This is a genomic window from Kitasatospora sp. NPDC085464, assembly GCF_044541955.1.
Taxonomy (GTDB): domain Bacteria; phylum Actinomycetota; class Actinomycetes; order Streptomycetales; family Streptomycetaceae; genus Kitasatospora.
This window is the reverse complement of the sequence record NZ_JBITTM010000003.1, coordinates 165,542-278,285: the sequence shown is the minus strand read 5'-3', so window position 1 is coordinate 278,285 and position 112,744 is coordinate 165,542. Positions and strand designations below refer to the sequence as shown.

The following is a 112,744-nucleotide window of genomic DNA, read 5'->3' as shown; positions in this document are numbered from 1 at the left end:
GGGCGGGGGACAGGGACGTCGTGCCGAACACCCTGTGCAGTGCGGGCAGGTAGACGACCGCAGCGGCGAACGCGAGCGAGAAGCCGATGCCTCCGAGCAGCTGCGGATTGCTGAACACACCGATGGCGCGCAGCGGCGCCCGGTCGGTCCGGGCGGCGAAGGCGGTGCCGATCTGGCAGGCGACGATGCCGAGCCAGGCGACGGTCGTGGCCTGTTGGTACGGCAGGTGGAGGGCGGTGCCCGGACCGGTCGGATCTCCGGGGTGCCAGCCCTCGACGCCGAGGGTGAGGAAGAAGCCGCCCATGACCAGCGCGGCGGAGATCAGGCCGAGGAAGCCCCAGGCCCGGGCGAGCATGGCCGGCCGGATCACCTTCTCGGAGCGGGGCCGGGGCGGCCGGTCCATGAGGCCCGGTTCGCCGCGCTCGCGGCCCTCGACGGCCGCGATGATCGTGGCGAAGTTGTCGTCGGTGAGCACCATCGTGGCGGCTTCCCGGGCGTCCGCCGGGACCCGGTCGCCCTCCTCCACCAGCAGGACGTCGCCGGGCACGAGCTCGGTCGCCTCCACCGTCCGGCGGCGGCCGCCCCGGACCACCGCCGCCTCCTCGGGCAGGAAGCCCGCCAGCGCCTCCACCGCGCGTTCGGCCTGCCGCTCCTGCCCGAAGGCGAGCAGGGCGTTCAGCACGATCACCGCCACGATCGCGCCCGCCAGGTTGAGAGCCCCGCTGACGGCCGCCAGTACCGCTGCGAACGCCAGCAGCAGCGCCAGGGGGTGGGTGAACTGGCGGGCCAGCTCGCGCGGCCAGCGGCGGCCCTCCCGGCGTTCGAGCGTGTTGGGCCCGTAGACGGTCTGCCGCCGGGCCGCCTCGCGTTCGGTGATCCCGTTCGTGGACGTCCTCAGGTCCCGGAAGAGCAGGCCGAGGGGCTCGCGCGGGTCGGGGACCTCACCGTCGGCAACCGGTGGCGCCGACTGCAGGGCCGCCCGGGCGTCGGCGGTCACGGTCGGCTCCGGTCGTCCGTCGGGCCGGGCCCGGAGGCGTCGGTTCCGAGGACCGGTGCCAGGTGTTCACCGGCGGTCGTCATCACATCCTCCACCGGGGTCGTGCGGACTGCCCCGGACACCACCGTAGGGACGGGACCCGGGCCGGAAGCAGGGCCGATCGGCCCCCTCGGCCGGGGCCGGTCCGCACGCCGCGAGCCCCCGGCCGGACCGCCGGACGGTGTCCCACGGCCCCTGCCCGACCGATGCCGTCGCGACGAGAGTGGGCAGCGAGCCCGTTCTCCGAGGAGGTGGCCGAGATGATCCGCGTCAAGGTCCTCACCCGGCCCGCCCGCCCGCAGCAGCCCCCGCCGCCGGACCTGCGCACCCCGTCCGGCCGCCCGTTGCCGTATTGACACCTGGAAACGCCGTGAACGCCCACCGGCCGCTGCTGACCGCGACCGACGTCCGCAAGGTCTACCGGACCGGAACCGTCGAGGTGACGGCCCTGCGCGATCTCGACCTCACCGTCGAGCACGGGGAGTTGGTCGGCGTGATGGGTCCGTCCGGCTCCGGGAAGACGACCCTGCTCAACTGCCTCTCCGGCCTGGACGACATCGACGCCGGCCGGGTCGAGGTGGACGGCCGGGACCTGTTCGCGATGTCCGACGCCGAACGCACCGAACACCGGGCCCGCGCCATGGGCTTCGTCTTCCAGGCCTTCAACCTCATTCCCGTCTTCACCGCCGCCGAGAACGTCGAACTCCCCCTGCTGCTCACCGGAACCCCGCCGCACGAGGCACGCGCCCGTGCGATCGGCATGCTGGAACGGGTCGGCCTCACGGACCGCGTGACGCACCGCCCGAGCGAGCTGTCCGGCGGGGAGCAGCAGCGGGTGACCATCGCCCGGGCGCTGGTCGCCCGCCCGGCCGTGGTCTGGGCCGACGAACCCACCGGGAACCTGGACAGCACGATGGCCGCCCAGGTGATGGACCTGCTGACGGCGCTGAACCGCGACGAGGGGCAGACCATCGTGCTGGTCACCCACGACGAGGCGATCGGCCGCCGGCTCCCGCGGCTGGTCCGGATGCGCGACGGCCGGCTGGTCTCCGACCACCGGCAGTCCGCCCTGCAGAACGCGGGCTGAGCGATGTACCCGAACCTCCTGGTCCCGGTGGTCGGGTCGGTGCTCGCAGCCCTGCTCGTCCTGCTCGTGGTCGCCGTACGGCAGCCGGTGGCCCGGCGGCTCGCGCTGCGCCAGGTCGCCCGCCGTCGCACCGAGGCGGCCCTGGTCGTCACCGGTTCCGTGCTGGGCACGGCCATCATCGTGGCGTCCCTCGTCGTCGGCGACACGCTGAACTTCTCGGTCCGGCAGCAGGCCTACCAGACGCTCGGCCCGGTCGACGAACGGGTCGTCACCACCGACGCCGCCACCGGACGGGCCGTGGCGGACCGGCTGCGGCCGCTCGCGGGCGACCCGGCGGTCGACGGAGTCCTCACCGCCCAGGTCGCCCAGGCGTCCGCCGTGAACCGCAGCGTCCCCCGGCCCGTGGCCGAACCCCGGGTGCTCGCGTGGCAGACGGACCTCGACGCGGCCGGCCGCTTCGGCGCGGCAGGAGGGGACCCCGGGCTGCACGGCCCGGCACCGAACCCCGGCCAGGTGGTGCTCAACGAACCGCTCGCCCGGTCGCTCCGGACGGGCAGCGGGCAGATGATCACCCTCTACCTCTACGGACAGCCGGTCGACTACCGGGTGGAACGGGTGGTACCGCAGCAGGGCCTGGCCGGAGCCGGCCTGGGCGGCCGCGTGAACCGCGACGTCTTCCTGCCGCCGGGTGCCCTGGACGCCGCGAGCGCCGCCGCGGGCACGCAGCCCCTGTCGGTGACGATGGTCTCCAACCGGGGCGGTGTGGAGGGCGGGGAGAAACTCACCGACCCCGTCACCGCGAAGATCCGCACCGCCCTCGGCCCCGACGCGAGCCGGGCCCTGGTCGACGCCCCCAAGCACACCGTGCTCCAGGAGGCGAAGCGGACCGGCGACGTCCTCGGGGCACTGTTCCTCATGATCGGCAGCTTCAGCATCATCGCGGGCGCGCTGCTCCTGGTGAACATCTTCGTGATGCTCGCCGAGGAACGGAAGCCGCAGCTGGGCATGTTGCGGGCGGTCGGCCTCAAACGCTCCCGCCTGGTCGGCTCCTTCACCCTGGAGGGCGCGGTGTACGCCCTCGCCGCCACGGTGCCCGGGGTGGCGATCGGCGTCGGCGTGGGCTGGGGAGTCGCCCTGGTCGCCGCCCGGATCTTCCGCGGCTGGTCGGCGGACGGCGGCGGGCTCTCCATCGTCTTCGCCGTCACGCCCACGAGCCTGCTGAACGGGGCCGCGATAGGACTGGTGATCGCTCTCACCGCGATAGCCGCCACCAGCACCCGGATCAGCCGCTTCAACGTCATCGCGGCCATCCGTGAACAGCCCGCCGAGACCGGGCGCGGGCCCCGCCGCCGACTCCTGGTGGTCTCCACCGCGCTGGCCGCGCTGTGCGCCGTGGCCGCCGTTCCGGCGATCGCCCGCAGCCAGGCGGAGCAGACCTACCTGCTGCCGGCCCTGGCCGTCGCCCTCGCCGTCCCCGCCGCCCGGCGAGCATGGCCGCGCCGCGCCGTCGTCAGCGCCGCCGCAGGCCTCGTCCTGGTCTGGTCCCTGACGGCCAGCGTGGTGCGTCCGCGCGTGTTCGACACCCCGTCGATGGCCGTGTACGTGATCCTCGGCAGCCTCGCCGCCTTCTCCGCGGTGATCCTCGTCAGTGAGAACCAGCAGGTCCTGTTCCGGCCGCTGCGCCGGATCATGGCACGCCCCACCCAGCAGGGCCTCGCCCTGCGGCTGGCCGCCGCCTATCCGCTCTCCAAGCGCTTCCGCACCGGCTCCACCCTGGTGATGTACACCCTCATCGCACTGGTCCTGGTGCTGCTCACCGAGATCTCCGGCCTGGTCAACGCCAGCGTCGGCCAGGCGACCCGGGACGCGACCGCCGGCTACACCCTGCGGCTCGACTACAACCCGCAGGCGGTCGGCGGCGACCCGCTCACCGCGCTGCGGCCCGGGCAGCCGGCCTCCCGGGTGACTGCCGTGACCCCGCTCCTCACCGCACGCGGGCAGGCGACCGACCCCGGTCACCGCACGACACGCCCGTTGGACACGGCGGTCGTCGGCGTCCCGGACGGTGCGATCAGGAACATCGCCTTCCGGGACCGCCTGCCCGGCCTCGCCGACGATCCGGCCGTCTGGCAGGCGCTCGCCACCGACCCCCAGTACGTCGTCGTGGACGGCTTCTTCGGCTCCACCGGAGGCCCTCAGGGCAAGTTCTTCGCTCCCGGCGACACCCTCACCCTCACCGATCCGGGAAGCGGGCGTTCCGAACAGAAGGTGATAGCCGGCGTGCTGAAGAGCGGTCTCGCGTTCTACCCGGCCGACGGGAACAGCGCCACCAGCTACCCGCTGATCTCCGGTGATCAGGGCGTGGCCCGGCAGTTCGGCGCCGATGCGAGGACGGCCGCCGCCCTGGTCCGCACGGCCCCCGGGGTCTCCCCGGACGACCTGGCCGGGCAACTCCAGGGCGAGCACCTCTCGGCCGGCCTGGTGGCCAGCCCGATCGCCTCCGACGTGCACCGCCTGTTCGCCGCCGACACCGCCTTCTTCCAGCTGATGCAGGGCTTCCTCGCCCTCGGCCTGCTGATCGGGATCACCGGTCTCGGCGTCGTCATGGTCCGGGCGGTCCGCGAACGCCGCCGTACCATCGGCGTGCTGCGCGCGCTGGGTTGTCAGGCCCGGACAGTCGAGCACTCCTTCCTCTGGGAGGGCGGCTTCGTGGCACTGGAGGGAGTCCTGCTCGGCAGTGTCCTGGGCGTGCTCACCACCTGGCTGATGTACCAGAAGAGCTCCGCCTTCACCGGGCTCGAAGGCGGCTTCCCGATCGAGTGGGGCCCCGTCCTCGGCCTGGCCGGTGCCACCCTGCTGGCGTCCCTGCTGGCCGCACTCGGCCCGGCCCGGCACGCTGCCCGGATCCGGCCGGCCCTGGCGGTCCGCCTGTCGGACTGAACGGGCACGCTGCGGGTCCCCCCTCCCGCACCGCCGGGTGCCGGGTGCCGGGTGCACGGCGAACTCCTCGCCAGGACGGGCCGGCGCCACGCCAGGACCTCGGCCCGGTGAGGTGGGATCGACACGCGGTAGGTCCATCACCGAAGTTGGACCTCCGTCCGCTCCGTTCTGCCCCGCTGTGGGGGCCGGCCGGCCCCCACAGGCCGAGACGGACCGGCACCGAATCGGCGGGGCGTGCCGCGTCGTGTGCGGAGCCGAGCACATCGGTCGGACGGCTGCCACACGGCCGGTGCGCCGGGGTCGGACGGCCCTATGGGGCGCCGCGAGGCGGGCGGACCCTGATTGTGGGGGGCGGCTCGCGAGGTGCAGTGGCCTCGGCAGGCCCGGCCGAGTCCGACCGTGAGCCGGAAGGAAGCCGAAACAGCCGGACTTGGAGGCCCAGTCATGACCGAACCAGTCATCGTCGGAGTGGACGGCTCCGGGCGGAGCCTACGCGCCCTGGCGTGGGCCACCCACGAGGCGGCCCTGCGCGGGGCCGCCCTGCGCGTCGTCCACGTGCTGCCGACGTGGGAGCACGACATCCCGTTCCATCCGCCCGGCACGTGGCTCAACGTCCGGGACCGCGCCGCCGACATCGTCGCCGAGGCCGCGACTATCGCGAAGGAGAGCCAGCCCGGTGTCGACGTGTCGCCCGAGCTCATCGTCGGACACCCGGCGGCCGTCTTCGTCGAACAGTCGGAGCGGACAAGTGCAGTCGTGCTCGGCGCCCGCGGCGAGGGCGGGGTGAGCAACACCCTGATGGGCTCGGTGAGCCTGCAGGTCGCCGGGCACGCTGCGGCACCGGTCGTCGTGGTCGGCTACGTCAGCGGTGGGAACGACCGCGTCCTCGTCGGCACCGACGGCTCCCCGGTCTCCGCGGCGGCGCTCGCCTATGCCTTCGAGGAGGCCTCCCTGCGCCGTGCGCAGCTGCACGTCCTGCGGGCGTGGGGTCTGCCGACGCCGGCCGACGACCGCACGGTGCCGGATCCCGAGCAGATCGCGGAGGAGTACCGACACGAGGTGGAGCGGGACTTGGGCGAACTGCAGGCCCGTTACCCGGATGTCGACGTCCAGGTGGAACTCGTGCGGTCGAGGCCGAGCGTCGCGCTGATCCGTGCCTCGGGACGCGCAGACCTCGCTGTGGTGGGCTCGCGGGGCAAGGGCGGCTTCCACGGACTCGCCATCGGGTCCGTCAGCCACGCCCTCCTGCAGGACGCGGCGTGCCCGGTCGCCGTGGTCCGGCCCACCCGCTCAGCGGGCGCGGTCTGAATGGCACCACCGTTCGGAGCCGGGCCGGATCCGCGGGGAGTCGGCCCGGCCCGGTGGCGGCCGGCAGCAGTTCGGTACGGGTGCCGTACCCGGTCCGCCACCCGTGCCACGGCCGCGTCGGAGCCCGGCCGGGCGGAGGCGCTCGCACCGAACGGGCAGGTGCTCGCGGCCTCGACGCCAACCCCGGCGGCGGTCTGGCGGTGCCACGGCGCGTCGGCGACCGCGCCGGCCGGAAGCGGGTGCGGCGTCAGCGGATCAGTACCCGCTCGCCCGATCGGGGCACCACGGCCGTCCAGCCGAGTTCGCGGTCGATCCGGTCGCGCAGCGCCTGCGAGCCTTCGGGTTCGCCGTGGACGAGGTAGACGGCGCTGGGCGGCGGGGCGTTGCGGAGCCAGTCGATGATCTCCGTGGCGTCGGCGTGTGCGGAGAAGGCGGGAACGTTGACGACCTCGGCACGCACCGGGACGTAGGTGCCGTACATCTTCAGCGTGCGGGCGCCGTCGATCAGGTCGCGGGCGCGGGTGCCCTCGGCGGCGTAGCCGACCAGGATCACGGTGTTGCGGGCGTCGGGCAGCAGGCGGGCGAGGTGGTGGACGACGCGGCCGCCGGTGGCCATGCCGGAGGCGGAGACGATGACGGCGGGGCCGTGGGCGTGGTCCAGGGCGAGCGACTCCTGGAGCGAGTGGATCAGGGTGAACGGTTCCGGGTCCAGCGCGGTGGGGCCTTCGGCGAGGACGTCGGGGCGCAGCTGGTCGGAGCCCGCTGCGAAGGCCTCCCGGTAGATCTGCAGGGTCGCCAGCGCCATGGGACTGTCCACGTACACGGGCACGTCGGCGGGCAGTCGGCCGGCCCGCCGCAGTTCGCCGAGCCGGTGCAGCACGACCTCGGTGCGGTCGACGGCGAAGGACGGGATGACGACGGTGCCGCCGCGGGCGAGAGTCCGTTCCAGTGCGCGGGCGAACCACTCGCGGGCGGCCGTCTCCTCGTGGTGCCGGTGACCGTAGGTGGACTCCATCAGGAGCACGTCGGCGCCGGTGAAGGGTTCGGGCGGGCGCAGCAGGGGGTGGACGGGACGGCCGAGGTCGCCGCTGGCGGCGATGGTGTGGCCGTCTTCGAGTACCAGGTGGGCCCAGGCGGAGCCGAGGATGTGTCCGGCGCGGTGCAACCGCAGGACGATGCCGGCGGTGATCTCGACGTCGGTGTCCAGCGGGACGGGGTCGAACATCCGCAGCGCGTTCTCGACGTCCTCGTCGTCGTAGAGCGGTTGTGCCGGGCGGTGCTTGGACCAGCCGTGTTCGTTCGCGTGATCCGCCTCCTCGCGCAGCAGGTGGGCACTGTCACGAAGGATGAGTTCGGCGATCCGGGCGGTGTCCGGTGTGGTGAGCACCGGGCCGCGGAAGCCGTCGCGGACGAGCCGGGGCAGGTAGCCGCAGTGGTCCAGGTGGGCGTGGGTGAGGACGACTGCCCGCACGTCCGCGGGGTCGAGCGGAAGCGGGCGGCGGTTGCGGCGGCGCAGCTCGGCCAGGCCCTGGAAGAGGCCGCAGTCGATCATCAACCGGGCGTGGTCGGTCTCGATCAAGAACTTGCTGCCGGTGACGGTGCTCACGCCGCCGAGGAAGGTCAGTAGTCCGGGCCTCGGAGGCGGACGGGATTCGCCGGTGTCGGTCGTCGTGGTGTCCGTCGTCATGGCCGCCTCCCATGGAGTGTGAGGTCATTCCCATCGTCCCGCCGCCCGGCTGCGCCGTCCTGGGCCGGAACGGCCCGTCGGCAGGGACCGTCCGGCCCTGTCCGCCGGCCTCAGGGGGGCGGACAGTGAAGGCGGGGCCACCCGAGGAGGAGTGAGGACGATGCAGCACCGCAGCGTCAATGACGTGATGACCCACGAGGTCGTCACCGCCCGGCCCGACACACCGGTCAAGGAGGTCGCGGCGCTGTTCCACCGCAACGACATCACCGCGATCCCCGTCGTCGACGACCAGGGACGACCGCTGGGCATGGTCTCCGAAGCCGACCTGGTCCGCAAGGAGGCCGTCCTGCCGGACCCGGAGGGACGCTACCCCGGCCGCTGGCTGGACGCGAAGGACCGTGCCCGCGCCGAGGCCGAGACGGCCGGCGGGCTGATGACCAGCCCCGCCGTCACCGCCCGCCCCGGCTGGTCCGTGCCCGAAGCCGCGCGGGCCATGGACAAGCACCGGGTCAAGCGGCTGCCCGTGGTCGACGAGGTCGGCCGACTGGTCGGCATCGTCAGCCGCCGGGACCTGCTGCAGGTCTTCCTGCGGCACGACGCGGCCATTCGTGACGAGATCAACCACGACGTGCTCGGCCAGACCCTCTGGGTGGCGCCCGGCGACATCCGGGTCGCGGTGCAGGACGGCGTGGTCACCCTGGAGGGGCGGCTGCCGCGCCGCAGCCTGATCGCCGTCGCCGAACGGCTCTGCCGCGCCGTGGATGGCGTGGTGGCCGTCCACGCCACCCTGGACTGGACGGAGGACGACACCGAGCAGCCCCTGGAACACCCCCGCGCCTACCGCGCGGCGTCGTAGGAGGCCACGATGACCCTCACACCGAGCACCGTCGCCGACGTCATGACCCACGCTGTGGTCGCGGTAGGCCGTGACGCCGACTTCCGCGAGATCGCCGACACCCTGCAGCGCTGGCGGGTCAGCGCAGTCCCCGTGCTGACCGGGGACGGCCGGGTCATCGGAGTGGTCTCCGAGGCCGACCTGCTCACCGCCCGGGACCGTGACGGCGAGCGCGCCGAGGCTCTGACGGCCGGGCGGATGATGTCCGTCCCGGCGGTCACCGTGCACCCCGGCAGCCCGCTGAACGAGGCCGCCCGCGCGATGGCCCGCGGCCACCTGAAACGGCTCCCGGTCGTGGACGAGGAGGACTACCTGGTCGGCATCGTCAGCCGCGGCGATCTGCTGAAGGTGTACCTCGGTGACGACCGCGAACTCGCCGACCGGGTCCGCTTCGAACTCGTAGCCACTCTCGGCCCCGGCGCGGCAGTGGACACCGACGTCCGCTCCGAGAGAGGCCGGATCACGCTGACCGGAGGCCTTCCCGACACCGTCTCCGCCGGAATCCTGGAACGCCTGGTGAGTTCCGTGCCCGGCGTCGTCGGCGTCGAACTGCGACTCGCCACACCGGCCTGATCGTGGCCGTGCTCGCCGCGGTCGACGGTTCACCGGAGAGCCTCGCCGCCGCCCGCTGGGCCGCCGACGAGGCTCTCCGGCGTGGCACGCGGCTGCGGTTGGCGTACGCCTGGCCCCGGCCGCAGCACACGGCGCCGGGGCTTCCCGGTGTGAGCGAGGTGCGTGGCCGGGCACTCGGCATGCTCGCCGAGGCCGCCGAGTGGGTGCGGGCGAACCACCCCCAGCTGGGGGTCGACACCGAGTTGCTGCACGATCACGCGCCCGCCGGGCTCACGGCCGCCGCGGAATCGGCCGACCTGGTGGCACTCGGTTCGGCCGCGTGCCACGGCCCGCTCGGTTCGGTGGGGCTCACTGTCGCTGCCCACGCGCCCTGCCCCGTCGTCCTGGTCCGGGCGACCCCGGGTACGACCGGGTCTCGGGAGGTGGTCGTGGGGGTCGACGCCCACGACCCGGCCGGGGCTGTCCTCGCCTTCGCCCGAAAGGCTGCCATGATGGCGGGCGCCCCGCTCCGGGTCGTCCACGCGTGGACTCCGCCCGCGACTTGGAAGGCCCGCTCGGCCACCGACCGGGCTCTGCTCGCGGAGGCGGAGGAGGGCGCCCTGGTCGAGCTGCTGGTGCGCGACCCGGAGCCGATCGCCGTTCCGGACGTCAGGCGCGCCCGGCCCGCTGACGCACTGACGGACGCCGCCCGATCCGCCGGCCTGCTCGTTCTCGGCCGCACCGGGAACCACTTGGGACCGGTCACCCGGGCGGTGGTCCACCGCGCCGGGTGCCCGGTCGCCGTCGTACCGCGCTGACGACCCGGGCGGCAGGAAGCTGCGCCGGGCGGTCCGAACGCGGAGAATCGACTGTGCCGATGTCCGCGCACTTCAGGGAGCAGGCCATGGACACGCCCCGGCCCGTACGGGTGTTCCTGCTGGACGACCACGAGGTGGTCCGGCGTGGGGTGCGTGACCTCCTGGAGGCCGAGCCGGACCTGGAGGTCGTCGGGGAGGCCGGCAACTGTGCGCAGGCCCTCGCCCGGGTGCCGGCACTGCGCCCGGACGTCGCCGTGCTGGACGTACGGCTCCCGGACGGTGACGGCGTGAGCGTCTGCCGGGAGCTCCGGGACGGGCTGCCCGGCCTCGCCTGCCTGATGCTGACCTCCTTCGACGACGACGACGCCCTGCTGGACGCGATCATGGCGGGAGCGGCCGGCTACGTGCTCAAGGAGATCAAGGGCGCGGACCTGGTCGGCGCGGTGCGTACGGTGGCTTCCGGCCAGTCGATGCTCGACCCGGCCACCACCCGCAAGCTGATGGAGAGCCTGCGCCACCACGAGGAGAGCGCGACGGATGCTGCGCTCGCCGGTCTGACGCCCCGCGAGCGGGAGATCCTCGCCCTGGTGGGGGAGGGCAGGACGAACCGGCAGATCGGCCAGGAGCTCTACCTCGCCGAGAAGACGGTGAAGAACCACGTCTCGCGCCTGCTCACCAAACTGGGCGTCGAGCGCCGCCTCCAGGCCGCCGTCCTCGCCGCCCACGCCCAGCCGCCCGAGCAGCACCATCCACGCCCGCACTGACCGGGTGGGCCCGGAGGTAGAGCCGAACGGCCCAAGCGGCTTGCCCCTGCCCGGCCGCACGGTGGAGGTGACGAACCTCCCGCCACGGCCGAGGAGACGGCGATGATGTACTGGAACGACGGTGGTATGAACGGTTGGGGAATCGGCCTGACGACCGTGACCATGCTGCTCTTCTGGGCGCTCGTGATCCTCGGTGTGATGGCCCTGGTCCGACACCTGGGGCGGACGACCCCGGGCAACCCGGTGGCACCGGTTCCGCAGACCGCGCCGTCACAGCAGCGGCAGACCCCGGAGCAACTGCTTGCCGAACGCCTCGCCCGCGGCGAGATCGACCCCGACGAGTACCGTACCCGTTTGGACGTCCTGCGCGGTGGCGATCCGTCCGCCCGCGGCTGACCCGGGCCGACGACCCACCCTGGACGACGCACCCTGGAGGCGGTCATGCCCACCCTCGCCCTCGACGCCCGCGCGCTGGAGAAGCTGGTCTCCGCCGCGGTGGCGGCACCCTCGATCCACAACAGCCAGCCCTGGCGCTTCCGGCTCCAGCCGGACACCTCGACGCTGGAGGTCCGGGCCGACCGCAGCCGGGCCGTCCCGGCCGTCGACCCGCAGGGCCGGGCGCTGCACATCTCCGTCGGCGCGGCCGTCCTCAACCTGAGGGTCGCCGCCCGCCACCTCGGCTGGGCGCCCGAGGTGAGGCTGCTCCCCGACCCCGCCGAACCGGACCTCCTGGCGGCCGTCGAACTCGATGCTTCGGCCCCCGTGCCCGCCCCGGGTACGGAGAAGCTGTACGAGGCGATCTGGCACCGGCACTCGATCCGCACCCCGTTCACCGGCGAGCCGGTTCCCCCGGCCGTCCTGGACGAACTGGCCACCGCCGCCCGGTGCGAGGACGCCCTGCTCCACCTGCCCGACCACGCGGAGACCGAACGGCTGCTGCACCTCACGGCCGAGGCCGAGCGCCGCAACACCGCCGACGAAGCCCAGCGCACCGAGAGCCGCAGCTGGATCCGCACCGGCGAGGTACCGCCGTACGGCATCCCGGCCACCGCGCTCGGCCCCCAGGACGCGGCCGGCCACCTGCCGATGCGCGACTTCTCCGCCATCCACGCCGCCGAACACCACTCTCCGTCACTGTTCGAACGCGAGCCGCGCATCGCCGTCCTCGCCACCGAGCACGACGCCCCGCGGGACTGGCTGCGGGCCGGCCTCGCCCTGGAACACGTCCTGCTCGCCGCCACCGTCCACGGCGTCCGCGCCTCCCTGCTGGACCAGGCCATGGAGTGGCCCTACCTGCGCCGGGAGGCCCGCGACCCGCACCGCGGCCCCGGCCACGTCCAGATCCTGATCCGCCTCGGCTACGGCCCCGAGGGCACGCCCACGCCTCGTCTGACGGCCGGTGACATATGGGACTCGACCTGACAGGTCAGGGACGGGGAGACAGGAATTCGCCCCGGCAGAACCAGCTGTCCCCGGCGACGGCGTCGAAGGACGCCTAATCGTCGGGCAGTGGTACCTGCCAGACCAGCTCGGTGCCGCCCTCGGGGCGGGCCCGGGCGGTGAAGGTACCGCCCAGGGCGGTGGCGCGGTCGGCGAGGTTGGCCAGGCCGCTGCGGCGGCCGCCCTCGGGCAGGCCCACGCCGTCGTCGGTCACGGTGAGGGTCAGGTCCGTCCCGGCGGTGACCGAGGCCTCGACGGCGCCGGCGTTCGCGTGACGCGCCACGTTGGACAGCGCCTCCTCCAGGACAGCCACCGCAGCGTCCGCGATCTCGGCGGGGACGGCGACGTCGAGCAGGCCGGTCATCCGCAGGGCCGGGGTGAATCCCAGGGAGCGGGCCGCATGGTCGATCACGTCGACGAGCCGACTGCGCAGGCTCGCTGCCGCCGGGCCCCTCTCGCGGACCCGTAGGCCGAAGATGGTGGTGCGGATGGTCTTCGCGGTCTCGTCCAGGTCGTCGATCGCCCGCAGCACCCGGTCGGCCGCCTCGGGGTGGTCGATGAAGCGGGTCGCGCCCTGCAGGGTCATCCCGGTGGCGAAGAGCCGCTGGATGGCCAGGTCGTGCAGGTCGCGCGCGATCCGGTCGCGCTCCTGCAGCAGCGCGACCTGCTCGGAGTCCCGGCGGCGCTCGGCGAGCTCCATCGCCACCGCCGCCTGGCCGGCGAAGCCCAGCAGGGGCCCGGACTCTCCCTCGTCGAACAGTGGTGCGCCGGCCGCCCGGGCGAGCAGCAGCACGCCCCGGATGCCGCGTTCGGCGGTCCCGACGGGGACGGCGACGGCGGGGCCCAGGCCCTGCCATCGCGGGGGACCGGCGGTGATCCTCGGGTCGTGCCGGACGTCGGGGCTCACCACGAGCCCGCCGATGCGGAAGGCCGCGCCGACGAAGGATCCCTCGACCGGCAGCACCAGGTCGCGGTGCTCCTGCGCGCCGAGCCCGACGGCGATCCGCACCTCCAGCTCGCCGGTGTCCGGCAGTGGTACGGCGACGACGGCGAGGTCCGCGCCGGCGATCTCGGCCGCCCGGGCGAGCAGCAGGTGCAGTACCTCCTGCTCCGCGCTGCCCGAGAGCAGGCTGCTGGTGATCTCGGCACTGGCCTCCAGCCAGTGCTGCCGCTGCCGGGCCCGGGCGTACAGCCGGGCGTTGTCGATGGCCACGCCGGCGGCGACGGCGAGGGTGGCGAGCACCGACTCGTCCTCGGCGTCGAAGTCGCCGCCGCCGCGCTTCTCGGTGAGGTAGAGGTTGCCGAACACCGTGTCGCGGATGCGGATCGGCACGCCCAGGAAGGTCCGCATGGGTGGGTGGTCGGCCGGGAAGCCGTAGGAGGCGGGGTGGTCGGAGAGCCGGGAGAGCCGCAGCGGTTCGGGGTGGCGGATCAGCTCGCCGAGGATGCCGTGCCCGGACGGCAGGGCACCGATGATCTTGACCTGTTCGTCGGTGACCCCGACCGGGATGAACTGCGAGAGGTGCTGGTCCTCGCCGATCACCCCGAGGGCGCCGTACTCGGCGTCCACCAGGGTGACGGCCGCCTCCACGATGTGCTGCAGCACCTGGGTCAGCTCCAGGTCGCGCCCGACCGCCAGCACGGCCTCCAGCAGGCTGTGGACGCGGTCGCGGGTGCCGCGGGCGGCGTCCAGGCGGGCCTGGAGTTCGTCCAGAAGCTCGTCCAGCCGCAACTTGGGCACGGGGGCGCCCGGCTCCGTTGCGCTGGTCTGCGAAGCGCTGTCCAAGGGAACCTCCACGGCTCGCCCCTCCATGCCCACGGACCAGCGTAGGCGCGCCCGCCGCAGATCGTCGGGCGCGGGGGTCTCGTGGCAGCCGTCGCGAATCGCCGAGAAGGTGCCGGCGCCGCTTTCGGCCCGGTCGGCTTCCGTCTCCTCGGCTGCGCCACCTGCAGCACCCCGTGGACCGAGGCGTTCACCTCCTCGGACCGACGGCGGCGGTGGCGGCACGTCACCGCGGGCCCCGGTTGAGTCGTACGGCCCATTGCCGCGGTCTGTCCGGCCCATGACCCGCCGGGGGGCCGGGCCTACGGTGAATACGGGGGCTTCCGGTCCGGTTCCCCCCTTCGAACGACATCTCGGGTGGTCGTCATGCAAGCCGACCTACTCCACACCAGGACCGGGCTGTGCGACGGCACCGCCGTGGTGTCGCTGGAAGGCGAACTCGACGTCACCACCGCGCAGCCGGTCATCCACGCCGTGGCCTGGGCCCTGCGGGAGCGCCCGGAGCAGTTGGACCTGGACGTCACGAAGCTCGACTTCTGCGATGCCGCCGGACTCCGAGCCCTTCTCTGGGCCCGCAGGATGGCGAACGTCCAGCATGTCGAGTTCCGCCTCGCGGGGGCCGGGCCGCAGCTTCGGCATCTTCTCGTTCTTCTCCGGGCCACCAGCCTCCTCATGCCCTCGCCGCCGCTCACGGCGCCTCACGCGTCGGCCGGGGGCGCAGTGCGGGAGCCACCGCGCCGGTAGGCCGGTCCCGTCCGGGCAGGGCGTTCGCGCCCACCGGTGCTCGTCGGTGTCCTGCCTGACGCACTTCCACCACCTGTCCCTTCCCGCAGGAAAGCACCGACGGAACGATCCGTGGAGATGATCGGACATGACAATCGCATCCGAGACGGATGTGACGCAGCGACGGCGAGGTGGTCCCCGCCACCTCGCCGACCGGCACCGTCGGTCCGAGACGGACACCGACCTCAGCGGTGGCCGTCGCGACCGCTCGCCTGCCGACGCTCCTGCCACCACGCCGCGACTCCGGTCTTCGCGTTGAAGGCGGTGGTCACGGCGCGCTCGGCCATCGAGCCCCGGTGCGGCAGCAGCCCGAGCTGGCGGGCCCACTGGGCGCCGTCGAAGGCTATCCGGTCGTGTCGGATCCGACCGTCTTCGATCTCCATGAAGTCGATGCCCTGGATGTCGAACTCGCGTCCGTTCGGCCTGAACCCCTGGAACGGCGCGCCGTCGAACGTGCCGCGGATCCGCCACTCCACGGCCGCGTGCCGTCCGTCCCCCATGACCGCCTCCGCGGAGAACGACAGGTCCGGCAATGCCCCTCGGAGTTCCTCGAAGAACCCGCGGACCGCGCCACGCCCGCGTTGCTCCCCGAAGGGAAGGACCTCGAAGACGGCGTCGTCGTGGACCAGCTCGCTGTACCGGTCCAGATCGCCTGCTCCGAGGGCGTCCGCTGCGCTGCGGGCGACATCCACGGGTGCGAGCGGTGACGTGGGCGCGCTCATGGGGCCCTCCTGGCAAAGATCGAGGGTGGTCCGCCGACGGACCGCGGGCATCTCTCCCCAGCCTCGCGCGGCACCCACGGCCGTGCCATTCAGGCGAGCGGGTCCGCTGACGTCCCACCCCCGCGGCCCGGCCTGACCCCCGGTCCGTCTGACAGGAGCGTCGTGCTGCCCGTCCTCGTCGCGGTCGGACGCCCGGCGTGCTCGCCGACCCCGCCGGGCGGGCGCACGATCCGCCGACGTGCGGTGAAGGTCGCCATCGGGGCGGTACCGGCCCGGTGACGGCCTCCCGAGGGTTCGAGGGGGTGAGGTCGGTCAGGTCTCCCGCAGCGCGCTGCGGGAGACCGGGATCAGCACGTCGAGGAGCCGCTGGGCGACGTCGCGGAGCAGGTCGTCGACGGTGAGCATGCCGACCGGGCGGCCGCCGTCGATCACGGGCAGGCGGCGGACGCCGGTGCTGCGGAAGGTGCGGTAGGCCGTGTCGAGGTCGTCGTCGACGTCCAGGGTGACGACGCGGACGGTCATGAGGTCGGTGACGGGCCGCTCCGGGCTTCCGCCGTGGGCCAAGCCACGGACGGTCAGGTCGCGGTCGGTGAGGATGCCGAGCAGCCGGTCGCCCTCCGTGACCAGGACGCAGCCGACCGCCCCCTCTTCCATCCGTCGGGCCGCTCCCACGGCCGTCGCGGTGGGGCCGACCGTCACCGGAGGTGACGTCATCAGGTCCGAGGCCTTCATGGCGCCGTGGCCTTCCGGGTGCTGCTCAGCGAGACCGTGACGTCCGGCGGCCGGTCGAGCGTGTTCTTCACCGTGCAGTGGCGGACGACCGCCAGCAGGCCGGGCGCTCGTCCGGGTGGCAAACCCGGCGCGGTGACCTCGATGGACACGGAGGCGATCCGGGCCGGGCGGTCCTGGGACATGGTGTGGTCCCCGGTGACGTGCAGGCCGTCGCGGCTCAGCCCGTGCCGGTCGAGGTAGCCGCCGGCGTAGTGGGCGGCGCAGGAGGCCAGGGCGGCGGCACACAGCTCGACCGGGGTCGGTGCGGAGTCGGTGCCGCCCGCGTCGAGCGGCTGGTCGACGGCCAGCACGTGGGACCGGATGCCGATGGCATAGAGGTCCCCGGCGACCGGGTCCACGTCGATCCGTCCGGGCCGGAGCGCCGGGGGCCGTTCGACGGCGGCGGCGTGGCGGAGCAGTGTTCCGGCCAGGTGCCTGGCCTCGGCCGGGGTGAGCGAGATCCGCAGCCGGTCGGCGTCGTGCGGCTCGCGGGCCGTGTCGAGGACGACGTGACCGGTGTCCGGCGGGGCCGCCGGGGTGTGGCGGGACACGGAGACGGTCCGTCCGGTGGCGGTGTGCAGCAACTGCTGGGTGGCGGTGCGGGATTCGTGGGTCAGCACGGTCGGTGCCTCCGCTCGTCAGGGCCCGGAACGGGGAGCGGGCCTCCATGTCCAGCAGACCGCCGCCGGGAACGGGTCGGCAGGGTCGTTCGGCCCGCCACCCGGCCCCAGCCGCCGGGCTCCGGTCCTGAGGGCTCCGGCCGCGGCGTCGTCCGTCCGGTGCAGTGCCTCGACCGCCCGTCGTCGGCCGTGGCCGAGCAGGCGGAGCAGGGCCGATCGGGCCCGCTCACAGGCCGGAGGGCCTTTGATCCGCGGGACGGGACCGACCGGCCCATGCGGAAAACCGGCGGGCGGCCGACAGTGGAATGACGGGGACCGCCACCCGGGCGGTGTCGGGAAGCAGGCCGAGGAGGGCGCAATGGGGACGACGGCACCGCTCGTGGAACTGGACGAAGCAGGCCTCGCCGCACTGGTCGCGGCCCTGCGGCAGCGGGGACACACCGTGATCGGGCCCACGGTCCGGGACGGCGCGATCGTGCTCGCCGAACTGGCCTCGGCACAGGAGCTGCCGTACGGCTGGGGGATCGAGGCCGAGGCCGGCACCTACCGGCTGCACCGGCGCGAGGACCGGGCGGCGTTCGCCCACTCCGCCGGGCCGCAGTCCTGGAAGACCTTCCTGCACCCGCCGCGGGCCAGGCTCTGGCAGGCCGACCGGGCCGAGGACGGCACCGTCACCGTCCGGGAGGGGGAGGACGACCCGTCGCCGCGCTACGCCTTCCTCGGCGTGCGCCCGTGCGACCTGCGCGCGATCGCGGTGCAGGACCGGGTGCTGACGGGCGGCGCGTACGCGGATCCGGTCTACGGTCGGCGGCGGACCGGCGTGTTCGTCGTGGTGGCCGAGTGCACCGAGCCCAGCGGGGTCTGCTTCTGCGCCTCGATGGGCACCGGCCCGGGCGTGCCCGGGGGCGCGTCCTACGACCTGGCGCTGACCGAGACCGTCGAACCGGACGGGCCGCACTACCTGGTCCGCGTCGGCAGCCCCGACGGCGAGGAGGTCCTCGCCGCGATCCCCAGCCGTCCCACCGACGGCGAGCACGCCCGCACGGCCGTCGCCGAGGCCGCCGGGCGGATGGGCCGGAGCATGGACCCCACCGACCTGCGCGCACTGATGGCCGGCACGATGACCGCCGAGCGCTGGAACCAGGTCGCAGACCGTTGCCTGACCTGCGGCAACTGCACCATGGTCTGCCCCACCTGCTTCTGCACCACCACCGAGGAGGTCACCGACCTCACCGGTGACCACGCCGAGCGGTGGCGACGCTGGGACTCCTGCTTCGACCTCGACTTCTCCTACCTGCACGGCACCGGTCCGGTCCGCACCTCCGCCCGCAGCCGGTACCGTCAGTGGCTCACCCACAAACTCGGCACCTGGCACGACCAGTTCGGCTCCTCGGGCTGTGTCGGCTGCGGGCGCTGCATCGCCTGGTGCCCGGTCGGCATCGACATCACCGAGGAGGTCACCGCCCTGCGGGCCGAGGCGACGACCACCGGGGGTGCGTCATGAGGCACCCGACCACCCCCGTGCCGTACCGGGTGCTGGCCCGCCGCCGTGAGACCGCCGACACCGTCACCCTCGACCTGGCACCGACCACCGCACCGCTGCGGCCGTTCCGCCCCGGGCAGTACGCGATGCTGTACGCCTTCGGGACGGGCGAGATCCCGCTCTCCACCAGTCGGATCGACGGCGCCGTGCTGAGCCACACCGTCCGTGCGGTCGGCAAGGTCAGCGAGGCACTGTGCCGGGCCGAGCGCGGGGACTGGATCGGCTCCCGCGGACCGTACGGCACGGCGTGGCAGACCCCGCCCGGCGGCAGCGACGTGCTGATCGTCTCCGGCGGCGTAGGACTCGCCCCGCTGCGCCCGCTGATCGAGGAGGTCCTCGCGAGGGCCGAGGCGTACGGGACGGTCTCGGTGCTCGCCGGGTACCGCGATCCCGGTGAGCAGCTGTTCCTCGACGACCTGCCACGCTGGCGCTCCCGTGCGCACGTGGAGGTCACCGTGGATCGCCCCGAGCCCGGCTGGTGCGGGGCGACCGGCCTGGTCACCGCCCTGCTGGCCGACGCCGTCTTCCGGCCCGACCGCTGCGCGGCGTACCTCTGCGGCCCCGAGGTGATGATGCGTGCCACCGCCCGGGAGCTGTCGCGCCGAGGCGTCCCCGCGGACCGGATCCGGGTTTCGCTGGAACGCAACATGCGCTGCGCCACCGGCTGGTGCGGGCACTGCCAGCTCGGCCCCGTACTCGTCTGCCGGGACGGTCCGGTCCTCGGCTGGGACCTGGTCGACGGCCTGCTGGACACGCCGGAGAGGTGAGCGCCATGGGCACCCCGCGCCTGGCGGTGTGGAAGTTCTCCTCCTGCGACGGCTGCCAGCTGACCCTGCTCGACTGCGAGGACGAACTCCTGGAGCTCGCCGGGAAGATCGAGATCGGTTACTTCCTGGAGGCCTCCAGCCGTGAACTTCCACCGCCGTACGACCTCTCCCTGGTAGAGGGCTCCATCGCGACGGCCGCCGACCTGGACCGCATCCGCCGGGTCCGCGAGCAGTCCCGCCACCTGGTGACCATCGGTGCCTGCGCCACCGCCGGCGGAGTCCAGGCGCTGCGGAACCTGGCGGGCCTGCCCGAGTACCAGGCCGTCGTCTACGCCCGGCCCGAGTACATCGACAGTCTCGACGACTCCACCCCGGTCTCCGCCCACGTGCCGGTCGACCTCGAACTGCGCGGCTGCCCGATCGACAGGCGGCAACTGTTGGAGGTGATCACCGCGTACCTGGCCGACCGCAAGCCCGACATCCCCACCCACAGTGTCTGCTTCGAGTGCAAGCTGCGCGGCACCACCTGCGTCACCGTCGCCCACGGCACCCCGTGCCTCGGCCCGGTCACCCAGGCCGGCTGCGGTGCGATCTGCCCGGCGTACGGGCGCGGCTGCTACGGCTGCTTCGGGCCCATGGAGACGCCCAACACCCGCGCGCTGCTGCCGCTGCTGCGCCGCGACGGCGTGGCGGAGACGGACGCCGCCCGGCTCTACCGTACCTTCAACGCCGAGGCGCCCGGCTTCGCGGAGGCGGCCCGACAGGCGACGGAGGACACCGGATGACCCATCGCACCCGACGACTGCTGACCGTCGGTGCGTTGGCCCGCGTCGAGGGGGAGGGCGCGCTGCACGTCTCCGCCCGAGGGAACGAGGTGGAGAGCGTCCGGCTGGCGATCTACGAGCCCCCGCGCTACTTCGAGGCGTTGCTGCGCGGTCGCCGGTACACCGAGCCGCCCGACCTCACCTCCCGGATCTGCGGCATCTGCCCGGTGGCGTACCAGATGAGTGCGTGTCGGGCGGTGGAGAACGCCTGCGGGGTCGAGGTCGGTGGTCAGCTCGCGCAGCTGAGAAGGCTGTTGTACTGCGGGGAGTGGATCGAGAGCCACACCCTGCACGTCTACCTGCTGCACGCCCCCGACTTCCTCGGCCTGCCGGACGCCCTGGCGCTCGCCCGCACCGACGCGGCCCTGCTCCAGCGCGGGCTGAGGCTGAAGAAGGCGGGCAACGAGGTCGTGGAGGTCCTCGGTGGACGGGCGATCCACCCGGTCAACGTCCGGGTCGGCGGCTTCCACCGGCTGCCGAGCAGGAATGAACTCGACCATCTGGCAGCGGTGTTGAGGCAAGCCAGGATCGACGCCGAGGAGACCGTCGGCTGGGTGGCCGGTTTCGAGTTCCCGTCGCTGACCGTCCGGCACGAGTTCCTCGCGCTCACCGAGCCCGACCGCTACGCGATCGATTCCGGTACGCCCACCGGCGCCCGCGTCGGCCCGTTCGGCGTGGGGGAGTTCGAACAGCACGTCCGCGAGCACCAGGTGCCGCACTCCACCGCCCTGCACGCCACCCTCGACGGCCGTCCCCACCTCACCGGGCCGCTCGCCCGCTGGAACCTCTCCGCTGACCGGCTGCCCGCAGGCGTCCGCGACCTCGCGGCCGCAGCCGGGCTCGGCCCGTCCTGCGACAACCCCTTCCGTAGCATCCTGATCCGCGCCGTCGAAGTCCTGTGGGCCGTCACCGAGGCACAACGGATCATCGAGCAGTACGAGCCGCCGCCCGGCCCGGCCGTACCCGTCCCGCCGAAGACCGGCACCGGGTACGGCGCCACCGAAGCGCCGCGCGGGCTGCTCTACCACCGGTACGACATCGACGCGGACGGACTCGTCCGGCGGGCCGTCATCGTCCCGCCCACCGCACAGAACCAGACCGCGATCGAAGCCGACCTGCGAGCCTTCATCGGGCCCCGGTTGCACCTGGACGACGCCGAGTTGACCCGGCAGTGCGAGCGGGTGATCCGCAGCTACGACCCGTGCATCTCCTGCGCGGCGCACTTCCTCGCGCTCACCGTGGAGCGGAGTTGACGGACTCGGGCACGGGACGGGTCGTCGTCATCGGCGTCGGCAACGAGTACCGCCGTGACGACGGTGTCGCCGTGGCCGTCGTCGCGGAACTCGCGACCGCAGGCCCGGCCGTCGACCGGCTGGCCCTGTGCGACGGCGAGCCCACCAGGCTGATGGAGCTGTGGGACGGTGCCGACCTCGCCGTCGTCGTCGACGCGGTGCGCCTGGACCCCGGTGAGCCGGGCCTGATCCACCTCATCGCCGTCGACGCCGGTCACCTGCCCGCCGATTCCCCGGCGGACGAGGCGGCGGCCGGTACGCACGGCCTGGGTTTGGGCCACGGTGTCGCGCTGGCGGCCGCCGTGGGGAAGCTGCCGCGCGAGCTGCTGATCGTCGCGGTCGAGGGCCGGGACTTCTCGATCGGCGAGGGCCTGAGCCGGGCCGTCGCCGATGCGGTGCCGCGCCTCGTCGCAGAGGTCCAGAGGGCTGTGGAGGCGTACCGGGGGCATCGGGCCCGGCCGTGAGGGCCACACCGACACCAGCGGGCCCGGACCGGTGACGCCGACCGGCCCGGGGCGGTCCACCACCCAGCCCTTGGTCTACGTCGGAAGCGGTTCCGTCGTGGTCATCGCCCTCTCCTGCCGTTCGACCCACGGCGTGCTCGTCCGGGTCAAGCCTGCTGCTCCGCAGCCGCCACCGCGTGCTTCACCGCGGCGAAGCTGTCCGGGGTGACGGAGATCGAGTCGATCCCGGCCTGCACCAGGAAGCGGGTGAAGCCGGGGTCGTTGCTGGGGCGTTGGCCGCAGAGGCCGACGTGTCGACCGGCCGCGTGGGCGGTGGCGATCAGGGACTCGATGCTGCGGGTGACGGCCGGGTCGCGCTCGTCGAAGAGGTGGGCGAGCAGGCCGGAGTCGCGGTCGACGCCGAGGGTGAGCTGGGTGAGGTCGTTGCTGCCGATCGAGAAGCCGTCGAAGCGCTCCGCGAACTGCTCGGCGAGCAGGATGTTGGCCGGGATCTCCGCCATGACGTACACCCGCAGGCCGTTCGCGCCCCGGGCGAGGCCGTTGTCGGCCATCACCGAGAGGACCTGGTCGGCCTCCCGCGGGGTGCGGCAGAACGGGATCATCACCACGATGTTGGTCAGCCCGAGTTCGTCCCGGGCCCGGCGCAGCGCCTGGCATTCCAGGGCGAAACCCTCGCGGTAGCCGGGGTCGTAGTAGCGGCTCGCGCCGCGCCAGCCGATCATCGGGTTGGCCTCGACCGGCTCGAAGGGCGCGCCGCCGACGAGCCGGGCGTACTCGTTGGTCTTGAAGTCGCTGGTGCGCACCACCACCGGGTCCGGCCAGCGGGAGGCGGCGATCCGGGCGACGCCATGGGCGAGACGGTCCACGAAGTAGTCGGTCCGGTCGGGGTAGCCGTACGTCAGTTCGTCGACCAGGCGGCGGTCCTCGGGCGAGAGCCGTTCGGGGTGGACCAGCGCCATGGGGTGGACACGGACCTGGTGGGCGACCACGAACTCGGTACGGGCCAGACCCACACCGTCCGCCGGCAGCCGCCACCAGCGGAACGCGGCCCCGGGGTCGGCCAGGTTGAGCATCACCTTCGTCCGAGTGGCCGGGAGCGAGCCGAGGTCGGTCTCGGTCGCCTCGTACGCGACGCGGCCCGCGTAGACGTGGCCCTCCGCGCCCTCGGCACAGGAGACGGTGACCTCCTGCCTCTCGGCGAGCACCGTCGTCGCCGAGCCGGTGCCGACGAGTGCGGGCACGCCAAGCTCGCGGCTGACTATCGCCGCGTGCGAGGTCCGGCCGCCGTGGTCGGTGACGATCGCGGCGGCCCGCTTCATGAGCGGCTCCCAGTCGGGGTCGGTGATCTCCGTGACCAGGACGGCGCCCTGCGGGAAGCGCTCCAGCCCGACCGGTTCGGCCAGCGCGCACACCGGCCCGGCGCCGATCGCCTCGCCGACGGCGATGCCGTCCACCAGCCGCTCGCCCGTGCCGGTCAGCCGGAAGCGGCGCAGCACCTCGCCGTGGCGGCGGGACTGCACGGTCTCCGGACGGGCCTGGACGAGGAACAGCCGGCCGGTGATGCCGTCCTTCGCCCACTCCAGGTCCATCGGGCAGCCGTAGTGCTCCTCGACGGCCACCGCCCACTCGGCCAGCGTGCGGATGTCGCCCTCGCCGAGCACGGGCCGGGAGCGCTCCTGGGCGTCGGTGTCGACGGTCGTGGTCGAGCCGTCCTCGGCGTACACGGCCTTGCGGCGCTTGGCGCCGAGCTGTACCTGGACGACGGGGTCGAGGTGGTGGTCCTTGAGCACGGGCTTGAACACCGTGTACTCGTCCGGGTCCACCTGGCCGCTGACCACCGTCTCGCCCAGTCCCCAGGCCGCACTGATCACCACCACACCGGGGAAGCCGGTCTCTGTGTCCAGGGTGAACACCACGCCCGCGCCCGCCAGGTCGGAGCGCACCATCAGCTGCACCCCGACCGACAGCGCGAGGGAGAGGTGGTCGAAGCCCATCCGCTCCCGGTAGTCGATCGCCCGGTCGGTGAACAGCGAGGCGTAGCAGCGCCGGCAGGAGTCCGACAGAGCGGCAGGCCCCCGGACGTTGAGGAAGGTCTCCTGCTGACCGGCGAAGCTCGCCTCCGGCAGGTCCTCGGCGGTGGCGCTGCTGCGCACCGCGACGTCCGGGTCCGCCCGGCCGGCCTCGCGGGCGAGTTGCCCGTAGGCCTCCACGACCTCGCGTTCGAGGGCCGGCGGAAGCGGGGTGGCGAGGACGGCGGACCGGATGGCGGCGCCGACCTCGGGCAGCGGGGCGCCCCCGTGCAGCCGGTCGACCTGACCGGCGATCCGCTCGCGCAAACCTCCCGCGTCGAGCAGCTCCCGGTAGGCGTCCGCCGTGGTGGCGAAGCCGTCGGGCACCCGGACGCCGGCCGGGCCCAGGCCGTTGATCAGCTCGCCGAGCGAGGCGTTCTTGCCACCGACCAGGCCGACGTCTTCCCGGCCGAGGTCGCGGAAGCGGATGACACGGCGCATGGCTGCCTCCAGGCGCGCTGGCTGGGCGTCCCGACGGCGCTGCGGCCGCGGGCTCCGTACGTCCCCACACTGCTCCTGCGGCAACGGGCGGGGAAGGCGCGGTGGGTCCCGGGTGACGGGACCGGTCGGCGGCGACGGCAGGGCCGGTCGGCCCTGGGCGCATGCGGGGCAGTGGTGGAAGGCCGGCCCGATGACGCGAGCGGGCGTGCGGGGTCAGGTGCCGTAGCCGCCGCCACCCGGGGTGCGGATCTCCAGGGTGTCCCCGGTCGCGACCTCGGCGCTGCCGCAGCCGGGCAGGTCCTCGACGGTGCCGTCGGCGCGCACGACGCGGTTGGCGCCGAGGGCGCCGGGCGAGCCGCCGGCGAGGCCGTACGGGGGGACGCGGCGGTGGCCGGTGAGCAGGCTGACGGTCATCGGCTCGCGGAAGCGCAGACGCCGAAGGGCGCCGTCGCCACCGTGGTGACGCCCGGAGCCGCCGCTGCCGGGGCGGACGGCGAACTCCTCGACGAGGACCGGGAGGCGCCACTCCAGGACCTCGGGGTCGGTGAGGCGGGAGTTGGTCATGTGGGTCTGGACGGCGGCCGCCCCGTCGAATCCCGGGCCGGCGCCGGAACCGGACGCGATGGTCTCGTAGTACTGGTGCTCCGCGTTGCCGAAGCTGAGGTTGTTCATCGTGCCGGAACCCTCCGCCTGCACCCCGAGTGCGGCGTAGAGGGCGCCGACGATGGCCTGGGAGGTCTCGACGTTCCCCGCGGCGACGGCGGCGGGGTACTCGGGGGCGAGCATGGAGCCGGACGGCACGACGATCCGCAGCGGGCGCAGGCAGCCGTCGTTGAGCGGGATGTCGTCGGCGACGAGCGTGCGGAAGACGTACAGGACGGCGGCGGTGACCACGGCGGAGGGCGCGTTGAGGTTGGTGTCGAGCTGGGGGGACGTGCCGGTGAAGTCGATGACGGCGCTGCGGTCCCGGCGGTCGACCCGCACCGAGACGGCGATCACCGCACCGGAGTCGGTCTCATAGCGGTACGTGCCGTCGGCCAGGCCGTCGACGGCGCGGCGCACCGCCTGTTCGGCATTGTCCTGGACGTGCCGCATGTAGGCCTGGACGACGTCGAGTCCGAAGTGGTCGACCATCGCGTTGACCTCGTCGACGCCCTTGCGGTTGGCGGCGATCTGGGCGCGCAGGTCGGCGAGGTTGGTGTCCGGGTCGCGGGACGGGTACGGCGCCTCGGTGAGCAGCCGGACGGTCTCCTCCTCGCGCAACCGCCCGTCCACCACCAGCGGCCAGTTGTCGAAGAGCACGCCCTCCTGGTGGATCTCTCGGCTGTCGGCGGGCATCGAGCCGGGGGCGGTGCCGCCGATCTCGGCGTGGTGGCCGCGGGAGGCGACGAAGAACAGCACGTCCTGCCCGTCCTGGTCGAACACCGGGGTCACCACGGTGATGTCGGGCAGGTGGGTGCCGCCGTGGTACGGGTCGTTGACGGCGTAGGTGTCGCCGGGGCGCAGCCCCGGGCCGCGGCGGCGGATCACCTCCTTGACCGTGGTGCCCATCGAGCCGAGGTGGACGGGGATGTGCGGGGCGTTGGCGACGAGGTTGCCGTCCGGGTCGAAGAGCGCGCAGGAGAAGTCGAGCCGCTCCTTGATGTTGACCGACTGTGCGGTGGACTCCAGCCGGGCGCCCATCTGCTGGGCGATCGCCATGAAGAGGTTGTTGAAGACCTCCAGCAGGACCGGGTCGGCGGTGGTCGGGACGGCTTCCTCGGCGGTGGCTCCGAGCTGCTCGACCAACAGGTGCCCGGCCGGTGTGAGGACGGCCCTCCAGCCGGCGTCCACCACCGTGGTGGCGTTGGCCTCGGCGATCACGGCCGGGCCGGTGACGGTTTCGTCGGGGTGCATCGATCGCCGCTCCAGCAGCGGGACCTGCCGCCACCCGCCACCGGTGTACAGGCGGACGGCGACGGGATCGGTGCGAGCGCCGGTGGGGGAGAGGGCGTCGAGCCGGGGCTGCTCGGTCAGGCCGGTGCCCTCCACGGCGAGGGCCTCGATCACGAGCGGGCGGTCCATCAGGAACGAGTAGGTGGCCCGGTGCCGTTCCTCGAACTCGGCCCGCATACGGGCCGGTTCGCCCAGGGGGACACCGATGGTGGTGTCGGTGCCCTGGTAGCGCAGCCGGGCCCGGCGGGTCTGCCGGATCCGTTCGGGCGGGACGCCCTGGTCGAGCAGATCGCGGGTGGCCGCCTCGGCGAGATCGTCGGCGAGAGCCCGTACCGCATCCATCTCCTCCTCGGCCAGCGGCCGTTCGACGGCCTGCTCGCGCAGGACGACAGTGTCGGCCAGGCCGATGCCGAGGGCCGACAGCACCCCGGCCATGGGCGGCACCAGCACGGTGCGGATGCCCAGCGCCTCGGCCACCGGGCAGGCGACCTGGCCGCCCGCGCCACCGAAGGTGGTCAGGGCGTAGCGGGTGACGTCGTGGCCCTGCTGGACGGAGATCCGCTTGATCGCGTTGGCGATGTTGCCCACCGCGATCCGCAGGAAGCCCTCGGCCGCCTCCTCGGCCGAAAGACCGCCGATCTCGTCGGACAGTTCGGCGAACCGGCGCCGGGTCAGAGCGGAGTCGAGCGGCTGGTCGCCGTCCGGCCCGAAGACGTGCGGGAAGTGCTCGGCCTGGATGCGGCCGAGCAGCAGGTTGGCATCGGTGACGGTCAGCGGTCCGCCGTTGCGGTAGCAGGCCGGGCCCGGGTCGGCACCGGCCGAGTCCGGTCCGACCCGAAGGCGTTCGCCGTCGAAGCGCAGGACCGAGCCGCCGCCCGCCGCGACGGTGTGGATGGCCAGCATCGGCGCTCGCAGCCGCACCCCGGCGACCTGGGTGGTCACCACCCGTTCGTACTCGCCCGCGTAGTGCGACACGTCGGTGGAGGTACCGCCCATGTCGAAGCCGATCACCCGGTCGTGGCCCGCGAGTTCCGACATCCGCACCATGCCGACGATGCCGCCGGCCGGGCCGGAGAGGATCGCGTCCTTGCCCCGGAAGTGGCCGGCCTCCGCGAGGCCGCCGTTGGACTGCATGAACATCAGCCGGACACCGGCCAGTTCCTCCGCGACCTGCCGGACGTAGCGGCGCAGGCCCGGGTCGAGATAGGCGTCGACCACGGCGGTGTCCCCGCGCGGAACGACCTTCATCAGCGGGCTCGCCTCGCTGGACAGCGACACCTGGTCGAAGCCGAGCCGCTCGGCGAGCCGGCCGATCTCCCGTTCGTGGGCGGGGTGCAGGTAGCTGTGCAGGCAGACCACCGCGACCGAGCGCAGGCCCTCGTCCAGGCACCCGCGCAGGTCCTCGGCGAGGCGGTCGAGGTCGGGCGGGCGCAGGACCTCGCCGTCGGCGGTGACCCGTTCGTCCACCTCGACCACCCGGGCGTAGAGCGGATCGGGCAGGACGATCTCGCGGGCGAAGATCTGCGGACGGTTCTGGTAGCCGATCCGCAACGCGTCCGCGAAGCCGCGGGTGATGCACAGGACGGTCGGCTCCCCGGTGCGCTCCAGCAGGGCGTTGGTGGCCACCGTGGTGCCCATCCGGACGGAGCCGACGTGCACGTCGAGATCGGCGTCGGGCGGCAGCAGGGCCCGGATCCCGGCGACGGCCGGGTCTCGGTGGCGGACCGGGTCGTGCGAGAGCAGCTTGTGGGTCAGCAGTCGGCCGTCCGGCGTCAGTGCGACCACGTCGGTGAAGGTCCCGCCCCGGTCCACCCAGAACTGCCAGCCCCTGGCTGCCATGACCGGCTCCCTCCGCCGTGCCGTGTGGCGTTCCACGCGCGAGTGGCCCCGCGCACGAGTATCCGACCGGGCGAACTACCCGGGCAAACGGAACATACTGGGCGCAAAGGCCGACCCTGGAGGCAGCGATGACGGCCACGACGGTGGGGGTGCTGCGCGAGACCGTACCCGGGGAGCGCCGGGTGGCACTGGTGCCCGACCTGGTGACGGCCGTCGGTCGGCTCGGCGTGGCCGTCCTGGTCGAGTCCGGCGCCGGACTCGACCAGGACGGCCACCACGACGCCGACTACCGGGCCGCGGGCGCCGCGGTGACCGAGCGCGCCGAACTGCTGCGCCGCTCGGACGTCCTGCTCGGGATCCACCCGCCGAACGTCGACCCGGTGCACGAGCTGCGCCCCGGCCAGGTGCTGGTGGCGCTGCTGCGGCCGCAGCGGATCCCGTACCTGGTCCGGCAGTGGGCGGACCGCGGCGTGACGGCGATCGGCCTCGACCTGGCGCCCGATCTGCCCGCCGCCCGCCCGTTGGACGCCGGGGCCTCCCAGGCCAGGGTGGCCGGGTACCGGGCGGTGCTGCTCGCCGCCGAGCGCCTGGACCGCTGCCTGCCGCCCTGGGGCACGGCGGACGGCCTGTTCGACCCGGTCCGGGTGCTCGTGGTCGGCGCCGGAGCCGCAGGTCTCCAGGCGATCGACACCGCCTGCCGGCTCGGCGCCACGGTCCACGCGGTCGAACCGCGCCACCGCGAGCGCGCGGCGGTCGCCGCCCTGGGCGCGGACCTGCTGGACCTGCCCGCGTTGCGCCCGATGGCGGACGGCCGGGAGCTGGAGGACTCACTCGACCGGGAGCGTCCGGTCTGGGTGGTGGGGCTGGCCGAGGCCGTCGTTCGGTACGACGTCATCGTGACGGCCCTGGCCGTGCCGGGCCGGCTGCCGCCCGTCCTGCTGCCCGGGGCGACGCTGGCCGGGCTCCGGCGCGGCTCGGTGCTGGTGGACCTGACGGCCGGCCCGGCGGGCGGCATCGTCGAGGGTGTCCTGCCCGACACGACGACGGTGACCGGGGGCGGGGGCACGGTGATCGGTGCGGGCGAGCTCGCGGCACAGGTGCCCGGGACGGCCTCGCGGGCGTACGCCCACAGCGTGTCGGCGCTGCTCGAACGCCTGATGCGCACCGGTTCGCCGGGGGCGGATCCCGTCCTCGGCCCGATGCTGGTGACCGATCGGGGCGCCGTGCGGCACGAACCCACCGCGCTGCTGCTGATGGAGGCGACCGCCGTTGCCGGCCTTCCGTAGGGCCTTCTTCCGTAGGGCCTCACCCGGCCGTGTGCGCGAGCAGCCCGGCGTGCCGGGCGATCGCCGCGGCCCGGTCGGCGCACTGCTGGTAGCAGCAGGACAGCAGTACGAGGTCGGTGACATCGACCGGATCGGTCCCCTGCCCGCGGATCAGCAGCTCGTACAGCAGACGTTGCCGCTGTCCGACCTCGTGGAGCCGGGTCGACACGTCCGTGACGTCCTCGGGCGCCCCGGACTCCAGGGCGTCGGCAGAGCGGGCGACGAGGTCCAACGCGGTGTCGGCCATCCCGCTCAGGGGTGCCCGCAGCCGTTCGCCGAACGGCGCCCGCTCCTGGCGTGCCCAGGCCGCCTCCAGAAGCCGCCGAGCCAGCCACGCGAGGGCCTCGACCTCGCATCCCACGTGGACGCTCACCACGATTCCGGGCCGCCCACCGGGCGTTGTGGCAGCGTCCTCCTCGATCCGGGTCAGCAGCTCCGCCAGGGCCTTCTCCGCGGCGGGAACCGCGGTGCCGCCGTCGGCCGGGTGCGTGATCAGGGTCGTCGCACCGCCCAGGGCGGTGTTCGCCAGTCGCACCAAGCCGGCCAGCTCGCCGACCAGGCCTCGGTGTCCGGTGCCCACGCCGTCCGACATCCCGTTCCCTCCTGTCCGGCCCCTCGATTCAGTCTCGCTCCGATGCGGCGAGGACGCCTCGGCCACGACGGGTCACGGCGGCGGGAAGCGAGCGGGCCTTGTGGCCTCCGGGTTCAGACCAGGCTCGCGCCCCAGGAGCGGGCACGGTCGAGTTCTCCGGTGCGCAGGGGACCGTCGCTGCCCTCCACGATGAAGCCCTCGGGCTCGACGATCACGTCGTAGCGGTGGTGGGAGAGCCGATGGGCGATGCCCTTGGCGGCGCCTCCGGAGCCGGGTGTGTCGCCCCGGGTGTCGAACGCGGCGGCGTGGGTACCGGACTCGGTTTCCGGAAGATCATGGAACCAGGCTCGCAGACCTTGCCCCTCGACGGCCTCCCGGGCTTCGGCCGCCTTCTCCTCCTGGCCGTTTTTGTGCTCCTCGGCCGTTGCGGCCATCCGGCGGCTGAGCCCGGAGGACATGCCGTGCATGTGGGTCGGGCCGCCGACCACCAGCAGGTCCGCGGTCCGGGTGATGTCGGCGTCGGCCTCGGCCACCGGGAGGCAGTCGACGGCCGCCCCGGGGTCGGCCTGGTGCACACCTTCGGCGATCGCCTCGGCGATCTCCCGGGTGTTGCCGTACATGCTCTCGTACACGATCACGGTGTGCATGGTCTCCACCTTTCGTCATCTCCAGCCTTGCTCCGCAGCTGAACTGCCGAGATGGGCCGTTCGGTCCCGATCGTCCCGCCGGGCGGGCACCTCCGCTACGGACGGCCGGGCACCGTGACGACCGGGCAGTGGGCGTGGTGCAGCAGGCCGTGAGGTACGGAGCCCAGCCGCATGCCGGTGAAGCCGCCGTTGCCGCGGCGCCCGACGACCACGGCGAGGGCGTGCTCGGAGGCCAGCGCGAGCTCCTCCACGGGGTGACCGCGGACCAGTTCGTGGGTCACGGTGACGTCGGGGTGACGGTCGTGGCGGCCGGCGGTGGACTCGAAGAGCAGCCGGCGCAGGATCTGCCCGGTGGCGTGCTCGTCGAGGTTGCCGACCGGTGGGCGCTGCCAGACCCAGAGCACGCGCAGTGCAGCCCGGCGCTCGCCCGCCAGGTCGAAGGCGAAATCGACAGCAGGCTCCGAGGACGGGCTGCCGTCCACGCCCAGCACGATGTAGGGCGGGTCCTGGGTGGTGTGCTCGGGGTCGCGGACGACGACGACCGGGCAGTGGGCCTGGGCGCTCACCGGGACGGCCACCGAGTAGGCACTCAGGGCCTCCTCGACCCGGCCCAGCCGCCGGGAGCCGAGGACGACGAGCGCGGCACGGCGGGACTCGCGGCACAGCGCGGGCGCCGGGACGTCCTCCGCCACTACGGTGGCCACGGCCAGCTGGGGATGCCGTTCCCTCGCCACTGCGGTGGCCCGGTCGAGGGCCTGGTCGGCCCGTTCGCGCAGGGCCTTGTGGTACCGGCCCTCGTCGAACGGACGGAACTCGCGGAACAGCGACGGGACGGCATGCACCAGCCGCAGAGGCAGGCCCCGGCGGGCGGCCTCGTCGGAGGCCCAGGCGGCGGTCATCCGGCCGGTGTCGTGCGCGTCGACGCCGAGGACGACGGAGCTGGCGGAACTCTCCGAATTCGCGGATGTCATGGCGGTCCTCCCCGCTTCGGAGTTACAGGCCTGCCTCCACGCTAGGCGTGGTCCCGACCCGGCCGGGAGGGCCGACCGGCCCGGTGGCCGGAGGCCCCGAGGCCCCACCCGGGCGTCGGCGACCCGTCCGTGCCGTCGCCATTTCGTCGAGGCCGTGACCAGGGCGGCCTCGGCGCCGGGCAGCCCACGGGTGCACGGATCGGCCGAGACGGTCACGAGGGCAGCCCGTCAGTCGGCGAACAGGTGCGGGTTCGGCAGGATGCGCTCCGGGGCCGCGGGTTCGTGGTCGAAGTGGTGGATCTGTGCGTCCGGCCCGGGGAAGTACTCGGTGACCCTGCCGTCGTCGGACCAGCGGATGTCGTACGGCGGGCTGCCGTCCGCGTGGTGCAGGCCGACGATCTCGCCGTCTCTGCGGGCCGCCCCCGGTCGGGTGCCCTGGACGATGATTCGGTCCCCCACGGCGGCTTTCATGTGCGCCTCCCTGGCTCGGTACGAGGCCCGGGCGCGTGGCCCCGGCTGTCCGTAGTCCCATCGCACCACCGAACGCGGGTTGCAGCAGGGGCCGGATGGTCCCCGGAGCTGGGCCCGGTCGGCCCCTGGGCACGACTTTGCCCCTTCGACGACGATGCGCGCGGACGAACCCGGTTCGCCGCCCGTGACGGGACATCCTGCGGCCCCGTGGGACCGCTCCCGGGGCTCGTCCGCGCTCGTCCTCGACCGGCGGGGCTGCCCGCGAAGGTGGCGGCCCCGCCGGTCGAGGACGAGCGACCCTGACATGTGGCCCGCTCGGGTCCGGAACCGGGGCCGTCGGACCCTCGGAGGCCGGCGGCGGACCCGGAAGACTGGTCGGCGAGACAGAGTCGCTCCGGCACCGAGGAGGCGTGTCATGTCCGCCGCAGCCGCCATGCACCGGCAGCCCGCCTCGCGCACGACCCTGCGCGGGCACCTCCGCCGGGCCGTCGGACGGGACCACAACCCGCTCTGCCGACCGGTCGACCGGGCGTACAGCCGCCTGGTGGCTACGGCGGCGCTGCTGGCGTTGACCTCCTTCGTCCTGGCGGCGGTGGCGGCCCTGATCGTCCACCACGCGGAAACGGCCGCCGCCCAGGACGCCGCCCGCCACCAGCACCTCGTCACCGCCGTCACCACGGGTCCGGCCGAGTCGGTCGATCCCCGGGCGGGCAGCGTGCGGGAACAGGCGCAGGCCCGCTGGACGTACCCGGCGGGGCCCGGAGCCGGCACCGTTCCCGTGCCGGAGGGCACGCCGACGGGGACCGCCGTTCCGGTCAGGCTGGGCGATGCCGGACAGCCGGTCGGCGCGCCCAGGTCGGGCGAACTGATCGCCACGGACGCCGTCCTGGCGGGCCTGGGCACGGTCTTCGTGCTCGGCCTCGGAACGGAGGGCGGGTTCGTGCTGCGCCGCCGTCGGCTGGACCGCCGGGCCGAGCGCAGCTGGGAGTCCGCCTGGGAGCGGGTGGAGCCGGGCTGGTCCGGGCGGCGGTGAGGGAGCCGGCTCCGAGGGCCCTCGGCGCTCAGGGGAGCCGGCGAGCCAAGTACGGGTCGCCGCTCGGCGGCAGCGGCAGCGTTCGAGGAGCTCGGACGGCGAGCCCGCACTGTCCTCGAACCCGGCTTCGGCGAGGGCTACTTCGACCGTTCGGGTCCGGCCCGAGGCGGACCCCAGCAGGTCGAGCACGCCTGCGCGGGGACATCCCCGGGCACGTTCGGGAACGTCGTGATGACCGGCCCGTTGGCGCGGCCGGATGCCCGGCGTCGGGAGACCCCGCTCGCGCCGCTTCCCCTGCTCGATTCCGACGGAACCGAGCAGGGGAAGCGGCGCGGAAGGCGCAGTCAGGCCCGGGACCGGCCGGCCGGGGCGGGGAGGCTACGGGGTGAGGGCCTTCTTCGCTTCCTGCCGTCCGGTGTCGGTGGTGTTCAACGCCCGGTCTCCGAGGACGCCGAGCTTCTGCTCGTCCAGGTTCGCGCCCGAGGACGCGGACCAGCGGTTGAGCAGGCAGACGGTCTGGCTCTGGAGCTGGACGAGGCCGCTCGCGCTGGCGGGGTCGATCCGGTCGAGGCAGCCGGCCGTCAGGTGGCCGGCCGGGTCGGTGGCGTAGTCCGGCACCGGGTCGGCCTTGGAGGACCGAAGGCGGCTCAGCGCGTCCTTCTGCCAGGCCTGCGCGGAGTCGGTGCCGCGTTCGCGCAGCACGTCGGCGGCGATGCCGTCGTAGGCCCCGGCGGGCATGGCGGCGAGCCCGACCTGGTCCTCGATCTGGGCGTCGGGCGGGTTCGGTTTGACGGTGGCGAGGCCGGCGGCGGCCTGTCGCTGGTCGGCGGCGCGCAGCAGGCCGTAGGCGGCCGGGTCCTCCGAGAGGCCACGCAGTGCCGGGACCAGTTCCCGTTGCCGGACGGCGAAGTGGACGCCCTGGTCGTCCTGCCAGGCGTCGCTGCTCGGCTCGGCGTGCGCGTTGTAGGGGTCGTTGACGAGAGTCAGGACGGCGTGGGTGTCGGCGGCGTAGTCGGCGAGGGCTTCGGCGAGGGGACGGCGGACGTCCGGGTGGACGTGGTGGTCCTTGCTGTCCGAGAGCGCGAGGACGACGGCGCGCATGGCGCGCGCCTGCTCCAGGGTGTGCACGCCGGGCTGGTCGCCCGTGGTGGCCCGGTGCAGGCGATCGGCCAGGTCGGTGCACGGCAGGTCGGAGCGCCAGGCGGCGCCGAGTACCGTGCGGACGCGGTCGTCGGCGCGCAGTCCGGCGCAGTCGCGGTCGGGGTCGTCCCGGCCGAGCGTCCACCAGAGGCCCAGGCCGGCAGCGGCCGCCACCGCCAGGGCGGCGATGACGACGGTGACGGCGGTGCGGCGGGAGGTGCGGGCGGCGGCCATCAGGCGTTGCCCCGGCCGAGGTAGCGTCCGGCGACGTCGCTGCTGCGGTTGCGGGTGTTCAGGACGTCGTCCTGCAGCCCGTTGATCATGTGGTCCTCCGGGCTGATGCCGCGGTCCCGGGCCCAGATGCCCACCAGGTCGGACATCTGCCTGGTGCCGTCCAGGTAGGTGTCCGAGATCTTGGCGTTGGCCTCGGAGTTGTTCTGGTCCTTCTCGTTCAGGCTGACCTCGTAGGTCCAGGTGTCGACCAGGCGCTGGGCCGCGTCGCCGACCACCGGGATCGGGGTGATGGGCGCGCCGACCGTGTGGTAGAGGATCTTGGCCTTCCAGTCGGCCTGGGCGTTCTTGTCGTCGCGCATGTCCATCGCCGCGTCGGCGCGGATGGCGTCGTAGACGCCGAGCGCGGCTGCGCCCTTGCCCATCACGTCCTTCACCGCGTCACGGTCGGGGTGGGGGCCGAGGGTCGCGAGGTCCTGAGCGATCTGCCCGGTCTCCGCCTGGTGCAGCGCGCCGTAGGCGGCCGGGTCGTCCGAGAGGCCGCGCATGACTCGGACCAGACTGTCCTGGCCGACGGCCATCCGGACGGAGTCGCCGTCCTTCCAGACCGAGTCGTGTCCGGTGTGGGCGCCGTAGACGTCGTTGCGCCCGTTGAGCAGCTCGTGGGTGTCCCCGACGTAGTCGGCGAGGGCGTGGGCGAGCGGTTGGCGCAGGGTGTCCTTGATCTTGTCGCCGCCCTGGCCCTCGTCCAGGGTGACGATGGTGTCGTGCATGACCCGGGCCTGCGCCTCGGTGTGCTTGCCGTCGTGGGGGCTGCCGGCCGGCTCGCCGGTGGTGGCGGCCTCGATCGCGGCGGCCAGACCGCTCTGCGCGAGCGGGTCCGGCACCTTGACCGTGGTGTAGCCGGTGAGGTAGCCGTCCGGCCAGTGCCGTTCCTTCATCAGGTAGTGCAGGCGCTTGTTGGCGCCGTCCGCGCCCGGGTCCAGGTACGCCGTCGCGGCCTCCGGCTGGCGCCCCATCACGGTCAGGACGTTGTCGAGCGGGTCGGCGCCGAGCGCGGTGCCGTTGTGGTTGGCCTTGTAGCTCCACCGGTCCGGGTGTTCCTTCTCGCTGGCGGTGATGTCGTCGGCGAGGTCGGTGAGGAAGGGCGTGGAGTACTTCGCGTTGCCCTTGGTCATCATGGTGGTGAGGATCTGGTACCCGAACACCGGCTCGGTGCCGGAGCCGAAGTCCTTGTCGCCGGCGGCCTTCATGCCCTCGCGCCACTTCTTGTAGAAGTCGCTGTTCGGGTCCTGGGTGGCGGAGGCGAGCGCACGGGTCAGGTCCGTCCGCAGCCCCGGGTAGGACGCCTTCTTCCCACCGTCGTCTCCGGGATCGTCGAGCTGCTGCGCGAGCTTCAGCATGCCGTCGGGGCCGATTTTGTCCAGTAGCGTCTGCGAGAACTGCGGGCTGTCGGCGTTCGCCTTCATCAGGTTCGCCAGTTGGTCCCGCTCCTCCGGGCTGAGGCTGTCGATCCGGGTGGCGAGCGCGGCCGCGCGCTGCGCGTCGGCGGCGTCGCCTCCGCCGACCGCCTGGCCGTTGAAGGTGTTGTCCGGGCTGCCCGCCTTCGACGCGCTGCGCAGGGCGGTCGCGGCCCGCTTGTCGGCATCGGTGGCCGCCTGCAGACCGGCCTCGATGGCCTTGGTCCACTTGGCCGCGGCCTCGTTGTAGGCGTCCTGGGTCTCGCGGTCGTGGTGCAGGGCCTCCAGGGTCGCCTTGTCCATCGTGCTGGTGTCCAGGACGGCCACACCGGTGCCGGTGACCTTGAACCCGGCCTTGACGGCACCGTCCGCGGCGTCGCGGACTTGCTTCTGGGCGGCCTCGAAGTCCGCCTTCGCGTCGTCCAGCAGCGACGCCATGGCGTTCGCCTCGACCTGGGCGTCCGTTATCTGCCCCTTGGTGAGGATCAGTTGGAAGTTCGCCATGCTGGCGGTACCGCCGGTCCACAGCCCGTTACGGGTCACCGAGAGCACCTTCTGATCGAAGTCGGTTTCCATGGTGTGGAACTTCTGCGCCATCTCGCGCCATTTGGTGGCCGCCGCGCTCAGCGTGGCGGGGTTCGCCTTGAGAACGTCCTCGTATCCCAGCACGGCTCAGTTCTCCTTCAGCTTCAGGGCGTCGGCGATGGAGGTGTTGGTGCTGTGGTAGTTCAGAGTGGTCTGCTCCATCGCCGCACTGTTCTGGTGCAGCCTTCCCGTCAGCTGGCTCACTTGCTCGTGCCACTCGGTGAGCGCGGCCCGCAGCGCTCCTGCGGTGTCCCAGCCGCTGTGCGCCGTCGCAGCGGCGTTGGTCGATTCGTCGGCGACCCCGCCGACGGTCGGGTTGTTCAGCGCCATCCCGTTCAACGCCGCCACTGCGCCGTTCATGGCCTGGCTGTTGAGACTGAACTGCCCGTTGGCTGCAGGCGTACTCACGTCTGGTTTCCCCCATCGACGACTACATCGTGCGGGGCGTCGACTCCGCGGCACGGCCACGGCGAGGTCGTGCCTGCGCCGCGCGGTCGACCTGCGCCGCGAGGTCGTGGCCTGCACTCATCGGGACCAACCGTCCTTGTCGGACTCGGTCCAGCGCTGACGCCCCATCGAAGCGATCATACAAAGACCGACTGTCAACGAAGTCGTTCGATATCCACCCTTCTCCGCCCGTTTCGGCTGAGCGCGCCGCCCTGCAGCGCGCCGCCGGGGCCCCGCGTCACGTACAAGGGCCTGGTCGTTGCCGGAGAGCCGATCGACCGACGGGGCCGCGCGTGATCACTGGCGCACGACCTGTGAGGTTGACGACCTGGAGCGGGCACCGGATCGACGGCTGACCGGTCGTACCCGCCGGCCCGCCCGCCTGCCGGTGCGGGGCGCGTCGCGCTGCCCCGCACCGGTGCGTGTGGACCGCGGCCGACAGGTGCCGGCTCGTTGGCGAAAGCCGGGCAGCGGCAGGGCTCCTGCTGCCGCCGGCCGACGTGCACGGGCCGGGTGCCGTGGGTGACGCGCCGCTGCGGAGTCCTCGCGGCTGCCCGGGCGGCGTCCGGCGGAAAACCGGGTGCGCCGCGCAGACCGGCCGCACTACCCTGGGTGCCATGAACGTCACCGGCCTCGACACCACCACCGCGACCGCGCGAGCGACCAGCTCGCCGGTTGCCGCCGCCTGACGTCATTCCCGACTCCCCCCGGCGACCGGACACGGTCCGCCGGCGGTGGCCCGGAGGTGTTTTCCTCCCCGGTTCCGACGATCGCGTGGGCCCGTTGTCCGGCGCCTCCCCGTCACACGCGAAGGAGCCACCCCGTGGACACGGACCAGATCGTCCGCACGTTCGTCGAGTACTTCGAGGACCGCGGCCACCGCCGGATCACCGGCTCGACCCTGCTGCCGCCGCCCGGCGACCCCGTGCTGTTCACCACCTCGGGCATGCACCCGCTCACCCCGTACCTGGAAGGACGCCCGCACCCCCTGGGCCGTCGGCTGGTCAACGTGCAGCGCTGCCTGCGCACCACCGACCTCGACGAGGTCGGCGACGCCACCCACCTGACCGTCTTCGAGATGCTCGGCACCTGGTCGCTCGGCGACTACGAGGGCCCGCAGAGCCTCGACTGGGGCTACGGCCTGCTCACCGAGGGCTTCGGCGTCGATCCCGGGCTGCTGCACGCCACGGTCTTCGGCCGCGACGACCGGACGGGCCCCGACACCGCCTCCCTGGAGCTGTGGCAGGGCCACGGGGTGCCGGTGGAACTCACCGTCGAGGACAACTGGTGGTCCAACGGGCCGACCGGCCCGTGCGGCCCCGACTCGGAGATCTTCCTGTGGACCGGCGACACCCCGCCCGAGTCGACACCCACCGGTGACGACCGCTGGGTCGAGGTCTGGAACCACGTGATGATGCGCCACCGACGGCTCGACGACGGCTCCCTGGTGTCCCTCCCGCAACGCAACGTCGACACCGGACTCGGCCTGGAACGGCTGGCCTCGCTGCTCCAGGGCCGACGGTCGGTGTTCGACTGCGACGTCTTCGACCCCTGGCGCCGGACGGTGCCCACCCTGTGGCAGCTGGACGAACCGTCACTGCGGCTGGTCTGCGACCACCTGCGCTCGGCCGTCGTGGTGATCGGCGACGGCGTGCTCCCGTCCAACACCGGCCGCGGCTACGTGCTGCGCCGGCTCGTCCGACGGGTGCTCACCGTCCTGCGCCGCGACCACCCGCAGGGCGGTCTCGTCGACCTGCCCGGCGAGCTGATCCGGCACACCCTCGACCACTTCCGCCAGGAGGGGGACCAGGACGTCGTGCGCCGGGTGCTGCTCGACGAGGAGCGCCGGTTCGGCCGCCTCCTGGAGCGCGGCCGCCAGGTGCTGGCCCGCCCCCGGTTCCGCGGCCCGCTGACCGAGGAGGACCTCCACTACCTCCACGACACCCACGGCCTCCCGCGCGACCTCGTCCTGAACCTGCGGCCGCAGTGACGGGCTCGGTCCGCGCCGACGGGGTCCGCCCCCCGCCGGCCCGGGCCGGGCTGCACCACCGGTAGGTGACCGCCACCGGACGGGTGGCGGTCACCTCGCGCTCGACCACGCCGTTGCGTTCCAGCCGGCGCAGCGTCCCGTGGCCGGCGGGCGGCCCTCCCGCACTCTCGGGCCCTCCGGTACGGCCCCGTCAGACTGCGGAGAGGTGCAGCGTGAACGGTGCACCGTTGGACCTCGGCGTCCAGCCGTCCGACAGCGCGGCCCGGATGCCGGCGGCGACTTCGCGCGGCAGGACGAGCTCAGCGGGCACTAGGCTCGGTTCGAAGACGGCCCGCCGACCGGTCTCCACGACCAGCGTCGTTCCGGGCGAGGCCGCGTCCTCCACCCGGTAGCCCAGGGTGACGCCGTCGTAGCTGCAGCACCAGTGCTTCCTGCTCACTCGCCAGCGGTACTCGACGCCGTCGACGACGATGCGGCGGGAACCCTTCTTCGCCAGTGCCACCTTTCCCCTTCCCCTTGTGCCCTCGGCCTTCGACCGGCCGAGGATGTCCGTCACCAGTCTCCCGGCACCGCACGCGTGTGTCACCGGGTTTGGCCCGGAGCTCAGGAGGCCGGCCTGCCGGTTCGGCGGACCGGGCGGGGCGGGTGTGGTTAGGGTGCCGGTCATGGCCGGTGAGTTCCCGGGTGATGGTCCGGGTCGTGACGTTGTGTCGGTGGATGGCCGGTTGGCCGATCCGGAGTGGCTGGTGAACGGCGACCCGGAACAGGTCGTGGCGGCCCTGGACGGCGCTGTGGGACGGGAGGAAGCCGCGGCGGCGGCCGTGTACCGGGCGTCAGGGCATCTGCACCGTGAATCCGGTGCGCAGCTGCGACGGCAGGTGCTGGCGCTGGACGCCGCCCGGTACGGACACCGGGAGTTGGCGCGGGGCATCGCCGCGGTGGCGGTCGGCGGGGACACCGGTGATCCGTGGGTCGTGCAGTGGGCGACCGGTACCGGCCTGGACTCCCGGCTGCGGTACGCGTTGCCCGCACCCGCCACGGTGGGTGCGGTGGCGACCGTGGTCGTGGCGGACCGCGGGCTCGCCGTCGCCGGCTGCGAGGACGGCACACTGCACTGGTGGGACCTCGCCACCGGCCGGAAGCTCGGCTCGGCCGCAGTCGGCGACAGCGGCGCGGCCGCAGCCGGTGACAGCGGCGCTGTGCGGGCACTCGTGACGACGGTCCTGGACGGCCGTCCGGTCGCCGTCACCGCGCACTCCGGCGGGTCGGTCCGGGTGTGGGCCCTCGTCGCGGGAGAGGGTGGAGGCGAGCCGGTCGTCCTGTACCCGGGTGAGGGCGGCTCCTGGATCAACTCGCTCGCCACCGTGCCGATCGAGGGCCGGCCGGTGGTGGTCGGCGGCAGCGTCGACGGGAGGGTACGGGTGTGGGACCCGGCCGCCCCTGCCGGCCGCGGAGAACTGCTGAGCATACGCACCGGCACCGTACGCGCGCTGGCGACGGCGGTGGTGGACGGCCGTCCCGTCGTCGTCACCGGCCACGGCTGGGGAACCGTCCGGCGGTGGGACCTGCTCACGGGACGGGAGTTCGGCGCGGGGAGCGACCCGGTCGGGGAGTCCCACGCCCGCACCGATCCGTCGTCCGACCCCGGCCCCGGCCCCGACGCCGACTTCGACGCCGATTCCGACATCGCCGACGGCGGCGGTCGCCAGTGCGCCACCATGGAGATCAACGCCATGACGCACGTCGTGGCGACGGACCCGGCGTTCGAGTCCCCGCTGGCCGTCAGCGCCAACGCCTACGAGACCTGCATCCGGGACCTGGCCACGGGAGAGCAGGTGGGTGAGCCCGGGCCGGGGTTCGTGGAGGCGGCGGCCGTGAGCGTGCTGCGGGGGCGCCCCGTCGCCCTCCTCGCAGGCAGCGGCGGGCCGGTCCACGTGTGGGACCTGTCCGCCTCCCGGCACCTGCGCCCGCCGCTGATCGGCCACCGTGGGACGGTGCGGGCAGCGGCGACGGCCGTGGTGAAGGACCGTCACTTCGCCGTGACCGGAGGCGACGACGAATCGGTCCGTGTCTGGGACCTCGACGGCGAGAGGGACGAGCGGGTCGGGAGCGGGGCGGGCCGCAGGCCGGCCGGTCATACCGGGCCCGTGCACCGGGTCACCACGGCCGTCGTGGACGGCCGCTCCGTCATCGTGACCGGCGCTGAGGACGGAACGGTCCGGGTCTGGGACCTCGACGGCGGGGAACAGCTCGGGGAGCCCCTGGCCGGCCACACCGCCGCCGTGAGCCAGGTGACGGTGGCGACGGTCGAGGGGCGGCCCGTCCTCCTCACGCGCGACCGGACGAGGACGGTGCGGGTCCTGGATCTCACGACCCGGGAGGAACTGCACGGGCGGTCGACGCAGGAGTACTCCAGCTCGTTCATCGACTTCTTCGGCGCGGTGGAGGACCGCTTCGTCGCCGTGACCTGGGAAGGACGCGTGTGGGACCTGACCGCGAGCGCATGGATCGGCGTGCAGCCGAAGCAGCGCTGCGCCCTGGCCCTGGAATCACTCGCAGGCCGCCATGTCATCCTGACCGGGTGCGCGGGCGAACCGGTCCACCTGTGGGACATGGTCACGGGTGACCGGATCGGTCCGTCCTTCGTGGGACTGACCGGCCGGGTGCGGGCGGGGGCGGCAGGGATGCTGGACGGCCGCCCCGTCGTCGCCGCGGGAGGGGACGACGGCACCGCGCGGGTGTGGGACGCCACCACGGGACGGCAGATCGGCGCATACGCGTTCCCCGCCGATGTCCGTGGACTGGCCGTGACCCCCGACGGGCGGCTGGTGGTCGCCTTCGGCACGGACATCACGGTCCTGGCCCACCGCGTCCGGAGGTGACAGCAGCCCTCCGGCCGCCCGCCCCGGCCGCCCGTCCGCGGCTCCTTGCGGCCCTTCGGTCTCGACGACCTCCAGGCTGCGCAGGGGCCCCGGTGACGGGTCCGCGGACCGCTACTCAGCCCTCGTCTCCGAGGCCTCGGTCGGGTGCGCTCATGTCGCCGGTGCGGGGGGTGCCGTCGGCGAGTCCGTAACGCAGGCGCACGGTGCCCTGGGGGCCGGCTGCCGGGGGCTGGAGGAGGGTGAGGTTGGTGGGCACCGCGCCGCCGTCGAACACCTTCTTCCCGACGCCCAGCGTGATCGCGTGCACCCAGAGGTCGAGGCGGTCGAAGAGCTTCTCGCGCAGGAGGGTCTGGACGAGGTCGAGGCTACCGACGACCTTCACCTGTTCGTGCCGGTCCCGGATCTCGCGCACCGCGGCGGGCAGATCCGGACCGAGCTGCGTGGAGCCGGCCCACGGGAGGTCGGGCGTGCCGCGGGAGGCCACGTACTTCGGCACCCGGTTGAACAACTCGGCGATCTCGCCGTCCTTCTGGTGCGGCCAGTAGGCGGCGAAGATGTCGTACGTCCGCCGCCCGAGCAGCAGGGCGTCCGTGCCCTCGTACGCTGCGAGGATCTGCGCCCCGGTGACCTCGTCGATCAGCGGCGCCTGCCAGCCACCGAAGGGGAACCCCACCGGGTCCTCGTCGGGGCCGCCGGGCGCCTGCCCGACGAGGTCGAGGGTGGTGAACAGCTCGATGTCGATGAGGCCCATGGCCGACTCCCGTGCGTGGGTCGATTGTCTCCGTCAAGAGATAGACCCGCCGTGGCCCGAAAACTCATCGCCACGACGGATTCGGGTTTCCCCACCCGGACGGACGACCCCGGACACCGCACCGCCGTACCGATCCCGCCGTTACACGGGCTTCGTGTGCTCTGCGGGCTCCTCGGGCTTCGTGGGCCCGACGCGCAGCAGTGCGTCCGCGAGTTGTCGGGGGCGGCTGAGTGCGGCCAGGTGACCGCCGGGGATCTCCTCGATCTCCAGGCCCAGCCGGTCACGGGCGATCCTGCGCTGGAACTCCAGCGGGAAGAAGCGGTCGTCCCGCCCCTGGAGGAACCGCGTCGGTACGTCCGGCCAGCGGGTCAGTGGCCACGGCTGCGCGAACAGCGCGGAGGGCGGCTGCGAGGCGCCCAGGGCGAACGCCTCCTCGGTGACCTCGGGCGGGACGTCGTGGAAGAAGTCGGCCCGCAGGTCGAACTCGGGATCGGCGCCACGCCCGGTGGCGGCCGCGTGGTCCGACCGGGCCTCGGCCTGGCCGGTGTTCTCCCACCACTGCCCGGCCGTCTCCCCGGGCGCCGGGACCATCGCGTTGAGCAGCACCAGCTCGGCGACCGGCACCGACAGCCGCCCGCACACCAGCGGAGCCGAGAAGCCCCCGAGCGACTGCGCCACCAGGACCAGCGGCCCGCTGAGCGCGGCACGCCGTTCCACCGCTGAGACGACGGCCTGCGCCGTCTCCTCCAGACCGGCGGAATCGTCGCTCGGCAGGTCCATCGTGACCACGTCGTGCCCCCGGGCCCGCAGCTCGGGCTCCAGCCGGTGCCAGAACCAGGCCCGGCCGTCGGCACCGGGAACGAGCGTGAAGGTCGCCATCCTCGTCCTCCCTCTGCGGGTTGCCGCCCACGTTTCCTCTCCGCGCCCTCCGACGCCAGCGGGTGGCACTGACACTCCGCGCCCGGGAGGCGAGGGCCGGGGCCCTCTGGAATCCTGACGGCGAAGCAACCGCCGGGAACCCCGCGAGGAGCCGTCATGTCCGGACAGTTCGAAGCCGCTGTGGAGGTCGACTGCCCCGTCGAGGAGGTCTTCGCGTACCTCGCCGACGGTCGCCACGACCCCGAGTTCAGCCCTCGGGTCCTTGAGATCACGAAGACTCCGGACGGCCCGACCGCCGTCGGGACGGTCTTCCGGAGCACGGTGAAGGACGCCGGGATGAAGACCGCCCGCCAGTTCCGCATCACCACCCTGGACGCGCCGCGCACGATCTGCTGGAGCGAGCAGAGCAAGAACCTCATCACGGCCGAGGGCGGCTACGACCTCGAAGCGCTGCCGGACGGCCGTACCCGGGTCCGGATCTTCAACGTGCTCGAAGGCCACGGACTCGGCAAGCTTCTGCTCGGCGCGGCCCTCCGCGCCGCCCGCAAGGACGCCCCCGACTTCGGCGGCCGGATCAAGACCGCCGTCGAGCGGTCCTGTGCCACGCGGAAGGGCCAGTGACGCGGTGACCCGCGTCCGGCCCGCCGGCCGTGCCGCCACCTTGATAAGGAGCGGTGATGACCCAGGTGATGACCCAGCCGGCGGTCCAGGTGGCGGTGTGCGGGCCCGCGGAGTGCAGTGCGGCCGAGGCGGCGGCGGCCCGGGAGGTGGGTGCCCTGCTGGCGCGCTCGGGTGCGGTCGTGCTCTGCGGGGGCTACGGCGGTGTCATGGCGGCCGCCGCGCAGGGAGCGGCAGGGGCGGGTGGCCTCGTCATCGGCATCCTGTCGGGCGCGGACCGGTCCGGGGCTTCGCCCCACCTGACGGCTGCCGTCGCGACCGGCATGGGCCAGGCCCGGAACAGCGTCCTGGTCGGTTCCGCGGACGCGGTCGTGGTCGTCGGCGGGTCATGGGGAACGCTCTCCGAGGTGGCGATGGCCGTACGGCAGGGCGGCAAGCCGGTGGTGGGGCTGGGTACCTGGCAGATCGTCGATGCGCGGGGCGTAGCCGTCCCGGGCGTCGTCGTGGCGGACGATCCTGCCACCGCCGTGGCGCTCGCCCTGGAAGGCCGCGACTGACCCGCCGGGGCCTGCACCGCGAGCCCGGTGAGGTTCCTCCGGCAGTTGACGGCGCACCGCCCGGCGCCGGTGACGGCGTTGATCGGATGTCTACGCGCGCCTGGTGCACTGTGAGCCGCGGTCCCACCGGCCGCAATCACCGATCACCCACCACGTCGTCAGGGCTCGACCATGATTCCCACGCAGATACATCCGCTCACGACACTCCCGGTGCTGGAGACCGCGCGCTTCCGCCTTCGGGACCACCGTGCCGACGACCTCGACGCCATGCGCCCGGTCTGGGGCGACGAGGACGGGATGCGCCACCTCTCGACGGGTGTCATGGACGACACCCGGATCCGGCGCAGGCTCGACGAGGCCGTGGCGACCGCCGCCGCGGTACCGCGCCGCCACTACCAGCTGGCCGCGTGTCTCCGGGGTGACGACCGTCCCGTCGGCGGCATCCGCCTCGACGTCGAGGACGCCAGCACCGGGTACTCCGGCGTCTTCACCATGGCCCGGCACCTGCGCGGCTCCGGCTGCGCGCCCGACATCGGCTGGCTGATGCTCAAGCTCGCCTTCGCCGAACTCGGCCTCACCCGGGTGTGGAGCATGACGTCCGTGGCGAACACCGACGCGGTCCGCGCGATCACCCGCTTCGGCTTCACCCCCACCGGCGAGACCGAGCGCTACTTCGCCGAGGCCGGCACGACCATGCGCCTGGTGACCATGGAGGTCCTTGCGGACACCTGGCGCGCGATGCCCGTCCCGACCGGCCCCGGCCCCGCCTGACTCCGGCTGACCCGGTCCGCGGTCGCCTACCGTCGCATGCTGCTGGCGCACCCGAACGCGGTGCCCCTCCTGGCCACGCACCCGGTCGACCCCGCCACGGCCGTCCCGGTCCTGGCCGGGCTGCTGGAGAGCCTCACCGCCGCGGGCGTCGACCAGGACGACGCACTGATCCGGATCCAGTCCGTCGGGGTCTTCACGCTGGGCCACGCCCTGGCCCAGGTGGGAGCATGCCCGGGCGCCGCCGATGCAGATGCGGATGCGGATGCGGACGCGGATGCCGACGATGCCGCCGGCGCTGACACCGATGCCGCCGACGCCGGGCAGGACCCTGACACGCTCGACTGCTACCAGCGGTGGTTCGACGTCGGCCTGCACGCGCTGGTGACCGGCTTCGACCGCCGCGACGCGCCCGCGTAGCGGAGGCCGGACAGCGGAAAACGGGGCCCGTACCGCGCGAACGGTACGGGCCCCGTTCCTCACCCGGGTTCCACCGGGGTCAAGGGCGACTCACGACCAGGCGGTCGGGTGGGTCAGGGCTTGGTCGGGAGGACCGAGTAGCAGTACGGGTCGCTCAGGTGGAGGTGGGCCCAGTACAGCAGGTCGCCGGTCTGGGGGCCGACGACCCCGTCGGGGTCGAGGTGCTGGGCGATCTGGTAGGCCTTCAGCACCCGCAGGGTCTCGTCACCGAACTGCCCGTCCACGTCCAGGGCCATCTCGGGGTGCGGCATGCCGCTGCGGTTGGAGGTCCAGTGGTTGAGCGCGAGCTGGACGCACGTCACGGCCGAGCCGCGGTTGCCGTAGCGGACGTAGCTCGCGCCGGGCTGGGCGCTCGCCGCCGTGGCGCCGATGCCCACCAGCAGGAGGGCGGCGGAGACGGTGGCCGCGCCCCTGCGCAGGGCCGCCTTGGTGTTCAGCTTCATGGTGCGTTTCCCAACTTCTCGTACAGGTGTGGCGAGCGCCGGACCGCGGGACCGACGCATCGTCAACCGTAGGCGCAGGCAAACCCGTCGAACGCCCGTGAGACGCGGCCGGAGCCGTCCCACGGCTGTCTCACGGTGCTGGTCTGGGCTTTGGGAGAGCCGGAGGCGGCACTTTGGAGACGATCCGCCGGCTCCCACCGCGCGCGGGCCGGGGTTTCGCCCGCTCCACCGGGGTTCGACCGGGTGCCGGACGGGCCCGATCCGGCCGCCGACCAGTCGATCGGGTGAATCGGGCGACGGCCGCGCGCCGGGCGACGTCCTCGCCCCCGAACGCCCCTGCCACCGCCTCGTACCCCGCGCCGCCGAGGCTCTCGAACGCGCGCTCGCCGCCTGCGCACTGGGCTCCGACGCACCCGCCGGGCGTGTCCTCGCCCGGCCGGTGACTGCCCCGGGCTGGGCCTGAGCCTGCCCGGAAAGTCCCTCTTTGCCCCGGGATCGCCTGGAGGTAATCCACTTGAACGCCGCATTCGAACAGCACCATCATCGGACGCCGCTGACCCGAAACGCCGTGGCCAACTCACCTGGGAACAAGGCTATTTGAAGCTTTTTTCGGGCCCGGTTCGGCGCTTCCGCACGTCCGCGCACCGCTCTGCCTGCTCCTGCCCGCTCTGACCGCTCTGACCGTTCTGCGTCTGGAGGATCTGTGGCCTGTCACCCCGCCCCGGAGGCCCGCGTGCCGCACGAGGAGGCGCACGCATGAGCGCCGCGACGACGTCGGCCGAGAGTGCCGACGAGGAACTGCAGTGGCTCGCCGACGGGCGCCGCATCGAGGCGATCGAGGCGATCAGCGTCAGCGCGATGGCCCGCCGCCTGCCCGCGCTCGTCGTCCGCGCCTTCCGCCTCGGCTGGGGCATCGACCGCGCCTCCGTCGCGCTGCTCCTGGCCTGCCAGGCCGTGTCCGCCGTGCTCGGCGCGGCCGGTCTGCTCGCGACCACCGGCACGATCTCGGCCCTGTTCGGTCCCGGCCGGGTGGGTGACAAGCTCGCCCACGCAGCGCCGTCGATCCTCCTGATCGCGACGGCGGCCGGCGCCCGTTCGCTGCTCGGCATCACCATCCGGACCATCACCGTCCACCTGTCGCCGCGCATCTCCCGGGCGGCGGAGGCCGCGGTGCTGCGTGCCACGGTCGCGGCCGAGCTGACCGCCTACGACCACGCGGGCTACAACGACGAGCTGGAGGCCGCCGACCGCGGCGCCGAGGTGTGCGTCGACATCGTCGGGGAGGCGCAGAACCTGCTGGCCTCGCTCGGCTCCCTCGTCGGCGCGGCCGGCGTGCTCACCGTGCTCCACCCGGCCCTTCTCCCCCTGCTGGTGGCGGCCGCGCTCCCCCAGGGGATCGCCTCGGTGCACGCCGCCCGGGTCCAGTTCCTGGCCAACCGGGCGGCGGTCGGCGACCGCCGGATCATGGCGAACCTGCGCTGGTACATCCACCTCAAGCGCAACGCCGACCAGGTCCGCTCCGACACGATGGGCGGCTTCCTGCTCGACAAGTACGAGCAGGTCGGCCGACGGCTCGACGCCACGTCGCGGCGGGCGGCGATGCAGAGCGCCCGGGTGTCGGTGATCGGGGCCGCCGCGTCCGGCCTCGGCACCGCGCTGGTGTGGGCGGCGATGCTGTGGCTGGTCGGCACCGGCCGGATGAGCCTGCCGCGCGGCGGTGCGGCGGTGTTCGCGCTCGGCGCGGTCGGCACGAGCCTGCGCGGCATCGTCGGCTACGGCGCGGACCTCTTCCGCACCGGCATGTACCTGGACGACTGGTCGAGCTTCCTGGACACCGCCGGCGGCCACCGGCCGAAACGCGGCACCGAAACGCCGCCCCCGCCCGGGCGGATCAGCGTGGAGGACCTCAGCTACGCCTACCCGGCCTCCGAGCGGAAGGCCCTCGACGGAGTGAACCTGCACGTGGACCGCGGTGAGATCCTGGCCCTGGTCGGCGAGAACGGCTCCGGCAAGACCACGCTCTCCAAGCTCCTGGCGGGGCTCTACCTGCCCGACGGCGGATCGGTGCGGTGGGACTCGCGCGACACCCGCGACCTGGATCCGCACGCCCTGTGGCGGCAGGTCGCGGTCGTTCCCCAGGACTACGCGCGCTGGCCGCTGACCTGCCGGGAGAACATCACGCTGGGCCAGCCCACCCGCGACGGCGACGAGGCGGTGATGCGCGCCGCCGAGGCCTCCGGCGCGGCCGACGTCGTCGCCAAGCTCCGCCGCGGCCTGTCCACCCTGCTGGCGGTGGAGTGGATGGGCGGCGAGGAACTGTCCGGCGGCCAGTGGCAACGCCTGGCCATCGCCCGGGCCTTCCACCGCGAGGCCGGGCTGCTCGTCCTGGACGAGCCCACGGCGGCCCTGGACCCGCGGGCCGAGCACCGGATCTTCCGGAACCTGCGCGCCGTCGCGCGGGAGCGGGCGGTCGTCCTGGTCACCCACCGGCTCACCAACGTGGCCGTCGCCGACCGGATCGTCGTCCTCGAAGACGGCAGGGTCCTCCAGGAGGGCACGTTCGCCGAGCTGGTGGCCGACGAGGGCGGCCGGTTCAGGGAGTTGTGGGACCTCCAGAACGAACGGACCGGTATCCCCGCCCAGCGGACCCCGGCTGCGGAGCAGAACGAGCAGGCGGACGAGGAGGCGGACGAGGAGGCCGGCCCGTGACCGACCACCGGTTCGCGCAACGGGAGGACGCGGCACCGCGGACGGCGTCGGCGTCGGCGTCGGCGTCGGTGTCGATGTCGATGTCGGGGTCAGCGGAGGGCGAGGGCGATGGCGCGGGCGATGGGTTGGCCGGTGTGGGACTCGAAGTAGGTGAAGGCCGGGCTGGGGTTGACCTCGAAGCAGTAGACGTCGCCGTCGTCGGTGAGCATCAGGTCGATGCCGGCCAGGTCCAGGCCCAGGGCGTCGGCCAGGCGCAGGCACCGGTGGGCCAGGTCGTCGGGCGGCTGCCAGGGGGAGAGTTCGGCGCGGCCGCCGTCCTGGTGGGCGTAGCGGTAGTCGACGCGGTCGGTGGTGATGCGGGTGGCGAACACCTCGTCGCCCACGGTGTGCACGCGGATGTTGGTGCCGCGGACGCGCTGCTGGAACTGGACCGGGCAGGAGCGGATGAGGGGCAGTCGGGCGGTTGCTTCCCGGTCGAGGGCGTGCACGACGGACCGTTGGCAGCTGATCGACTTGTAGACCAGCTCGCCGTGGCGCTCCCCGAAGTCATGGACCAGTTCGGGGTCGTTGGTGACCAGTGTCTCCGGTACCAGGAAGCCGGTCCGGCGGATCAGTTGGGCCTGGTGGGGCTTGGAGGCGTTCGACGCCGACGCGGCCGCCCGGTTCATCACCCGGCCGGGAGCGACTTCGATCCAGGTGCTCAACGCCTCGTGCCAGGCCCGGCACCGCTGCAGGACGTCCTCGTCCGGGCGGCGGGCCTCGGGGAGCCGCCGCCAGTCCATCAGCCGGGCGTAGATGCCGGTCACCTCGGCGCAGTCGACGGTTCCGCCGTCCGCCGTCAGCCGGCCCCGTACGCCCGTGCCGGTGGCCTCCAGCTCGAACGGCAGCTCCAGGAAGCGTCGTTGGTGGAGGACGGTGTAGGGCAGGCCCAGCTCGTCGAGCGCGGCGGTGACCCGGGCGATCGGCGTCTCGCTCGCGATGCCGCAGACGGCGATCATCGGGCTGCCCCGGTGAGGGCGGGGAAGGCAGGGAGGGCGGGGAGCGCGGTGAGGTGGTCGAGCAGGCGGTCGAGAAACGGCTCGCCGCCGGAGCGGAGGTCGGGCAGCGGGCTCGCGCCGTCGAAGACCGGGTGCTGTCCGCCGTCCCGGTGCAGGTCGAGCCCGAGCAGGTCGGTACCGGCGAGCCGTGCGAGGCGTACGCACGCCTCCTCGTCCTCGGCGGAGAGTGAGGCCGAGAGCGAGGGTGCGCCGAAGACCCGATCGCCGAGCACCAGGACACCGTCCGAGTCAGGAACGGCGGCCCGGTCCGGCTCGGGGCCGGGGCTGCTGGAGATCCGCGCCGGCGGCACCGGCAGTCCCGCCCTCGCCGCGAGCACCGTCCACTCCGCCGTCGAGCGCCAGGCTCCGCACAGCCCGGTCGCACAGGGCCGGTTGACCGCGACCGGGGCGAGGCAGGTGAGCAGGCTGAGCAGCAGGGCGCTCAACTCCTCCTGGGCGTACAGGGCATCGCCGTGCGTGTCGAAGGGCAGTAGCCCGAAGGGCGCCGCGGCCACCCGGTTGAGCACGCCCGAGACCTCCCGGCTGTCGAGGAGGCGGCCGTCCGGCAGGACGATCTCGAAGCCCGCCCCGTGCCGGCCGACGCGGTGCGCCGACCGGGTGGAGCCGAGCAGCGCCTGCGGGGAGAGCAGTTCCAGCGGCTCCAGTCCGCGTTCGCGCAGTCCCTCGTGGGCCCACAGCGCCGCCCGGTCGGCGGGGTCGCTGAGCACCAGCCACATGCGGGGCCTACCCCCGGCCCGGACCGGTCTCGGGGTCCTCGTTCCCGAGGGCGCTGTCCGCGAGGTCGGGCCGCTGGTCGGCCGGGATGAAGTGTTCGGCCGCCTCACCCAACCCCTGACCGGGTGTGGGGCGGACGAACTGGGGCGCGTGCGCTTCCAGCTCCTTGCCGACGTGGTCCTTGTGCTCCTTGTCCTTGACGTCCTTCTCCTTGTCCTTGCTCTCCTTCCCCTCCTTCGTCACCTTCCGCCGTTCACGCGTGAGCTGGACCGTCTTCTCTCCCGTGGCGGTGTCGTTGCAGTCAAGGGTGAAGTTCGCGGTCTCGGAGGGCGCGGTGAACTGGCCGCCGGAGGCGATCCTGATCACGATCTGACCGCAGGTGTTGGTGGCAAGGCTGGTGGGGAAGCTGTGCAGCAGGAACCCGGCGCCCATGTCCGTGTCGGCCGATCCGCCGAAGGTCAGCGTGCCCGGCCCGATGTTCGCGACGGGCACCACCTGGTCGGCCGTCGTCTCCAGCACGTTCACGTGCAGCGACGTGGCCATCTGGATCCGGGGCTGCCGGCCTTCCTCGATGGAATGGGCCGAAGTCCAGACGAAGCCGAGCTCCTGCGGGTCGTTGTTGGTGAGTCGCAGGTTCCAGGCGGAGACTCCGGGGTCGGAGATCTCCAGCTGCACCGTGAAGACGTCGCTGGCGTCCCGGGTCCAGGACGCGGTCGCGACGGTCTTGCCGGTCTCGTCGGGGACGGCCACCTCGGCGGGTTGCTGCGGTACGGCCGTGATCAGCCCCTGGCCGGCCCGGAGTTCGATGTCCGGTGCCCTGCCGCCCAGTGGCTGGCAGTTCGGCCCGACGGCCACCACGTGCAGGAACCACGTCGATGCCGCCGAGTCCACGGGGAAGGCGACCAGGCCGGTGGTGGCCTGCTTCGCGAGCCTGACCTGGCCGGTGCCGGGAAACATCTGGAATACCACCGTGATCGCCTTCTCTGTTCTCTGTTCTCTGTTCTCTGTTCTCTGTTCTCTGCTTCTCGGGCTTCTCTGGTTCTCCGGATCTCTCCGGTCGTCGGGTTGCGGCGGTCGCGGCCCCGGGAGGCTCACCACGTGCCGAGCGGAACGATGTCGAGGAACACCGGCCGTCCGGTCCCGTCGCCGCCGGCCGGGACGGGCTGGGTCTCGAACTCCCGGACGACCAGGCGCTGGGGCCGTTGCCCGGTGTCGGGGAGGCTGACGGGGGCCGTGTGCCCGAGGACGGCCGTGGTCGTCAGGACGGTGGACCAGCCCGCGACGTCGGCGGTCGCCGGCACGCCCGCGTCCAGGACCTGGAGTTCGGTCCGGACGGTGTTCCCCGCGCCACCGGGGCCGAGGCCGTCCAGGACCACGGTGGCCTGCCCGGGGCTGCGGGTGACCGTCAGCCGCCGGTCGGGCGGCAGCTGGACGGGGTCGGTCAGGGCCACCTGTGACACGGCCGGCACGTCGGTGACGGTGTGCGGCTGGTAGCGGGCCAGCGCGAGCCGGACGAACGGGAAGTAGGACGAGGACACCACCGGGGCGAGGTCGAGGTCGGCGTACCAGCGGTCCTCCTGGTCGTCGAACTCGACCTGGTACAGCCCGGCGTCGAGGACCCGCTGCAGCTCGGGGAGCGTCACCTGTGCCCACTGCGGTGCGTTGACCTGGGAGCGGGTGAGGGTGCCGGGCGGCGCCGCGGTCCCGCGGATCGGGTCGCGTCCGGCGACGCCGACGTAGCGCAGGGCCTCGGCGGGGGCCGGCGCGGTGGGGAAGGCGAGCAGTGCCAGGGCCTCGTCGTCGCCCGACGCGTACCAGGACCGTTCGAGGAAGACCCGCAGGCCGCCGCCGCGGCGCAGCCTGGTGAGCGAGCGCTGCCCGTCGACCGTCCGGCTCCAGCGGAACGTCGGCATGCCGTAGAGGAGTCGGGGTGCGGGGGGCCGGGCCGAGCTCGGCACGTCGGTGTCCGCGAGCGCTCCGGTGGCGAGGCAGGCGCCGGGATCGGCCGCGAGCAGGCGCCCGAAGCAGTCCTCGAAGCGGGACACCGCCGTGACGGTGTAGCTCACCTTGTGGTGGCGGGTGTCGCCGAACTCCTGGCGGATCACCGGGAGCGCGTCCTTCGGCGGCAGGTGCTGGACCTCGTACGAGCCGACGTGCGCCATCCGTTTGTGCACCGTCGGCGGGGCGGGCGGGGCGTCGTCGTGGTCGGACCACTCGGCGTGGAGGTCGATCCGCCCGGTACTGGGGATGTCGATGGCGAGGCCGTCCGTGCCGAGGACGGCGTCGTGGTCGCCGGGCTTGCGCTGGACGGTCAGCTGTCCGCCCGGGTCGGTCAGCGGCCGCTGCACCGCGTGGACCATGGTGACCGTGCGCGGCGGGGTGATCAGGCGGTTCTTCCCGTGCACGACGTCCTGGAAGGTCGCCGGGTTCACCGGGTCGACGCCCAGCCACAGGGCGATGCCGAGGTAGTTGACGTGCTCGTACGGCATGCAGGACGGGATGTCGAAGGTCACCTGCTCCGCGGGGCCGAGCCCGACCGAGAGGTGGCGGCGGTCGAGGTTCCGCACCGTGCAGCCGCTCGCGGCGGCCTCCAGCTTCACGGTCGCGGTCTGGCGGTCGGGCCAGTCGCCCTGCCAGACGGCGATCACCGACCGGTCGGAGGGGACGATGGGCCCGGGCTGCCCGTTGGGGCCCAGCGGCCGGGGCCGCGCGTTCAGGGCGATGAAGGCGCCGCTCGGGTCGGCCAGCCAGGGCAGCACCACGTCCGTCTCGGGCAGGGTGACGTACGGTGACGGAGCGCCGGATGCGGGGTCGGTTCCGACGGTCTGCGCACCCGGGACGTCGGTGAGCCCGCGGTCCGCCCGTTTGGCGGTCCCGAAGAGCCGGGTCACGTCGGCGGCGGACGCGGTGGGGCCGAGGGCCTGGTCGAAGGCGCCCTCGTACTGCAGGGCCAGGGCGAGCGAGCACTTCGGGGGCAGGAGGTGCCGCAGGTCGTAGGCGCGGTACCCGTGGTGGGCGGCGTAGTCGGCCACCGACACGCCGCGGTCGCTGCGGATGACCATGCGGTCCTGGCCGTCGCCGTCCTCGAACGCCCGGGTGGGCACGAGTTCCGGCGGGGGCAGCGGCTCGAAGCGCCGGTAGACGAGGTCGTCGCTCTGCTCCTCGACGGCGCCGACCTCCTCGGCGCGCAGGCCGCCTCCGGCCAGGTCGGCGATCCTGACCCGCAGCCGGTAGGAGCGGCCGAAGCGCAGCCGGGGCAGCGAGCCGAGGTCGCACGTCACGGCCGCGTCGAGGGCCGGGGCGGCCGCGGCCGGCCGGGTGTCGCCGGTGGCCACGATCCGCTCGGGCCGCTGGGCGACCAGGCTCCAGCCGTCCCAGCGGGCCACCGTCTGGTGGAGGTACAGCACGTCGGCCGGGCCGGCGCCGGTGGCCGCCCCGCCGGGCCTGAGGTACCCCTCGTCCGGCAGCCCCGCCACGGTGGCGGGCCCGAGCGGCACGCCGCCGACGGTGTAGTGCACCCGGCGCCGGCACAGCGAGTGCCACGTCCTGCTGGTGCCGTCGTACACGTCCAGCCGGTAGCCGCCGAGGAGGGAGTCCGCCAGCAGCGCGGACGCCTGCAGGCCGGACGGCGTCGCGCGCTGCCGGGCCCGCTGGAGCTGCTTGCCGTGCTCCGTCTCGCGGCTCCGGTCGACGAGCGCGAACCCCATCGAGTGCAGGGCGGGCAGCGCGCCGGGCGGAGCGGTGTCGGCGACGGACGGCGGCGCGGACGCGGCGTCCGAACGGGCGGCGCTCACGAGGCGCAGCGCGGCGCCGTCCACGTCGAAGGGCACGACCTCGAACCGGGCGTTCCCGGCGGGCGCGGCCTCGGCTCCGGTTCCCATGCCGGTTCCGGACAGGGGGAGCATCCCCTGGCTGAAGCCGGTGGAGGCCGGCCCGTCGACGGAGGCCGGCAGGAAGCGCGTCCCGTTCAGCGTGTAGGCGGTGCGCGGCGACAGGTCGGTCTGGGTGGCGCCGGTCCAGCCCGGCGGCGGGTTCGGGTCCGGGCTCGGCCATCGCGGCACCGCGCGCAGCTCCGCCGGGTCGGCTCCGCCCAGCCGGGAGGCCGGCACGGCGAGGTCCGTCAGCAGGCCGAGCGCGCGCAGCACGACGGGGTGGTCGGCGAGGTGCGCGACGGTGTCGTGGAACTCGCGCTCGGGCGGCGCCGCGAGACTCTCCGGCGGGCTGAACTCGGCGGCGCTGCGCCGGTAGAAGGCGTACGCCCGGGCGAGGGCCGGCTGGTCCTCGGCGGCGCGTGCCGCCCCGTCCCCGGCCGGCAGCAGGCCGGTCTGCCACAGGTCGGTGATCTCCCGCAGGGCGGCTCGGAGCCCGGCGTCGCCCTCCGGGGCCACGCCCCGGTGCACGGCGTGGGCCCGGGCGGTGGCGGTGTAGATGCCGCGGACCTCCGCGCCGGCCTCGCCCGTGGGGAACGCCCGGGTGTCCCGGCCGTCGTAGAACGCGGCCCGGTACGGTTCGACCAGCGTGCCGGCGCCGAACAGCGCCTGCCAGGCGGCGAGTTGCTCGGCGGACGAGAACCGCACGACCGTCCCGTCCAGCGCGGTGTACGGGACCGGCGACGCGGGCACGGACGTCCCGGCGCGGAATACGTCGAAGTGCAGGGCGGCGGACCGCTCCGGCCAGCGCTGCATCCCGAAGTCCGCCACCGTGAGCCGGCCCGTTCCCGGGCCGATCAGGCGCGGCGTCAGCAGCACCGAGAACACCGCCATCGGCTCGGACCCGGCGGCCGCCGGCGTCACCCGGCCGGCCGGGATCACCGTCCAGACGAACTGCCGCTCCAGGCCGGTCGACGACATGCGCTACTCCCCTGCGAACGCCTGGCAGTACGTCTGCCAGGGGAACGACGGCCCCTGCGGCCCCAGCGCCGCCTCGACCGACGACGGGTCCGGGCCGGCCGCCAGGGCCGGACCGGCGTGGGCCGCCGGTGCGGCGAGGTGCGAGGAGCCGCCGAAGCTCTTGTGGCACTCCAGCGTCACGGTCTTGGAGAAGAACGTCAGGTCCACCGTGATGACGAGCCTGGCCGAACCGCTCAGTACGTTGGTCTCGGTGTCGTACGTCAGGCTGAGCGTCAGCTCGATCGACACGCTGATCAGCCCCAGCACGGAGACGCTGCCGCCGATCCGCAGGTAGCCGGTGATCTCGGTGTCGCGGCCGTTCTTGGCGAAGACGACGCCGCCGAAGACGTGCACCTCCGCCGACGCGATGGCGAAGTCCATGGTGACGGCGGCGCCGAACTCGATCCCGCCGGTGAGCCGCTGCAGCCCGCTGTCCGGGCCCCCGGCGCCGATCCCGAGTTCCAGGTACCCGCCGCCGCCGAAGCCGGAGACCGTGACCAGGAACGGCTTCTCCCGGGTGCCGAAGGCGAAGTCCACCGCGATCGGCCGGTTGGTCAGCGACAGCGTGACCGCGATCCGGATGGTGAGGTTCTGCAGACTGAACACCATCAGGTCGGCGGTCGGCACGGCCAGGGTGTACGACGCCGTGATCGCCGTGGCCGACACGTCGATCCGCGGGCCGCCGCGCCCCGCCTGCGGGATCAGGTCCTGCAGGGTGCGCAGGAACTTCAGCGTCCCGTCGAGCTCCACGTCCGACAGGGTGACGTCGAGGTGCAGGCTCCGGCCGGCGTCGGCGGTGAAGACGACGGACGCGAAGGTGAGCGTGACGAGCGCGCCCGGGCCCTGCGCGGGGATCACCAGCCTGAAATTGTCGATCGTCCCGGTCGCGTGCATCTGCGGCTTGCCGCCGACCAGTTTCGCCAGCGCCTCGATGGACACCGACGACCCGGCGTCGGGGTAGAACGGCGCCAAGGCCTTCTCCAGCGGCTGGCGCCAGGTGAGCTTCGCGGACGGGGTGTCCGTCCCCTCGCCGAGCCACAGCAGCTTCGGCTGGTCCCTGACGACGGCGATCAGGTCGCGCAGCGGGACGACGCCGAACAATGTCGCGTCCGGGGCGAACAGCTTCGTGGGATCCTGCGGGAGCGCGTTTCCGACGGTGGGCCCGAGCGTGCGCGAGATCTGCGTCACGGTCATGTCGGGGGCGGCCAGCGACCCCGCGCGGGCCCCGGCCGCGCCGAAGTCGAGCGGCCTCGGGGTCACCAGGTCCAGCAGCGCCTCCGCCGGCGGCTGGCCCGGCGGGGTGTCGACGAGCGCCTTGGAGAGCGTCGCGGGCAGCGCCGGCAGCGGGCCCAGCAACTGGCGGGCCGCCGGCAGCCCCACGGCCAGCTGGGTCACCTGCGGGTAGAAGCCCACCCCGGTGGGGGAGTGCCCCGCGCCGAGCCCGCCGAAGGTCATCGACTGCACCTCCTGCACCGCGCCCGCCGCCGCCTCGGTCCGCGACACCATGGCGAGCGGGATACGGCTGCCGACGTCCGAGACCGGCCGCCCCGGGCTGGCGAAGGCGCCCGAACCGGGACCGCCGCCGTAGATCCCGTCGAGGGCCGCGGCGTGCGCGGCGTCGGCCGCCGCGTCCTCCACGAACAGCAGCGGCAGGTGCAGTTCCACCTCCTGCTGCCCCGCGCCGGCCCGGAGGGTGAACACCACGGGTCCACCGCTGCGCCGCGGCCAGAAGCACCGCGGGGCGCCGGGCGACGCGCCCAGGGGGATCCAGGAGGCGTCGTCCAGCTCCCAGGCCTGACCGGGGTCGATCGTGACCCGCTGGAAGGGGAACCGCCGCTCGTGCGAGCCGCCCGCGCCGATGCCGTAGTCGTCGCGGACGGGCTCGGTGACGATCAGGAAGCTCTGCCGGTGCAGCGCGGCCACGGCGGGGTCGGTGCCGTCGAACCGCCGGTCGGTCACCTCCACGTAGACCGCGCGGTGGCCGAACGGGAACAGCGCGCCGGTGGCGGCGACCTTGACGTGGAAGTCCCGGCCCAGCGCGGCGTCGTGGGCCCACTCCAGGTGGGGCCAGTGGGCGGAGGCGGAGAACCGGGCACCGTAGGCGCTCAGGATCAGCCGGTCGACCGCCACCGGGATGCCCGGGTTCTGGACCGCGGCCGCCACGATCTGGTCCAGCCAGGCGTCCAGGGGCGTGCCCAGGTTGGTACCGCCGGGGACGGCGCGCAGGGGGCGCGCCGTCAGCCCGCCGGCCGGGTCGTGGACCCGGCTGTGCCAGAGCTCGGTGCCGCCGCCGGCGCCGGTCGCGGGCCGGCTGCGGTGGGCGCAGCGCGGCTGCCCCTGCAGCGCGAGGACGAGGCGCCAGGGGAGTTCCAGCCGGGTCACCTCGTCCGCCGCCGAGGCCGCGGTGGTGACCAGGGGGAGGCGCTCCATCGCGTCGAGCAGGCCCTCCACGGTGAGGACGACCGGGTCCGGGCCGACGGCGAAGGACAGGGTGGACGGTCCGGAGAGGTAGCCCTGGGGCGGCATGCCGGACTCCACCACGGTCTCGGCCAGGTGCTGCGGGGGCACCTCCACGATCAGGCGGCCGCCGCCCGGGTCGGGCACCAGCTGCACCGTGCCGTCGGGCCGGGTCTGCTCGTGCAGGCCCCGGCCCCGGAGGGTCAGGGTGACGAGGTCGTCCGGGCGCAGCACGGCGTAACTGCCCGGGGCTGCGCTCGGGGCGGTGCCCGGCGCGCTGCCCGGCGCCGCGCCTGGTGTCGCGCTCGGCAGGTCGACCAGGTGCCACGCGGACCACGCGGTGTCGAACCGTCGGTGCATGAGTGCGGCCCCGGCCCAGACGGCGAGCACGTCGATCCGGCCCTCCCCGGACTCGACGGCGGTCAGCAGGGGAAGCCCGGTGTCGGGGGCGGAGAGGTCGCCGCCGAGGTGCTCCCAGCCGAGCCACGGCTCCAGGGCGGAGTGCCACAGGCCGCGGTCGCCGCCGAGGAAGACGTCGTGCTTCGTCGCGGCGATGCAGGTGGGGGAGCGGTCGAGCCCGTCGGGCAGCTCCCCGAGGTCCTCCCACGTCGGGGCTTCATAGGCCGGGGCCTCGTCGGCCGGCGGTCTGTTGCTCGGGGGTTCGTCGGCCGGTGGTTCGGTGGCCGCGAAGTGGCCGCGGAGCAGGCGCCGTTCGCGGGTGTCCGCGACCAGGAGCACTCCCCGCCCTGCCTCCGCCGCCGCTGCCTCCGCCACTGCGGCGACCAGCCCGGAGGCCCGGCCGCCGACGGGCAGCACGACCGCCCGGCCGGACGGACGCCAGTGCACGACCTCCCCGTCCGGCGCGCCCGTCCACAGGAGTACGTGGACGTCGCTGCCCCCGGTCGTCACGACGGTGAATCCGGTCGGCGCCGAACCCTGGGGGAGCACACCACGGGGCAGCACGCCGCATGACGTCCACTCCGGCCGGTCCCTGCCCCGCCCCTCGTCGTCCAGGCGCAGGCGTCGCAGGTCGCCCTCGGCGCCGAGGGCGAAGACCTCGACCGCGCCGCCCTCGACCGCCGTCGCGTCCAGCCAGCCGGATCCGAAGCCGGCGGGCGTCCCGGTAACCCCGGGACGCGGCTCCCCGGGCGAGGACCAGGGACTGCCGAGATTGCGCCACGCGCTCCAGGAGCCGTCGAACGTCCGGTGCCGCACCACGCCGTTCTGCGCGCCGACGAAGAGGTGCAGGTCGCCGTGCCCCGGGGAACACAGGGCCAGGGCCCGCGTCGAGTGATCTCGCATGGGGTGCCCCCAGCATCCGACCGGCGACGGTCGGGGGTGCCGCACCATCCGGCACCCGCCGGCCCTCGGTCTTTCCAGGCTATTCCTGCTTCGCCCACGCATCAACGTCGGTGACCGTGCGTAGGCTCACCGCCCGAACCGGCCCGTTCTTCCTGACAGACCGTAGCGGGACCGGCGTCGGTCGGGGGCGGACGGCCTCAGGTGCGGGTGCGGGTGCGGCCGGGGCCGTGCCCGCCGGTGCCGTGCCGCCCTCGTCCGGTGTACGCTCACCCGAGAGAGAAACGGGGAGTGTTCCCCGTTTCTTGTGGTCGGAGAGTCGGGGAGAGGAACGCCATGCGTGGGACGGCACTGGTACTGGGCGGCGGCGGACCGGTCGGCGGGGCGTGGCTGACCGGCGTGCTCGCGGGCCTCGCCGACGGCGGGATCGACCCGACCGCCGCCGACACCGTCATCGGCACCTCGGCCGGAGCCGTCTTCGGCGCCCGGCTCGTCTGCGGCGAAGCCGCCCGCGAGCTGTACGAACGTCAACTGGCCCGGCTCGACCGGGTCGAGATGGGCGTCACCGTCGCGCAGACCCTGCGCTACCTGTGGGCGGCCCTCGGCACCCGCGACCCGGAACGCTCCGTACGGCGCCTCGGCCACGCCGCCCTGACCGCCCGGCCGGCCCCCGCCCAGGACCTCCACGACACCGTGCGCACCCTGCTGCGCGACGCCACCGCCTGGCCCGCGCAGGCGCTGCGGATCACCGCCGTGGACGCGGAGACCGGACACGTCGAGGCCTTCGACGCGCACTCCGGGCTCGACCTCGTGGAGGCCGTCGCCGCCAGCTGCGCCGTCCCCCTGGTCTGGCCGCCCGCAGCCGCCCTCGGGCGGCGGTGGATCGACGGCGGCACCCGATCCACCGGCAACCTCCAACTCGCCGCCGGCCACCGGCAGGTGCTGGCCCTCTCGCCCGTCCCCGCGGCCGTCGGACCGCACCCCGGCGCCCGGCAACAGGCAGCGGAGCTCCGGGCCGCCGGCACCCACACCACCCTGATCACCCCGGACGCCGACGCCCGCCGTGCGATGGGACGCGACCTGACCGCCGACGGTCGGCGCCCGGCCGCCGCCCGGGCCGGCCACCGGCAGGGCGCGGCCCTCGCCGCCACGGTCGCCCGCACCTGGCCGGTGCAGGGCACGGCCGGAGGCTGAGTGGCGGTCAGGGCGGGCTGACCGCCGCTCACCCGTCGTGTGCCGGCCCGCAGCCCGGGCAGCCGCCGGGTCGTCACCGACCGCCGTCGGTACCGGAAACCGGCCCGGGCCGTCCCGGCACTGGGCAACGGCCCGGTGCTGCCCTACCGTCGGCCCCATGACGCCTCCCCTGCTCCACCGGTGCTGGCCGGAGCTGACCGGGACGCTGCCGTACCTCCGGCTGGGTGACGCGCCGACTCCGGTGCGCCCGCTGGCCGGGCTCGGCTGCCGGTCCGCGGTGTGGCTGAAGGACGAGAGCGGGTACGGGCGCGGCGGCTGGGGCGGGAACAAGGTCCGCAAGCTGGAGTGGCTGCTGCCCGAGGCCCGCCGCCGGGGTGCCCGCACTGTCCTCACCGTCGGCGGGCTCGGCACCAACTGGGGCCTCGCGGCCGCCCTCTACGGCCGCGAACTGGGCCTCGACGTCGCCCTCGGCCTGATCGACCATCCGGTCGACGACCACGTCCGCGCCCAGCTGCGGCGGCTGCGCGCCAGCGGCGCGAGGCTGCACTTCCTGCACACCAGGACCCGGCTGGTCCTCGCCGCGCCGTGGCTGTTCGTCCGGCACGCGCACGGCCTCACCCCGCCCTACTTCCTCCCGGCAGGCGGGTCCTCGCCGCTCGGGGCGCTCGGGTACGTCGAGTGCGCGCTCGAACTGGCCGGGCAGGTGGCGGACGGCCTGCTGCCGGAGCCCGGATGGATCGTGACGGCGGTCGGCTCGGGCGGTACCGCGGCCGGTCTGGCGCTGGGGCTGCGGCTGGCCGGTCTGCGCACTCGGGTGCTGGGCGTCGTGGTCAACGACACCCTCCGGCTGGACGGTCCGACGCTCACCGCGCTGGCCCGGAAGTCGCTGGCGCTGCTCCGGGCCCGGGGCGCCCGCCTGCCGGGGGCGGAGCCCGGCCCGGCGGACGTGGTCACGGATTACGGCTGGCTCGGCGCCGGCTACGCCCACCCCACCGCACCGGGGGCGGCGGCGCTCGACCGGGCGGCGTCCGGGGCGGGCCTGGAACTGGAGCAGACGTACACCGCCAAGGCGCTGGCGGCGCTGCTGGAACTGGACGCCGCCGGGCGGTTCGGCGGGGAGCCCGTGGTCTTCCTCAACACCTTCGGCCCCAGGTAGCCGCCTGACGCCCGATGCCCGTCGGCGCGGCGAAACGGCCGGCAGAACGCGGACGAGGCCCGGCACCCGTAGGGGCGCCGGACCTCGTCCGACTGTGGAGCGCCAGGCCCGGGTCGCACGGACTCTTCCTACTGAAAGTAGGACGTGCTCTGGTAGCACCGCTGACGCCTGACGAGGAATGATCTCCCTCGCGACGAGAAGAACATTAGCAGGTCATCGGCCTTCTGATCGACCGCCACCGCCACCGCCACCACCGCCATCGCCCCGGGCGGGGGTGGCGGCGGCGGGAGCCGGCGCGAGCCGGCTACAGGACGGCGGGCGCGAGCTCGTCGCCCAGCGGCCGGTCCCGGTCGATGTCGCCCATGCGGCGGTCGGGTCGGCGCACGAGCAGGTAGGCGAGGCCGGCGAGGGTGACGGTGGCGACGCCCAGCGGTGCCGCCCAGATCTGGTACCAGGGCGCCCCGGCCGGGGCGAGGGCGGCGCGCGGCCAGCAGATGTTGACCAGCTCGAAGCCGGTCCACAGCACCGCGAGCAGGTTGACGGGGGTGCCGAGGCGCCCGTACCCGACCGCGCCGGCGGGCGTCCAGGAGCCGCGCAGGCGGGCGGCCAGGGCGACGAGGCAGATCAGGAAGAACGGTGCGAAGATCGCCGCGCTGCCGAAGGTCATCAGGCTGCCGATGGCCGAGGTGCTCAGGCCCAGCGGCAGGGCGGCGCAGCTGATCAGCGTCGCCGCGACCAGGCCGCCGATCGGCGCCCGGCGCCCGTTGACCCTGCGGACCTGGCGCGAGAACGGGAAGACGCCGTCGCGGGCGAGGGAGTAGAGCCCGCGCGCCGCGCCGCCCTGGGAGGCCATCAGGCACGCGGTGAAGCTGATCAGGACGACGAGGACGAAGGGCTTGTCGGCCCAGCCGCCGAACGCGTGGGTGACGGCGGTGGTCACCGGGTCCAGGTCCTGGCCGGAGACGACGTCGGCGGGGCTCGGGTGCGCCAGCTCGACCGAGACCGCGTTCAGGATGACCACGAGCCCGACGCTCAGCAGGGACCACCACATCGCCCGCGGCACCTGCCGGGCCGCGTCCTTGGTCTCCTCCGCCGTCGACACGCAGGCGTCGAACCCGACGAACGCCCACCCCGCGATGGCCAGGGCGGCGAGCAGCGCGCCGGTGCCGCCGATGCCGCGCCCGGTGGGCGCGTGCAGGAAGTCGGTCAGCAGCGAGAGGCCGTGCTGCCGGAAGACCAGCAGCAGGGTGAAGCCCACGAGGACGGAGGCGACCGCCTCGGCGGCGATGCCGAGGCTGACGAACCGGCGCAGGAGGTCGATGCCGTAGGCGTTGACCAGGGTGCACAAGAGCACGAACCCGACCGCGACGAGCACCTGCTCGGTGGGCGTCGGGACGGCGCCGAAGAGCGCGAAGAGCCAGGGCGAGGCGAGGTAGGCGACGGTGGTGTTGCCGAACATCACCGCGAACTGCCACATCCAGCCGGTCAGCCAGGCGAAGGCCGGGTCGGCCAGCCGCCGGCCCCACTGGTAGGCGCCGCCGGCCAGCGGCCACTGGGAGGCGAGCTCCGAGTAGACGGCCACGACCAGGCACTGCCCGAGCAGGCACAGCGGCAGCGCCCAGACCCAGGCGCCGCCGGCCACGCTCATGCCGACCTGCACGGCGGCGTACAGCCCGACGACGGGGCTGACCACGGCGAAGCCCATGGAGACGTTGCCGAGGACGCTCAGGCTGCGTCTGAGCTCCTGGCGGTAGCCGAGCGCGGCCAGCGTGTCGTCATCGGACGGGGTGTTCTCGGCCATGCGGTGCGCCCTCCTGATAAAACTAACTTTGTTAGCAACCGCTGCTGGTCTGGCACGATAGCCGCAGGAAACGCAGAGCGGAAGAGGGGATTCCCCAGTGGGTCGACCGAGCAGGGCGCTGCTGACCGGCGAACGGATCGCACAGGCCGCGCTCCAGGTGGTGGACGAGGAGGGCCCCGACGGCCTGACCATGCGAGCGCTGGCCGAGCGGCTCGGAGTGAAGGCGGCCTCGCTCTACAACCACATCCAGAGCAAGGACGCCCTGGTCGACGCGGTCTCCGAACTGGTCAACGACGAGATCGACCACGCCCCGCTCGCCGACCCCGACTGGCGGGCCGGCCTCGCGGCGTACGCGCGCGGCTACCGCGCGGTCTTCCTGCGCCACCCCAACACCATCGCCCTGCTGGCCCGCCGCCGCGTCGAGGCCGACCGCGCGCTGCGCGGCTACGACACCCTGCTGGCCACGCTCGGCCGGGCCGGCCTCGACCCGGCCGACGCGGCGGAGACCGCAGCCGCACTCGACTACCTGGTGCTGGGCTCCGCGCTGGAGACCTTCACCGCCGGCTTCACCCGGACACCGGACGCCTACCGGCCGGACTACCCCGCCCTCGCGGACTCCCTGGAAGCCTCCCGCGCCCGCGACGGCGCGTCGGAGCTGGACGACCGGGGCTTCGACCTCGGACTCCGCCTCCTGCTCGACGGCGTCGCCCACCGCGGACGCACCGCACCCGTCGGCACCCCACCCGCCGGAGCCGCACCTGCCGCCCGCATCCCGGACCCGACAGGCCGGTAGCGCCGGGACCGCTGGCGGGCGGCGGTGGGCGACCACGATCCGTCAAGACGCTTTCCGCCGCCGGGCCCGCCGATCCCAGTCGTCGCGCCGGGCGGTCAGTTCGCTCGGCATCTGTTCCGAGCTCGTCCGGTCTGAGCAGCTCGGGCTGCCATGTGCCCCGGTCACATCTTGTGCACCTCGACCGAGAAGCCGCGGGCGAGAACACCGTTGAGGTGTTCCGCATGGGCGCCGAGCCACTGCTCGGTGGGGACGCCGGGGGCGCTGACCCCAAGGAGTACGTAGTCGTCGGAGTCGGCGGTGCTCTGGCCGCAGAGGCAGCACAAGAGGCGCTCGAACATGGTGTCTGCGGGGCTCGCGACGTCGGGCATGAGCGGCAGGGTAGCGAACCTGGGCCGTTCGGTCCGGGGGAATACCTGGGTGTGACGAATGCCGACTTCGTGCTCGCCGGGCGGCCACGGAACGCCCACCTGCTCGCCAAGCGAGCCGGAGTTGGTGCCAACGAGCCCGCAAGGTCGAGCCGGTGACAACAGCCGCCGCCGTGACCGGGACAAGACGGCACGGCCTGCCGGGCGTGCGGGGCGGTCCCGTGTCGTCGGTGGACGACGACACGGGACCGCCTGGCTGCCGGCGGATGCTGTCAGGGGTGGTGGACGGTGAGGTCGCCGTAGGTCCGCAGGGTGCCGGGCAGGTCCCCGGGTGCGGCCCGCAGCGTGGCGTCCAGGAAGGCCAGGGTGGCTCCGGCGACGACGCGCGGGCTCTCGGTGCGGCCCAGGGAGCCGACGATCGAGGGCACGGGCGGCAGGTACAGCGGGCCGTCCATGAAGGTGAGGTGGGCGGCGCCGGGGACGGTGAGCCGGTAGCTCGTCGCGGTGTCGGCGTCCAGGGCCGCGGTGAGCCGGGGCAGGTAGCGCGGGTCGGTCCCGGGGGTGACGGCCTGGGTGAGCGCGAGCGTCGGCTGGACGAGGGCGGGCGAGGCGGGGCCGTGGGGGAAGCCGTCCAGGTCGACGACGGCGTCGAACCGGTGGTCCTGCCGGGCCGCCTGCAGGGCGGCGGCGCCGCCCATGGAGTGGCCGGCCACCGCGACCCGGCCGGTGTCCAGGCGGCCGGTCAGCGGGTCGGCGCCCTCGCCCCGGTCGACGGCGTCCAGCCGGCCGAGGACGAAGCCGAGGTCGGCGGCCCGGACCGCCGTCCAGCCGGCCGCCAGTTCCTCGTCCTTCTCCGCGTCACCGCTGGAGGCGGTCTCGCCGGTGATCGTCCGGCCGTCGGCGAGGACGACCGCGGCGGAGTCGTACGGGTGGTCGAGCGCGGCGACCACGTAGCCGTGGCTGGCCAGTTCCTCCGCCCAGGCGGTGTTCTGGGTGCGCACTCCGCCCGACCCGGGAGAGAACAGGACGACCGGGAACCGGCCCCCGTTGCCGTCCACCGGGGCGTCGAAGGCCGAGTGGCTGCGGGCACGGGGGACACCGTCGACCAGGAAGCCCGGCAGACCGACGCCGCGGGCCAGCGCCTCGGAGACGGTGCGCGCCTCCTGCTCCGTGCGCCCGAGGTACTGGGCCTGCCGCGCGCCCGCCGGGCTCTTCTGCGCGGGGTACCAGAGCTGGACCACGACCGTGCGCAGGTCGGACGGATCGGCGGTGAAGGTCTCGGGGCGGCCGGGGTCGGTCCACTGCAGCACGCGGGTGCCGACCGCGAAGCCGCCCGTCGGCTCGGGGAACACGGGTACGGGGAAGGCCCAGGCGGCCACCGGGCCCGTGGCGATCAGGCCGGCGCAGGCCACCGATCCCGGCAGCGCCAGCCACCAGCGGGCCCGCCACGCCGGCCGGCCGGTACGGCGGCGCAGCAGCGGAGCGAGGGCGAACGGCAGCGCGAGGGCGGCGCCCGCGAGGACGGGCAGCAGCTGCCAGCGGATCCCCGTCACGCCGAGCACGATCGCGGACGGCACGAGAACCGCTCCCGCCGCGATCGTGACGCGCGGTCGGGCGGCGGGGGGAAGCCAGCGCGCCACCACCAGCGCGACGGCACCCAGCAGGGCGAGGATTTCCAGGGGGGACATCTGCGGTCCCTCGATGATCTCGGTCACCCGGCCATGCTCGGCGCCGGGCGTGCGCCGCCGCATCGGCCCCGGGTCGTCGCCGTGTGCGACCGCGGTCGCCATGCGTGGCGGCTCCGGTGCGACCGGAGGAGGGTTCGGGAGCTCCGGACCGGCGGCCGCGTTGCGACCACGGGAGGTAGCGGGGCTCCTCCTGGGGTCGTATCCGGGCGCGGGGCGATCAGTCGGCGGGATCATGCGCTCCGCGGGGCGCGCGGCCTACCGTGACCAGGCCGCGACGTGCCGCGGAGCGGGTACCTGCCGGGCAGTGCGAGCGAGGGCGTACGGTCCCGGACTCGACTCGGATCCGGCGGTACGCGGTGTCGGCCCCGTCCGGGGCAGGCCTGACGCCGGATCGACAAGGACGTGTGATGACCGAGGCGGCCGCGGAACCCGGCCAGGCCCGCCGGGTGCGGGTGCGGGAGTTGGTACGGGTGAGCGAGTGGGGGCGGCGCCGGCACCAGGGCGGGCGCCGGGGGCGGTGGGCGGGGTCGGCCCCGCCGCCGGCGGTGTACGCCGGCCCGGCCTCCGCGCGAGCGGCCCGGCTGGTCACGGCCGCCGGGCGCCGGAGCACCCGACTGCCGCCCGGGGTGTGGGACTCGCTGCTGCCGGCGCTCCTCCTCCTCAACGTCCTGACCACCCGCACACCGCGGGAGCTGCCGGTGGCCGCGGCCCTCACCGCCGCCCTCGCGCTGCCCCTGCTGTGGCGGCGCCGGGCCCCGCTGACGGTGTTCGCCGCCGTGGCCGCTGCGGCCTTCGTCCAGTGGCTGATGGACGTCCAACTGCCCGCGGACGTCGCCTTGTTGGTGGCCCTCTACACGGCGGCCGCGCACGTCGGCCGGCGTGGCGTGCTCGTCGCCGGTGCCGTCGTGGAGGCAGGCGTCCTGCTCGCCTGCCTGCGCTGGGCGGCGGACGGCGCGTTCCTGACCCCCTTCGTCGCGGTCACCGCAATGACCGTGGCCGCCGCCGTCCTCGGGGTGAACGCGCGGACCACCCGGGCCTACCTCGCGGCCCTGGTGGAACGGGCCGCACGCCTGGAGCGCGAGCAGGAACAGCAGGCGCGGCTGGCCGTCGCCGAGGAGAGGACGCGCATCGCCCGGGAGATGCACGACATCGTCACCCACAACCTGTCCGTCATGGTCGCGCTCACCGACGCCGCCGTCTACGCCCAGCACCGGTCGCCCGACCGGGCCACCGCCGCGATGCTCCAGATCTCCGAGACGGGCCGCCAGGCCCTGACCGACATGCGGCGCTCGTTGGGCATCCTGCGCACCGACGAACCGGACGCGGAGCGCCACCCGTTGCCCGGCCTCGCCCAACTGGACGCCCTCGCCGAGCAGATGTGCGCCACCGGGCTGCCGACCCGCCTCGACCTCCACGGCGGCCACGGCCACGTACCCGCCACCGCCCAACTCACCGTCTACCGCCTGGTGCAGGAAGCCTTGACCAACACCCTCAAGCACGCCCCCGCCGGCACGCGCGCGAACGTCCGGATCCGCTGCGCGGCCGAGACCGTCACCGTGGACGTCACCGACAACGGCCCCTGCCCGCCGCCTCTCTACCCGCCGCACCCCGGCGCCGCACCGTCCGGCGTCGCATCGTCCGGCGCCGGACCGCCCGGCCACGGCATCCCCGGCATGCGCGAGCGCGCGGCCGCCTACGGGGGGACGCTGCGGGCCGGACCGCTCCCGGGCGGCGGCTGGGGCGTGCACACCCGCCTCCTCCTCGGCAGCAGCGGAGCGGTGTCCGCATGACGATCCGCATCCTGATCGCCGACGACGAGGCGCTGCTCCGCATGGCCTTCGGCACGGTCCTGGACGCCCAGCCCGACATGACGCCGGTCGGCGAAGCGGCGGACGGCAGCCAGGCCGTACGCCTCGTCCGGGAGCTGCGCCCCGACGTCGTCCTCATGGACGTCCGGATGCCCGGGACCGACGGGATCGAGGCGACCCGACAGATCGTCAGGATCGCCCCGCAGAGCAAGGTGCTGATCCTCACCACCTTCGACCTGGACGAGTACGCCTTCGCCGGGCTCAACGCCGGCGCCTCGGGCTTCCTGCTGAAGAACACCAGGCCCGAGGAACTGCTCACCGCGATCCGCAACGTCGCCGCGGGCGACGCGGTGCTCTCCCCACGGATCACCCGCCGCCTGCTGGAGGACCTCCGCCCGCACATCCCCGACGGCGGCGGCACCCACCACGACGGGCGGCTGGAGCGGCTCAGCGGCCGCGAACGCGAGGTGCTCGTCCAGGTGGCCTGCGGCCTGTCCAACACCGAGATCGCGGCCACCCTGCACCTCGCCGAGGCGACCGTGAAGTCCCATCTGGGGCGGATCCTGCACAAGCTCGAACTCCGCGACCGGATCCAGGCCGTGATCTTCGCCTACGAGCACCGCCTCGTCCATCCGGCATGACCCTGTCGCCCGGGAGAGTGCCGGTCAACCGCGCCTCCCGGCAACGGCGTTGTCGGGGGTCCACCCCGGGGCCCACTTCGGGAGCCGTGACGGAAAGCCGCGAAGGGAAGCCTTGATGCGAGGCGCACCGCGTGGCGGTCCGCCGTCCTTTCCAGTGACATATCCGCCCGGATCCCCCGTTTCCGTTTGGCGTGTCCACGCTGCCGGAATCCCTGTGCCTCAAGAGGGCCGCGAGGCCCCGTGTCGAAGGGACCGCCAGCGTGCACCATGTCATCCGGACACTCGCCCTGCTCGCCGCCGCCACCGCGACGACGGCCGCCGCGCCCGTCCTGCCCGCCCCGCCCTCGCAGGCCGCGCCCCGGCTGCTCGGCCCGGCGGAGATCGGCATCCGCTTCTAGCCGGACGGCGACCCCGGCCAGTGCGGCGGACGTCAGGGCGAGCAGTGGCACCTCAACGGCGACTGGTCCGACGAGATCCGGCTCGACACCGACGACCGCCCGGGCGGCTGCCGGCTCGCCTTCGGCATCTTCGACCCGCAGAACCAGCTGCGCGACGCCTCCGTCCGGTACGCGTTCACGTCCAGCCCCGGTACCGCCCCCGGGCAGTGCCAGAACCCAGGGCGACTACCGGATGCCGACCTCGTCGACGGCCCGCACCTTCGGCCCCGCGATCCGCATCGACACGGACAGCCGACCGGGCGGGTGCACGCTCACCTTCCTCGTCTCGGACACCCCGTCCGCCACCCTCGACATCCGGTACGCCGGGGACGGCGACGTCGGCCAGTGCGGGGGCGCGCTCCCGAACGACCTCCAGACCGCCTCCCCGGGCCACCCGGTGGCGCTCGCCGTCGACACCGACAACCGCCCCGGCGGCTGCCGCCTGCAGCTCCGGCTGAACGTCTAGCCGCCGGCGGTCCGGTCGGTCCGCAGAGCTCGCCGCGCCCGGACCGGCCGACGCGGCGGCCCCGGCCCCGGGCCGACTCCGCCGCCGTCAGGTGTCCTTCGACGACGGCCCGGGTCCGGCCCCGGCGGCGAGGTCCTCGATGAAGCGCTTGAAGCGGCGCAGGTCGCCGCGGACCTGGACGCCGAGCACGCCGAGCTTGTCGGCGGCCTTCTCGGCGAAGCCGGTGGGCCGGAAGTCCATGGTCATCGTGACCCGGGTCCGGGCCGCGCCGAGCGCCTCGAAGTCGACCGTGCCGGTGTGCTTCACGCTCTCCCCGGTGGTCCGCCAGGCGACCCGCCCGTCGGGCACCCGCTCGATCACCTCGGTCTCGAACTCCCGGGACAGCCCGGCGATCCTGGTACGCCAGTGCGCGTGGCGGTCGTCCAGCTGCCGGACCTCCTCCACGCCCTCCATGAACTTCGGGAAGTCCTCGAAGGTCGCCCACTGGTCGTAGACGACGCGGACGGGCACCTCCACGTCGATCGATTCCACCACCGTGCTCATCGGGCCTCGCCTCTCCACGCCGTCCTGTCGGCCGACCCGCCGAGCGGCTGCCGAACGGCGGCGAACGCGCAGGCGGTGTCCCTGCCAATCTGGGCCGTGAGCCCGGTGGCGGCAACCGGCGCGCCGCCGGTCGCCCGGGCCTGGGCGCCGGGGCCGGGGCCGGGGCCGCGCGAGGGCGCCGGGACGCGCGGAAATCCGGTTGACCCTGGGGGAAGGATGGGACCGTGATCTCCGAGGAACGAGCGGTCGAGCTGGTCGAGTCCTACCTGGCGCGGGAGCTGCCGAACTGGTCGTGGGCAAGGCTGATCCCGGAGCTGGCCGTCTACGCCGTCGAGGAGCGGGCGGTCGGGTGGCTCGTCCACTGGACGTCGGCCGAGGGCGCCCGCGACCCCGCCAAGCGGGGGTTCCTCCACGGCGGCCCCTACCTGGTCGACCGGGAGGACGGGAGCATCCACTTCGTCCCCGGCTGCCGCTGGACCGACGACTGGGAAGAGGACTACCTCTGGGAGGTCAAGGGCTTCAGGGCGCCCGATCCGCTCGCCGCGGACGTCCGCCGGCTCGCGAACACCGTCGGGGCCGCCGCCATGCAGCACCTGCGCAGGAAGGCCCCGCGGGTGAGCCTGCAGGAGGCCAGGACCTATGTGACGGCCGTCAGGGACGGCAGCGAACCGTCCGAGGAGCTGGCGAGCCTCACCCGCCCGCCCAAGCAGGACGTGGGCCCGATCGAGACGCTGGCCGGCCCGGTCCGGTAGCAGCCCGGCCCGGCCCGGCTGTCGCGCTCGCCGCGACGTCGCCCCCGCCCCGCCGCCCCACCGCCGCCCCACCGCCGCCCCACCGCCGCCCCGCCGCCGCCCCGCCGCGTCAGACGTCGGCGGTGCGGCCGGCGCTCACGGCCAGGTCGAGGTGGCGGGCGAGTTCGGGCAACTGCCGGACGGGGTCGCCGGCCGTGATGGTGCGGGGCATCGCGAGGGCGATGGCGCCCACCGCCGCCAGGGCGAGACCCTCGCCGGCGGTCAGCCCGGGATCGTCGAGCAGCACCGCCCCGCTGAGCACCCGGGTGACCTCCTCGGGCACACCGCCGTCGAAGCCGTCCTCGTCGTCCAGGTCCCGGCCGCACGCGAGGACGGCGGCCGCGTACTCGGCCACCTGCCGTCGGCCGGTGCGGGCGGCCAGCTCCGCCACCCACACCGCCGCGCGGCCGGCGGCCGCCGCCGCGATCACCGTCGCGGCCGCCACCTGTGCGCGCTGCCGCACCGCCGTGCGATCCGCGCCGGCACACTCCGCCGGGTCCTGCTGCGCACGGGCGACGCGGGCTGCCGCGTAGTCGGCCCGGTCGGCGGCGAACAGCACCAGCCCCGCGTCACCGCCGTCGCCGGGGCGCCTGCCGTCGTCGTGCGTGTCGTCATATTGCGTGTCGTCGTGCTGTCTGTCGTCGTGGTGCTCGTGGTCGTCGTGCCGACCGCCGGGCAGGGGAGTCACATGCGTCATGCCAGGGTGAACTCACCAGCACCGTCGAGGTCACGCTCCGGCCGTTCGGACCAGTGACGAACTGTCGTACGGCAGCGAGCCGCAGGCTCGGGTGCCGTACGCACCAGGGTGCGCGAGGCCCCCGCGTCGCCGAACCGCGTCCTACGCCGGGCCCGGCCCGCTGCCGGTCGGCTGGGCGGCCGGTTCCTCGGCGGTGGTCTCGGTCTGCACGCCCGGACGCAGGCCCACCACTGCCACCACGGCGGCGACCGCCATGATGACCGCCATCCAGTAGAGGACCGTCTGGGTGGCGTGGGCGAAGTCGACCCGGAAGAACTGGGGGATGTTCGCGGTGCTCCCGCCGCTCTGCGCCTGGACCTGGGAGAGGTGGGCGGCGGTGGAGACCGCCTGGTCGTGCGGCAGGCCCTGGGCGACCAGGGAGTCGGTCAGCTGGGACCGCAGATCGGTGACCAGGACGGTGCCCAGGACGGCCAGCCCCAGGCTCGCCGCGTAGTTGCGGACCGTCTGGGTGATGCCGGTCGCCTCGCCGTAGGAGAGCCGCGAGGCGCGGTTGACGGCGTCCGTGCTGGAGGGGCTGAGCATGAAGCCCATGCCCGCGCCGGCCAGCACGACGTCCCACTGCTGCTCGCTGAAGCTCAGCGTCGTCGCGTCGCCCGCCCACAGGTAGAACCCGACCGCGGCCAGGACGCACCCGGTCACCACCGGCCGCTTCGCGCCACCCCGGTCGAGCATCCGGCCGCCGATCTGCGAGGCGATCACGAACCCGATGAAGAAGTAGAGCAGGAAGACGCCGGCTTCCGAGGAGGAGTCGCCCAGCGCGATCTGCGCGTACTCGCTGGAGAAGAAGAACACCGGGACGAAGACCAGCATCGAGATGCCGAGGACGAGGTTCTGCACGGAGAACGCGCGGATGCGGAAGATGTCCACCTGAATCAGCGGCGAGGCGGTGCGCTTCTCGACGAGCACGAAGACGACCAGTAGCAGGACACCGGCCGCGATGCACAGGCCGATCGCCGGGTTCGACCAGCCCCAGACCTGCGACTGCTGGAACCCGAAGACGCTCAGCCCGACACCGCCGGCGATCAGGGCCAGGCCCCGGTAGTCCATGGGGGCCGGCCGGATGTCCGTCACCGGCTTGGAGATCGCGATCAGCACCAGCGCGATCGCCGCCACCGGCAGGTTCACCCAGAAGATGGCCCGCCAGGTCCATTCGGTCAGGTAACCGCCGAGGACCGGGCCGATCGCGGTCAGACCGCCCGCGATGCCGAAGAACAGGGCCAGCGCCCGCCCCCGCTCGCGCAGCGCGAAGCTCTGCACCACGATGGCCAGCGCCGCCGGGAACATGATCGCGCCGCCGAGGCCCTGGACGGCGCGGAAGGTGACCAGCCACGCCTCGGCCGCGCTCCCGGTGGGGGTGAGGCCGCAGCAGGCCGAGGCGCCCGCGAAGACCAGCACCCCGAGGACCACCATCCTGCGGTGGCCGGCGGTGTCGGCGAGCCGGCCGCCGAAGGCGAAGAACGCGGCCAGGGTGAGCAGGTAGGCGTTGACCGCCCACTGCACCCCGGTACTGGTCAGTCCCAGCTCGTGCTGGATGTTCGGCACGGCGATCGACACGATGGTCTGGTCGATGAAGGTCATCGCGACGGCGAAGATCATCGCCGCCAGCACCAGGTAGCGGGAGGATCCGCCGGCGGGAGCAGTCTTCACGGTTCGCTCTCCCTCCGGGGTGCGTCCGCGGCGGCTGCCGGCGGACCACCTGTGGGGCGGGCCCGCTCCCTGGGGGAGCAGGCCCGATTCCTGCCGTTCGTTCGGCGGCCCCATGCTAGCGACCGGCCCGGGAGCACGCCTGACGGCGCGCAGCGTGGCGGCCTCCGCGATCGAATCGCCCTGCACGCCCCGGGACCGCCGGGGGGCCGCCTCGCTACGCGGATCCCCGGCGTGCGAGGTGGACGACGATGTCGGCGGCGATCTCGACCGTCTCCGGCAGGGCCCGCGTGATCGCGTCGTAGGCCTGCTGTCGGGTCGACCGCGGCAGTTGGAGGTAGGCCGAGACGGTCGACAGGTAGCCGACGTACTCGGGGGCGCGCATCGTCAGGCGCCGTGGGACGACGGTCTGCCGGACGTCGACGAACAACGGGGAGCGCTGCAGCTCCGTGCCCGGCCACTGCAGCTCCGCATCCGGCGCCGTCCCGTCGGGAGACGGTATGTCGTCGCTCTCCAGGAACGGCGCCCGGGCCGCACGCACGGACTCCTCGACGGCCGGGTCGGCGAGCTGGACCGGCCCGCCGAACGAGGCGAACACGCCCTCCGGTTCCAGCAGCGCGGCCACCCTGGACCACCGGCGCTCCGGGCGCGTCCAGTGCAGGGCCGCCGCCGCGTAGACCAGCCCGTACGCCTGACCCGGCTCCACGTCCTCGAACGCGGCCCGTACGGTCGTCACGTTCCCGGGCAGGTGCTTCCCCAGCTCGGCGAGCATGGCGGCGTCCGGCTCCGTCGCCGTGACCGCGACGCCGTGCCGGGCGAACAGCCGGGTCGCCTTGCCCGTCCCCGCACCGATCTCCAGCGCCGTCCGGACCGGGCCGCCCGCGTACGCCGTCACCACGGCGGCGAGCTCGTCGGGATACCCCGGCCGGTACCTCTCGTAGGCCTCCGCGATCGCGCCGAAGCTCAGTGCACGGGCAGCAGACATGCCGAGCATCCTGGCACGGCCGGGGCGGACGGCGCTCGGCAATACCTACGCAGGCTCCAGCAGGACGGCCGGCAGGGTGCCGTTCACGACCGTCTCCCGCGGCAGCGAGAGCCCGAAGAACGCGTCGACGACGCCCAGCGCGGTGCGGTGGACCTCCCGGCGGTTCCGCTCCGGGTCCGGCAGGCCGGCTGCGGTGAGCCGTTCCTGCAGCGAAGCGGTCGTTGCGGGGTCGCCGTCCACTCCTTCGTAGCCCCAGGAGCTGTCCAGGTGGAGGTTGAAGGCGCTCAGCAGCCGGCCGTCGTGGAAGGCCGCGAACTGCGGCGGGACCGGCTTGCCGTTCTCCTCCTCGTACTCCAGCACGAAGACGTGCGCGCCGCCGTGCGACACCGGGGCCGCCGAGTCGAACTCGCCCGGCCAGCCGCCGTACGCGACCGCGTACGTCCAGTCCTCGAACCGGCCGAGGCGCAGGCCTATGCCGTCGAAGGTGCCGCCGTAGGTGTCCTCGATGAGGTCCAGCAGGGAGTCCCCCGTGTGCTCGCCGACTGCCACGGCGACGTGCTTCACGCCGTGCACGACCTCTGCGAGGCGGTCGGCGAGTTCTTCCCCGGGGAGCCCGCGGGCGAGCACCACGTGGTGGCCCCCGAAGGCGATGGCCTGCGGGGCGGCGAGCCAGGTCGTTCCATCCGTCATGGTGCCCATCCTGCCCGGGCCCACTGACAATCCGGGCTCCGGTCCGCCGAAGCGGGCGTCCCCGTGCTCCCGGTACCCCGGCGGCCGGGCGTTGCGCGCACCGTCACGCGGTGGTGAGGTGGCGGGGTGACCGACCGCCACGAGGACTCTGCCGTACGGCCGTTGACGCTGGCGTGGGTGCGCCGGCACCTGGATCCCGGCGAGCGGATCGTCAGGACCGCGGCGCTGCACGGCGGGATCACCGCCGAGGTGCGCAGGCTCACCATCGGCACGCGGGACGGCGGCACCCGTCACCTGGTGCTGCGGAGCTTCGTCGGCCCGTCGTCCGCCGCGGGCGCCGAGGACCGACCGGCTGAACCGGGAGGCCGGCGCCCTGGCCCTGCTGGCGGGGACCGACGTGCCGGCCCCCGCGCTGGTCGCGGTCGATCCCACCGCCGAGCACTGCGAGCATCCGTCGCTCCTCATGACACAGCTGCCCGGCCGGACGGTCCTCGACGACGTCGGGGTGCGGACGCGCGTGGCGCTGCTGGCCCGCCAGTTGGTGGCGATCCACGCGGTGCGGCCCGCCGAGCGGCCCCGGGCGTACGTGGCGTCGACGACCGCCGAGACCGTCGTCGTCCCGACGGGCGCCGACGCGGCGGCGTGGGCCGCGGCGATCGACGTGATCCGCGGACCGGCGCCGTCGTACGAAGGGCGGTTCCTGCACCGGGACTTCCAGCCCGGCAACGTGCTGTTCGACGTGCCGCCCGGACGGCCGGAGGGTGCTCGGATCACCGGCGTCGTCGACTGGGCGACCGCCTCCTGGGGCCCGGCGGACCTCGATGTGTCGCACTGCTCCACCAACCTCGCGCTGCTGCACGGCCCGGCGTGGGGCCGGCGCTTCGCCGAGGCCTACCAGGAGGCCGGCGGCGTGTCGGCCGCGGCCGCGGGCGAGCGGCTGTACTGGCGGGTGCGGGACGCCCTGGCCTGCTCGGAGGAGGTGCGGGCGGTGGCCCGGCCGTGGCGGGAGGCGGGCAGGACGGAGCTGACGACGCGAGCCGTGGAGGCGCGGCTGGACGCGTACGTCACCGCGCTGATGGACGGGTCGGGCTGAGCGGGAGGCGGTCCGGGGACCGGGCACCGCGGAACGCGCCGGCGGCGGCCTTCCCCCGGTGCGTCGGAAACGGGGGAGCGCCGGACCGGGCGGTCCGGCAGGATGGCCCGATGAGTTCTCGCCGCCGGCACCGACACTCCCGCTCGCGCCGCGGCGCGGGCGCCGTGGGGGTGTGACGCGTGCTGCCGTACGTCTACCAGGTCACCAAGTACGATCCCGCGGACCGCGACCAGCGGGGTTCCTACACCGGCGCGGAGGAGGCCGTCAGCGACCACGGGCCGGTCGAGGCCGCGTACCTGGCGGCGGTCGCCGCCTTCGCCGAGGACACCGGGGTGCGGCAGCTGGCCGTCCGCGAGCCCCAGGTCGCGCCCGGCTTCGTGCACTTCGGCCTGGAGCCGGCGATCGAGGGCGGCGGCCTCGCGGGACTCTTCCCGCCCGACCTGACCGGCTACCACGACGGGGCGACCGTACCGCTGACGGTCGGCCTGGAACTGGTGCGGGCGATGCTCCGCGACAACGGCGCCTGGTGCCGCCTGGAGGTCGAGGACACCTTCGCGGTGCACGTCGGCTGGGACCAGTACGTGTACGTGGGCAGCGCCGTGCCCTGCGAGGCGGCCCTCGCGCGCACCCGCGAACTGGGGCTCTTCCCCGAGCCGCTGGAGGCCTCTCCGTACGACGTGGAGCTCGACGAGTCCGGTGCGCAGCGCCCGGCCGACGACGACTTCTGGGCACGGGTGCGGACGTGCGTGGCGACGGGCGAGGCGGCGCTCCTGGAGGAGATGCACCTCGGCAACGCCTCCCGCTGGCACCGGTTCGGCGAGGGCTCCCTGGCGGCGGTGCGGGCGCGGCTGACCCCCCGCGCCCGGCTGGCGGTCTGGCCGGACCTCTCCACCGACGTCGGCGCCGTCCTGGCCGCTCTCCCGGAGGACGGCCTGGTCGAGTTCGTCTGGGAGGAGCAGGACGGCCGGATCACCAGCGTGGTCGCCGACGAGGACGAGTTCCAGGCCGTGGCCGCCCGGGTCGCCGGTGCCCGGGCCGCCGCGCTCCTGGCGGTGTACGTGGACGAGCGCACCCCGCTGTTCACGGCCGTCCTGCCCGACGACGACGGCGTCGTCCGCGCCCGGTGGGGGACCGAACCGACCCCGAGCGACCGGGCCTGGGCCTTCCTGAGGACCCTGCGCCGCGGTCAGACCGTGACCGGCACCGTCACCGGGATCGCCGACTCCGGCGTCACGTCCGTCGACATCGCCGGCTTCACCGCGACGATCGACCTTCCCGAGCTGTCCCGGCGCCCGGTCGACCACCCCGGCGACGTCGTCGCGGTCGGCCGGCAGGTCACCGCGGTGGTCCTCGACGTCGACCTGGTGCGGGAACGGGTGCAGCTGTCGCTCAGGGCACTGCAGGAGGACCCGACGGGGCAGGACGCGTAGCAGGTGCGCCGTTCCGTCCCCGGCGCCCGTGGCGCAGTGGCCGACCGCGCGCGGTGCCGGTGAGCCCGGCCCGGGGGCGGGGCGGTACACGCTGCGGACGGCGCCGGCCAGGTGTCTGGCATGTTCTTGACGTTCTGTCGAGGTGACCCGCCCGGACCGGGGTCGGCTGGGCGAGAATCGCTCTCCTTGGCACCAAGGTGCCATGTCGAAAGACCACTTGACTGACTGTTCACCACTGTGAAAGGCGAGGTTCAGAGATGAGTCTCAAGGCCAAGCTCGTTGCTGCCGCGACCCTGACGGCCGCGGTCACCGCCGTTCTTGCCACCCCGGCCGTCGCGGCCCCGGCCGCTCCGGCCGCTCCGGCCGCTCCGGCCGCTCCGGTTGCTCCCGTTGCTCCCGTTGCTCCCGTCGCTGCGGAGGCGAGCAGCAGCTCGGTGACCGAGGAGCAGTGGCTGGCCGACGTCGCCGCCGCGATCGCGCCCGCCCGCGCCTACGTCGAGCAGCGCGTCTCCCAGCCCTCGGGCGGAAAGCCCGCGATCGTCCTCGACATCGACAACACCAGCCTGGCGACGCACTTCCACCCGCTCGCGATGCCGGGCATGGCGCCGGTGGTGGAGCTCGCGCAGTACGCCCACTCGCGCGGGGTCGCGATCATCTTCGTCACCGCGCGGGTCGACTTCATGGAGGCCATCACCCGGTCCAGCCTGCAGAGCGCGGGCTACACCGTGGACGAGCTGCACGGGCGCGGCATCGGCGACCTCTTCAAGTCGGTGCAGCAGTACAAGACGGATGAGCGGATCAAGGTCGAGAACGAGGGTTACACGATCATCGCCAGCATCGGCAACAACTGGACGGACCTGAACGGCGGCCACGCCGAGCGGACCTTCAAGCTGCCGGACTACGACGGCCTGCTCTCCTGACCCACCTCGCCGGGGCGCTGCCCGGCCGGGGAGTGGGAAGTCGGCCCGGCCGACTTCCCACTCCAGGGCGCACGACGGGACCGGGGCCCCGGGGCCCGTACCGGCTGAGCCCTACTCGTCGACGCGCCTGATCCGGCGTACGTTCTCCCGCCCGCAGGTAGCGCAGACGATCCACTCGCACAGCCAGCCGTCCCAGGCGAAGGCCTCGCTCGCCCGGTTGCAGTCCTCCCAGCCGCAGAAGACGCAGTCCGCCTCCTCGCCCTCCGGGTACCGGAACGGGTGGAGGATCGGGCGCCCCCCGAGGTCGGGACGCCCCAGGAACCCACAACCGGGGCACTTCCACCACTCGTTGGTGCCCCCGTACGCCCCGGCGCGGGTGGTCTCCCGCACCAGGTCCCGCGCGCACTGCGGGCAGGACCCGGGCAGGGCCCCGCCCGTCCGGTCCGTCCCGCCCGTTCCCTCCGGCTCCTCGACTCCCACGCCGCTCTCCCCACCCCGGGCCGACACGCCTGCGGCGCCAGCCTAGTCCGCGGGCGTCGCGGCGAGCCCGGTGCGGACGGGCTCATGTGCGGGCGGGGTGCACGGGCAGACGGGCGGACGGGCTCAGCGCCGCCAGCGGTAGACGGCGTCCCATTCCTCGGTGATCCAGGTGCCGTCGCCGACCGGCATCACGGTGTCGACCTCGGCCATCGGGTACTCGATGCGGCCGTGCAGGGCACCGGTGGCGGGGTCGGCGAGCCAGTGGCTGTGCTCCCTCCAGCGGTCGTGGCCGAACACGTACACCGCGGCCTCGTCGTACGGGTTGTAGAGCGTCACCATCGCCGTGTCGTCGTCCACGAACCCGCTGAAGGTGGAGATCTGCGGGTCGTTGTGCACCGAGCAGTCGCCGGTGCCGGGGGCCGGGAAGTCGCTCAGGCCGAGCGTGGCGGTGACCCGGTACGAGGGGAGGCTGTGCCAGCTGACGTCCTGTCGCCTCCGGTCGACGGTCATGCAGCGGGCGTTCCGTGAGTCCGCGCCCAGGTACTCGCGCTCGTTCAGGAGCAGGTCGCCCCGGCCCGGTGGCAGCTGCCGGCCCAGGACGATGCCACCGGACCCCCACCGCGCCTCGAAGTGCGTGGCCGCCGCCTGCCCGCCGGACACGGTGACGCCGCTGACCTCGTCGTTCTCGTCCCAGAGCAGGCTGACGAACCGCTCGTAGCCGCCGCACGGGAGCACACTCCGCGCCAGCACCGCCCCTGCGGCGTCCAGGGTGAGGATCAGGGTGCGGTCGGACAGCCCGGAGGGGAGCCGCAACCAGATCCGGAGCTCCCGATCGGCGCCGCCGGCCGAGCCGGAGAAGTCGAGGTAGCCCCAGCGGTTCACCTCCCACGTGCCGTACGGCTGTTGCCACAGCCTGGTGCCGTCCGGGGCGACCGCGACGTACTCCGTCCCGGCGCCGAAGACGGCGAACGAGAGGTCGGGAGCCACCCACTGCCGCGACCACCGGTTGGGCGTCGGGGCCGGGAACTCGGCTCTCAGCTCGGCCTGTTCCTGCAGTTCGTAGATGCGCAGCGACTCCGGGCTGCGGACCTCCAGCCGGGGAACGGGGCCGGTGGGGTCGAGGTAGGTGTGGGCACCGTCCCGGTCCGGGATCGCGTACTTGGCCACCAGCCGGGGTGTGATCGTCATACCCGAATCCTCTCGCGTCGGGCCGGTCGGAGACCGGCGCGCCCGCGTGAGCGCGGGGCCCGGCGTCGGTCGACCGGTGCCGGATGGACACCGCCGCCCAGGTGTTCCACCCCCGGGCCCGAGCCGGTCCGGTGGGCTCCCCGACGGCCGTCCGCACGGGGGCGTGGACGGCCGTCCGGGCGGGGCTTGGACGGCCCGCGCGGGCCCTCCAGGTCGCTTACCACAGGCGAGGGACGCGTGGGTGGCGGGTGGTCGCGTGGCGGCGTTCGCGCGCCGGATGGCCCGGCAGATGGCATGGTGGTGCGTCACAGGTGGGCGGTCCGCCGCGCCGGAGCGGTACCGTGTCGGCCGGTGGGTGGCACGACCTGCCCACCGGAAACGACTGTTGAGGAGAAGGCACCCCAGTGGCAACCGACTACGACGCCCCGCGAGACACCGGCGACGGAAGCAGCGACGAGAGCATCGAGGAGCTGAAGAGTCAGCGCGAGGACAAGCAGAGCTCCGTCGTCGACGTCGACACCGAGGGCGCCGAAGGCCTGGAGCTCCCGGGTGCCGACCTGTCCGGTGAGGAACTCACCGTCCGGGTCGTGCCCATCCAGCAGGACGAGTTCACCTGCATGACCTGCTTCCTGGTGCACCACCGCAACCAGCTCGCCGGCGAGGACAAGAACGGTCAGCCCATCTGCCGCGACTGCGCCTCCTGACGGCCGCCGGGCCCACGAGGCCCGGAGAGCCCGAAGAGGCCCGTGAGGGCCCGAGAGGGCTCGTGAAGGCCGGTGAAGGCCCGAAGAGGCCCGTGAAGGCCCGTACGGGCCCGAGCGGCGGCCGCGGACAGCGGCATCGAAAACCGGACCGCCCGGGTGCCGACTCTGTTGAGTCGGCACCCGGGCGGTCCGGGGCGTACGCGGGGTCCGGGGGTCCGGACGCCCGCGTACGCGCGGTCAGGCGCTGACCCGTTCGGGCTGCTCCGCCCGGAGGCCGGCAGGCTGCTCGGCGGTGGCGGGGGTGTTCTCCCGGGGCGTGGGCAGCACGGCCATGATCAGGGCGGAGACCACGATGGTCGCGGCCCAGGCGAGCCCGTACCTGCCGACGAAGGTGTCGGACAGCGGGCCGGCGAACCAGTCGCAGCTGGTGAAGGCGAGGCCGATCAGCAGCGCGAGCACCCACGACACCATCGCCTGCCAGCAGAAGCCGCCGACGTACCAGTAGCGGCTGTGCCTGCTGGTGTCCATCAGCGCGTCGGCGTCGTAGCGCACCGCGCGCGACCGGCGCCGGAACATGTCGACGGCGTAGACGCCGATCCAGGCCGAGAAGGAGACGGCGAGCAGGATCAGGAAGGTGATGAAGGAGCCCAGGAAGCTCTTGGCGACCAGCATCAGCAGCAGGCCGCCGACCAGCGAGATCACGGCGTTGATGCTGACGGCCAGGGCGCGCGGGAGCTTGACGCCCATGGTCTGCGCGGTGAAGCCGGCCGAGTACATGGAGAGGCTGTTGATCAGCAGCATGCCCACGATCGCGGTCAGCAGGTAGGGCACGGCCAGCCAGGTCGGCAGCAGGTCACCGAGGAAGGAGACCGGGTCGGCGGCCTGCGCCAGGCCGGGGGAGGCCACCGCCATCACGGCGCCCATCAGCACCATCGGCACCATGACCAGGCCGGCGCCGGAGACCGTCACGCCGACGATCTTCTTGCCGGAGGCGGCGTGCGGCAGGTAGCGGGCGAAGTCCGGGCCCGTGGGGACCCAGCTGATGCCGCCGGCGGCGATGGTTCCGATGCCGGCGATCATCATCGCGGTGGTGCCGGCGGGCTTGGCGAAGACCTCGCTCCAGTCCATGGTCGCGACCAGGTAGCCCAGCACCAGGATGCTGAAGACGCCGAAGAGGTATGTCGACCAGGTGTTGCAGACGTTCAGCGCCTTGCGGCCCATCCCGGAGACCAGGAAGGTGCAGGCGACGAAGAGGAAGAGCGTGATGACGATCAGCGCGGTGTTGCTCTTCACGCCGAACATCAGGTCGAGGACGGTCAACACGGCGTAGGCGCCGGTGACGGCGTTGATCGTCTCCCAGCCGAACCGGGCGATCCAGAGGATCGCGCCGGGGAAGAGGTTGCCGCGCACGCCGAAGGTGGCCCGCGAGAGGGCCGCGCCGGGCGCCCCGCCCCACTTCCCGGAGACCGACAGCACGCCGACCAGGCCGAACGAGACGAGCGCGGCGCACGCCGCGACGATCAGGACCTGCCAGAAGTTCAGCTGGTTGAGCACCACCAGGGCCGCGCCCATGGTGAGCAGCAGCACGCTGATGTTCGCGGCGACCCAGGTCGGGAAGAGCTCGCGGACTCTGCCCCGGCGCTCGTGGTCCGGGACGGGTTCGATACCGCGCGTCTCTATCGCGCCGTCGGCGGTGGCGGCGGTGGACGTGTTGTCCATGAGGGTGGCTCCGTGCGTGTGAAGCGGGAGATGAATCGGGCAAATGGAACATTTATGGAAGTCTCCGCGCGTAGCGCGGAAGTTGAGTTATCCTACCTTTGTTCTGGAGTGACCCGATTGATGCGGTTGCCCGCTAGGGATCGCACGCGATCGGGCAGGGTTTCGGACGGCCGTGGGGCGCGCCGTCCGACTGGCGGGATCTTGGCGACCTCAGGCGTTCACGCCACTCGTGGGGCGGGCCCGCGGACCGGAGGATGGAGCCGTCGCCGACCGGGAGAACCGGGAACGGCGCGCACCGAGCCCCGCCCCGACCAGCCGGAACACGAGGTACCCGCATGTCCGCCACCGCTCCCGCCGCTTCCGCCACCGCTCCCGCCGCCACCGCTTCCGCCGCCACCGCTTCCGCCGCGACTACCGGCGCCGTCCTGAGCGTGCCCGCCGCCGCCCCCGCCGAGGCCGCCGCCCACTTCGCCGCCCGGCTCGCCGTCGAGGCGGACGTCTCCGACGTCCACGCGGACCTGATGTCCGGCGCGCCCGGTGTCGTGGTGGTCGACACCCGCAGCGACGCCGCCTGGGACCAGGGCCACATCTCCGGCGCCCTCCACATCCCCACCGCGCGGATCGCCGAGCTGGCGCCGCAGCTGATCGACCCGGCCCTGACCGTGGTCACCTACTGCTGGGGCCCCGGCTGCAACGGCGCGACCCGCGCCGCGCTCGCCTTCGCCCGCCTCGGCTACCGGGTCAAGGAGATGCTCGGCGGCTTCGAGTACTGGGCACGCGAGGGCTTCGCCTACGACTCCGCCACCGGCACCGAGCAGCGCCCCGTCGACGACCTGACCGCCCCGCGCTCGGGCATCTCCTGCGCATGCTGACGGACCCCGCACGGCCGGGCGGGCGCTGCAAGCGCACTGCCAGCGCACTGCCAGCGCTCTGCCGGCGGTCTGCCCGCGAGGTGCGGAACGGTCGGACGTGCCGGGCGGTACGCCGCGACCGAGGAGCGCGTTCGACCGCCCGGCCCGTTGACGAAAGGGCACCGGCATGACTCCTACCTCCCCTCCCCCCGGCCCCGCCGCAGGACCGCGCCCGCACCGGGCGTCCCGCACTGCGGCGCGGCGTACGGCAGCCGGCTGGCGGCTCGGCGCGGGCGCCGCCGCGGCCGCACTGCTGGCCGCGGTGTGCCCGGCGACGGCCCTGGCGGCGCCGGACACCGGACCGGTGCCCCGCCTGACCTGGGAGAAGTGCGCGGACGGCTTCGAGTGCGCTACCGCCCGCGTCCCGCTCGACCACCACGACCCGCACGGCGCCGGGATCGACCTCGCCGTCATCCGGCATCCCGCGGAGGACCACGCGCACCGGATCGGCTCGCTGTTCTACAACCCCGGTGGCCCGGCCGTGTCCGGCATAAAGGCCCTGCCCGCGATGCTCGGCGGGTTCCCCGAGGAGGTGCGCAAGCGCTTCGACATCGTCAGCTTCGACCCGCGCGGCACCGGAGCCAGCGCTCCCGTCCAGTGCTTCGACGACCCGCAGGACGAGCAGGCCCTGCTGGCGGGCACCGCCGCCGGCTACCCCGAGGGCGAGGACCAGCAGCAGGCCTGGAGCGCCGCCTACCGACGGCTGGCCCGGCAGTGCGCGGACCGCAACCCCGCCCTGCTGCCGCACATCTCCACCGCGAACGTCGCCCGGGACATGGAGCTGCTGCGCCGGGCGGTCGGCGACCGGCAGCTCACCTACCTGGGCACCTCGTACGGCAGCTACCTCGGCGCCACCTACGCCAACCTGTTCCCCGGCCGGGTCCGCGCCATGATCCTCGACAGCGCACCGGACCCGGTCGCCTGGTCGACCGGCCGCGGCGGGCAGGGCGCCACCACGGGCACCCTGCTGCGCAACGGCAGCGACCTGGCCGCCGGCCGCGTCCTCGACGCCTTCCTCGACCAGTGCGGCCAGGCCGGCCCCCTGACCGGATCCCAGGCCGGCCCGCGGCCCGGATCCCAGGCCGACTCCCGGAGCTGCGCCTTCTCCGCCGGGACGGCCGCCGCCACCCGGGCCAGGTACGGCGAACTGCTCGCGCGGCTGCGCACCCGACCGGTCGCCCTCGGCGGGATGACCTTCACCGCCGGCTCGACCCTGGAGGCCACCATCCTCTCGCTCTACGCCGCCAACCCCGTCCCGGGCATCCCCGGCACCGGCTGGACCCAGCTCGGCGCGACGCTCGGCGCACTGTGGGCCGCCACCGAAGCGCCCACCGCGCCGACCGCACTGCCGCCCGTCGTCCACCCGTCGCCGGACCAGGTGCTCGCAGTGGCGTGCTCGGACAGCGCCGACCCGCCGGCCCGGGCCGACCACGCCGCCCTGGCCGCGCTCGCCCGAGCGCGCTCCGGCGAGGTCGGCCCGTACTTCGCCTGGGCCGACGAGCGCTGCGCCGACTGGCCCGCCCGGGACCGCGACCGGTACGACGGCCCCTGGAACCACCCGACCGCCCAGCCGGTCCTGGTCGTCGCCAACACCGATGACCCGGCCATGCCGTACGAAGGCTCCCGCGCGATGGCCCGCTCGCTCGCCCGCGCCAGGCTGCTGACCGTCGACGGCTACGGCCACACCGTGCTGGCCAACCCCAGCGACTGCGCCGTCCGGCACGAGACCCGCTACCTGGTCGAAGGTGTCCTGCCCGCCCCCGGGACGGTCTGCGCACCCGACCAGCAGCCGTTCAGCGGCTGACCGGGCAGCGGCGCTCTGGCTGACCGGGTACGCGGCCGCCGGTTGACCACGGTGGTCCAGGGGGCCCGTCAGCCTGCCTCCAGGGCCAGCGACTCCGGCCGCGGCAACGCCAGGCCGCGCTCCCAGGCGGCCCGGAACCCGGCCTCCCCGACGGCCTCGGCGCAGCCGTCCAGGACGGCCCGCAGCTCCGGATCGCCCGCGTCATGGGCCCCGCGCAGGCCGTACGCCGCGCCCAGCGCCGCGGCCCCGCGCGCCGCGTCGCCGACGGCGAGGCAGTACTCGGCGTACCCCTCCAGGACGTCCGCCCGCACCGGCCGGTCGCCGCTGTCCGCGGCCAGCTCCAGGGCGCGCCGGTGCAGCGCTCGGGCCGTGTCCGGCGCGCCGAGCCGCCGGCGGGTCCGGGCCAGACCGGTGTGCAGCAGGGCGAGCAGGTGCAGCCGCGCCGGGGCGCCGGGACCGGTCGCGGGCAGCTGCTCCAGCCGCCGCAGCGTCTCCTGCAGGCCGTCCGCCGCCGCGTCCAAGTCGCCTGTCCGCCGGGCGAGTTCACCGAGTGCGAAGCGGACGGCGGCCTGCAGGTGCGGGTCCCGGGAGCGGTCGGCGGCGGCCAGCGCGCGCTCCAGGTCCGCCCGGGCCGCCGCCGCCTCGCCGCCGCGCGCCCGCAGCCCGCCCGACAGCAGCAGGAGCAGCGGCGCCTCACCGCGACCGCCCATCTCGACGTCCCGTTCACCGGCCTCCGCCAGCGCCGCGAGCGCCTCGCCGGCCGCGCCGGTGACGGACAGCAGCGCGGCCAGCGTGACCAGGGCCATGGCCAGCCCCCAACGGTCGCCCAGGGCCCGGAAGTCGTCCACCGCGGTCCGCAGGCAGTGCTCGGCGCGCCCGATCCGGCCCGCGCCCAACTCGACCCGGCCGAGCACCAGTCGGGCGGCCGCCCGGACCCACCGGTCCGGATGCCCGCCGTACCGCTGCGCCGTCGCGCCCACCGCGCCCACCGAGCCCACCGCGCCCGGCGCGTCCGGCGGGCTCGCCTCGCCCGGTGTGTCCGCCCCGCCCGCCCCGGCCGCCGGGTCCGGCGCGTCCGGCGGGCTCGCCACGGCGAGCAGCAGCGAGGCGGCCAGGGCGACGGGGTGGTCGGACTGCTGCGCCGTGACCAGGGCCGCGCCCATCGCCTCGGGCGGGATCACGGCGTCGCCGGTCTCCCGGAGCGGCGCGGTGAGCTGCGCCAGGATCACGCACCGGGCGTGCACCTGCTCCAGGCCGGGTGGCGGGACGCAGCCGTGGGCGGCGAGGACGGCCGCCGTCCACTCACCGGCCTCGCGGCCCTGGCCACGCATCAGCCACGGCCAGGCCCGTGCGGCCGCCAACCGCAGCGCGAACTCCGGTGGGCCGACGGCGACCGCCCGGCGCAGCGCCGCGTCCAGGTTGCCCTGTTCCGCGTCGAGCCGGGCCAGCAGGCCGGTCTGACCGGCCGTCCGCAGCCGGGGTTCGGCGTCCTCGGCGAGTTCCGTGAAGCAGCGCAGGTGGGCGGCGCCGGTCCGGCCGTCCTCCCCGGCCTCGACGAGCCGTTCGGCCGCGTACGCGCGGACCGTCTCCAGCAGCCGGTAGCGCACCGCCCCGGTGTCCAGGCCGGCGACCGTGGCCAGGGACTTGTCGACCAGGGACGCCAGCAGGTCCTCCACGGCCGTCGGGTCGGGCGCCGGCCCGCCCGGCCAGTGCCCGGCGCAGACCAGGTGCGCGTCCGGGAGGGTCGTCCCGCCGGCGAACACCGAGAGCCGGCGCAGCAGGACGCGCTCGTCCTCGTCGAGCAGCTCCCAGCTCCAGTCGATGACGGCGCGCAGCGTGCGGTGCCGGTCCGGAGCGGTGCGCGGGCCGCGGTCCAGCAGCCGGAGCCGGTCGCGGAGCCGCGCGGCGATCTGCCCGGGGCTGAGCGCCCGCAGCCGGGCCGCCGCCAGTTCGAGGGCCAGCGGGAGGCCGTCCAGCTCCCGGCAGATCCGGACGACCGGCTCGACGGTGTCCCGGTCCACGGCGAATCCGGGGCGGGCCGCGGCGGCCCGCTCGGCGAAGAGGGCGACGGCCGGGCACGCGAGCGCCTCCTGCGCGGTGGCGCCGGGTTCGGGCACGGCGAGCGGCGGCACCGGCCACAGCACCTCGCCGGTCACGCCGAGCGGTTCGCGGCTGGTGGCCAGCACGGTGAGCCGGGGCGCGGCGGCCAACAGGCGGTGGGTCAGCCGGGCGGCCTCCTCGATCAGGTGCTCGCAGTTGTCCAGGACGAGCAGGACGTCCCGGCCCTCCAGCGCCCGGACGATCCGGTCGACGGGGTCCCCGGCCGGCTCGCCGGTGGGCAGGCCGCCGGACAGCACCCCGGCGTCCGCCGGGTGGCAGACCGCCGTCAGCACGGCCTGGGCCGGCCCGTCCGGCCCGGCCACGGCCGCGAGTTCGGCGACCCGTACGTCCGGTGCGTCCGGTACATCCGGTGCGCGGCGTGCGGCGTGTGCTGCCTGTACGGCGTGTGCGGCTCGTGCTGCTGGTGCGGCCTGCGCGGCCGTTGCGGCGGCGACGGCCAGCCGGGTCTTGCCCACGCCTCCCGGCCCGGTCAGCGTGACCAGGCGCGACCGGCGCAGCCGTTCCGCCACCGCCGTCAGCGCCTCGTCGCGGCCGACCAGGGCGGTGATCCAGCCGGGCAGCGCGGTGCGCCCGGCCACGCTCGCGCCCGACGCCCCGGCCGGCCCCGAGGTGAGCGGCTGGGCGCCGGACAGCACACGCAGGTGGACGTCCTTCAGCTCGGCGGACGGGTCGGCACCCAGCTCCTCCGCCAACGACCGCCGGGTCCGCTCGAACACCTCCAGCGCCGCCGCCTGCCGCCCGGTCGCGTGGAGCGCGCGCATCAGCCTGACGGCGGTCCGCTCGCGCAGCGGGTGGGCGACGCACAGTCCGGTGAGCTCGGCGACCAGGCGCGCGGGCGCGTCGGTCCCGCCGAGCGCGAGCAGGGCGTCGGCCCGGTCCTCGACCGCCGACAGCCGCACCTCCGCCAGCCGGGCCGCCGGCGCCGCGGCGAACCCGACGCCTTCGGCGTCCGCGAACGGCGCGCCGCGCCAGAGTTCCAGCGCCCCGTCCAGCAGCGCGACCGCCTCGGCGAACGCGCCCGCCGTCAGCGCCGCCCGTCCCGCCGCCGCCTTCTGCTCGAAGTCCCAGGCGTCCACGCTCCCGCGGGGCAGGTCGAGCAGGTACCCGGCGGGGTGCGAACCGATCACGTCCCGGTCGGCCCCCAGCACCCGCCGGAGCCGGGAGACCAGGGACTGCAGGGCGCCGGCCGGCTCCTCCGGCGGGGTGTCCCCCCAGAGGTCGTCCACCAGGCGCTCACGGGTGACCACGCGCCCGGGGTCGAGCGCCAGACGGACCAGCAGCGACCGAAGCCGGGCCCCGCCGACCTCGAATGCCTCCCCGTCCGCACCTCGTACGACCTGAAGCGGCCCCAGAACGTTGATCCGCAACCCCGCCTGCCCCTCGTTCGCACCGGCCGACAACCAAGATCATTGTCCCGGTGGCCGGCGGCAGTGACCCCACGGGGGTCCGACTCCCGCCCGGTGCCGTTCGAGGTGCCGGTCTCCGGGCGGACTGCCCACGTCGGCCGGCCGCGCAGACCTGCCGGGGCCGCCCCCGATCGGCGGTCCGGGAAAACGGACTGCCGGGCAGTCCCGTGGGCACCTACCATCGGCTCCGTGATGTCGAAGCCGTCAGGGTCGAATGCCGCGTAGGCCCCCGCGCCAGGTGCGTGCCGAGAGCGTCGCCGATCGCCAGGAGCGCGACCCGGTCAGCACGCTGCTGGTCGGCGTCTGTCCCGGACCGCCCGTGTGCCGCGCCGTCCACACCTACCTCTTCGTCGACGGCCTCGACGTGATCGCGCGCAGTCACGACGGCGCGGCCGGCGGTCATCCGAGCCGGCTGCTCAGGCCCGGAGGTCCGCTCCATCCGGCCGATCAGCCCCGGAGCGTGGAGCTCGGGACCCAGGGGCAGGGCCCCGACACCGCCCTGGCGGTCCGGATCCGGGTCCGGCTCCGGGGGCGGACCGTGTTCTGGAGCGACCTGATGTACCCGGGTGCCGACGGCCGGGTCATCGAGGAGGTCCGCTTCGACCTGGCCCAGTACCTGGCCGAGATCGAGCGGAGCTACGCGCGGTGGGGCCGCGGCGCGTGACGCGTACGGGCGCGCGCTCCCCCCGGCAGCCCGGCCGTGCCCGTCAGCGCGCCTGTGACGCCTCGGTGGGGTGCGTGCTCGCCGCGGTCGGCTACGGCCGGCTCGGCCTGGATACGGTCGGCCTCGTCCCGCAGCCCGTCCACGCGACGGCGAGCAGCGAGCTCTCGCTGTTCCAGAAGCCCCATGACCGACGGCATCCCGACCTCCAGCCGAGCGACGACACGACACCACTCCCCGGGGCCGCCGCCCCTGTACCTGACCGGCGAAAACGCAGTCATCAAGCACGGAAGGACAACAGCCGCTTACCAGTGGCACCAGGTGTGGCACGAGGGTGGAATCGAGAAGTGCCTGACAAGACCTGAGGCTGATGGCTAACCTTGACATGCTCTCGGCATCTGAGAACTCTTCGAACTGGCAACGGACTTACCTGGGAACCAGGGCTGGAGGGCGGGCCAGGGCGGCACGGCGCGACTCGGACCACCGCGATCACCGGCATGGGATCGCGGCCACCGCAAGGCACAGGAGATGATCTTGACAGTTCGCAGGAAACTCTCGGCCGTAGTCCTCGCCGGCGGCATCCTGGCCGGCGGCGTGGCGATCGCCACGCCGGCCAGCGCCATCGGCGGCATCGCGTGCCCCACCCAGAACGCCAACGGCCCCATGAGCCACGGCCTGGAAGTCTGGACCCATTCCGGCAACTTCTGCTACGCGGGCACCCCCGACACGGTGTATAACGTCAACCTGACCGGCGTCTACAGGATCACGGCCGACTGGAATCACGGGAGCTTCGACACCAGCGTCGGCACCATTCAAATCGGGCCGACCGGTACGCGGACCAACAGGGTCGACTTCGGCTCCTCCGAGTCCGTGTACAACGTGACGATCCTCAACGGCTAGAGCCGGCCCTGGTGACGACCCGAGGACAAGCCTGGCGCTGCCACGGGCAGCGCCAGGCAGCCCCGCGACCTGATGCACCGTCCGCTCCCGGCTGTTTCTACCGTTGCGGCATCAGGCGACCGGGGTCACGTCCGCCGGCTTGACGTCCTGCTCGAACAGCTCGGCCGCCCACATGCGCGAACCGGTGAGCCAGGCAGTCACACGCGAGAGTGGCCGCGAACTGGGACAGCCGGAGGCGTACCGCCACCGTGTGACAACAGCCACTCAGCCTCTCCGACGCCGTGGCCGCCATGGCCTTTCCCTTCCGACGCGCGAACGATGCCGGGTGGCATCCCGCCCCCGAGGGCTGACACTCCCGCGACGGTCCTCGCCGTTCGTCGGCCCGCGCAGCGCGCAGCGATGGGCGGTCCCGATCGACGCGTCTTCGTGTCCACCAGACAGTGGCTCGGCCCGGATCCTCGGCTGGGTGATCGATCTCCAGGGTGGGCCGGATCGCACTAGCCTGTCGGGGTGACTCGGACCGGTCGGTATCGATGGCGTACCCGTCTGCGCAGGCACCTGCCCTGGTACCTCGTCGAGCGAGGGCTCGGCGGCAAGGGCAGCAAGGATTGCGGAGCCCACGAGTGGTACAACCACGACGGTGCTGTGGCACGTTGCTACCACTGCGAGGTCGGTGAGCGTCCCTGGGCCGGAGCTTCCGGCAACGCCTGACCGCACCGGCCGGCGTGGAGGAGGGGCGGCTGCCTCAACGGACCGGCCGGACCGTCGAGTTCGCGGCGCTTCGCTGCCTCGCGGTCAAGCCGGATGCCGCGGAGCGCTGCGCGGCCGCCCGGGTGTCAGGTCCGGGGCCGCAGCAGGGTGGGCCGGGGGATGCGGCTGATCACCGAGCCGATGAGGGTGCCGATGGAGACCCCGAAGACGGCCGACACGGCGGTGAGCAGGGCGTGCGCCCCGTTGGCGACCTCGATCTGTGCGGTGTTGAGCAGGCCGAAGGAGCCCGGCACCACGACCCAGAACGCGGGCAGGTAGAGCACCTGCCAGGACGAGCCGCGCCGCAGCCAGTGCGCGACGGTGGCGGCGGCCGCGGCGGTGACCGCGCCGGCCAGGCCGCCGATCGCCGCGCCGTTGGCGGAGGTCACGGTGACCTGGACGGCGGCCGTCACCGCGATCACCGCGACGATCCACGGGATGGCCGGCGGCGGGGTGTGGACGTTGATCACGACCCCGGCCACGGTGAGCGCCAGCCCCAGGCAGATCAGCCACCAACTCGGTGTGGCCACCTGGGTGTTGGCCAGGGCGGAGGCCGGAACGCCGGTGACGGTGCCGGCGGCCACCACGCCGGCGAGGAAGAGTGCCAGCTGCACGGAGCCGGACGCCAGCCGGGCGGTGCCGGCGCTGGCCGCACCCGCGGCGATCTCCGACAGTCCGGTCACCAGGAGGCTGCCCGGCAGCAGGATCGCCAGCGTCGCGACGATCGTGCGCAGCGGCCCGTCCAGTAGCGAGGCGCGGGCGGCACCCAGGACGAGGACGGAGACGAGGAAGCCTGCGGTGACCGGCAGCAGCGGCCGGAGCAGCGGCATCCGGCGGGCCGCCATGGTCAGGCCCACCACGATCAGGGAGCCGATCCCGGCGGCGACGACGTTCGCCGCCACGGGTTGCAGGTAGAGGCACAGCCCCACGCCGACCGGCAGCATCCCCAGGTCCGCCACCCAGCCGGGCCAGCGGGCCGGCGCCCGGCGGATCGCGTCCAGGTCGCGCAGCGCCCGGTGTCCGTCCGGGTCGCCCGCGCGCAGCCGGTGCACCACGTCGAGGAGGTCGGCCGTCTGCTCGAACCGCAGCGTGGGGCCGACGGGTTCGAACGCGGTCGCGTCGTCCGCGCTCAGCGCGACGAACAGTCCGGTGGTCAGGGCGGCCACCCGCACGTCGGGCGCCCCCAGCGCCCGCCCGAGACCGCGCAGCTCCTCCTCGACGTCGTGGACGGGCAGGCCGCCGCTCAACAGTCCTGCGCCGAGTTCGAGCAGGAGGCGGCGGCGCGGGTCGGCCGGGGCGTCGGCGCCCCGGCCGGGCGGAAATGTGCTGGACATGGCGGGTATGGTCGCATACCGCCCGCTTTCCGCCGCGTACGGGGGCGGCCGTGACGGCGAGGGCGGCCGTGACGGCACTGCGGACCCCGCGGTGGCGCAGCCGGCCCGAACGCCCGAGGCCCGGACCCCGGACGGCCCGGACGGCCGGCCCTGTCAGTGGCGGTTGTTAGCCTGCGGTGAGTCCGAGAGGTCGGCGAACGGGAGGGTTCTGACGTGGGCGGAAACGGGTGGGCGGCGACCGGGCCGTACCAGCAGGACCTGGGGGCGGCGTTCCGCAGGGCCCAGCAGCAGGAGCTGGCGGAGGACGACCACGGCTTTCCGGGGCAGGGCATCGTCGAACTCTGGGAGGACGAGGACTGGCGGGAGTACATCCTGACCGGAGGCACCGGCACGGTGCTGGACTTCTACGCGCTGATCGACGCCGGGGCGGGCGACCAGGAGGCGATGATGCGCCCCCTGACGGAGGGGGAGATCCGCAGCTGGGCTCCCGACGGCCGGCCCACGCGGGAGCAGTGGGACGCTTCGATATCGCAGCTGCTCGCCCCCGTCGGCCGCGCGATCGGCCGGTGCACGGTGCTGTACCGGGACGGCGAACCGGCCGAGGTCGCCTACTGGGGCTGCACCGCGGACTAGTGCAGCGCCGCGCCGATCCTCCGGGGGTTCATGCGGCTGTGAGTGGGCTGCCGTCGGAGGTCCGGCGGTAGGGCTTGGCGTCGTGTTCGTCGTGGGCCAGGACGAAGGCGGCGCTCGACGAGGCCGACGAAGGGAACTCGCGCCGCACGACATACTCCCGGCGGATTACTCCGGTACCTCGCCGGGGCTACGAACGACGCCGGAATGTTTGCATCCGCGGGCTGATTCGATGCGGAGCTGCGGAACCTAGCGTCTCCCCCATGAAACGCAATCGCCGTATCAGCGCCGTCGCGGCGCTGGCGCTCGCCGCCATCGTCACCGGAACCGGCACCGGGTTCGCCGCCACGACCACACCGTCGGCCACACCGGTGGCCACGCACGCGTTCGACACCGCACCGGCCACCGCCACGGCCACCGCGCCCACGCGGTCATTCCAGGGCGCGCTCCCCGCGCCGACCGGGCCCTACACCGCCGGCGAGGACGTCATCCACCTCACCGACGCGAGCCGTCCCGACCCGTGGGTGCCGTCATCCGGCCCCCGCCAACTGACCGTCACCATGGTCTACCCGGCCGTCCCCGGGACCGGGACCCCGGCCCCGTACATGACCCTCGGCGAGGCAGCCGGAGTCCTCCAGCGCCGGAAGCTGCCGGCGAGCTCCGGCGTCACCCCGCAGACCCTCGCCGGCGTCACCACGCACGCCTTCGACGGCGCGCGGCCGCAGAGCGGCAAGCATCCGCTGGTGGTCCTCTCAGCCGCGTACGAGAACCCGCGCATGACGCTCACCTCGCTCGCGACCGACCTGGCCAGTCACGGCTACGTCGTCGCGCTCGTCGGCCACACCTACGAGGACAGCGGCGAGACGCTGGCGAACGGCCAGACGTCGCCGTGCGCGATCTGCGATGGCCCGGCGGGCCTCGACTTCGACGCCGTCGCCGCCAGCCGTGCGCTGGACGTGTCCTTCGTGATCGACCGGTTGACGCACGGCAATACCGCGTGGCACCTGGCACACCTCATCGACAAGCACGAGATCGGCATGGCCGGACACTCCATCGGCGGAGCGGCGGCCGCCGCCACGATGATCGCCGACCCGCGCGTACGGGCCGGAGTGAACATGGACGGCTCCTTCCACCCCGTCCCGATGCCCGGCCAGATCGACCGGCCGTTCCTCATGCTGGGCGCGGCCGACAACCTCTCGGCCGACGGCGACAACTGGGGGCGGACCTGGCCTGCCCTCGGCGGCTACAAGAAGTGGCTGACGGTCACCGGTGCCGACCACTTCAGCTTCAGCGACCTGGACCTGCTTCTGGAGGAGGCCGGGTTCCCGACGGCGCCCCTCTCCCCGGAACGCGGGGTGGCGATCACACGCGAGTACGTGACGGCGTTCTTCGACCGGACGCTGAAGGGGATCCACGGCCCGCTGCTGGACGGGCCCTCGCCCACCAATCCGGAAGTACTCTTCCAGCACCACCACGAGTCCGATAATTGATCTTTTGACCCCCGCAAGCCCGTGACCTGCGGGTTCAACCAGAAAAGTGCCGCTGGCCAGGCGGAACCACCTTCAGTAGTTCGCACTGGTCGGCGGCACTTTTGGCCTTCGTGTCCCGGATGTGCCCTGCAGGGCACCTGGCAGCATCGCTGGTCAGCGCCCGCCGGGCACGTCCGGGGCGATCCTCAAGCAGCCGATGCCTGCGTCGATGAGCCACTCGGCGATAGCACTGTCCAGTTCCCACGGCGCCCGCATGAGCGCCGCACGTAGTGCGCTCCGATCCTGCATGCCGGCTGGCTCGGGTCGCAGTCGCTCGTACTCCTTGGGCCCATAGGGATGGTCTGCCGGGTTGTCGAGCACGGCCACGAACTGGTCGACTCGCGTCGGCCAGGAGGGGTGCCCCCACCATTCGGTGCAGGCCAGTGCACCATGGGCAGCCGAGAACAGCAGGCCGAAGCGGACGCCGTTGTTCTCCATCCGCGCGACGAAGCCCCGCAGATTCCGGTCCGCCTCTTCCACGTACTCGTCGAGGTCCGCCTCGGTCCGCGCGAGATCGCGGAGCGTCGCACCAGTCGGGAGTTTGCGCTCGGGGTTCGTCAGCCAGCGGAAGAGCCGGTAGCCGAGAGCGTCGGCATCCTCGACCGTGAGCCCCGCCAGCCCTTCACGAGTGCCGGTACGGATGCCGTGCTCCCTCGCCCATCCCCGCAGCCGCTGGCGCACACCGTGGGTGGTGTGGCTGTTGACCCGCATCATGTCGCCGTCAGACAGGCGTCCCTCGCCATGCCAGTCCTCGACGCAGGTGTTGCGCCATGCGCTGTTGGTGATGCCGATCGCGAGGACATCCAGCAGCGCGGTCAGGTCAACAGGGTCGATTCCGGCCCTCGACCGCAGCATCTCCTCGACCGTCTCTTCGGTCATCATGGCCTGCGCTCTGTCGATGCTGCTGGCCCCGCCCATGGGGCTCCTCTCGCCGGCGATCCTGTGTACCCGGTTGATCCTAGGCAGTGCAGGGGCGGCTCGGCGGCCGTATCCGACGCTCCGGCCGGCCTACCTCGCGCCTGCTCCGGACGTACCACGTCACCCGCTACACCAAGGTCCCTTTGCCGCAGCGGTCTTGATCACATCAAGGTCTGTCGCTTCTCGGTGGAGCCGTGTGCGGTGACTGTCGTGGTCTGCACATGGATGTCGGGTGACCGAGCTGCCCCGGCCGCCCTTACGGTCAGCGGGCGGCGAGGAGTTCGCCGCGTTCGACGGCCCCGCGCAGGACGGTGGCGAAGTCCTGGGGCAGGAGGTTGACCGCGTCGAGGGCGTCAGCGGCCAGGGGGATCTCTTCGAGGATGTACTCGCCTCGGCCTTCCTGGCTGAACTCGGGGCCGGTGCGGTCCTCGAAGCTCCACTTCTCGATGGTGGCGAGGTAGAAGTCCTGGCGCTCGTCGGCGGTCTCGATGGTGTGGAGGAGGCTGACGATCCGGGCCTCGCCTGCGATCTCCTCGCGGACCTCGCGCAGGAGGGCGTCCTCGGGGCCGGCGTCGGTCGGTTCGATCTTGCCGCCGACGATCACCCAGTACGGGTCGATGCCGGGGCGGATGCGCTTGATCAGCAGCATGGTGTTGTTCGGGGTGAGGAGGACGGCGCGGACGCGGTGCTGCATGGTGGTCTCTTCCTGTTCTCGACGGTCTCGGTGGTGTGTGGGCGGGTCAGTGGAGGAGCCAGCCGCCGTCAACGTGCAACGACCGGCCGGTGATGAAGGACGCGCTGGGGCCGGCGAGGAAGGCGACCGCGGCGGCGACGTCCTCGGGGCGGCCTCGGCGCTGGACGCACCGGCGGCGGATCTGGTCCACGGGTCGATCCGGTGCGGCCGGGTTGCGTGCCACCCCTTCGAGGACGTCGCGTCGGGCCGCACCCGTGACCGCCGGTGGCTCCAGGGCGCCGGACACTATCGGCCGGCCGGCGGCGCGTCGAACTGTTCCGGGCCGCCCTGGCGGGCGAAGGCCGCCGCCCACTGCGGGAACTGCGTCACCGGTACGGCGGACGCGGTGGACGGGACGGACGCGGCGTTCGGGGCGGTGGAGCCGGGGCGCTGGGCTGCGGCGGGGAGGAACGCGACGCGGCAGCGGCGGCACAACCAGGCTGCCCGCCACACCTGGTGGAGCTGTTGCCACTGCTCGTAGCTCTGCGGCCACCGGTCCGCCGTGGACGTGCGGCGGCTTCGGTGATCGAAGTGGACGGTGAGTCCGATGCCCAGCAGGACCACCGCGACGAGCAGGGCGCCGTAGTGGTAGCCGACCCGGTACGCGGCGTCGGAGCTGCCGCCGTCGTCACCGGAGAGCAGGGCGCGCAGGCCCAGCAGGCCGACGAGGCCGGCCAGGACGAAGAGGGTGATCGCGGCCCCGGTCGTGCCCCCGGGCTCGGGCGGCATCGACAGCAGCTCCCGGGTCGGCGGGTCGAGGGGCCGGTCGGCGTCCAGCAGGGCGTTCCGTACGGCGGCGGTGTCGTCCGCGGCCGCGCACGTCGGGCAGGTGGTGCTCATCGAGAGGTGACTCCGGGGGTGATGCGCGGTGCGCGGAGGAACACGTAGGACAGCACAGGGAACTGACTGATCATATGACCGGCCCCCGAGGTCTCACCGCGCCCGGCCCACCCGCCGGACGCCGGTGCCTCAGCCGGTGGCGCCGTCGGTGAGCTCACGAACGATGTCCAGGTGTCCCGCGTGACGGGCGTACTCCTGGAGGACGTGGAAGAGGATCCAGCCCAGGGTGGGCCGAGGGGTGCCGTCGTCCGGAAAACGGCCGCCGGCCGCGGCTACGGTCGACAGCGGCGTCCCCGACACGATGGCCCGGGTGTGCTCGCCACCCGTGCGCAGCGCGGCGAGCAGATCGGCGGCCGTCTCCTCGGGGCCGACGTGCCAGCGGTCCGCCGGGCCCCAGTCGCCCCAGGGCGCCTCGACCTGCTCGCCCCGGAAGCCCCAGCGCAGCCAGCGCTGCTCCATGTGGACGAGGTGCTTCAGCAGTTCGAGTAGGGTCCACCCGGAGGGGAGCCGGCTGGTCCGCAGCTCCGGGTCGGACATGCCCTCGACCTTGGCGCCGATCACGGACCGGTAGTAGTCCAGGTATTCCAGCAACAGCGTGGTCGGGTCGGACAGTTGCTTGTCGGGCTCGGGCAGCGAGAAGGTCATGGACCGAGTCTGCCACCGCGTCGCCCGGGCGCGCCGAGCGGCACCGTGGCGCGGAGTGGGCACCGGGTCGGGCGACGGCGAGTCAGCGCCGTCGTGCGCGAACGTCCACGAACGTTCACGAACGTCCGCGAACGTTCACGAACGTCCGCGAACGTCCGCGGAGCTCGGCGAGTTGCCGCGAAGGATAGGCTGCCGGGCATGATCCGGAACCCGACCGCTGCACCGACCCCAGGAGAACTGGTCCTCCTCGACTCCGCGGCGGTGGCCGAACGGGCGGGCGCGGACGGGGAGTTCGCGGCCGCTGCGCACCGGATCCTGGCGGAGCTGGTGACGGCGGGCGCCGCGCTGGGGTGGTTGGAGCCGCCGTCGGCGCAGGAGGTCGCGGGCCTGGTCGACCAGGTGCTGGCGAGGTCGCGGGCCGGCGACGGAGCACTGCGGGCGGCCTACGTGGACGGGCAGTTGGCCGGGTTCGGCTACTGGCTGCGCCACCGGCGCCCGACCCACCGCCCGCACGCGGACCTGGAGAAGCTGGCGGTCTCCGCCGCCGCCCAGGGCCGTGGCATCGGGCGGGCGCTCACCGCGGCGCTGATCGCGGACGCGCGGGCGGCGGGCATCGAGGTGCTCACCCTGGACGCCCGCGGCGACAACGCCGACGCGCTGCACCTCTACTTCTCCCTCGGCTTCACCGAGTACGGGCGGTTGCCGGACTACGTCGCGGTCGGGGAGCGCCGGTACGACAAGGTGTTCGCCATGCTGGACCTGCGTCGCGCCTGACCGGTCGCGCCTGACCGGTCGCGCCTGACCGGTCGCGCCTGACCGGTCGCGCCTGACCGGTCGGGCCCGGCCGGTCAAGCCGCCCGGCGCGGTGCTCCTTCCGCGGACGTGTACAGCGCCAGGAGGTGGCGGCCCAGCGCGAGCGCGGCGAGTACGGCGACGAGCCCGCAGACGCCCCACCAGCCCGCCCGGCCCCAGACACGCACCCCGAGCCAGGAACCCGCGCTGCCGCCCAGGTAGGCGCAGGTCATGTAGGCGGTGTTGAGCCTGCTGCGGGCGTCGCCGCGCAGGGCGTAGACGCGGACCTGGTTGGCGACCATGCCGGACTGCATCGCGGTGTCGAGGAGCAGCGTGCCGAGCGTCAGGGCGGCCAGCCCCACCGTGCCGCCCCGCGCGCCGAGGGAGAGGACCGCGGCCGAGACGAGGACACCGAGCAGGCAGACGAGGTTGACCGGATCGGGGCCGAGACGGTCCACCAGGCGGCCGGCGAACGGGGTGCAGACCATGGGCGCCGCGCCGACCAGGGCGATCGTTCCCACCGCCTGGGCGCCCAGCCCGTAGACGGGTCCGGCGAGCAGGAGCGCCAGGCAGGTCCAGACCGCGGAGAACCCGGCGAAGACGGTGGCCTGGTAGAAGCACGAGCGGCGAAGGTCCGGCTCGGTGCGCAGCAGGCGGAGCGGCTCGGCCAGGAGCGCTGCGTACCGTCGGCGGGAGGGCGGGGCCGTGGTCGGCACGGCGAACACCAGGACGGTGGCGAGGACCAGCGCCAGGCCGGCGGCGACCAGGTAGGGGGCCCGCCAGCCCAGCCACTCGCCGAGCGCGCCGCTGAAGGTCCGGGCCAGCAGCATGCCGCCGGTCGATCCGCTCAGCAGGGTGCCGACCACCGCTCCTCGGCGGTCGGCGGCCACCAGACCGGCCGCCAGCGGGCCGACGATCTGCGCGCCCACGGTGGTCAGGCCGACGAGGGCGCTGGTGGCGACGAGGGCCGGCAGAGTCGGTGCGCAACCGGCGGCGAACAGGGCCAGACCGGTCAGGGCGAGGAGGACGACGAGGAACGGGCGGTGCGGGAGCCGGTCGCCCAGCGGAACCAGCAGGACCATTCCGGCCGTGTAGCCGGCCTGCGTGGCGGTCACCACCGCGGCGGCCGCATCGGGCGACACGTGCAGCCCGGCGGCGACCAGCGGACCGATGGCCTGCGGGAAGTAGAGGTTGCCCACCGCCACGGCACACGTGACGGCCAGGACCAGGACCGTCCGGCGGCTCATCGTGCGGTCCACTGCGATCGGGGTGCGTGTGTCGATCGGGGTGCGTGTGTCATGGGAGGAAGTCGACGGCATCGACGGTGCGTCGCCAATCGATGTAGCGTACGGCTCAATGATCAGCTTCGTGCTCGGCGTCGAGGACCTCGCGGACACCCGCTTCGCCCTCTCGCCCCTGCACGAGACCCTGTTCAGTCTGCGGGTGCTGCAGGATCCGGGCCTCTCGGCGCTGCACCTGCCCTGGCGCAGATCCGTGCTCGGCCGACTCGGCGCGCTCGACACCGGCCTCCTGATGTCCCTGGTCGCCCAGCGGCGCACCCTCCCGGACTTCCTGACCCCGAATCCCACGAGCTTCGCGCCGGCCTTCGGCGAGGAACTCTCCGTCGTCCGTCGGGCGTCCTGCGACCGGGTCCGTCACGACCTGCTGCTCGCGCACGCGCCAGACCCCCTTCCCGAAGCCCTCCGCGATGCCGGCGCCACCGACGACGGTCGGGTCGCCGCACTCCGCGACGCCGTCTGCGATCTCCTGCGGCAGTACTGGGAGGTGGCCATCGAGCCGGTGTGGCCGCAGATGCGACTGGTGCTGGAAGCCGACATGACCTACCGCGCCCGTCGGCTCGCCCTGGGAGGCGCCCGACTGCTGTTCGCCGACATGCACCGGAACCTGCGCTGGCAGGGCGGGGAGCTGTGCATCCACGAGATGATCAGCAGCCATCGGGTCGCGGTGTCCGGCCGGGGGCTGCTGCTCCTGCCGTCCGTGTTCGCGCACAAGCCCGCGCCGCCCGTCAGCCCGGACGAGGCGCCGAGTCTCGTCTATCCCGCTCGGGGAGTGGCCACGCTGTGGAGCCCGGAGGTGCCGACGGTCGACCGGACCGCCCTGGTGTCCCTGATCGGTTCGTCCCGGACGAGGCTGCTCGGCCTCCTGGAGGAGCCGCTGCCCACCGTGGAGCTCGCCCGCCGCCTCAGGGTCACCCCGAGCGCCGTCTCCCAACACCTGCGCGTCCTGTACGCCACGGGACTGGTCACGCGGGCGCGGGACGGACGGCAGGTGTTGTACCGGAGGAGCACGCTCGGCGACCGGCTCACCATGACCGCCACCGGGCCGCGCTCCCACGACGGTTGAGGAACGGGGGTCCGCCTTCCTCGCGCCGGGGGGGGCACCGGTTCCGGGGTCTGGGCCGGAGCCGGAGCCGGAGTCGCCTCGGGCTCCGGCGCCGGTGCCGCCTCCGGTCCGGCCTCGGGTCAGCGGCCGAACAGCCGCCGCAGGCCGCGGCGTTCGGGCTTGTCCTGCCCGGGGCCGCTCGGGGCCGGGTGGGAGGCCGCGTGGACGGGCTCCGCTTCGGTCAGCAGCGTCACCACCGCACTCAGGAAGGCGGACAGGTCCGGTGCCGGGCCCGAACCGAGGTTGAGGTGGCTGCCGTTCGCCCACTCACCGAGCACGGTGTAGGGCTCCCCGGTGAACGGGTTCATGGCGTGTTCCAGGGTGAAGTAGCGGCAGTGATCCGCGCCGCCCGGCTGGACGACGGCGGTGTAGTACGCCTCCGCCGGTGCGATGGGCCGCGGCATGACGATCACCAGCAGCCGGTGCGGGCCCAGCGTGATCAGCTCCGCCTTCAGACCGTCACTGGGCAGCTGCTGTCCGTCGGGCAGCCGCCCGCCGACGTCGTTCCAGAGGGAGGCGAACCCGGCGCTGAAGCCGTGGTCGGGTTCGTGGGCCAGCATCTTCGGCCCGAGGTCCCGGGCGAGGCCCGCGAGCACCCGGTGCGCGAACTGGTAGTGGTGCGGCCGGGGGTCGTTCTCCACGATGTCCATGCGCGGAAGTATGCCGATCACACCGGGATCGGCGGAACCGCTTTCCCGGTCCGTGATGCGGCGTCGCGCGAGGGGGCGGCCGCTGATCCGGGCGTCGGGAAAATCTTTTGCGCTGCCCCTGCAACCTCGCGGCCTGCCGCACGTCTTCGTTGGTGAGCGGTGGGGCCGACAGCCGGTTTCCCCCGTTCGCGTCGCAGTGCAGCCGCCCTGACGACGGTGCCCGGACGGCCGGGGCCACCGGGGCGCGCTTGTCTTCCACAGTCATCGCCAGAGGTGGCTGCGGCATGCCCGCAGCCGTGTCCCGGGGGGAACCATGTCCGATCTCAGCAGATCCATCCCAGCTGACTCAGCTCGGCTGCATATGTAGATCACCTGTATATATAGTCACACGACACGAGGGTGCGTCCCGGCACGGGCCGCGCCGCGGTTCGGCACGCCTTCCGACGCCCCGGGCGCCGGGACGCCCGGATGCCCGGGCATCCCGGTGGAGCCGAACCATCAGGGGAGGAAACAGAGTTCGATGCAGCAACACAGCGCACCCAGCACGTCCGATCAGCCGAGCGGAGCTCCGGCCGCCACCGCCGTCTCACCACCGACCACCGACGCCGGCCGTCCCACCGGCAGGACCACTGGCCGTCCCACCGTCAGCCCCGCCGGCGGCCTCACCGACCGGCTCGCCGCCCGGGCGGTACGGCACTTCGGGGAGCTGCGCCTGCGCCCCTGGTTCCGGCCCGCCGCCCTGACCGCCGGGTACGTCGCCGAGCTGCTCTTCCGGCTCGTCCTCGCCCGGCACCTGAGCTACCCGTCCGTCCACCCCGACGAGGACTCCTACCTCGTCCTGGCCCGCGTCCTCGCCGGCCGGTCGACGACCGAGATCCCGGTCGGCGTGGTCATCCCCGGCGGCTACCCGCTGCTGATCTCACCCGCACTGCGCCTGGCCGACGACCCGGTGACCGCGTACCACCTGATCATGGGGATCAACGCCCTGATCAGCTCACTGGTCTTCCCGCTCGCGTACGTCGCCCTGCGCCGCCTCGGCCTGCGCCGGCAACTCTCCTACGTCTTCGGCGCGGTGACCGCGCTGCTGCCGCCGGTGGTCTTCTACTCGCAGTTCGTGCTGACCGACGCCGTCCTGCCCGCGCTGATCCTCGCCTGGCTGCTCTGCCTGCACGGCTGGCTCGCCGACGGCCCGCTGCGGCGCCGCGCCTGGCACGCCGTCGGGGCGGGCGCGGCCGCCGGCTACGCGATGGCCACGCACGACCGAGGCGGCGTGGTGGTCGCCCTGACCGCCGTGGTGTTCGTCGGGGTCCTGCTGCTGCGCTGGGCCCCGTGGCGCGCGACCGCGGCCGGCCTCGGGGCGCTCGGCCTCGGCGTACTGGGCGCCGAACTGCTGTCCGCCTGGCTGCACGCCCAGTTCACCGTCCAGAACAGCGACGTCGGCGGGTTCCTCTGGCGGGGCCTCACCGACCCGGAGGCCGCCCAGCGGACCCTCACCCGGACCGCGGGCCAGATCTGGTGCTTCATCGTCTCCACCTGGGGCATCGGCGGACTGGCCGTCACCGTCTGCCTGTACGCGGTGTTCAGCCGCCGCTTCCCGCGGCCGCTGCGGATCACCGGCGGCGTGCTGGTGGCGCTGCTGGTCGGGACGGCGCTGGCGGCGGCGGCCGCCCTGCCGGACGACGGCCGGATCGACAACTGGGTCTACGCCCGCTACACCTCCTACCTCGTCCCGGCGGCCTTCGTCACCGGCTCCGCGGTCCTCGTCCGGTTCGGCCGCCGCGCCCTCGGCCGGACGGCGGCGGCGACGGCCGGGCTCACGCTGGTCCTCGCCGAGCTGGTGGTCCTGTCGGCCGGCAGCAAGCTGCGGACCCAGGTCTTCGTGCTCTGGGGCATGCCGGACGTCTCCTTCCTGTCCACCGACTGGGGCCGGCTCGCCCTGTTCCGGTCCAGCGCCGCCGCCCTGGTCATCCTCGGCGCGGTCGTGCTGATGCGGGCCACCGGAGGCCGCCCGGTGCTCTGGGCGGTCGGCCTCTCGCTCGCCCTGTTCGCCGCCTTCGCCACCTCGACGATCACCGCCCAGGTCACCCAGCCGCACGCGAAGTGGCGCAAGGCCCAGGCCACCGGGTTCACCCGCGCCGCCGGACTGAAGCCGGACGACAACGTGGTGTTCGCCTGGGACCTCGACTGGTCGCTGCGCGCCACCCAGGCCTTCGAGGTCTACCGCGGCCGGGTCTGGTACCTCGACCCGCGGTGGCAGCCCGTCCCGGCGGAGGCGACCGTCGTGGTCACCCCGCTGCCGGCGCCGGGGCAGCAACCCGAGGAGTACTGGCCCGGCCACCCCGCCGACTGGTACGTCGAGCGGGCGAACTCCGGACAGAACTGGGCGGTCTGGCACCGGCGTTGACCAGATCGACGGGCGGCCACCCGGCCCGGCGCCCGACCTGCGCGGACGCTCACCGGCCCGACACCGGAGACCCGACACCGGAGCCTGACACCTGAGTCCTGGCACCTGCCGCCGGGGTGCCCCGTCCGCTGCCGTCCCGCTATTCGATGAGGTCGGGCCGCCAGATGGTGGGCCGGTCCGGGTACACGTTCGCGGTGGGGGAGACGTTGTAGGCGGCGTCGGTGGCGTCGGCCGCGACCACCCGGCCGAGGCCCTGGTAGGCGAGGGGGATGGGCTCGCGCACGGTGGCGCAGTCGGCCGGCGGGGTGATCACGGTCGTCCCGGCGTCGAGGTCGATGACATGGGCGCCGGGCACTCCGGGGCAGGGATAGACCTTCCCGGCCCGGGCGAACTCCAGCCGCACCTTGGCCCTGGTGGGCAGGCTCGCCCGGTTCGTCACCTTGAGGGCGATGGAGACGCGGTCGGCCTCCACCCGCACGCAGACCCGCCAGGTGACGACCCCGGGCCCCGGGAACGGGGCGCTGCAGCGGCTGTCCTCGCCCAGCGAGCCCTTCTCGACGCCGGGGCGCTCGGTCGGCGGCGCGGGTTGGCTCAGCGCCGGCTGCGAGGCCGGGTCGGCGGGTGGGCCGGCCGCAACGGGCGTGCCCGCTACGGCCGGTGTGTTCGGCAAGGGCGGGGCGCTCGCGGAGGCCGTCGCGCTCGCGGAGGCCGTTGCGCTCGCGGAGGCCGTCGCGCCGACTGCGGTTGATCCGCCGGCTGCGCCCCGCACGGCCGGCGGGCTCGCCGCGGTCGTCGTGCTGGCGGCGTCGGCGGAGTCCTTCTCGGTGATGGGGTCGATGCCGTTGCCGGCCAGGTAGACGGTGAGGGCGGCACAGGCCACCGCGATCGAGGCCAGCCCCGTGATCCGGCCGGCCGAGCGCCGGGCGCGCCCCGGGGTCGGCGCCGGCAGCTCCGCAGGGGCCGGATCCGGTTCGTCCTCCGGCGGCGCGGAGGGCTGGTCCGCCTCTCCTCCTTCCGGCCCGCGAGGCGCCGTCGTGCCGGAGCGTCGGGCGGCGTCGATCCGGTCCAGGCAGTCGGCGGCCTTCTGCCAGGCCGCCACCAGTTCGCGGCGCTGCTCCGGCGTGAACCTGCCGCTGCCGACCATCAGATCGAGGACGGACGCCGAGGGCAGGGTGTGGCCGGACAGCACGCGGTGCCAGGTGCTCTTCCCGATCGGAGTACCGGCCTAGGCGGACCTGTTCTGCAGGGCGCGGCCCTGGAGGTCCAGCTCCGTCGTCAGGGTGGTCATCAGCTGCGTCCAGTCCTGGACGTCCGGCGGGTGCGGCACCGGGATGGCTCGCCCGCGCGTGGGCCTGGGGCCGGTCATCTGCCTCCTCCTCGGCAGCCCGGGCTGTCCCACAATCCCTGCGTTTCCGCAGGTCACGGGCGTGTGGGACAGCCCGTCGGGCAATGGGACAACTGGGACGGGCCCAGGCTACCGACGGGCCAGGACCGATGAGATCGTGATTGCCGTCGGCACTCGCCGACAGTCGCCAAGTTCCCAGCCCCGTCCGGGGTTTCCTCGTCATGCCCGGATCGGCGCATCATCCGAAGGAGTGAGCTCCCGTGAACCCGAGCCACCGCCGCGCCCTGCCCGTCGCCGCCAAGTCCCGCACTGCCCGCACCTCCTGGTCCCACGCGCCCGCCCGCGCCGCCGCCGCGCTCACCGCCGCCCTCGTCGTCACCGGTGCTCTCGGCGCCGGCGCGGCCGGCGCGGCGACCCTCCCGTCCGCCGGCCAGCGCAGCGAACGGACCGTCGCCGACGCCTCCGCCACGCGGACCGTCGCCGACGCCTCCGCCACGCGGACCGCTACCGACGCTCCCGCCACGCGGACCGCCGCCGCGCTCCGCGACCGGATCGTCTCGGTCGCCCGGGGCGAGATCGGGGTGCGCGAGGGCACCGCGGAGTGCAACAAGTACTTCCCGAACAAGAGCCACACCTGCAAGACCGGGTGGTGCGCGGCGTTCGTCGAGTGGACCTGGCGCGAGGCGGGCGTCAAGGAGGTGCCGAGCGACCTGACCGGCCGCGGTGTCGGCTACTGGGGCAAGCAGCACGGCCTGTGGCACCCCGTCGGCTCGGCCCACCCGCAGCCCGGTGACCTGGTGGTCTACGGCGAGCCGGCCAAGGAGACCCCGGGTGGCCACGTCGGCGTCGTGGTCGCCGTGCACGGCGACGGCACCCTCGACACCGTCGAGGGCAACTACAGCGACAAGGTCACCCTCCGCACCCACCTCAACCCCCGGACCGCCCGCGGTGGCGCCGACGACCTGCACGTCGCGGGCTACGTCACCCCGCCGAGCGCCTGACGGCCGCACCTCTGAACCTCTGACAGCCGTACCTCCGCCCCGCCCGGAGCCGCCACCACGGCGGCTCCGGGCTCCACCGCGTTCCGGGGGTCGCCGTCCCGCGGTCGTCGGGGTCGGTACGAACGAGCCGGGGGAAGGCTCAGCGCACCGGCAGCGTCAGCGTGGCCGGGTCGGCCGTGGTGGAGCCGAAGGTCACCCGCGAGCCGAGCGGAGTCTCCCCGCCGTAGAGGGCGTCCCGGGTGCCCAGCACCAGCGCCAGCCGGTGGCCCGACGGCAGGTCGTAGGCGGTGGCGAAGAGCGGGACGTCCATCGTGAACGGCTGTCCGGGCGTGCGGCCGGACCAGCTCTGCGGCGCGTGCGAGATCAGCCGGCCGACGCCGAGCGCGTCCACGTCGTAGAGGTAGGCGACGACCGTGCCCTGCGGGGCCGTCGAGGTGACCGTCGTGTGCACCCGGGCGACGCCGCGCAGCGACAGGCCCTGCGGGTACGGCCGGGACTGCCGGACGACGGCGGCCGGGCGGGCCAGCAGCGGGACGACCACGGTCGGCGGCTGGTGCACCGCCTGGTCGACCATCCCGGACAGCAGGGCGACCCCGCCGCTCGCGCCGGAGGGGGTGTTGCCGAGCACGGTGGTCCGCCAGTCCGCCGACACCTGGTCCCCGGCCGTGTCGGCCCCGGCGGTGTCGGCCCCGAGCGTGTCGGCGCCGACCGTGAGGTGCTCGGTGCGGGAGCTGACGGACTGCCAGTCGGCGTGGTCCTCGGGTGTGCCGGAGGGGCGCACTTCGAGGTGGACCGGCTTCGTCCGGCTCTCCGGGGCCGTGCCCGGGGTCATGCCCGGGGCGGTGCCCGGGGCGGTGTCCGGGGCCGGAGCTCCCTTGACGTACCGGTCGAGCCACGAGCGCGCGCTGTTCCAGGTGGCGTTGTCCAGTCCGAGCAGTCCGGTGAACTCCTGGCTGGCGTGGTCGCCCGGGCGCAGTTCGAGGCTCTTGGGGACGGTCAGCCGCTGGTAGAAGTCGGTGACCTGGCTGGGGTTGAAGAAGCTGTCGCCCCAGGCGTTGGCCATCAGGACGGCGGTGCCGTTCGCGTTGATCCGGTCCAGGTAGCGCGCCGGGGAGCGGGCGTCCGCCCAGCGGATGACCTCGGGGAGGTCGCGGTCGGCGAAGAGGTCGTCCAGTACCTTGGCGAACTCGGGGCTCTTGCGGCCGGTCGGGGCCTGGATGCCGGCGAGCACGGCCGCGGCCTGCAGGTGCCGGGTCTGTCCGCTGTAGAGCGAGTCGGTGAGGTCGGCCCAGCCGCTGAGCGAGGCGACGGCCTTGATCCGCGGGTCGGCGGCGGCGCCGAGCAGGGTCAGGCCGCCGCCCAGCGAGAGCCCCACCATGCCGATCCGGTCCGGGTCGGCCGGGGTGTGTGCGAGCGCCCAGTCGATCACCGCGGAGATGTCCGCGACGTCCTTGGGCCCGGCGACGTCGACCTCCCCGCCGGAGCCCCAGAAGCCCCGCACCGTGTAGGTGACGACGACGTACCCGTCGGCGGCGAGCGCACGGCCCTGGGCGACGTACTCCAGGTCGTTCTGCCCCAGCTGGCCGGCTGCACCAGCAGCGGGTGGCGCCCCTGCGGACCGGCTCCCGGCGCGCCGGGAGCGGGCGTGAACACGTCGGCCTTGAGGACGACGCCGTCGCCCATCGGGACGTCGGCCAGGCGGAACGATCCCGTACCCGTACCCGTGCCCGTTGCAGCCGGGGACGGCGCCTGTGCGACGGCGGGTTGTGCGACCGCGGGTTGTGCCACGGCGGGCTGTGCGACGGCGGCCCCGCCGACGGTGAGCGCCGCCGCGAGGACGGCACTCGCCGTCCGGCGTCCACGGCTGGGGGTGGGTCGTTCCATCACGTGCTCCATCTGTGCTCGAACTGCTCGACTGCCGGAGCGTAGCGATCTGACGAACATTCAGAGGAGATGATGATCAGCCAAATTACCAGCCAGTAACACCCGTCGGGCCGAGGTGCCTGTGCGGGGGCGGCGGATCGCATCCGGCAGGGTCCGGCCAATCTTTCGGACCCCCGTGGACCGCGTGACCCATCGGTGTTGGTATGGGCATGCCGTTGCACATCTTCCCCAGGAAGGGATCGACATGAGCAGGCTTCTCGGTGGACGCAGGGCAGTTCGCGCGGCCGGTGTCGTCGGCACCGCCCTCCTCGCCATGACCGGCGCCGCAGTGGGAACGGCCGTTCCCGCCACGGCCGCCCCCGCCGTGGCGGTGCGCGCCGCGCTCCCGGACGACGGTGGAATCAACCCGGGCGACATCCTCACGGCCCACAACTTCATCATGCAACTCGACGGCCAATCGGTCGAGTTCATCTCGGAGGTCAGCAGTCTCGACCCCGCCAACCACACGGTGACCCTGTCCCGCGGCTCGTTCCACAGCCCCATCGTCCAGCGCTGGATCGACGACGCGATCGCCGGGCGCGAGGGCCGCCTCAAGACCATGACCATCGGCATCTGCGACTACGCCGGCAACATCGTCAAGCGGTACAACTTCGGTGGCGCGTTCGTGGAGAAGATCGTGCTCGACAACGTGACGCACGAACCGAGCGTGCTCACCGTCAGGTACTTCACGATCGCCGTCAGCTGACAGCCTCCCTCGCGGGCCCGAACACCCACCGCCGCACCTTCCGCGCCTCCCGCTACTGACGTCCCTGACGCTTCCGTGCGGAATCGCGGGAACCGCGGCCGGGACGAGCGGTGACCGCGCAGTACCATCCCAGGTCAGGACGGTGCGTGAGGCATCCGGAAGGGAAGGGCGGGCGCATGGCGGGTGGCGCGTGGTCGGAGCTCCTGACGCACTCCGGGCAGTTGACCGCGCTGTACACCGAACTGCCGCCCCTGGAGGGCCTGGTCCTCCGGTCGGTGCAGCTGAACCCGCGCGGGGCCGGCGTCACCTTGCGGGTCGAGTTCCCCCGCTTTCCCGATCTCGCCCCGCAGGCCTGGACGGACGCGGGGTGCGACCGGTTCGAGGCGCAGGTCGAGTTCATGGCTGTGGAGGAGGACCTGCGGATGCGGGGCGTTCCCGACGGCACCGTGATCGACATCGGGTTGAGCCCGTTCCTGCGGGAGCGGGAGCGGGAGCGGGAGCGGCGGATCGCGGTCGGGGTGAGCGGTCGCGGGTTCTCGCTGGACTTCACGGCGCACGCCGCGCTCAAGGTGGGGCACCTCAACGCCTACTGCGCCCGCGACGCCGAACCCTACGCGGCCGAGCGGTGGTTCGTGAGCCCGCTCGACCGGCGCCTGTACGGCAGCGCGCTGCCGCCCACGACCGCGAAGAGGTTCTATGAGTGACCGCGACCGGCAGGGTGACCACGACCGGTCGGGTGACCAGGACCGGCAGGGTGACCGCGACTGGTCCGCGGAGGTGGTGAACCCCGGGACGGTCCGCGAGGTGCTGGGCGCACCGCCGCCCCCGCTGAGCGACTACGACCTGGACTCCGTCCTCGTCGACGAACGCGAAGCGTCCGTCACCTTGAGGTTCTCCGCCTTCGTCGTCCCGGCGGGCGCCGAGCTGTGGCGGGAGCGCGGCCACAACGCCGTCGAGTTCGTGCTGGTCTGCACCGGCGTGACGGACTTCGCGGTGGACGCGTGGTCGGGCTGGCCCACGACCCGCGCCACGCTCACGGGCAGGAGGGTGGTGCTCTCCGGGCGGGGCAAGCACGTGTCCTTCGTGGCGGCCGGGATCCGTGCCGAGCCGCCCGTCGGATGGCTCCGGAGCCGGTTCGAGTGAGATGCGGCGAGGGCCGAGGGGCGTCCCCCTCGGCCCTCGCCGTTTCGCCGTCCTCAGCACTCAGGCCTCAGCCGTTGCCACCGGCCCCTCGGGGGCCGTCGCGGCCGGTCAGTGCCAGTTGCTGATCCTGACGTCGCGCGGCGCGGGCTCACCCGTGCCGGTCTCCAGCATGCCCTTGAGGCTCATCAGGAACGTGGCCCACTTGGTGCTGCAGTGGTACATGAACTCCACCGGCTCCCTCCAGCCTTCGTGCCGGAACAGGACGATGGTGAAGTCGTCCTCCTGCTTGAGGTCGAAGCGGATCCGGGTGCCGATCCACTCCTCCGGGCCGTCGATGACCTCCCAGAGCACGTGGTGGCCGGGCTCGGTCTCCAGGACCTTCATGTCGAAGCCTCCGGGAGGGCCGAACCGGAACCGGACCACGCCGCCGACGCCGGCCTCGCCCTCCGTGTCCTCGGTCCACCAGCCCGTCAGTCCGTCGACGGTGGTCAGGGCCGTGTAGACGGCGTCCGGGGACGCCGTGACTCCGATCCGGTGCAGGATGTCCGCCATGGCGGTACCTCTCTCTCGTACGGGCGCCCGTCCCCGGGCGCGTTCGTTCCTCGGTGCGTGCTTTCGTCCGTGCCTTCGTGCGTTCCTCGACGCGCGCCTTCGTGCGTCCCGTCGTGCGTTCCTCGGTGCGTGCCGGCTCAGCTCTCCCGGCCGCTGTCCCGGTCGCGCTGGACGGCCTCGGCGATCCGCTTGATGCGGTGCAGGCGGGCATCCCAGGCGGCGCCGACCGACGACAGCTGTGCGACGGCGCGGGCGAGTTGGGCCTCGTCGACCTCGTACCGGCGCTCGCGTCCGGACGGCGTGTCGTGGACGAGCCCGACGCGGCCCAGCACGCCGAGGTGCTTGGCGACCGCCTGCCGGGTGACCGGGAGTTGGTCGCTGAGGGTGGTCGCCGTCCCGCCGCCGCCGGTCAGGAGCAGGTCGAGCATCCGCCGCCGGATCGGGTCTCCGACCGCCGACCAGAGCTCGTCGTCGATGACGGGGCTCACGGCCGCGTCCCCATCCGGGCCGCGTACGTGACGAGGCGGGGCAGGAAGTGGTCCCAGCCGCGGGCGTGGTCGAGGTACGCCTCCTCCAGGACGGCCGCCTCCCAGCCCTGCTCCCGGAACCCCGTCTCGGTGAACCGCAGCAGCGTGCCGCCGTCGGACGGGACCAGGTCGAAGGTGACCAGGAACGAGTTGTCCGGCGTCGCGGGCTCGCCCTCGCCGTGGGCCCAGCGGAAGCTGAACCGCCGGGGCGGGTCGGCCTCCACCACCGTGAGGGGTACGACCTTCACGTCCGGTGTCCCCGCACCGAACGAGATGGACCCGGTGGCTCCCGGGACCGGCTTGACGTCCGCTTCGTCCGGCCACCACTCCTGCAGGTGCTCGGGCGTGCTGATGACCTCGTAGACCACCTCGGGCGTGGCCTCGACGCGGATCTCCCGCTCGATGCTGCCGTACTCCATCCTGCTCTCCTCTCTCCACCACTTTCGCAACCTTTGGTTGCGTATAACGGTAGGCCGCTCCGCCGAAATGCGCAACCTTTGGTTGCGCCAAAGGGATCCGGGGGCGCGCCCGGACCCTGCCCGAGGCCGGCGCGGATATTCGACTGCCCGCTGTCGTACTCCCGTTCTAAGGTGCTCCCGACACGACCTGGGAGAACCCGTTGAGCCAAACCTTTCGCGTCGACCTGCGCGGGATCGTCGACCTTCTGAGCCATCACCTCTACACCAGCCCGCAGGTCTACGCCCGCGAGCTGCTGCAGAACGCCGTGGACGCCATCACGGCGCGCCGGACGGACGCCACGCACGCGCACACTACGCACGCGCACACCACGCACGCGGGCGGTACGGCCGACGCCGCCCCGCGGATCGCGATCGCCTCCAGTGACACGACCGGCGACGGCTCCCTGACCATCAGCGACAACGGCATCGGCCTCAGTGAGGCACAGGTGCACGAGCTGCTGGCGACGATCGGCCGCAGCTCGAAGCGGGACGACCTGGGCTTCGCCCGGCACGAGTTCATGGGCCAGTTCGGCATCGGGCTGCTGTCCTGCTTCATGGTGTCCGACGCGATCGAGGTCACCACCCGCAG

The 112,744-nt window shown here is 73.7% G+C and carries 99 protein-coding genes and 1 pseudogene (2 of these 100 cut by a window edge); 50 read left to right on the top strand and 50 right to left on the bottom strand.

Annotated elements, in window-relative coordinates:
* A protein-coding gene (locus tag ACIGG8_RS04440) for a cation transporting ATPase C-terminal domain-containing protein (protein WP_396545717.1) crosses the window boundary here: on the bottom strand, window positions 1-997 show its 5' portion. It extends 290 nt beyond the left edge of the window; only the first 997 of its 1,287 coding nucleotides appear in the window; its start codon is at window positions 995-997; the stop codon falls past the left edge of the window.
* Window positions 998-1,406: 409 nt separating this feature from the next.
* Here ACIGG8_RS04440 and ACIGG8_RS04435 point away from each other — a divergent pair, with 409 nt between their 5' ends.
* From ACIGG8_RS04435 to ACIGG8_RS04425, 3 genes are all read left to right on the top strand, one after another.
* Entirely contained in the window at window positions 1,407-2,123 is a 717-nt protein-coding gene (locus ACIGG8_RS04435; protein ID WP_396545715.1) for an ABC transporter ATP-binding protein, read from the top strand.
* 3 nt (window positions 2,124-2,126) lie between these two features.
* Window positions 2,127-5,063 (top strand): FtsX-like permease family protein, encoded by a 2,937-nt coding sequence (locus tag ACIGG8_RS04430; protein WP_396545713.1) that lies wholly within the window; start codon window positions 2,127-2,129, stop codon window positions 5,061-5,063.
* A gap of 444 nt (window positions 5,064-5,507) precedes the next feature.
* Window positions 5,508-6,371, top strand: coding sequence for a universal stress protein (locus ACIGG8_RS04425; protein ID WP_396545711.1), 864 nt, complete (start codon window positions 5,508-5,510; stop codon window positions 6,369-6,371).
* Between the two features lie 247 nt (window positions 6,372-6,618).
* Here ACIGG8_RS04425 and ACIGG8_RS04420 read toward each other — a convergent pair whose 3' ends face one another.
* A complete protein-coding gene (locus tag ACIGG8_RS04420; RefSeq protein WP_396545709.1) occupies window positions 6,619-8,058 on the bottom strand; it encodes an MBL fold metallo-hydrolase RNA specificity domain-containing protein in 1,440 nt (479 codons plus the stop codon).
* Between the two features lie 160 nt (window positions 8,059-8,218).
* On the opposite strand from ACIGG8_RS04420, the gene ACIGG8_RS04415 reads away from it, so the two are divergent.
* The 6 genes from ACIGG8_RS04415 (at window position 8,219) to ACIGG8_RS04390 (ending at window position 12,509) form a co-directional block, all read left to right on the top strand.
* Window positions 8,219-8,914 carry a CBS domain-containing protein gene (locus ACIGG8_RS04415; protein ID WP_396545707.1) on the top strand — a complete coding sequence of 232 codons (696 nt, stop codon included), beginning with the start codon at window positions 8,219-8,221 and terminating at the stop codon, window positions 8,912-8,914.
* A 9-nt stretch (window positions 8,915-8,923) separates the two neighbouring features.
* Window positions 8,924-9,526 carry a CBS domain-containing protein gene (locus ACIGG8_RS04410; RefSeq protein WP_396545705.1) on the top strand — a complete coding sequence of 201 codons (603 nt, stop codon included), beginning with the start codon at window positions 8,924-8,926 and terminating at the stop codon, window positions 9,524-9,526.
* Window positions 9,527-9,528: 2 nt separating this feature from the next.
* Window positions 9,529-10,323: a universal stress protein gene (locus tag ACIGG8_RS04405; RefSeq protein WP_396545703.1), complete on the top strand. Its 795-nt coding sequence runs from the start codon at window positions 9,529-9,531 to the stop codon at window positions 10,321-10,323.
* A gap of 86 nt (window positions 10,324-10,409) precedes the next feature.
* Window positions 10,410-11,087: a response regulator gene (locus ACIGG8_RS04400; protein ID WP_396545701.1), complete on the top strand. Its 678-nt coding sequence runs from the start codon at window positions 10,410-10,412 to the stop codon at window positions 11,085-11,087.
* A gap of 102 nt (window positions 11,088-11,189) precedes the next feature.
* Window positions 11,190-11,483, top strand: coding sequence for an SHOCT domain-containing protein (locus tag ACIGG8_RS04395; protein ID WP_396545699.1), 294 nt, complete (start codon window positions 11,190-11,192; stop codon window positions 11,481-11,483).
* 45 nt (window positions 11,484-11,528) lie between these two features.
* On the top strand, window positions 11,529-12,509 hold the full coding sequence (locus ACIGG8_RS04390) for an Acg family FMN-binding oxidoreductase (protein ID WP_396545697.1): 981 nt from the start codon (window positions 11,529-11,531) through the stop codon (window positions 12,507-12,509).
* Window positions 12,510-12,582: 73 nt separating this feature from the next.
* Here ACIGG8_RS04390 and ACIGG8_RS04385 read toward each other — a convergent pair whose 3' ends face one another.
* Window positions 12,583-14,313: a GAF domain-containing protein gene (locus tag ACIGG8_RS04385; protein WP_396545695.1), complete on the bottom strand. Its 1,731-nt coding sequence runs from the start codon at window positions 14,311-14,313 to the stop codon at window positions 12,583-12,585.
* A 363-nt stretch (window positions 14,314-14,676) separates the two neighbouring features.
* Here ACIGG8_RS04385 and ACIGG8_RS04380 point away from each other — a divergent pair, with 363 nt between their 5' ends.
* Entirely contained in the window at window positions 14,677-15,054 is a 378-nt protein-coding gene (locus tag ACIGG8_RS04380) for an STAS domain-containing protein (RefSeq protein WP_396545693.1), read from the top strand.
* Window positions 15,055-15,278: 224 nt separating this feature from the next.
* Here the strand turns inward: ACIGG8_RS04380 and ACIGG8_RS04375 are convergent, their stop codons facing one another.
* The 3 genes from ACIGG8_RS04375 to ACIGG8_RS04365 all read right to left on the bottom strand — a co-directional run bounded on the left by ACIGG8_RS04375 (window position 15,279) and on the right by ACIGG8_RS04365 (window position 17,206).
* Window positions 15,279-15,815: an ester cyclase gene (locus tag ACIGG8_RS04375; RefSeq protein ID WP_396545691.1), complete on the bottom strand. Its 537-nt coding sequence runs from the start codon at window positions 15,813-15,815 to the stop codon at window positions 15,279-15,281.
* 312 nt (window positions 15,816-16,127) lie between these two features.
* Window positions 16,128-16,547: a CBS domain-containing protein gene (locus ACIGG8_RS04370; RefSeq protein ID WP_396545689.1), complete on the bottom strand. Its 420-nt coding sequence runs from the start codon at window positions 16,545-16,547 to the stop codon at window positions 16,128-16,130.
* Window positions 16,544-17,206 (bottom strand): OsmC family protein, encoded by a 663-nt coding sequence (locus ACIGG8_RS04365; protein ID WP_396545687.1) that lies wholly within the window; start codon window positions 17,204-17,206, stop codon window positions 16,544-16,546. The genes ACIGG8_RS04370 and ACIGG8_RS04365 overlap by 4 nt, the downstream gene beginning before the upstream one ends.
* 358 nt (window positions 17,207-17,564) lie before the next feature.
* On the opposite strand from ACIGG8_RS04365, the gene ACIGG8_RS04360 reads away from it, so the two are divergent.
* Genes ACIGG8_RS04360 through ACIGG8_RS04340 form a run of 5 tightly spaced genes read left to right on the top strand, consistent with a single transcriptional unit; the run spans window position 17,565 to window position 22,096 of the window.
* Window positions 17,565-18,710 carry a 4Fe-4S dicluster domain-containing protein gene (locus ACIGG8_RS04360; protein ID WP_396545685.1) on the top strand — a complete coding sequence of 382 codons (1,146 nt, stop codon included), beginning with the start codon at window positions 17,565-17,567 and terminating at the stop codon, window positions 18,708-18,710.
* Window positions 18,707-19,516: an FAD/NAD(P)-binding protein gene (locus ACIGG8_RS04355; protein ID WP_396545683.1), complete on the top strand. Its 810-nt coding sequence runs from the start codon at window positions 18,707-18,709 to the stop codon at window positions 19,514-19,516. Before ACIGG8_RS04360 ends, ACIGG8_RS04355 begins: the two co-directional genes overlap by 4 nt.
* A gap of 5 nt (window positions 19,517-19,521) precedes the next feature.
* A complete protein-coding gene (locus ACIGG8_RS04350) occupies window positions 19,522-20,301 on the top strand; it encodes an oxidoreductase (protein WP_396545681.1) in 780 nt (259 codons plus the stop codon).
* On the top strand, window positions 20,298-21,593 hold the full coding sequence (locus tag ACIGG8_RS04345; RefSeq protein ID WP_396545679.1) for a Ni/Fe hydrogenase subunit alpha: 1,296 nt from the start codon (window positions 20,298-20,300) through the stop codon (window positions 21,591-21,593). Before ACIGG8_RS04350 ends, ACIGG8_RS04345 begins: the two co-directional genes overlap by 4 nt.
* Complete coding sequence (locus tag ACIGG8_RS04340; RefSeq protein WP_396545677.1) at window positions 21,590-22,096, top strand: hydrogenase maturation protease; 507 nt, start codon at window positions 21,590-21,592, stop codon at window positions 22,094-22,096. Before ACIGG8_RS04345 ends, ACIGG8_RS04340 begins: the two co-directional genes overlap by 4 nt.
* A 146-nt stretch (window positions 22,097-22,242) precedes the next feature.
* Here ACIGG8_RS04340 and ppsA read toward each other — a convergent pair whose 3' ends face one another.
* Together ppsA and ACIGG8_RS04330 are read right to left on the bottom strand one after the other, a co-directional pair.
* On the bottom strand, window positions 22,243-24,606 hold the full coding sequence (gene ppsA / locus ACIGG8_RS04335) for a phosphoenolpyruvate synthase (protein WP_396545675.1): 2,364 nt from the start codon (window positions 24,604-24,606) through the stop codon (window positions 22,243-22,245).
* Between the two features lie 213 nt (window positions 24,607-24,819).
* Window positions 24,820-28,380 carry a hydantoinase B/oxoprolinase family protein gene (locus ACIGG8_RS04330; protein WP_396545673.1) on the bottom strand — a complete coding sequence of 1,187 codons (3,561 nt, stop codon included), beginning with the start codon at window positions 28,378-28,380 and terminating at the stop codon, window positions 24,820-24,822.
* 128 nt (window positions 28,381-28,508) lie between these two features.
* Here ACIGG8_RS04330 and ACIGG8_RS04325 point away from each other — a divergent pair, with 128 nt between their 5' ends.
* Window positions 28,509-29,666 (top strand): NAD(P) transhydrogenase subunit alpha, encoded by a 1,158-nt coding sequence (locus tag ACIGG8_RS04325; protein WP_396545671.1) that lies wholly within the window; start codon window positions 28,509-28,511, stop codon window positions 29,664-29,666.
* Window positions 29,667-29,685: 19 nt separating this feature from the next.
* On the opposite strand, the gene ACIGG8_RS04320 is transcribed toward ACIGG8_RS04325, so the two are convergent.
* The 4 genes from ACIGG8_RS04320 to ACIGG8_RS04305 form a co-directional block, all read right to left on the bottom strand.
* Window positions 29,686-30,297, bottom strand: coding sequence for a hypothetical protein (locus ACIGG8_RS04320; protein WP_396545669.1), 612 nt, complete (start codon window positions 30,295-30,297; stop codon window positions 29,686-29,688).
* Between the two features lie 113 nt (window positions 30,298-30,410).
* Window positions 30,411-30,944: a flavodoxin family protein gene (locus tag ACIGG8_RS04315; protein ID WP_396545667.1), complete on the bottom strand. Its 534-nt coding sequence runs from the start codon at window positions 30,942-30,944 to the stop codon at window positions 30,411-30,413.
* Window positions 30,945-31,039: 95 nt separating this feature from the next.
* The gene (locus ACIGG8_RS04310) at window positions 31,040-31,915 is read right to left on the bottom strand and encodes a universal stress protein (RefSeq protein ID WP_396545665.1); all 876 of its coding nucleotides are present in this window, start codon (window positions 31,913-31,915) and stop codon (window positions 31,040-31,042) included.
* Between the two features lie 228 nt (window positions 31,916-32,143).
* Window positions 32,144-32,386, bottom strand: coding sequence for a DUF1918 domain-containing protein (locus ACIGG8_RS04305; RefSeq protein WP_396545663.1), 243 nt, complete (start codon window positions 32,384-32,386; stop codon window positions 32,144-32,146).
* A gap of 415 nt (window positions 32,387-32,801) precedes the next feature.
* Between ACIGG8_RS04305 and ACIGG8_RS04300 the strand changes: the two genes are divergently transcribed.
* Window positions 32,802-33,419 carry a hypothetical protein gene (locus tag ACIGG8_RS04300; RefSeq protein WP_396545661.1) on the top strand — a complete coding sequence of 206 codons (618 nt, stop codon included), beginning with the start codon at window positions 32,802-32,804 and terminating at the stop codon, window positions 33,417-33,419.
* Between the two features lie 378 nt (window positions 33,420-33,797).
* On the opposite strand, the gene ACIGG8_RS04295 is transcribed toward ACIGG8_RS04300, so the two are convergent.
* The 3 genes from ACIGG8_RS04295 to ACIGG8_RS04285 are packed head-to-tail and all read right to left on the bottom strand — an operon-like array spanning window position 33,798 to window position 37,243.
* A complete protein-coding gene (locus ACIGG8_RS04295; RefSeq protein WP_396545659.1) occupies window positions 33,798-34,793 on the bottom strand; it encodes a hypothetical protein in 996 nt (331 codons plus the stop codon).
* On the bottom strand, window positions 34,793-36,919 hold the full coding sequence (locus tag ACIGG8_RS04290; RefSeq protein ID WP_396545657.1) for a DUF6571 family protein: 2,127 nt from the start codon (window positions 36,917-36,919) through the stop codon (window positions 34,793-34,795). The genes ACIGG8_RS04295 and ACIGG8_RS04290 overlap by 1 nt, the downstream gene beginning before the upstream one ends.
* Window positions 36,920-36,922: 3 nt before the next feature.
* Window positions 36,923-37,243: a hypothetical protein gene (locus tag ACIGG8_RS04285; protein WP_396545655.1), complete on the bottom strand. Its 321-nt coding sequence runs from the start codon at window positions 37,241-37,243 to the stop codon at window positions 36,923-36,925.
* Between the two features lie 862 nt (window positions 37,244-38,105).
* Between ACIGG8_RS04285 and ACIGG8_RS04280 the strand changes: the two genes are divergently transcribed.
* Window positions 38,106-39,272 (top strand): alanine--tRNA ligase-related protein, encoded by a 1,167-nt coding sequence (locus tag ACIGG8_RS04280; RefSeq protein ID WP_396545653.1) that lies wholly within the window; start codon window positions 38,106-38,108, stop codon window positions 39,270-39,272.
* A 190-nt stretch (window positions 39,273-39,462) separates the two neighbouring features.
* Here the strand turns inward: ACIGG8_RS04280 and ACIGG8_RS04275 are convergent, their stop codons facing one another.
* Window positions 39,463-39,774, bottom strand: a complete 312-nt coding sequence (locus ACIGG8_RS04275) for a hypothetical protein (protein ID WP_396545651.1) — start codon at window positions 39,772-39,774, stop codon at window positions 39,463-39,465.
* 223 nt (window positions 39,775-39,997) lie between these two features.
* Between ACIGG8_RS04275 and ACIGG8_RS04270 the strand changes: the two genes are divergently transcribed.
* Window positions 39,998-42,154, top strand: coding sequence for a WD40 repeat domain-containing protein (locus tag ACIGG8_RS04270; RefSeq protein WP_396545649.1), 2,157 nt, complete (start codon window positions 39,998-40,000; stop codon window positions 42,152-42,154).
* A 115-nt stretch (window positions 42,155-42,269) separates the two neighbouring features.
* Here the strand turns inward: ACIGG8_RS04270 and ACIGG8_RS04265 are convergent, their stop codons facing one another.
* Window positions 42,270-42,905 (bottom strand): dihydrofolate reductase family protein, encoded by a 636-nt coding sequence (locus ACIGG8_RS04265; protein WP_396545647.1) that lies wholly within the window; start codon window positions 42,903-42,905, stop codon window positions 42,270-42,272.
* 141 nt (window positions 42,906-43,046) lie between these two features.
* Complete coding sequence (locus ACIGG8_RS04260; protein ID WP_396545645.1) at window positions 43,047-43,784, bottom strand: alpha/beta fold hydrolase; 738 nt, start codon at window positions 43,782-43,784, stop codon at window positions 43,047-43,049.
* 156 nt (window positions 43,785-43,940) lie between these two features.
* Here ACIGG8_RS04260 and ACIGG8_RS04255 point away from each other — a divergent pair, with 156 nt between their 5' ends.
* From ACIGG8_RS04255 to ACIGG8_RS04240, 4 genes are all read left to right on the top strand, one after another.
* A complete protein-coding gene (locus tag ACIGG8_RS04255; protein ID WP_396545643.1) occupies window positions 43,941-44,405 on the top strand; it encodes an SRPBCC family protein in 465 nt (154 codons plus the stop codon).
* A 56-nt stretch (window positions 44,406-44,461) separates the two neighbouring features.
* On the top strand, window positions 44,462-44,959 hold the full coding sequence (locus ACIGG8_RS04250; protein ID WP_396545641.1) for a TIGR00725 family protein: 498 nt from the start codon (window positions 44,462-44,464) through the stop codon (window positions 44,957-44,959).
* Window positions 44,960-45,130: 171 nt separating this feature from the next.
* Window positions 45,131-45,730 carry a GNAT family N-acetyltransferase gene (locus ACIGG8_RS04245; RefSeq protein WP_396545639.1) on the top strand — a complete coding sequence of 200 codons (600 nt, stop codon included), beginning with the start codon at window positions 45,131-45,133 and terminating at the stop codon, window positions 45,728-45,730.
* Window positions 45,731-45,736: 6 nt separating this feature from the next.
* Entirely contained in the window at window positions 45,737-46,147 is a 411-nt protein-coding gene (locus ACIGG8_RS04240; RefSeq protein ID WP_396545764.1) for a TetR/AcrR family transcriptional regulator C-terminal domain-containing protein, read from the top strand.
* A gap of 113 nt (window positions 46,148-46,260) precedes the next feature.
* Here the strand turns inward: ACIGG8_RS04240 and ACIGG8_RS04235 are convergent, their stop codons facing one another.
* Window positions 46,261-46,650: a peptidoglycan-binding protein gene (locus ACIGG8_RS04235; RefSeq protein WP_396545637.1), complete on the bottom strand. Its 390-nt coding sequence runs from the start codon at window positions 46,648-46,650 to the stop codon at window positions 46,261-46,263.
* Between the two features lie 756 nt (window positions 46,651-47,406).
* Here ACIGG8_RS04235 and ACIGG8_RS04230 point away from each other — a divergent pair.
* Window positions 47,407-49,359, top strand: a complete 1,953-nt coding sequence (locus ACIGG8_RS04230; RefSeq protein WP_396545635.1) for an ABC transporter ATP-binding protein — start codon at window positions 47,407-47,409, stop codon at window positions 49,357-49,359.
* An 89-nt stretch (window positions 49,360-49,448) separates the two neighbouring features.
* Here ACIGG8_RS04230 and ACIGG8_RS04225 read toward each other — a convergent pair whose 3' ends face one another.
* The 5 genes from ACIGG8_RS04225 to ACIGG8_RS04205 all read right to left on the bottom strand — a co-directional run bounded on the left by ACIGG8_RS04225 (window position 49,449) and on the right by ACIGG8_RS04205 (window position 59,779).
* Entirely contained in the window at window positions 49,449-50,357 is a 909-nt protein-coding gene (locus ACIGG8_RS04225) for a glutathione synthase (protein ID WP_396545633.1), read from the bottom strand.
* Window positions 50,354-51,133: a hypothetical protein gene (locus ACIGG8_RS04220; protein ID WP_396545631.1), complete on the bottom strand. Its 780-nt coding sequence runs from the start codon at window positions 51,131-51,133 to the stop codon at window positions 50,354-50,356. The genes ACIGG8_RS04225 and ACIGG8_RS04220 overlap by 4 nt, the downstream gene beginning before the upstream one ends.
* Before the next feature lie 7 nt (window positions 51,134-51,140).
* Window positions 51,141-52,088, bottom strand: a complete 948-nt coding sequence (locus ACIGG8_RS04215) for a hypothetical protein (protein WP_396545629.1) — start codon at window positions 52,086-52,088, stop codon at window positions 51,141-51,143.
* Window positions 52,089-52,222: 134 nt separating this feature from the next.
* Window positions 52,223-55,981, bottom strand: coding sequence for a hypothetical protein (locus tag ACIGG8_RS04210; protein WP_396545627.1), 3,759 nt, complete (start codon window positions 55,979-55,981; stop codon window positions 52,223-52,225).
* Between the two features lie 3 nt (window positions 55,982-55,984).
* Entirely contained in the window at window positions 55,985-59,779 is a 3,795-nt protein-coding gene (locus ACIGG8_RS04205) for a hypothetical protein (protein WP_396545625.1), read from the bottom strand.
* A 333-nt stretch (window positions 59,780-60,112) separates the two neighbouring features.
* Between ACIGG8_RS04205 and ACIGG8_RS04200 the strand changes: the two genes are divergently transcribed.
* Together ACIGG8_RS04200 and ACIGG8_RS04195 are read left to right on the top strand one after the other, a co-directional pair.
* Window positions 60,113-60,970 carry a patatin-like phospholipase family protein gene (locus ACIGG8_RS04200; RefSeq protein WP_396545623.1) on the top strand — a complete coding sequence of 286 codons (858 nt, stop codon included), beginning with the start codon at window positions 60,113-60,115 and terminating at the stop codon, window positions 60,968-60,970.
* Between the two features lie 157 nt (window positions 60,971-61,127).
* Window positions 61,128-62,126 carry a 1-aminocyclopropane-1-carboxylate deaminase/D-cysteine desulfhydrase gene (locus ACIGG8_RS04195; RefSeq protein ID WP_396545621.1) on the top strand — a complete coding sequence of 333 codons (999 nt, stop codon included), beginning with the start codon at window positions 61,128-61,130 and terminating at the stop codon, window positions 62,124-62,126.
* A 304-nt stretch (window positions 62,127-62,430) separates the two neighbouring features.
* On the opposite strand, the gene ACIGG8_RS04190 is transcribed toward ACIGG8_RS04195, so the two are convergent.
* Complete coding sequence (locus ACIGG8_RS04190; protein ID WP_396545619.1) at window positions 62,431-63,927, bottom strand: APC family permease; 1,497 nt, start codon at window positions 63,925-63,927, stop codon at window positions 62,431-62,433.
* Between the two features lie 97 nt (window positions 63,928-64,024).
* Between ACIGG8_RS04190 and ACIGG8_RS04185 the strand changes: the two genes are divergently transcribed.
* A complete protein-coding gene (locus ACIGG8_RS04185; protein ID WP_396545617.1) occupies window positions 64,025-64,720 on the top strand; it encodes a TetR/AcrR family transcriptional regulator in 696 nt (231 codons plus the stop codon).
* A 161-nt stretch (window positions 64,721-64,881) separates the two neighbouring features.
* On the opposite strand, the gene ACIGG8_RS04180 is transcribed toward ACIGG8_RS04185, so the two are convergent.
* Window positions 64,882-65,088, bottom strand: coding sequence for a hypothetical protein (locus tag ACIGG8_RS04180; RefSeq protein WP_396545615.1), 207 nt, complete (start codon window positions 65,086-65,088; stop codon window positions 64,882-64,884).
* A 269-nt stretch (window positions 65,089-65,357) separates the two neighbouring features.
* Complete coding sequence (locus tag ACIGG8_RS04175; RefSeq protein WP_396545762.1) at window positions 65,358-66,836, bottom strand: alpha/beta hydrolase family protein; 1,479 nt, start codon at window positions 66,834-66,836, stop codon at window positions 65,358-65,360.
* Window positions 66,837-67,180: 344 nt separating this feature from the next.
* Between ACIGG8_RS04175 and ACIGG8_RS04170 the strand changes: the two genes are divergently transcribed.
* From ACIGG8_RS04170 to ACIGG8_RS04155, 4 genes are all read left to right on the top strand, one after another.
* Window positions 67,181-68,563 carry a sensor histidine kinase gene (locus ACIGG8_RS04170; RefSeq protein WP_396545613.1) on the top strand — a complete coding sequence of 461 codons (1,383 nt, stop codon included), beginning with the start codon at window positions 67,181-67,183 and terminating at the stop codon, window positions 68,561-68,563.
* Window positions 68,560-69,222, top strand: coding sequence for a response regulator (locus ACIGG8_RS04165; protein ID WP_396545611.1), 663 nt, complete (start codon window positions 68,560-68,562; stop codon window positions 69,220-69,222). Before ACIGG8_RS04170 ends, ACIGG8_RS04165 begins: the two co-directional genes overlap by 4 nt.
* 260 nt (window positions 69,223-69,482) lie before the next feature.
* A complete protein-coding gene (locus ACIGG8_RS04160) occupies window positions 69,483-69,620 on the top strand; it encodes a hypothetical protein (RefSeq protein WP_396545609.1) in 138 nt (45 codons plus the stop codon).
* 232 nt (window positions 69,621-69,852) lie between these two features.
* A complete protein-coding gene (locus ACIGG8_RS04155) occupies window positions 69,853-70,125 on the top strand; it encodes a hypothetical protein (protein ID WP_396545607.1) in 273 nt (90 codons plus the stop codon).
* A gap of 87 nt (window positions 70,126-70,212) precedes the next feature.
* On the opposite strand, the gene ACIGG8_RS04150 is transcribed toward ACIGG8_RS04155, so the two are convergent.
* Window positions 70,213-70,668 (bottom strand): SRPBCC family protein, encoded by a 456-nt coding sequence (locus tag ACIGG8_RS04150; RefSeq protein ID WP_396545605.1) that lies wholly within the window; start codon window positions 70,666-70,668, stop codon window positions 70,213-70,215.
* Window positions 70,669-70,892: 224 nt separating this feature from the next.
* Between ACIGG8_RS04150 and ACIGG8_RS04145 the strand changes: the two genes are divergently transcribed.
* Window positions 70,893-71,420, top strand: coding sequence for a hypothetical protein (locus tag ACIGG8_RS04145; RefSeq protein WP_396545603.1), 528 nt, complete (start codon window positions 70,893-70,895; stop codon window positions 71,418-71,420).
* A 109-nt stretch (window positions 71,421-71,529) separates the two neighbouring features.
* On the opposite strand, the gene ACIGG8_RS04140 is transcribed toward ACIGG8_RS04145, so the two are convergent.
* The 4 genes from ACIGG8_RS04140 to ACIGG8_RS04125 all read right to left on the bottom strand — a co-directional run bounded on the left by ACIGG8_RS04140 (window position 71,530) and on the right by ACIGG8_RS04125 (window position 75,535).
* A complete protein-coding gene (locus ACIGG8_RS04140; RefSeq protein ID WP_396545601.1) occupies window positions 71,530-72,156 on the bottom strand; it encodes a hypothetical protein in 627 nt (208 codons plus the stop codon).
* A gap of 141 nt (window positions 72,157-72,297) precedes the next feature.
* Entirely contained in the window at window positions 72,298-73,812 is a 1,515-nt protein-coding gene (locus tag ACIGG8_RS04135) for an MFS transporter (protein ID WP_396545760.1), read from the bottom strand.
* Window positions 73,813-74,077: 265 nt separating this feature from the next.
* The gene (locus ACIGG8_RS04130; RefSeq protein WP_396545599.1) at window positions 74,078-74,845 is read right to left on the bottom strand and encodes a class I SAM-dependent methyltransferase; all 768 of its coding nucleotides are present in this window, start codon (window positions 74,843-74,845) and stop codon (window positions 74,078-74,080) included.
* A 45-nt stretch (window positions 74,846-74,890) separates the two neighbouring features.
* The gene (locus ACIGG8_RS04125) at window positions 74,891-75,535 is read right to left on the bottom strand and encodes a hypothetical protein (protein WP_396545597.1); all 645 of its coding nucleotides are present in this window, start codon (window positions 75,533-75,535) and stop codon (window positions 74,891-74,893) included.
* Between the two features lie 177 nt (window positions 75,536-75,712).
* Between ACIGG8_RS04125 and ACIGG8_RS04120 the strand changes: the two are divergent.
* The 3 genes and pseudogenes from ACIGG8_RS04120 (at window position 75,713) to ACIGG8_RS04110 (ending at window position 78,978) form a co-directional block, all read left to right on the top strand.
* Window positions 75,713-76,628, top strand: a pseudogene (locus ACIGG8_RS04120) (phosphotransferase family protein).
* A 179-nt stretch (window positions 76,629-76,807) separates the two neighbouring features.
* On the top strand, window positions 76,808-78,058 hold the full coding sequence (locus ACIGG8_RS04115) for a S1 RNA-binding domain-containing protein (protein ID WP_396545595.1): 1,251 nt from the start codon (window positions 76,808-76,810) through the stop codon (window positions 78,056-78,058).
* Window positions 78,059-78,315: 257 nt separating this feature from the next.
* Complete coding sequence (locus tag ACIGG8_RS04110; protein ID WP_396545593.1) at window positions 78,316-78,978, top strand: HAD family acid phosphatase; 663 nt, start codon at window positions 78,316-78,318, stop codon at window positions 78,976-78,978.
* A 111-nt stretch (window positions 78,979-79,089) separates the two neighbouring features.
* Here the strand turns inward: ACIGG8_RS04110 and ACIGG8_RS04105 are convergent, their stop codons facing one another.
* On the bottom strand, window positions 79,090-79,458 hold the full coding sequence (locus ACIGG8_RS04105) for a hypothetical protein (RefSeq protein WP_396545591.1): 369 nt from the start codon (window positions 79,456-79,458) through the stop codon (window positions 79,090-79,092).
* Window positions 79,459-79,581: 123 nt separating this feature from the next.
* Complete coding sequence (locus ACIGG8_RS04100) at window positions 79,582-80,646, bottom strand: hypothetical protein (RefSeq protein ID WP_396545589.1); 1,065 nt, start codon at window positions 80,644-80,646, stop codon at window positions 79,582-79,584.
* 404 nt (window positions 80,647-81,050) lie between these two features.
* Here ACIGG8_RS04100 and ACIGG8_RS04095 point away from each other — a divergent pair, with 404 nt between their 5' ends.
* The gene (locus tag ACIGG8_RS04095; protein ID WP_396545587.1) at window positions 81,051-81,350 is read left to right on the top strand and encodes a DUF4193 domain-containing protein; all 300 of its coding nucleotides are present in this window, start codon (window positions 81,051-81,053) and stop codon (window positions 81,348-81,350) included.
* Between the two features lie 237 nt (window positions 81,351-81,587).
* Here ACIGG8_RS04095 and ACIGG8_RS04090 read toward each other — a convergent pair whose 3' ends face one another.
* Window positions 81,588-83,069, bottom strand: a complete 1,482-nt coding sequence (locus ACIGG8_RS04090; RefSeq protein ID WP_396545585.1) for a purine-cytosine permease family protein — start codon at window positions 83,067-83,069, stop codon at window positions 81,588-81,590.
* A 335-nt stretch (window positions 83,070-83,404) separates the two neighbouring features.
* Between ACIGG8_RS04090 and ACIGG8_RS04085 the strand changes: the two genes are divergently transcribed.
* A complete protein-coding gene (locus ACIGG8_RS04085) occupies window positions 83,405-83,941 on the top strand; it encodes a rhodanese-like domain-containing protein (RefSeq protein WP_396545583.1) in 537 nt (178 codons plus the stop codon).
* Between the two features lie 166 nt (window positions 83,942-84,107).
* Window positions 84,108-85,784, top strand: a complete 1,677-nt coding sequence (locus tag ACIGG8_RS04080; RefSeq protein WP_396545581.1) for an alpha/beta hydrolase — start codon at window positions 84,108-84,110, stop codon at window positions 85,782-85,784.
* 68 nt (window positions 85,785-85,852) lie between these two features.
* Here ACIGG8_RS04080 and ACIGG8_RS04075 read toward each other — a convergent pair whose 3' ends face one another.
* Window positions 85,853-89,272 carry a BTAD domain-containing putative transcriptional regulator gene (locus ACIGG8_RS04075; protein WP_396545579.1) on the bottom strand — a complete coding sequence of 1,140 codons (3,420 nt, stop codon included), beginning with the start codon at window positions 89,270-89,272 and terminating at the stop codon, window positions 85,853-85,855.
* A 277-nt stretch (window positions 89,273-89,549) separates the two neighbouring features.
* On the opposite strand from ACIGG8_RS04075, the gene ACIGG8_RS04070 reads away from it, so the two are divergent.
* Both ACIGG8_RS04070 and ACIGG8_RS04065 read left to right on the top strand, forming a co-directional pair.
* Window positions 89,550-89,975: a hypothetical protein gene (locus tag ACIGG8_RS04070; RefSeq protein ID WP_396545577.1), complete on the top strand. Its 426-nt coding sequence runs from the start codon at window positions 89,550-89,552 to the stop codon at window positions 89,973-89,975.
* 525 nt (window positions 89,976-90,500) lie between these two features.
* Window positions 90,501-90,872, top strand: coding sequence for a hypothetical protein (locus ACIGG8_RS04065; RefSeq protein WP_396545575.1), 372 nt, complete (start codon window positions 90,501-90,503; stop codon window positions 90,870-90,872).
* Window positions 90,873-91,708: 836 nt separating this feature from the next.
* Here the strand turns inward: ACIGG8_RS04065 and ACIGG8_RS04060 are convergent.
* Window positions 91,709-92,956, bottom strand: a complete 1,248-nt coding sequence (locus ACIGG8_RS04060; RefSeq protein ID WP_396545573.1) for a threonine/serine exporter family protein — start codon at window positions 92,954-92,956, stop codon at window positions 91,709-91,711.
* 213 nt (window positions 92,957-93,169) lie between these two features.
* On the opposite strand from ACIGG8_RS04060, the gene ACIGG8_RS04055 reads away from it, so the two are divergent.
* Window positions 93,170-93,589, top strand: coding sequence for a hypothetical protein (locus ACIGG8_RS04055; protein WP_396545571.1), 420 nt, complete (start codon window positions 93,170-93,172; stop codon window positions 93,587-93,589).
* 260 nt (window positions 93,590-93,849) lie between these two features.
* Window positions 93,850-95,076 (top strand): alpha/beta hydrolase family protein, encoded by a 1,227-nt coding sequence (locus ACIGG8_RS04050; RefSeq protein WP_396545569.1) that lies wholly within the window; start codon window positions 93,850-93,852, stop codon window positions 95,074-95,076.
* Between the two features lie 153 nt (window positions 95,077-95,229).
* Here ACIGG8_RS04050 and ACIGG8_RS04045 read toward each other — a convergent pair whose 3' ends face one another.
* The 5 genes from ACIGG8_RS04045 to ACIGG8_RS04025 all read right to left on the bottom strand — a co-directional run bounded on the left by ACIGG8_RS04045 (window position 95,230) and on the right by ACIGG8_RS04025 (window position 98,251).
* On the bottom strand, window positions 95,230-96,033 hold the full coding sequence (locus tag ACIGG8_RS04045) for a hypothetical protein (protein ID WP_396545567.1): 804 nt from the start codon (window positions 96,031-96,033) through the stop codon (window positions 95,230-95,232).
* A 262-nt stretch (window positions 96,034-96,295) separates the two neighbouring features.
* Window positions 96,296-96,727 (bottom strand): NUDIX domain-containing protein, encoded by a 432-nt coding sequence (locus ACIGG8_RS04040; RefSeq protein ID WP_350520557.1) that lies wholly within the window; start codon window positions 96,725-96,727, stop codon window positions 96,296-96,298.
* Between the two features lie 46 nt (window positions 96,728-96,773).
* Complete coding sequence (locus tag ACIGG8_RS04035) at window positions 96,774-96,917, bottom strand: SDR family oxidoreductase (RefSeq protein WP_396545564.1); 144 nt, start codon at window positions 96,915-96,917, stop codon at window positions 96,774-96,776.
* Window positions 96,918-97,012: 95 nt separating this feature from the next.
* Window positions 97,013-97,606 (bottom strand): hypothetical protein, encoded by a 594-nt coding sequence (locus ACIGG8_RS04030; RefSeq protein WP_396545562.1) that lies wholly within the window; start codon window positions 97,604-97,606, stop codon window positions 97,013-97,015.
* A gap of 129 nt (window positions 97,607-97,735) precedes the next feature.
* The gene (locus tag ACIGG8_RS04025) at window positions 97,736-98,251 is read right to left on the bottom strand and encodes a DinB family protein (RefSeq protein ID WP_396545560.1); all 516 of its coding nucleotides are present in this window, start codon (window positions 98,249-98,251) and stop codon (window positions 97,736-97,738) included.
* 198 nt (window positions 98,252-98,449) lie between these two features.
* On the opposite strand from ACIGG8_RS04025, the gene ACIGG8_RS04020 reads away from it, so the two are divergent.
* Window positions 98,450-99,025, top strand: a complete 576-nt coding sequence (locus tag ACIGG8_RS04020; RefSeq protein WP_396545558.1) for a GNAT family N-acetyltransferase — start codon at window positions 98,450-98,452, stop codon at window positions 99,023-99,025.
* A 74-nt stretch (window positions 99,026-99,099) separates the two neighbouring features.
* Here ACIGG8_RS04020 and ACIGG8_RS04015 read toward each other — a convergent pair whose 3' ends face one another.
* Complete coding sequence (locus ACIGG8_RS04015) at window positions 99,100-100,290, bottom strand: MFS transporter (protein ID WP_396545556.1); 1,191 nt, start codon at window positions 100,288-100,290, stop codon at window positions 99,100-99,102.
* Window positions 100,291-100,399: 109 nt separating this feature from the next.
* Here ACIGG8_RS04015 and ACIGG8_RS04010 point away from each other — a divergent pair, with 109 nt between their 5' ends.
* Window positions 100,400-101,407 (top strand): ArsR/SmtB family transcription factor, encoded by a 1,008-nt coding sequence (locus ACIGG8_RS04010; protein WP_396545554.1) that lies wholly within the window; start codon window positions 100,400-100,402, stop codon window positions 101,405-101,407.
* 119 nt (window positions 101,408-101,526) lie between these two features.
* Here ACIGG8_RS04010 and ACIGG8_RS04005 read toward each other — a convergent pair whose 3' ends face one another.
* Window positions 101,527-102,096, bottom strand: a complete 570-nt coding sequence (locus ACIGG8_RS04005) for a hypothetical protein (RefSeq protein WP_396545552.1) — start codon at window positions 102,094-102,096, stop codon at window positions 101,527-101,529.
* A 520-nt stretch (window positions 102,097-102,616) separates the two neighbouring features.
* On the opposite strand from ACIGG8_RS04005, the gene ACIGG8_RS04000 reads away from it, so the two are divergent.
* Complete coding sequence (locus tag ACIGG8_RS04000) at window positions 102,617-104,500, top strand: phospholipid carrier-dependent glycosyltransferase (protein WP_396545550.1); 1,884 nt, start codon at window positions 102,617-102,619, stop codon at window positions 104,498-104,500.
* A gap of 139 nt (window positions 104,501-104,639) precedes the next feature.
* Here ACIGG8_RS04000 and ACIGG8_RS03995 read toward each other — a convergent pair whose 3' ends face one another.
* Together ACIGG8_RS03995 and ACIGG8_RS03990 are read right to left on the bottom strand one after the other, a co-directional pair.
* The gene (locus ACIGG8_RS03995; RefSeq protein ID WP_396545548.1) at window positions 104,640-105,689 is read right to left on the bottom strand and encodes a hypothetical protein; all 1,050 of its coding nucleotides are present in this window, start codon (window positions 105,687-105,689) and stop codon (window positions 104,640-104,642) included.
* 36 nt (window positions 105,690-105,725) lie between these two features.
* Window positions 105,726-105,866: a hypothetical protein gene (locus tag ACIGG8_RS03990; RefSeq protein WP_396545546.1), complete on the bottom strand. Its 141-nt coding sequence runs from the start codon at window positions 105,864-105,866 to the stop codon at window positions 105,726-105,728.
* A 239-nt stretch (window positions 105,867-106,105) separates the two neighbouring features.
* Between ACIGG8_RS03990 and ACIGG8_RS03985 the strand changes: the two genes are divergently transcribed.
* Window positions 106,106-106,846: a CHAP domain-containing protein gene (locus tag ACIGG8_RS03985; protein WP_396545544.1), complete on the top strand. Its 741-nt coding sequence runs from the start codon at window positions 106,106-106,108 to the stop codon at window positions 106,844-106,846.
* A 139-nt stretch (window positions 106,847-106,985) separates the two neighbouring features.
* Here ACIGG8_RS03985 and ACIGG8_RS03980 read toward each other — a convergent pair whose 3' ends face one another.
* Window positions 106,986-108,410 (bottom strand): CocE/NonD family hydrolase, encoded by a 1,425-nt coding sequence (locus ACIGG8_RS03980; protein WP_396545758.1) that lies wholly within the window; start codon window positions 108,408-108,410, stop codon window positions 106,986-106,988.
* A gap of 564 nt (window positions 108,411-108,974) precedes the next feature.
* Here ACIGG8_RS03980 and ACIGG8_RS03975 point away from each other — a divergent pair.
* The 3 genes from ACIGG8_RS03975 to ACIGG8_RS03965 all read left to right on the top strand — a co-directional run bounded on the left by ACIGG8_RS03975 (window position 108,975) and on the right by ACIGG8_RS03965 (window position 110,618).
* Entirely contained in the window at window positions 108,975-109,475 is a 501-nt protein-coding gene (locus ACIGG8_RS03975; RefSeq protein WP_396545542.1) for a hypothetical protein, read from the top strand.
* A 176-nt stretch (window positions 109,476-109,651) separates the two neighbouring features.
* Window positions 109,652-110,179, top strand: a complete 528-nt coding sequence (locus tag ACIGG8_RS03970) for an Imm50 family immunity protein (protein WP_396545540.1) — start codon at window positions 109,652-109,654, stop codon at window positions 110,177-110,179.
* Complete coding sequence (locus tag ACIGG8_RS03965) at window positions 110,172-110,618, top strand: hypothetical protein (RefSeq protein WP_396545538.1); 447 nt, start codon at window positions 110,172-110,174, stop codon at window positions 110,616-110,618. The genes ACIGG8_RS03970 and ACIGG8_RS03965 overlap by 8 nt, the downstream gene beginning before the upstream one ends.
* A gap of 108 nt (window positions 110,619-110,726) precedes the next feature.
* On the opposite strand, the gene ACIGG8_RS03960 is transcribed toward ACIGG8_RS03965, so the two are convergent.
* The 3 genes from ACIGG8_RS03960 to ACIGG8_RS03950 form a co-directional block, all read right to left on the bottom strand.
* The gene (locus tag ACIGG8_RS03960; RefSeq protein ID WP_396545536.1) at window positions 110,727-111,170 is read right to left on the bottom strand and encodes an SRPBCC domain-containing protein; all 444 of its coding nucleotides are present in this window, start codon (window positions 111,168-111,170) and stop codon (window positions 110,727-110,729) included.
* Window positions 111,171-111,307: 137 nt separating this feature from the next.
* On the bottom strand, window positions 111,308-111,658 hold the full coding sequence (locus tag ACIGG8_RS03955; RefSeq protein ID WP_396545534.1) for an ArsR/SmtB family transcription factor: 351 nt from the start codon (window positions 111,656-111,658) through the stop codon (window positions 111,308-111,310).
* A complete protein-coding gene (locus tag ACIGG8_RS03950) occupies window positions 111,655-112,116 on the bottom strand; it encodes an SRPBCC domain-containing protein (protein WP_396545532.1) in 462 nt (153 codons plus the stop codon). Before ACIGG8_RS03950 ends, ACIGG8_RS03955 begins: the two co-directional genes overlap by 4 nt.
* A 200-nt stretch (window positions 112,117-112,316) precedes the next feature.
* Between ACIGG8_RS03950 and ACIGG8_RS03945 the strand changes: the two genes are divergently transcribed.
* A protein-coding gene (locus ACIGG8_RS03945) for an HSP90 family protein (protein ID WP_396545530.1) crosses the window boundary here: on the top strand, window positions 112,317-112,744 show its 5' portion. It continues 1,414 nt past the right edge of the window; the window shows 428 of its 1,842 coding nt (coding positions 1-428); its start codon is at window positions 112,317-112,319; its stop codon lies beyond the right edge, outside the window.

Coding starts and splice junctions, on each gene's coding strand:
- ACIGG8_RS04250 (WP_396545641.1), top strand. CDS start 44,462: ATGACCCAGGTGATGACCCAGCCGGCGGTCCAGGTGGCGGTGTGCGGG.
- ACIGG8_RS04030 (WP_396545562.1), bottom strand. CDS start 97,606: ATGAGCACCACCTGCCCGACGTGCGCGGCCGCGGACGACACCGCCGCC.
- ACIGG8_RS04180 (WP_396545615.1), bottom strand. CDS start 65,088: ATGCCCGACGTCGCGAGCCCCGCAGACACCATGTTCGAGCGCCTCTTG.
- ACIGG8_RS03960 (WP_396545536.1), bottom strand. CDS start 111,170: ATGGCGGACATCCTGCACCGGATCGGAGTCACGGCGTCCCCGGACGCC.
- ACIGG8_RS04140 (WP_396545601.1), bottom strand. CDS start 72,156: ATGACGCATGTGACTCCCCTGCCCGGCGGTCGGCACGACGACCACGAG.
- ACIGG8_RS04325 (WP_396545671.1), top strand. CDS start 28,509: ATGACGGCCACGACGGTGGGGGTGCTGCGCGAGACCGTACCCGGGGAG.
- ACIGG8_RS04000 (WP_396545550.1), top strand. CDS start 102,617: ATGCAGCAACACAGCGCACCCAGCACGTCCGATCAGCCGAGCGGAGCT.
- ACIGG8_RS04265 (WP_396545647.1), bottom strand. CDS start 42,905: ATGGGCCTCATCGACATCGAGCTGTTCACCACCCTCGACCTCGTCGGG.
- ACIGG8_RS04135 (WP_396545760.1), bottom strand. CDS start 73,812: ATGATCTTCGCCGTCGCGATGACCTTCATCGACCAGACCATCGTGTCG.
- ACIGG8_RS03965 (WP_396545538.1), top strand. CDS start 110,172: ATGAGTGACCGCGACCGGCAGGGTGACCACGACCGGTCGGGTGACCAG.
- ACIGG8_RS03975 (WP_396545542.1), top strand. CDS start 108,975: ATGAGCAGGCTTCTCGGTGGACGCAGGGCAGTTCGCGCGGCCGGTGTC.
- ppsA (WP_396545675.1), bottom strand. CDS start 24,606: ATGCGCCGTGTCATCCGCTTCCGCGACCTCGGCCGGGAAGACGTCGGC.
- ACIGG8_RS04400 (WP_396545701.1), top strand. CDS start 10,410: ATGGACACGCCCCGGCCCGTACGGGTGTTCCTGCTGGACGACCACGAG.
- ACIGG8_RS04195 (WP_396545621.1), top strand. CDS start 61,128: ATGACGCCTCCCCTGCTCCACCGGTGCTGGCCGGAGCTGACCGGGACG.
- ACIGG8_RS04085 (WP_396545583.1), top strand. CDS start 83,405: ATGTCCGCCACCGCTCCCGCCGCTTCCGCCACCGCTCCCGCCGCCACC.
- ACIGG8_RS04410 (WP_396545705.1), top strand. CDS start 8,924: ATGACCCTCACACCGAGCACCGTCGCCGACGTCATGACCCACGCTGTG.
- ACIGG8_RS04420 (WP_396545709.1), bottom strand. CDS start 8,058: ATGACGACGGACACCACGACGACCGACACCGGCGAATCCCGTCCGCCT.
- ACIGG8_RS03990 (WP_396545546.1), bottom strand. CDS start 105,866: ATGACCGGCCCCAGGCCCACGCGCGGGCGAGCCATCCCGGTGCCGCAC.
- ACIGG8_RS04020 (WP_396545558.1), top strand. CDS start 98,450: ATGATCCGGAACCCGACCGCTGCACCGACCCCAGGAGAACTGGTCCTC.
- ACIGG8_RS04415 (WP_396545707.1), top strand. CDS start 8,219: ATGCAGCACCGCAGCGTCAATGACGTGATGACCCACGAGGTCGTCACC.
- ACIGG8_RS04040 (WP_350520557.1), bottom strand. CDS start 96,727: ATGCAGCACCGCGTCCGCGCCGTCCTCCTCACCCCGAACAACACCATG.
- ACIGG8_RS03950 (WP_396545532.1), bottom strand. CDS start 112,116: ATGGAGTACGGCAGCATCGAGCGGGAGATCCGCGTCGAGGCCACGCCC.
- ACIGG8_RS04100 (WP_396545589.1), bottom strand. CDS start 80,646: ATGACGATCACACCCCGGCTGGTGGCCAAGTACGCGATCCCGGACCGG.
- ACIGG8_RS04315 (WP_396545667.1), bottom strand. CDS start 30,944: ATGCACACCGTGATCGTGTACGAGAGCATGTACGGCAACACCCGGGAG.
- ACIGG8_RS04380 (WP_396545693.1), top strand. CDS start 14,677: ATGCAAGCCGACCTACTCCACACCAGGACCGGGCTGTGCGACGGCACC.
- ACIGG8_RS04005 (WP_396545552.1), bottom strand. CDS start 102,096: ATGGACATCGTGGAGAACGACCCCCGGCCGCACCACTACCAGTTCGCG.
- ACIGG8_RS04255 (WP_396545643.1), top strand. CDS start 43,941: ATGTCCGGACAGTTCGAAGCCGCTGTGGAGGTCGACTGCCCCGTCGAG.
- ACIGG8_RS04015 (WP_396545556.1), bottom strand. CDS start 100,290: ATGAGCCGCCGGACGGTCCTGGTCCTGGCCGTCACGTGTGCCGTGGCG.
- ACIGG8_RS04170 (WP_396545613.1), top strand. CDS start 67,181: ATGACCGAGGCGGCCGCGGAACCCGGCCAGGCCCGCCGGGTGCGGGTG.
- ACIGG8_RS04345 (WP_396545679.1), top strand. CDS start 20,298: ATGACCCATCGCACCCGACGACTGCTGACCGTCGGTGCGTTGGCCCGC.
- ACIGG8_RS04205 (WP_396545625.1), bottom strand. CDS start 59,779: ATGCGAGATCACTCGACGCGGGCCCTGGCCCTGTGTTCCCCGGGGCAC.
- ACIGG8_RS04305 (WP_396545663.1), bottom strand. CDS start 32,386: ATGAAAGCCGCCGTGGGGGACCGAATCATCGTCCAGGGCACCCGACCG.
- ACIGG8_RS04355 (WP_396545683.1), top strand. CDS start 18,707: ATGAGGCACCCGACCACCCCCGTGCCGTACCGGGTGCTGGCCCGCCGC.
- ACIGG8_RS04260 (WP_396545645.1), bottom strand. CDS start 43,784: ATGGCGACCTTCACGCTCGTTCCCGGTGCCGACGGCCGGGCCTGGTTC.
- ACIGG8_RS04230 (WP_396545635.1), top strand. CDS start 47,407: ATGAGCGCCGCGACGACGTCGGCCGAGAGTGCCGACGAGGAACTGCAG.
- ACIGG8_RS04220 (WP_396545631.1), bottom strand. CDS start 51,133: ATGTGGCTGGTGCTCAGCGACCCCGCCGACCGGGCGGCGCTGTGGGCC.
- ACIGG8_RS04390 (WP_396545697.1), top strand. CDS start 11,529: ATGCCCACCCTCGCCCTCGACGCCCGCGCGCTGGAGAAGCTGGTCTCC.
- ACIGG8_RS04125 (WP_396545597.1), bottom strand. CDS start 75,535: ATGACGGATGGAACGACCTGGCTCGCCGCCCCGCAGGCCATCGCCTTC.
- ACIGG8_RS04430 (WP_396545713.1), top strand. CDS start 2,127: ATGTACCCGAACCTCCTGGTCCCGGTGGTCGGGTCGGTGCTCGCAGCC.
- ACIGG8_RS04080 (WP_396545581.1), top strand. CDS start 84,108: ATGACTCCTACCTCCCCTCCCCCCGGCCCCGCCGCAGGACCGCGCCCG.
- ACIGG8_RS04190 (WP_396545619.1), bottom strand. CDS start 63,927: ATGGCCGAGAACACCCCGTCCGATGACGACACGCTGGCCGCGCTCGGC.
- ACIGG8_RS04330 (WP_396545673.1), bottom strand. CDS start 28,380: ATGGCAGCCAGGGGCTGGCAGTTCTGGGTGGACCGGGGCGGGACCTTC.
- ACIGG8_RS04300 (WP_396545661.1), top strand. CDS start 32,802: ATGTCCGCCGCAGCCGCCATGCACCGGCAGCCCGCCTCGCGCACGACC.
- ACIGG8_RS04065 (WP_396545575.1), top strand. CDS start 90,501: ATGATCTTGACAGTTCGCAGGAAACTCTCGGCCGTAGTCCTCGCCGGC.
- ACIGG8_RS04200 (WP_396545623.1), top strand. CDS start 60,113: ATGCGTGGGACGGCACTGGTACTGGGCGGCGGCGGACCGGTCGGCGGG.
- ACIGG8_RS04130 (WP_396545599.1), bottom strand. CDS start 74,845: ATGTCTGCTGCCCGTGCACTGAGCTTCGGCGCGATCGCGGAGGCCTAC.
- ACIGG8_RS04310 (WP_396545665.1), bottom strand. CDS start 31,915: ATGACATCCGCGAATTCGGAGAGTTCCGCCAGCTCCGTCGTCCTCGGC.
- ACIGG8_RS04370 (WP_396545689.1), bottom strand. CDS start 16,547: ATGAAGGCCTCGGACCTGATGACGTCACCTCCGGTGACGGTCGGCCCC.
- ACIGG8_RS04050 (WP_396545569.1), top strand. CDS start 93,850: ATGAAACGCAATCGCCGTATCAGCGCCGTCGCGGCGCTGGCGCTCGCC.
- ACIGG8_RS04295 (WP_396545659.1), bottom strand. CDS start 34,793: ATGGCCGCCGCCCGCACCTCCCGCCGCACCGCCGTCACCGTCGTCATC.
- ACIGG8_RS04210 (WP_396545627.1), bottom strand. CDS start 55,981: ATGTCGTCGACCGGCCTGGAGCGGCAGTTCGTCTGGACGGTGATCCCG.
- ACIGG8_RS04425 (WP_396545711.1), top strand. CDS start 5,508: ATGACCGAACCAGTCATCGTCGGAGTGGACGGCTCCGGGCGGAGCCTA.
- ACIGG8_RS04360 (WP_396545685.1), top strand. CDS start 17,565: ATGGGGACGACGGCACCGCTCGTGGAACTGGACGAAGCAGGCCTCGCC.
- ACIGG8_RS04375 (WP_396545691.1), bottom strand. CDS start 15,815: ATGAGCGCGCCCACGTCACCGCTCGCACCCGTGGATGTCGCCCGCAGC.
- ACIGG8_RS04350 (WP_396545681.1), top strand. CDS start 19,522: ATGGGCACCCCGCGCCTGGCGGTGTGGAAGTTCTCCTCCTGCGACGGC.
- ACIGG8_RS04045 (WP_396545567.1), bottom strand. CDS start 96,033: ATGGGCGGGGCCAGCAGCATCGACAGAGCGCAGGCCATGATGACCGAA.
- ACIGG8_RS04010 (WP_396545554.1), top strand. CDS start 100,400: ATGATCAGCTTCGTGCTCGGCGTCGAGGACCTCGCGGACACCCGCTTC.
- ACIGG8_RS04215 (WP_396545629.1), bottom strand. CDS start 52,088: ATGTTTCCCGGCACCGGCCAGGTCAGGCTCGCGAAGCAGGCCACCACC.
- ACIGG8_RS04155 (WP_396545607.1), top strand. CDS start 69,853: ATGCCGACCTCGTCGACGGCCCGCACCTTCGGCCCCGCGATCCGCATC.
- ACIGG8_RS04025 (WP_396545560.1), bottom strand. CDS start 98,251: ATGACCTTCTCGCTGCCCGAGCCCGACAAGCAACTGTCCGACCCGACC.
- ACIGG8_RS04165 (WP_396545611.1), top strand. CDS start 68,560: ATGACGATCCGCATCCTGATCGCCGACGACGAGGCGCTGCTCCGCATG.
- ACIGG8_RS04175 (WP_396545762.1), bottom strand. CDS start 66,836: ATGCGGCGGCGCACGCCCGGCGCCGAGCATGGCCGGGTGACCGAGATC.
- ACIGG8_RS04235 (WP_396545637.1), bottom strand. CDS start 46,650: ATGAAGCTGAACACCAAGGCGGCCCTGCGCAGGGGCGCGGCCACCGTC.
- ACIGG8_RS04225 (WP_396545633.1), bottom strand. CDS start 50,357: ATGATCGCCGTCTGCGGCATCGCGAGCGAGACGCCGATCGCCCGGGTC.
- ACIGG8_RS03970 (WP_396545540.1), top strand. CDS start 109,652: ATGGCGGGTGGCGCGTGGTCGGAGCTCCTGACGCACTCCGGGCAGTTG.
- ACIGG8_RS04110 (WP_396545593.1), top strand. CDS start 78,316: ATGAGTCTCAAGGCCAAGCTCGTTGCTGCCGCGACCCTGACGGCCGCG.
- ACIGG8_RS04395 (WP_396545699.1), top strand. CDS start 11,190: ATGATGTACTGGAACGACGGTGGTATGAACGGTTGGGGAATCGGCCTG.
- ACIGG8_RS04245 (WP_396545639.1), top strand. CDS start 45,131: ATGATTCCCACGCAGATACATCCGCTCACGACACTCCCGGTGCTGGAG.
- ACIGG8_RS04090 (WP_396545585.1), bottom strand. CDS start 83,069: ATGGACAACACGTCCACCGCCGCCACCGCCGACGGCGCGATAGAGACG.
- ACIGG8_RS04060 (WP_396545573.1), bottom strand. CDS start 92,956: ATGTCCAGCACATTTCCGCCCGGCCGGGGCGCCGACGCCCCGGCCGAC.
- ACIGG8_RS04320 (WP_396545669.1), bottom strand. CDS start 30,297: ATGTCGGACGGCGTGGGCACCGGACACCGAGGCCTGGTCGGCGAGCTG.
- ACIGG8_RS04150 (WP_396545605.1), bottom strand. CDS start 70,668: ATGAGCACGGTGGTGGAATCGATCGACGTGGAGGTGCCCGTCCGCGTC.